The organism is Streptomyces corchorusii (assembly GCF_001514055.1).
In the GTDB taxonomy this organism is placed as follows: Bacteria; Actinomycetota; Actinomycetes; order Streptomycetales; family Streptomycetaceae; genus Streptomyces; species Streptomyces olivaceoviridis.
In genome coordinates, this window is sequence record NZ_KQ948368.1 from 57,351 (window position 1) to 172,693 (window position 115,343).

General features: G+C 70.9%; 86 protein-coding genes and 2 pseudogenes (2 of these 88 cut by a window edge). 43 read left to right on the top strand and 45 right to left on the bottom strand.

The annotated features are described in order from the left end of the window. A protein-coding gene (locus tag AQJ11_RS35820) for a ricin-type beta-trefoil lectin domain protein (protein WP_059266057.1) crosses the window boundary here: on the bottom strand, nt 1–732 show its beginning. Its footprint begins 1,677 nt before the window's first position; the window shows 732 of its 2,409 coding nt (coding positions 1–732); it begins with the start codon at nt 730–732; the stop codon falls past the left edge of the window. A 409-nt stretch (nt 733–1,141) separates the two neighbouring features. Then, a complete protein-coding gene (locus AQJ11_RS35825) occupies nt 1,142–2,725 on the bottom strand; it encodes an arabinofuranosidase catalytic domain-containing protein (RefSeq protein ID WP_059266058.1) in 1,584 nt (527 codons plus the stop codon). Between the two features lie 1,210 nt (nt 2,726–3,935). Between AQJ11_RS35825 and AQJ11_RS35830 the strand changes: the two genes are divergently transcribed. Both AQJ11_RS35830 and AQJ11_RS35835 read left to right on the top strand, forming a co-directional pair. Continuing rightward, entirely contained in the window at nt 3,936–6,779 is a 2,844-nt protein-coding gene (locus AQJ11_RS35830) for a helix-turn-helix transcriptional regulator (RefSeq protein WP_079082559.1), read from the top strand. A 155-nt stretch (nt 6,780–6,934) separates the two neighbouring features. Next, a complete protein-coding gene (locus tag AQJ11_RS35835) occupies nt 6,935–9,502 on the top strand; it encodes a helix-turn-helix transcriptional regulator (RefSeq protein WP_059266139.1) in 2,568 nt (855 codons plus the stop codon). A gap of 365 nt (nt 9,503–9,867) precedes the next feature. On the opposite strand, the gene AQJ11_RS35840 is transcribed toward AQJ11_RS35835, so the two are convergent. Beyond that, a complete protein-coding gene (locus AQJ11_RS35840) occupies nt 9,868–11,457 on the bottom strand; it encodes a FadD7 family fatty acid--CoA ligase (RefSeq protein ID WP_059266059.1) in 1,590 nt (529 codons plus the stop codon). A gap of 124 nt (nt 11,458–11,581) precedes the next feature. Here AQJ11_RS35840 and oxc point away from each other — a divergent pair, with 124 nt between their 5' ends. The 3 genes from oxc (at nt 11,582) to AQJ11_RS35855 (ending at nt 15,731) form a co-directional block, all read left to right on the top strand. Next, nucleotides 11,582–13,288 carry an oxalyl-CoA decarboxylase gene (gene oxc, locus AQJ11_RS35845; protein WP_059266060.1) on the top strand — a complete coding sequence of 569 codons (1,707 nt, stop codon included), beginning with the start codon at nt 11,582–11,584 and terminating at the stop codon, nt 13,286–13,288. A gap of 46 nt (nt 13,289–13,334) precedes the next feature. After that, nucleotides 13,335–14,600 (top strand): formyl-CoA transferase, encoded by a 1,266-nt coding sequence (frc, locus tag AQJ11_RS35850; protein ID WP_059266061.1) that lies wholly within the window; start codon nt 13,335–13,337, stop codon nt 14,598–14,600. Nucleotides 14,601–14,843: 243 nt separating this feature from the next. Next, the gene (locus tag AQJ11_RS35855) at nt 14,844–15,731 is read left to right on the top strand and encodes a hypothetical protein (RefSeq protein ID WP_244218526.1); all 888 of its coding nucleotides are present in this window, start codon (nt 14,844–14,846) and stop codon (nt 15,729–15,731) included. Between the two features lie 374 nt (nt 15,732–16,105). Here the strand turns inward: AQJ11_RS35855 and AQJ11_RS35860 are convergent, their stop codons facing one another. The 6 genes from AQJ11_RS35860 to AQJ11_RS35885 all read right to left on the bottom strand — a co-directional run bounded on the left by AQJ11_RS35860 (nt 16,106) and on the right by AQJ11_RS35885 (nt 23,676). Next, nucleotides 16,106–17,086: a sensor histidine kinase gene (locus tag AQJ11_RS35860; RefSeq protein ID WP_059266062.1), complete on the bottom strand. Its 981-nt coding sequence runs from the start codon at nt 17,084–17,086 to the stop codon at nt 16,106–16,108. Between the two features lie 470 nt (nt 17,087–17,556). Further along, entirely contained in the window at nt 17,557–17,961 is a 405-nt protein-coding gene (locus AQJ11_RS35865; RefSeq protein ID WP_015493139.1) for an SsgA family sporulation/cell division regulator, read from the bottom strand. 293 nt (nt 17,962–18,254) lie between these two features. Then, complete coding sequence (locus tag AQJ11_RS35870) at nt 18,255–18,779, bottom strand: hypothetical protein (RefSeq protein WP_059266063.1); 525 nt, start codon at nt 18,777–18,779, stop codon at nt 18,255–18,257. Between the two features lie 240 nt (nt 18,780–19,019). Beyond that, nucleotides 19,020–19,631, bottom strand: a complete 612-nt coding sequence (locus AQJ11_RS35875) for a DUF308 domain-containing protein (protein ID WP_014669682.1) — start codon at nt 19,629–19,631, stop codon at nt 19,020–19,022. A 394-nt stretch (nt 19,632–20,025) separates the two neighbouring features. Next, on the bottom strand, nt 20,026–21,528 hold the full coding sequence (locus AQJ11_RS35880; RefSeq protein ID WP_058085115.1) for an MFS transporter: 1,503 nt from the start codon (nt 21,526–21,528) through the stop codon (nt 20,026–20,028). 639 nt (nt 21,529–22,167) lie between these two features. Further along, nucleotides 22,168–23,676, bottom strand: coding sequence for an APC family permease (locus tag AQJ11_RS35885; RefSeq protein WP_244218527.1), 1,509 nt, complete (start codon nt 23,674–23,676; stop codon nt 22,168–22,170). Nucleotides 23,677–23,897: 221 nt separating this feature from the next. Between AQJ11_RS35885 and AQJ11_RS35890 the strand changes: the two genes are divergently transcribed. From AQJ11_RS35890 to AQJ11_RS35910, 6 genes and pseudogenes are all read left to right on the top strand, one after another. After that, a complete protein-coding gene (locus tag AQJ11_RS35890) occupies nt 23,898–24,911 on the top strand; it encodes an SIS domain-containing protein (RefSeq protein WP_014669678.1) in 1,014 nt (337 codons plus the stop codon). 30 nt (nt 24,912–24,941) lie between these two features. Further along, on the top strand, nt 24,942–25,739 hold the full coding sequence (locus AQJ11_RS35895; RefSeq protein ID WP_014669677.1) for a PfkB family carbohydrate kinase: 798 nt from the start codon (nt 24,942–24,944) through the stop codon (nt 25,737–25,739). Between the two features lie 115 nt (nt 25,740–25,854). Continuing rightward, entirely contained in the window at nt 25,855–26,574 is a 720-nt protein-coding gene (locus AQJ11_RS35900) for a GntR family transcriptional regulator (protein WP_237281305.1), read from the top strand. Between the two features lie 98 nt (nt 26,575–26,672). Beyond that, a pseudogene (locus tag AQJ11_RS47185) lies at nt 26,673–26,777 on the top strand (GNAT family N-acetyltransferase); the annotation flags it as partial. Nucleotides 26,778–26,855: 78 nt separating this feature from the next. Beyond that, nucleotides 26,856–27,926 (top strand): helix-turn-helix domain-containing protein, encoded by a 1,071-nt coding sequence (locus tag AQJ11_RS35905; RefSeq protein WP_059266064.1) that lies wholly within the window; start codon nt 26,856–26,858, stop codon nt 27,924–27,926. A 163-nt stretch (nt 27,927–28,089) separates the two neighbouring features. Beyond that, a complete protein-coding gene (locus tag AQJ11_RS35910; RefSeq protein ID WP_244218528.1) occupies nt 28,090–29,946 on the top strand; it encodes an alpha/beta fold hydrolase in 1,857 nt (618 codons plus the stop codon). Between the two features lie 170 nt (nt 29,947–30,116). Here the strand turns inward: AQJ11_RS35910 and AQJ11_RS35915 are convergent, their stop codons facing one another. Beyond that, nucleotides 30,117–31,544 carry a non-reducing end alpha-L-arabinofuranosidase family hydrolase gene (locus AQJ11_RS35915; RefSeq protein WP_051009602.1) on the bottom strand — a complete coding sequence of 476 codons (1,428 nt, stop codon included), beginning with the start codon at nt 31,542–31,544 and terminating at the stop codon, nt 30,117–30,119. A gap of 153 nt (nt 31,545–31,697) precedes the next feature. Further along, nucleotides 31,698–33,281, bottom strand: a complete 1,584-nt coding sequence (locus tag AQJ11_RS35920) for a glycoside hydrolase family 43 protein (protein ID WP_175252022.1) — start codon at nt 33,279–33,281, stop codon at nt 31,698–31,700. A gap of 425 nt (nt 33,282–33,706) precedes the next feature. Between AQJ11_RS35920 and AQJ11_RS35925 the strand changes: the two genes are divergently transcribed. Beyond that, nucleotides 33,707–35,353 (top strand): glycoside hydrolase family 27 protein, encoded by a 1,647-nt coding sequence (locus tag AQJ11_RS35925; protein ID WP_059266067.1) that lies wholly within the window; start codon nt 33,707–33,709, stop codon nt 35,351–35,353. An 877-nt stretch (nt 35,354–36,230) separates the two neighbouring features. Here the strand turns inward: AQJ11_RS35925 and AQJ11_RS35935 are convergent. Next, entirely contained in the window at nt 36,231–36,941 is a 711-nt protein-coding gene (locus AQJ11_RS35935; RefSeq protein ID WP_059266069.1) for a DUF4232 domain-containing protein, read from the bottom strand. 288 nt (nt 36,942–37,229) lie between these two features. Between AQJ11_RS35935 and AQJ11_RS35940 the strand changes: the two genes are divergently transcribed. Beyond that, on the top strand, nt 37,230–39,539 hold the full coding sequence (locus AQJ11_RS35940) for an ATP-binding protein (RefSeq protein WP_079082560.1): 2,310 nt from the start codon (nt 37,230–37,232) through the stop codon (nt 39,537–39,539). A 407-nt stretch (nt 39,540–39,946) separates the two neighbouring features. Here AQJ11_RS35940 and AQJ11_RS35945 read toward each other — a convergent pair whose 3' ends face one another. Continuing rightward, the gene (locus AQJ11_RS35945; protein WP_059266070.1) at nt 39,947–42,058 is read right to left on the bottom strand and encodes a LamG domain-containing protein; all 2,112 of its coding nucleotides are present in this window, start codon (nt 42,056–42,058) and stop codon (nt 39,947–39,949) included. 424 nt (nt 42,059–42,482) lie between these two features. On the opposite strand from AQJ11_RS35945, the gene AQJ11_RS35950 reads away from it, so the two are divergent. Continuing rightward, a complete protein-coding gene (locus AQJ11_RS35950; protein ID WP_079082561.1) occupies nt 42,483–42,962 on the top strand; it encodes an HIT family protein in 480 nt (159 codons plus the stop codon). A 452-nt stretch (nt 42,963–43,414) separates the two neighbouring features. Here AQJ11_RS35950 and AQJ11_RS52235 read toward each other — a convergent pair whose 3' ends face one another. Then, nucleotides 43,415–43,543 (bottom strand): hypothetical protein, encoded by a 129-nt coding sequence (locus AQJ11_RS52235; protein ID WP_279616970.1) that lies wholly within the window; start codon nt 43,541–43,543, stop codon nt 43,415–43,417. Between the two features lie 130 nt (nt 43,544–43,673). On the opposite strand from AQJ11_RS52235, the gene AQJ11_RS49435 reads away from it, so the two are divergent. From AQJ11_RS49435 to AQJ11_RS35965, 3 genes are read left to right on the top strand one after another with little or no spacing between them, the layout of a single operon-like run. Next, a complete protein-coding gene (locus AQJ11_RS49435; RefSeq protein WP_159061741.1) occupies nt 43,674–43,889 on the top strand; it encodes a hypothetical protein in 216 nt (71 codons plus the stop codon). 6 nt (nt 43,890–43,895) lie between these two features. Next, nucleotides 43,896–47,474: a WD40 repeat domain-containing serine/threonine protein kinase gene (locus AQJ11_RS35960; RefSeq protein WP_059266072.1), complete on the top strand. Its 3,579-nt coding sequence runs from the start codon at nt 43,896–43,898 to the stop codon at nt 47,472–47,474. A gap of 46 nt (nt 47,475–47,520) precedes the next feature. Next, a complete protein-coding gene (locus AQJ11_RS35965; RefSeq protein WP_059266073.1) occupies nt 47,521–47,709 on the top strand; it encodes a hypothetical protein in 189 nt (62 codons plus the stop codon). A gap of 213 nt (nt 47,710–47,922) precedes the next feature. Here the strand turns inward: AQJ11_RS35965 and AQJ11_RS35970 are convergent, their stop codons facing one another. Next, the gene (locus AQJ11_RS35970; protein ID WP_059266074.1) at nt 47,923–48,189 is read right to left on the bottom strand and encodes a hypothetical protein; all 267 of its coding nucleotides are present in this window, start codon (nt 48,187–48,189) and stop codon (nt 47,923–47,925) included. A 454-nt stretch (nt 48,190–48,643) separates the two neighbouring features. Here AQJ11_RS35970 and AQJ11_RS35975 point away from each other — a divergent pair, with 454 nt between their 5' ends. The 4 genes from AQJ11_RS35975 (at nt 48,644) to AQJ11_RS35990 (ending at nt 54,425) form a co-directional block, all read left to right on the top strand. Further along, the gene (locus AQJ11_RS35975; protein WP_059266075.1) at nt 48,644–49,627 is read left to right on the top strand and encodes an ABC transporter permease; all 984 of its coding nucleotides are present in this window, start codon (nt 48,644–48,646) and stop codon (nt 49,625–49,627) included. Nucleotide 49,628: 1 nt separating this feature from the next. Continuing rightward, the gene (locus AQJ11_RS35980) at nt 49,629–50,561 is read left to right on the top strand and encodes an ABC transporter permease (RefSeq protein WP_398781134.1); all 933 of its coding nucleotides are present in this window, start codon (nt 49,629–49,631) and stop codon (nt 50,559–50,561) included. Then, entirely contained in the window at nt 50,558–52,654 is a 2,097-nt protein-coding gene (locus AQJ11_RS35985) for a dipeptide ABC transporter ATP-binding protein (RefSeq protein WP_059266076.1), read from the top strand. The genes AQJ11_RS35980 and AQJ11_RS35985 overlap by 4 nt, the downstream gene beginning before the upstream one ends. Nucleotides 52,655–52,730: 76 nt before the next feature. Next, nucleotides 52,731–54,425: an ABC transporter family substrate-binding protein gene (locus tag AQJ11_RS35990; RefSeq protein ID WP_059266077.1), complete on the top strand. Its 1,695-nt coding sequence runs from the start codon at nt 52,731–52,733 to the stop codon at nt 54,423–54,425. A 246-nt stretch (nt 54,426–54,671) separates the two neighbouring features. Here the strand turns inward: AQJ11_RS35990 and AQJ11_RS35995 are convergent, their stop codons facing one another. After that, on the bottom strand, nt 54,672–55,643 hold the full coding sequence (locus AQJ11_RS35995) for a S1 family peptidase (RefSeq protein WP_059266078.1): 972 nt from the start codon (nt 55,641–55,643) through the stop codon (nt 54,672–54,674). 375 nt (nt 55,644–56,018) lie between these two features. Between AQJ11_RS35995 and AQJ11_RS36000 the strand changes: the two genes are divergently transcribed. The 4 genes from AQJ11_RS36000 (at nt 56,019) to AQJ11_RS36015 (ending at nt 60,635) form a co-directional block, all read left to right on the top strand. Further along, entirely contained in the window at nt 56,019–57,323 is a 1,305-nt protein-coding gene (locus AQJ11_RS36000; RefSeq protein ID WP_107120925.1) for an MFS transporter, read from the top strand. Nucleotides 57,324–57,573: 250 nt separating this feature from the next. Then, nucleotides 57,574–59,049, top strand: a complete 1,476-nt coding sequence (locus AQJ11_RS36005; protein ID WP_059266080.1) for a PepSY-associated TM helix domain-containing protein — start codon at nt 57,574–57,576, stop codon at nt 59,047–59,049. Next, nucleotides 59,046–59,708 (top strand): DUF5134 domain-containing protein, encoded by a 663-nt coding sequence (locus tag AQJ11_RS36010; RefSeq protein ID WP_059266081.1) that lies wholly within the window; start codon nt 59,046–59,048, stop codon nt 59,706–59,708. The genes AQJ11_RS36005 and AQJ11_RS36010 overlap by 4 nt, the downstream gene beginning before the upstream one ends. Before the next feature lie 258 nt (nt 59,709–59,966). Beyond that, on the top strand, nt 59,967–60,635 hold the full coding sequence (locus AQJ11_RS36015) for a GntR family transcriptional regulator (protein WP_059266082.1): 669 nt from the start codon (nt 59,967–59,969) through the stop codon (nt 60,633–60,635). Between the two features lie 51 nt (nt 60,636–60,686). Here AQJ11_RS36015 and AQJ11_RS36020 read toward each other — a convergent pair whose 3' ends face one another. After that, on the bottom strand, nt 60,687–60,974 hold the full coding sequence (locus AQJ11_RS36020; RefSeq protein ID WP_058085098.1) for a hypothetical protein: 288 nt from the start codon (nt 60,972–60,974) through the stop codon (nt 60,687–60,689). 43 nt (nt 60,975–61,017) lie between these two features. Next, nucleotides 61,018–61,148, bottom strand: a pseudogene (locus AQJ11_RS52880) (IS701 family transposase); the annotation flags it as partial. A 358-nt stretch (nt 61,149–61,506) separates the two neighbouring features. Here AQJ11_RS52880 and AQJ11_RS36025 point away from each other — a divergent pair. Continuing rightward, a complete protein-coding gene (locus AQJ11_RS36025) occupies nt 61,507–62,724 on the top strand; it encodes a serine hydrolase domain-containing protein (RefSeq protein WP_059266083.1) in 1,218 nt (405 codons plus the stop codon). Nucleotides 62,725–62,994: 270 nt separating this feature from the next. Here the strand turns inward: AQJ11_RS36025 and AQJ11_RS49440 are convergent, their stop codons facing one another. Further along, on the bottom strand, nt 62,995–63,159 hold the full coding sequence (locus tag AQJ11_RS49440; protein ID WP_159061742.1) for a hypothetical protein: 165 nt from the start codon (nt 63,157–63,159) through the stop codon (nt 62,995–62,997). A 555-nt stretch (nt 63,160–63,714) separates the two neighbouring features. Between AQJ11_RS49440 and AQJ11_RS36030 the strand changes: the two genes are divergently transcribed. The 3 genes from AQJ11_RS36030 to AQJ11_RS36040 all read left to right on the top strand — a co-directional run bounded on the left by AQJ11_RS36030 (nt 63,715) and on the right by AQJ11_RS36040 (nt 66,414). Continuing rightward, nucleotides 63,715–64,464 (top strand): glucose 1-dehydrogenase, encoded by a 750-nt coding sequence (locus AQJ11_RS36030; RefSeq protein WP_059266084.1) that lies wholly within the window; start codon nt 63,715–63,717, stop codon nt 64,462–64,464. A gap of 270 nt (nt 64,465–64,734) precedes the next feature. After that, entirely contained in the window at nt 64,735–65,826 is a 1,092-nt protein-coding gene (locus AQJ11_RS36035; RefSeq protein WP_059266085.1) for an MFS transporter, read from the top strand. A 213-nt stretch (nt 65,827–66,039) separates the two neighbouring features. Continuing rightward, nucleotides 66,040–66,414 carry a MarR family winged helix-turn-helix transcriptional regulator gene (locus tag AQJ11_RS36040; RefSeq protein ID WP_341846312.1) on the top strand — a complete coding sequence of 125 codons (375 nt, stop codon included), beginning with the start codon at nt 66,040–66,042 and terminating at the stop codon, nt 66,412–66,414. 287 nt (nt 66,415–66,701) lie between these two features. On the opposite strand, the gene AQJ11_RS50110 is transcribed toward AQJ11_RS36040, so the two are convergent. From AQJ11_RS50110 to AQJ11_RS36065, 6 genes are all read right to left on the bottom strand, one after another. Further along, entirely contained in the window at nt 66,702–66,869 is a 168-nt protein-coding gene (locus tag AQJ11_RS50110) for a hypothetical protein (RefSeq protein WP_167360896.1), read from the bottom strand. 136 nt (nt 66,870–67,005) lie between these two features. After that, complete coding sequence (locus AQJ11_RS36045) at nt 67,006–67,299, bottom strand: hypothetical protein (protein ID WP_041664811.1); 294 nt, start codon at nt 67,297–67,299, stop codon at nt 67,006–67,008. A 710-nt stretch (nt 67,300–68,009) separates the two neighbouring features. Next, nucleotides 68,010–68,504: a cupin domain-containing protein gene (locus tag AQJ11_RS36050; protein WP_014669652.1), complete on the bottom strand. Its 495-nt coding sequence runs from the start codon at nt 68,502–68,504 to the stop codon at nt 68,010–68,012. A gap of 141 nt (nt 68,505–68,645) precedes the next feature. Continuing rightward, entirely contained in the window at nt 68,646–69,599 is a 954-nt protein-coding gene (locus tag AQJ11_RS36055; RefSeq protein ID WP_059266086.1) for an alpha/beta hydrolase, read from the bottom strand. A gap of 247 nt (nt 69,600–69,846) precedes the next feature. Beyond that, on the bottom strand, nt 69,847–70,749 hold the full coding sequence (locus AQJ11_RS36060) for an NADP-dependent oxidoreductase (protein ID WP_059266087.1): 903 nt from the start codon (nt 70,747–70,749) through the stop codon (nt 69,847–69,849). 496 nt (nt 70,750–71,245) lie between these two features. Continuing rightward, entirely contained in the window at nt 71,246–71,908 is a 663-nt protein-coding gene (locus tag AQJ11_RS36065) for a TetR/AcrR family transcriptional regulator (protein WP_244218529.1), read from the bottom strand. A gap of 923 nt (nt 71,909–72,831) precedes the next feature. Between AQJ11_RS36065 and AQJ11_RS47195 the strand changes: the two genes are divergently transcribed. Together AQJ11_RS47195 and AQJ11_RS36075 are read left to right on the top strand one after the other, a co-directional pair. Next, the gene (locus AQJ11_RS47195) at nt 72,832–73,614 is read left to right on the top strand and encodes a phosphatase PAP2 family protein (RefSeq protein ID WP_244218530.1); all 783 of its coding nucleotides are present in this window, start codon (nt 72,832–72,834) and stop codon (nt 73,612–73,614) included. Between the two features lie 235 nt (nt 73,615–73,849). After that, nucleotides 73,850–76,333, top strand: a complete 2,484-nt coding sequence (locus AQJ11_RS36075) for a helix-turn-helix transcriptional regulator (protein ID WP_244218531.1) — start codon at nt 73,850–73,852, stop codon at nt 76,331–76,333. Between the two features lie 437 nt (nt 76,334–76,770). Here AQJ11_RS36075 and AQJ11_RS36080 read toward each other — a convergent pair whose 3' ends face one another. The 3 genes from AQJ11_RS36080 to AQJ11_RS36090 form a co-directional block, all read right to left on the bottom strand. Beyond that, on the bottom strand, nt 76,771–77,721 hold the full coding sequence (locus AQJ11_RS36080) for a JmjC domain-containing protein (protein ID WP_059266089.1): 951 nt from the start codon (nt 77,719–77,721) through the stop codon (nt 76,771–76,773). Nucleotides 77,722–77,834: 113 nt separating this feature from the next. Beyond that, complete coding sequence (locus AQJ11_RS36085; protein ID WP_059266090.1) at nt 77,835–78,926, bottom strand: methyltransferase; 1,092 nt, start codon at nt 78,924–78,926, stop codon at nt 77,835–77,837. Between the two features lie 46 nt (nt 78,927–78,972). Beyond that, entirely contained in the window at nt 78,973–80,334 is a 1,362-nt protein-coding gene (locus AQJ11_RS36090; protein ID WP_059266091.1) for a phenylacetate--CoA ligase family protein, read from the bottom strand. 528 nt (nt 80,335–80,862) lie between these two features. Here AQJ11_RS36090 and AQJ11_RS36095 point away from each other — a divergent pair. The 4 genes from AQJ11_RS36095 (at nt 80,863) to AQJ11_RS36110 (ending at nt 86,341) form a co-directional block, all read left to right on the top strand. Then, nucleotides 80,863–82,524 carry a Rossmann-fold NAD(P)-binding domain-containing protein gene (locus AQJ11_RS36095; protein WP_059266092.1) on the top strand — a complete coding sequence of 554 codons (1,662 nt, stop codon included), beginning with the start codon at nt 80,863–80,865 and terminating at the stop codon, nt 82,522–82,524. Then, nucleotides 82,514–83,614: a Gfo/Idh/MocA family oxidoreductase gene (locus AQJ11_RS36100; protein ID WP_059266093.1), complete on the top strand. Its 1,101-nt coding sequence runs from the start codon at nt 82,514–82,516 to the stop codon at nt 83,612–83,614. Before AQJ11_RS36095 ends, AQJ11_RS36100 begins: the two co-directional genes overlap by 11 nt. Before the next feature lie 73 nt (nt 83,615–83,687). Continuing rightward, on the top strand, nt 83,688–84,953 hold the full coding sequence (locus AQJ11_RS36105; protein WP_014669639.1) for a B12-binding domain-containing radical SAM protein: 1,266 nt from the start codon (nt 83,688–83,690) through the stop codon (nt 84,951–84,953). 53 nt (nt 84,954–85,006) lie between these two features. Next, nucleotides 85,007–86,341, top strand: coding sequence for an MDR family MFS transporter (locus tag AQJ11_RS36110; protein WP_059266094.1), 1,335 nt, complete (start codon nt 85,007–85,009; stop codon nt 86,339–86,341). 59 nt (nt 86,342–86,400) lie between these two features. Here AQJ11_RS36110 and AQJ11_RS36115 read toward each other — a convergent pair whose 3' ends face one another. The 4 genes from AQJ11_RS36115 to AQJ11_RS36130 form a co-directional block, all read right to left on the bottom strand. Beyond that, the gene (locus AQJ11_RS36115) at nt 86,401–87,351 is read right to left on the bottom strand and encodes an NmrA/HSCARG family protein (protein WP_014669637.1); all 951 of its coding nucleotides are present in this window, start codon (nt 87,349–87,351) and stop codon (nt 86,401–86,403) included. Nucleotides 87,352–87,546: 195 nt separating this feature from the next. Further along, nucleotides 87,547–87,957, bottom strand: coding sequence for a (4Fe-4S)-binding protein (locus AQJ11_RS36120; RefSeq protein WP_059266148.1), 411 nt, complete (start codon nt 87,955–87,957; stop codon nt 87,547–87,549). Nucleotides 87,958–87,988: 31 nt separating this feature from the next. After that, the gene (locus AQJ11_RS36125) at nt 87,989–88,297 is read right to left on the bottom strand and encodes a GNAT family N-acetyltransferase (protein WP_014669635.1); all 309 of its coding nucleotides are present in this window, start codon (nt 88,295–88,297) and stop codon (nt 87,989–87,991) included. A 518-nt stretch (nt 88,298–88,815) separates the two neighbouring features. Beyond that, nucleotides 88,816–89,457, bottom strand: coding sequence for a DUF6518 family protein (locus AQJ11_RS36130; protein WP_059266095.1), 642 nt, complete (start codon nt 89,455–89,457; stop codon nt 88,816–88,818). Nucleotides 89,458–89,678: 221 nt separating this feature from the next. Here AQJ11_RS36130 and AQJ11_RS36135 point away from each other — a divergent pair, with 221 nt between their 5' ends. After that, the gene (locus AQJ11_RS36135) at nt 89,679–90,782 is read left to right on the top strand and encodes a DUF4037 domain-containing protein (RefSeq protein WP_059266149.1); all 1,104 of its coding nucleotides are present in this window, start codon (nt 89,679–89,681) and stop codon (nt 90,780–90,782) included. A gap of 352 nt (nt 90,783–91,134) precedes the next feature. Here AQJ11_RS36135 and AQJ11_RS36140 read toward each other — a convergent pair whose 3' ends face one another. Together AQJ11_RS36140 and AQJ11_RS36145 are read right to left on the bottom strand one after the other, a co-directional pair. Continuing rightward, entirely contained in the window at nt 91,135–91,782 is a 648-nt protein-coding gene (locus tag AQJ11_RS36140; RefSeq protein WP_014669633.1) for a nuclear transport factor 2 family protein, read from the bottom strand. 328 nt (nt 91,783–92,110) lie between these two features. Next, nucleotides 92,111–93,328, bottom strand: a complete 1,218-nt coding sequence (locus AQJ11_RS36145; RefSeq protein ID WP_079082569.1) for an epoxide hydrolase family protein — start codon at nt 93,326–93,328, stop codon at nt 92,111–92,113. Between the two features lie 649 nt (nt 93,329–93,977). Here AQJ11_RS36145 and AQJ11_RS36150 point away from each other — a divergent pair. From AQJ11_RS36150 to AQJ11_RS36175, 6 genes are all read left to right on the top strand, one after another. Then, the gene (locus AQJ11_RS36150) at nt 93,978–94,418 is read left to right on the top strand and encodes a nuclear transport factor 2 family protein (RefSeq protein ID WP_014669631.1); all 441 of its coding nucleotides are present in this window, start codon (nt 93,978–93,980) and stop codon (nt 94,416–94,418) included. Nucleotides 94,419–94,739: 321 nt separating this feature from the next. Continuing rightward, complete coding sequence (locus tag AQJ11_RS36155; RefSeq protein ID WP_059266097.1) at nt 94,740–95,489, top strand: SDR family oxidoreductase; 750 nt, start codon at nt 94,740–94,742, stop codon at nt 95,487–95,489. A 42-nt stretch (nt 95,490–95,531) separates the two neighbouring features. Then, entirely contained in the window at nt 95,532–96,392 is an 861-nt protein-coding gene (locus tag AQJ11_RS36160; protein ID WP_059266098.1) for a TIGR03620 family F420-dependent LLM class oxidoreductase, read from the top strand. A gap of 128 nt (nt 96,393–96,520) precedes the next feature. Further along, nucleotides 96,521–96,919 carry a MarR family winged helix-turn-helix transcriptional regulator gene (locus tag AQJ11_RS36165; RefSeq protein ID WP_014669628.1) on the top strand — a complete coding sequence of 133 codons (399 nt, stop codon included), beginning with the start codon at nt 96,521–96,523 and terminating at the stop codon, nt 96,917–96,919. 97 nt (nt 96,920–97,016) lie between these two features. Further along, nucleotides 97,017–98,039 carry an LLM class flavin-dependent oxidoreductase gene (locus AQJ11_RS36170; protein ID WP_059266099.1) on the top strand — a complete coding sequence of 341 codons (1,023 nt, stop codon included), beginning with the start codon at nt 97,017–97,019 and terminating at the stop codon, nt 98,037–98,039. A gap of 168 nt (nt 98,040–98,207) precedes the next feature. Then, complete coding sequence (locus AQJ11_RS36175; RefSeq protein ID WP_244218532.1) at nt 98,208–99,770, top strand: hypothetical protein; 1,563 nt, start codon at nt 98,208–98,210, stop codon at nt 99,768–99,770. A 112-nt stretch (nt 99,771–99,882) separates the two neighbouring features. On the opposite strand, the gene AQJ11_RS36180 is transcribed toward AQJ11_RS36175, so the two are convergent. The 10 genes from AQJ11_RS36180 to AQJ11_RS36230 all read right to left on the bottom strand — a co-directional run bounded on the left by AQJ11_RS36180 (nt 99,883) and on the right by AQJ11_RS36230 (nt 110,942). After that, nucleotides 99,883–100,536 carry a YceI family protein gene (locus AQJ11_RS36180; protein WP_059266100.1) on the bottom strand — a complete coding sequence of 218 codons (654 nt, stop codon included), beginning with the start codon at nt 100,534–100,536 and terminating at the stop codon, nt 99,883–99,885. Between the two features lie 225 nt (nt 100,537–100,761). After that, entirely contained in the window at nt 100,762–101,676 is a 915-nt protein-coding gene (locus AQJ11_RS36185; RefSeq protein WP_059266101.1) for a YceI family protein, read from the bottom strand. A 353-nt stretch (nt 101,677–102,029) separates the two neighbouring features. Then, complete coding sequence (locus AQJ11_RS36190; RefSeq protein WP_059266102.1) at nt 102,030–103,547, bottom strand: sialidase family protein; 1,518 nt, start codon at nt 103,545–103,547, stop codon at nt 102,030–102,032. Between the two features lie 755 nt (nt 103,548–104,302). After that, the gene (locus tag AQJ11_RS36205; protein ID WP_014669621.1) at nt 104,303–104,578 is read right to left on the bottom strand and encodes a hypothetical protein; all 276 of its coding nucleotides are present in this window, start codon (nt 104,576–104,578) and stop codon (nt 104,303–104,305) included. Between the two features lie 301 nt (nt 104,579–104,879). Then, complete coding sequence (locus tag AQJ11_RS36210) at nt 104,880–105,494, bottom strand: DUF3291 domain-containing protein (RefSeq protein WP_059266105.1); 615 nt, start codon at nt 105,492–105,494, stop codon at nt 104,880–104,882. Between the two features lie 142 nt (nt 105,495–105,636). Next, nucleotides 105,637–106,164 carry a DinB family protein gene (locus tag AQJ11_RS36215; protein ID WP_107120930.1) on the bottom strand — a complete coding sequence of 176 codons (528 nt, stop codon included), beginning with the start codon at nt 106,162–106,164 and terminating at the stop codon, nt 105,637–105,639. A gap of 167 nt (nt 106,165–106,331) precedes the next feature. Continuing rightward, nucleotides 106,332–107,615: an ergothioneine biosynthesis glutamate--cysteine ligase EgtA gene (gene egtA, locus AQJ11_RS36220; protein ID WP_059266107.1), complete on the bottom strand. Its 1,284-nt coding sequence runs from the start codon at nt 107,613–107,615 to the stop codon at nt 106,332–106,334. A 301-nt stretch (nt 107,616–107,916) separates the two neighbouring features. Beyond that, nucleotides 107,917–108,732, bottom strand: coding sequence for a DUF427 domain-containing protein (locus AQJ11_RS36225; RefSeq protein ID WP_014669617.1), 816 nt, complete (start codon nt 108,730–108,732; stop codon nt 107,917–107,919). A 932-nt stretch (nt 108,733–109,664) separates the two neighbouring features. Next, a complete protein-coding gene (locus AQJ11_RS50115) occupies nt 109,665–109,832 on the bottom strand; it encodes a hypothetical protein (protein WP_167360897.1) in 168 nt (55 codons plus the stop codon). A gap of 87 nt (nt 109,833–109,919) precedes the next feature. After that, the gene (locus AQJ11_RS36230; protein ID WP_059266108.1) at nt 109,920–110,942 is read right to left on the bottom strand and encodes a helix-turn-helix domain-containing protein; all 1,023 of its coding nucleotides are present in this window, start codon (nt 110,940–110,942) and stop codon (nt 109,920–109,922) included. 710 nt (nt 110,943–111,652) lie between these two features. Here AQJ11_RS36230 and AQJ11_RS36235 point away from each other — a divergent pair. After that, nucleotides 111,653–113,992, top strand: a complete 2,340-nt coding sequence (locus tag AQJ11_RS36235; protein WP_059266151.1) for a M4 family metallopeptidase — start codon at nt 111,653–111,655, stop codon at nt 113,990–113,992. Nucleotides 113,993–114,187: 195 nt separating this feature from the next. Here the strand turns inward: AQJ11_RS36235 and AQJ11_RS36240 are convergent, their stop codons facing one another. Beyond that, nucleotides 114,188–115,343: the 3' portion of an MFS transporter gene (locus tag AQJ11_RS36240; protein WP_208616699.1), read on the bottom strand. 32 nt of this gene lie beyond the right edge of the window; the window shows 1,156 of its 1,188 coding nt (coding positions 33–1,188); its start codon lies beyond the right edge, outside the window; the stop codon is at nt 114,188–114,190.

Here is a 115,343-nt window from a genome sequence, read left to right on the forward strand (position 1 = left end):
CGTGCCGATGGCGCTCACCGCGGAGGCGAACGCCGGGTTGGAGTTGATGTCGTTCGCCACGGACCAGTCGGAGTCGGCCGCGACGATCTTGACGTTGCCGTAGCCGTTGCTGTCGAGCGCGCCGCGCAGTTGTTCGTACCAGGAGATGTTGTAGCCCCGCTCGTTCCACCCGCCGAGGTAGTCGATGTTCAGCCCGTGCTGCTTGGCGCAGCCCAGCCACGAGAGCAGGTAGGTGACCATGTCGGTGGACCAGAAGTTCCCGCCGCCGATCCAGCCGGGCGCACCCCAGGCGAGGCCGTACAGCTTGATGCCCGGGTTACGGGCCTTGGCCTGCTCCATCAGCCACCATTCGTAGCCCCGGTCGCAGTTGAGGTCGGTCCGGGTGTGCTGGTGACTCGGCTCGGCCCCTGAGGTGGAGTTGGTGTCCCCGCCGATCTCCGCCTTGAGGATGTGCAGGGAGGCGCCGTAGCCGGGCTTGAACAGGTAGTCCAGGATCTGCCCGCGCTGGGGCTCGGGATAGTCGATCAGGAGTCTGCTGTTGCCGCCCCCGCCGCTGATGGCACCGATGCCGTCGAAGGTCCGGCCGCCGGACGCGCCGTTGATCGTGATGGAGGTGGCGGCCTGGGCCGGGGCGGCGGTCGTGGCGACGATGCCGCCGGCGGTCAGGAGGAGGCCCGCGAGCACGGCCGTCAAGACGCGCAGGCGCCGGAACAACCGGCTGAATGCTGACACGGTGGATTCCTTTCACAGGTGGGAGGTGTCCCGTGCGGGGGGGAATCCCGGTCACGGGGCCCTATGGCTGTGCGGTCGCCCGTCACCGGCCGGCTGCGGGGCGCGCCCGCTCTGGATCGGTACTCCGGCCGGCTGCGGTCTGCCCCCGCTCCGGATCAGCACTCCGGCCGGGTCCGGGGTGGCGCGGCACGCCCGGTCGTCGTGCGTCGCGTGGGTGTGCCCCCTCGCCCACGCCGGTCGGCGGTCCGCGTGCCGGCGCCTTCTCGCCCTCATCCGATCCTCCTGTGCGCTCCGACGCTGCGGCGTGTGTGAGGGGCGGGACGGGTCCCGCGCGTGGGCGGTGCGGTGACGCGCCGGGGCGGTGTGGTCGCGTGCCGCCCCGGCCGGCTGCCGCGGATCCTTCAAGGGGTCAGTTCAGCGACCATTTCTGGTTGGACTGGCCGTTGCAGGTCCACAGCTGGACGGGGGTGCCGTTGGCGGTGGCGGCGCCGGTCACGTCCAGGCACAGGCCCGACTGGGCACTGGTGACGGTGCCGTCCGCGTTGACGTTCCACTGCTGGTTGGACTGGCCGTTGCAGGACCAGGTGATGACCTTGGTGCCGGGACTGGTGCCCTGACCGGAGGCGTCCAGGCACAGGCGGCTGCTGCCTGAGGACACGGTGAGCTCCCGGGCGTTGGTCTGGGACCAGGTCTGGTTCGCCGCGCTGGTGCAGTCCCGGATCTGGGTCTGCGTACCCGCCGTCGTGGACGAACCCGGCGCCTCCAGACACCTGCCCGCGCCCACGGCGCGCAGCGCGCCCGTCTTGGTGCCGCCACCCGTCCCGTAGCCGGCCGCGGTGATGGCGGCCTGCACGGCGTTCTCGGTGGCGTCGGAGGGGTAGCCCGCCGTCATCGCGCCCTCGAAGAACTCGCCCGAACCCGAGACGCTGTTGTCGCCGCCGGTGCCGAGCAGCACCGAACTGTCGAGCTTCATCGGCGAGTAGCCGTTCGGCAGCGGCCCGGAGAACGTGGTGGTCAGGCCGCCGCCGGCGCCGTTGCCGTATTTGAGGGTGAAATTGCTCGTGCCGTTGTTCTTCAGCCACGCGCTGACGAACGGGTAGTGCACACCGGTGTTGTTGGGATCCTTGTTGGAGCCGGTGTTGGTGTGGTACATCCCGTTCTCCAGGTCGGCCTCGACCCACGGACCGCTGCCGGTGCACCCGCCGAACCAGCATGCGTTGCCCCAGTAGATGGCGTTCATGGTGGCGTTGCCCGTGTCGGTGTGGGAGTTCTCGCCGCTGCCGTAGTCGAAGCAGCACCACTGGTTCGTGTAGTCCGACGACGTCACCATGTAGATGCCCTCGGGCTGGGAGCCGGTGGCCACGCCGTTCGCGTGGTCGATCCGGTAGCCGACACCGGGCTTGACCTTGACACCGAAGACCTGGTGACCGCCCGCGGTCACCGGCAGGGCCATGGCGTCGGCGCCGACGTCGGCTCCGCCTGGACCGGGCCCCTTCCAGTAGCCGCCCCAGGAGATCGGCAGGTCGTTGTGCTTGGTGGTCTGGTCGTAGATCTTCGTGATCGTGCACGACGTGCCCGAGCAGAAGGAGACCTGGGACGCCGCGTCGGCGTAGCCGCCCGCGCTCAGCACCCCGATGTCGCGGTAGCTGTGATCGGAGGACCTCTGGATCTGGTACAGCGGCCCGTTGTACGACGCGAAGAGCGCCCTGGTGGTGGAGTGCGCCGTCACGCACGGCGTACCGCCCGCGGCGTAGATGTCGCACGGCAGCGACGCATCGGCCGCGGTGGCCTTCGCCGAGTGGGTCGCCGGGCGGGCGGTGGTGGCCGTGCCGGTCCGCGCCGAGTGGGCCGCCGGACGTGCCGTGGTGGCCGTGCCGGTCCGTAAGGACGCGGCGAACGCCGTTGTGCCGAACGCGGCCACGACCATCGCCAGGGCGACGAGGAGCGCGGCTTTCCATCGCCTTCGCCGGCGGTCGACGACTGGTCCGATCATGGAGACCTCCTCTGTGACGGTGCCGCCCCACGGCGGCGCCGTAGCTGTCCCTGGTCGGTGCGGAGGCGCCCGGTTGTCCGCGGCGGGCAGGCACGCGGCAGGCAGGCCCGGACGGTGCTCGGCGGGCGCATTGATGTGGTCATGACATATACATGGTGCGACGTGCTCCTTACGGCTCGGCCGTTGCGGTGGGCGACCCCGTTGGTGCGCTGCTGGGCAAGTGGAGCGACTCCGATATGTTCGTGATACCGAACAGATGTCGGAGTATCGGGCAACGTGGATAATAGGGAACCAGTGAGCGGCGTCAATACCCTGCACATGATTCGGCAATCACCTCGAAACGTTCGCGATGCCTGTGAACGCTCGATGTGGTACATCAAGCCGACCGAATCGCCTGGCAGGGCAGTGCGGATGCAGCCCATCGGCGGCGGAGCGGCGCCGGTTTCGCGGATGGTGCCGCACAGCCGATCGACGCTCCGATACCCGCGCCATCCTGGATTTACGAAGATCGGCCGAAATTTCGAGAGGGCGATGGGTGCGGATCGTCACCCAGGTCACCGGCGTACCGGGCGGGCGCGGAGGGCGGACCGGGGAGCGGGCCCGGCGCCGTGAGGCGCATGGGACGTCATCGCGGAGCGGGCGCGGGGGGCGACCTGCGGCCACGGGGCCAGGCGCGGCCGGATCCCATGGACCCGACATGGGGACAAGAGGTCTATATCTGCCAGCGCACACATCCTTGCCTGTGAAGGTACTGCGCGGCGGCCAGGCGTGAGCGAGGACGGCTGCGCGGACATCATGAGGCGTCCGCGAAAACCAGCCAACCGGTGAGTGGCACGGCACCTGTCGATCACATGGTGCCTGGTACGGCCCCGGAACCACGTGCTTCATCGAGAGGTGAACGAGTCGATGCACCCATCGCCGACGCGTTTCTCCGCCCCCACGTGTGAGCGACACCGTCGTCGACACCCGCCGGATCACCCTGCCTGTCGGCTCCGCAGGACCCCGCCGCCTCCATGAACCGACTCCGGCGGGCCAGGCCCCGTCCGTCCGGCGAACCCGCGCGAAACGAGGCGACGGCGGCGGAACGAAGCCCGGGCGAGGCACCGTCGGCCCGCCGCCCGCCCGGCGAAGGCAGCGCACGCTCACACGCGCCCGGTGAGGAAGCGGCCCGTGGCCGCCGCTCCGGCGCCTGATCTCCCGAGGACCCCCCATGCACCGTTTCCGACGCACGTACGATTCCGGCGGAGCCGACGACCGGCGACTGCCGCTGCGAGGCCGGGAAGAGGAGATGCGCTTTCTGCGCGCCCGCTTCGAGGCCCTGCTCCGGGGGCACGGCGGTGTCGTCCACCTCGAAGGGCCGTCGGGCAGCGGCAAGACCCGCTTGCTGGCCGAGGCCCGTGCCGTCGCGCTCCAGCGGGGAATCCGGGTGTTCCAGGCGAGCGCGGATCCGGATGACCAGTTCGTCCCGCTGGGCCCTGTGCTGGACGGTGTGTCGACGGGTGGCGGAGCGCTCTTCGACACCGACAGGCTCCGTGGCCTCGCGGCGGCGCCCGAGCAACGGTTCTGGCTGCTCCAGGAGTTGCAGGACGGACTCGAACGGGCGGCGCTCGACACTCCGCTGCTCATCACCGTGGACGACGGCCAGTGGCTGGACGACATGACGCTGCTGGCCCTGCGCGTACTCCCGGCCCGGCTGGCCGACCACCGGATCCTGTGGATCGTGGCCGCACGCAGCGGGATCCAGGCGCCTGCCGTGTCCTCGGTCCTGGAGCACCTGAAGAAGTCCGGTGCCCGGCACCTGCGCCTCAATGCCCTGACCGACGAGGACGTCGCCGGGGTCACCGAGGACGTCCTCGGGGCGCCGCCCGACGCCGGGACCCTGCGTGCCGTCCGCCGCGCGCAGGGCGTCCCCCTGCTCCTGATCGAACTGCTGCGTGGCCTGCGCGACGAACACGCCGTGATCGTCGAGAACGACAGGGCACGGATCACCACCGACCGTCTTCCCGCCAGTTTCCACGCCTCCGTGCGACAACGTATCGACCAACTCGGCGCACCGGCCCGGGACGTGGTGCGGACCGCGTCCGCGGTGGGCCGCAGTGTCACCGTCGGCCTGCTCGCCGAACTGCTCGAACGGCCCCTGGCGGCACTCATCGCACCGGTACAGGAGTTGCTCGACACCGACCTGCTGTTCGAGGAGGACGACCGCCTGCACTTCCGCCATGACCTGATCCGCGAGGCCGTCGAGAGCGGCCTGCCCTCATCGGTGCGTACGGCGCTGCGCCGTTGCGCCGCGGACGCCCTGCTGAAACGGAACGCACCGCTGACCGAGGTGGCCGCCCTGCTGGTGGACAGTGCGGAGCCGGGCGATCAGGCGGCCGTCCGGTTGTTGCGGACGGCCGCGCAGGAACTCGCCGCCACCTCGCCGGCGTCGGCGGTGCACCTCAGCCGCCGGGCGCTGGCGCTGACGGCCGAAGACGACCCGGAACGGTCGGCACTCCTTGCAGAAACGGTTCTCCTGCTCTGGCAGACGGGACAGCCGGCCCAGGCCAGACAACTCGCCGCCACCGCGCTGCCGGGTGAGCTCGAACCGGAGGCCGAGGCACGGTTGCGGCTCGGCCTGGCACGCGTGTCGAGCCAGTACAGCTTCGCGGAGGCGGCCGAGCAGGCCGGCGTCGGAGCCGCCCTCGCCGGCATTCCGGACACACTGCGAGCCGAACTGCTGGCACTGCGCTGCCTGAACCTCTCCATGATGGGCGATCTCGACGCGACCGCCACCGTGGTGGCCGAGACACTCAAGGTCGCCGCACGGGCCCACAACAGGACGGCCTGGGCCACGGCGACCGCCGTCGAGTCGGTGGTGCGCTTCTACGAACTGGACTGGGACTCCGCGTTCGCACGCGCGAACCAGGCCGCGGCCGTGGCGGCCGACGTGGGGATCAACCATTCGCTCTGGGTACCGGAGGCCCTGTGGAAGGCCTTCCTGCTCAACGCCGCCGGCCGCTCACCCGAGGCGCTCGCCGAGTCCCAGGCCGGCATTCGCGAGGCGCAGCGGCAGGGCCAGGCGGCGGCCACGTACCTGTGGACCACGATCCGCGCCCGGGCCCTGCTGGACGCGGGCCGGCTGGAGGACGCCCAGGTCGAGGCGGAGGCCGCGGCCGCCATGTTCGACGACCTGAGCACGGGCAACTTCGCCGACACCACCCTGCTGTACGCGCTCGGCCGTGCCGCCGTGTACCGGAACGACCTTGAGGCGGCCCGGCGGTACGCGAAGGAAGCCGAACGCATGCTGGACGATTCGGCGATCCTCGTACGCAACTCCGGCTCCTGGCTGATCGCGCTGGTGGCCGACGCCGAAGGCCGTCCCCACGAGGCCATGCGGGTCCTCGACGAGGCGGTGGGCACGTTCGACGAGGCCGGACCCTCCCTCGCGACCCCCGATGATCCGGCCGACCTTCCCGTCTTCGTCCGCATGGCGCTGCGGGCCGGTGCGGTGGAGCGTGCGGCTGCCGCGGTGCGGATCGCCGTGCACCGGGCGGCCGTCGGCTCGCGGTTCCCGATCCTGCCGGCGGCGGCGGCCCACGCCCGCGGGCTGTTCGACAACGACCTGTCCCTCCTGCTGCGAGCCGTCGACCTGTACCAGGACATCCCCCGCCTGCTCCCCCGCGCCTCGGCACTCGAAGACGCCGGACGTAAACTCCTGCCCATCCGTACGGTGGACGCGGTGCCGTACCTCGACCGGGCACTCGACCTGTACACCGAGGCGGGCGCCGAGCGAGAGGCGGCGCGGGTCCGTCGTCGGCTGCGTGCGGCGGGGGCACCCCGGCGCCGTACGACGTCCAGGGGCACCGTCAAGGGATGGCCGGAGCTGACGGTCTCGGAAGTGACGGTGATCCGGCTGGTGGCGCAGGGGCTGACGAACAGACAGGTCGCGCAGCGCCTCGACAACTCACCGCACACCGTGAACACGCACCTGCGGCACGCGTTCACCAAACTCGGGACCACCTCCCGGGCGGAACTCACCGAGCTCGTCAGGGCCCGTGAACACGTAGAGTGACCGCTTGGTATCACCTGGGCGTCCGCCGGACTCCCTGAAAACGCGCGATGTCGCGCCGTGCCCCGTCTGTCAGGATCACTCCGATTGCTCCGCCGAATCCCTCGGCGAAGGCGTTGATCGCTCGAACAACGGGCCGATCCAAGCAGGTGGACATCATGGAGACCAGGACACACGACGCCCGGGGTGCCCATGTGGGGTTGTCACTCTCCGGACTGGACGAGGAGCAACGCGACGCGCTCTCGGTGGCCCTCGGGCTGCCGCCCGGACACGTCGCGGACGGCACGGTGGTCGCCCGCGCTCACCTGCTGGTGCTGCGGCACGAGGCGGCGGGACACCCACTGCTCCTCACCGCCGACGATCCGTCCGCCATCCGCCGGCAGACCAGGACGGCGCTGGAGGTCCTCGCCCACGAGCCGCCGGGAAGCAGGGCCGGCCCGGACGCGGGCAGCCGTTCCCCGTCGGCGGATGTCCCCGGGCTGCTCGTGCGGCCCGGGGACGAGGAGGCCGCGGACCGGCTCCTGCACCATGCCTTCCCCGCCATGCCCCTCCACCAGAGGCGGCACGTGCTCGCCGGGACCGGGAGAACCCCGCTCGCCCTGCTGCGCCTGCCGGACGCTCCCCCCGCCGTTCGGTTCCCACCCGTGGAGGCGCTCCCGGAGGTGGTGCCCCTCACCGAGGGCGTCGAGGCCCTGTTCGGCATGCGCGTCGGGCGGCTGCCCGCAGCGACGCGCGCCGCCTTGCTGCTGGCCGCACTTGAGGGCGAGGGCGACATGCACGTGCTGCGGGGGGCGGAAGGCGACGCGGCCCGGGCCGCGCTGGAAGCGGCCGAGACCGCGCAGCTCGTCGAGGTGGACGACGAGGCCCACCGGGTGCTCTTCCGCCATCCGCTGGTCCGGTCGGCGGTCGTTGGTTCCTCGACCCGTGCCGAACGGCGCCGGGCACACCGCGTACTGGCCGGCCTCGTGGGCGACCCCGACCGGCGTGCGTGGCACCGGGCCGAGGCCTGTGCCACCCCCGACGAACCAACCGCGGCGCTGCTGGAGAAGACCGCCCACCGCACCGTGCGACGAGGAGACGCCACCGCCGCGGTCACCGCTCTCGTCCGTGCCGCGGACCTCAGCCCGCACCCGGCCGACCAGAGCCGCCGGCTGGCCGAGGCCGCCTACCTCGGCGCCAGCGTCACCGGAGAACTGGAGAACGCGTCGGACCTGCTGCGCCGGGCCCGCACCGTCGCCACGGGAGGCCGCGGCTCCCTGCACGCCGCCGCGGCCACCGCCCTCGTCCTCCTCGAAGGCGACGGCACCGTGGAAACGGCGTACCGGTTGGTGGTGGACGCGATCGAGGAGGGCTCCCACGGATACGACGCGACCGACAGCGAACTGATCGATGCCCTGTCGACGCTCCTGGCCATCTGCGGGTGGGCGGGCCGGGCGGAGTACTGGCCGCCGCTCCTGCGGGCGATCGACCGCCTGGTTCCCGAGCCGCCGGAGGAGCTGCGGCTCCTGCGCGAGGCCGTCCCCGACCCCGCCCGCGCACCGCAGGGCACCCGGGGACGTCTGGCGGCACTGGTCCGGAACCGGGCCGCCGGGGCACCCGGCAGTCTCGTCCGGGTCGACACCGCCGCCGTCTTCCTCGATCTGCTCGCCGACGGCAGAGCCGGTGCCTGGCAACTGGTCGAGAGCGGCCGGGCCGGCCACGCTGTCGCCGGCGGCCTGGCCGGGTTCGTGCACCTCTGCCTCGACGACTTCGTCACCGGACGCTGGGAGGAGGGCCGGCGCCTCGCCGACGAGGGCCTGGCTCTCGCCAGGGCCCACGGCTACGCGTTCACCGGCTGGTACTTCCTGTTCCACCTGGCCCTCCTCGCCGCGGCACGGGGCGATGAAGCCGGCTGGACCTCCTGGGCCGACGAACTGACCCACGTGACCACCCTGCGCCGGGCCCACGGCGCCGCCCGCTTCGCCCATCACGCCAGAGCGCTCGGCGCCCTCGGCCAAGGCGACTTCGAGGCCGCGTACCACCACCTCTGCGAGGTCAGCCCGGCCGGCGCCCTCGCGCCGAACGCCCCGAACGCCGCGTGGGTGGCGCTGGATCTGGTCGAGGCCGCCCTGCGCACCAACCGGCGTGCGCAGGCCGAAGCCCATGTACGCGCCATGGCGGAGGCCCGCTCGGGCGGCGCCTCACCGCGGTTCGCGATGCTCACCCTGGCGGCCCGCGCCCTCGTCGCCCCTGACGCCGAAGCCCTGCTCCTGTTCCGGGCGGCCGTCGACTCACCCGGCGCGCGGGACTGGCCGTTCGACCACGCGCGGGTGCGGCTGCTGTACGGCGAACGCCTACGACGCCTGCGCATGGTCACGGAGTCCCGCCACCACCTGGGCGCCGCCACGGAGACCTTCAGACGCCTGGGTGCCGCTCCCTGGGCGGCGAGGTCGGCCACGGAGCTGCGGGCCGCCGGCCGGCCGCGGTCCGGACCCGCCGCCGACAGCGCCGCCGCCGACGGCGCCGCGCCCGCGGGGCTGACCTCGCAGGAGATGAAGGTCGCCTTCCTCGCCGCCGAGGGGCTGACGAACAAGCAGATCGGCGAACGGCTCTTCCTGTCTTCCCGCACGATCAGCACCCACCTGTACCGGATCTTCCCCAAACTCGGCATCAGCTCGCGGGCGGCGCTGCGCGACGCGCTCTCCCACCTGGGGGCGACGGCCGACGACATGGACCGGACCGGATGACGTGGACCGGTGCCGGGGCCTGCGAGGGTGCAGGTAGGTATGGAGAGGCCGCGAGCGACGGGGGCCCTCCTCGACGGCAACCGGCGCGGGATGCCGGTGACGTCGGTCGCACCGGTCCGGAAGGCGGGGGTCCGTGCCCGCGGGCACTGCGATGGCGGGGTGGCGTATCCGTGGGCGCTCCGGTGGCGGGCGGTGCGGACCCGGGGGTGCTTCTCGGCCGCGGAGGTGTCCGACCCGCGCCGCCGGTACGGCGGGCCCTCGGTGCGCGGCCGAGGAACACGTCACGTGCCTCGCACGCCGGTCCCGGTGCCCGGCTGTACTGCCGGGCCGTCGTCACGACTGCCGTGTCCCGGGCGCACGCCGGTTCAGGTGCCGTACAGGGCGGCCACCGCACCCCTGTCCAGCGCCCCCTTGGCCGTGTGGGGCAGGGACGGCACGATGGCGAGGCGCTCCGGCACCTCGTAGGGGGCCAACTGGTCACGGCAGTGGGCGAGGAGATCGGGCTCGGTGGCGGTAGCGCCCCCGGCGAGCACGACCGCCGCGCCGACACGCTGGCCGTAGGTGGGATCGGGCACGGCGAAGACGGCGGCCTCGGTGACACCGGGGGCGCCGGCGAGGACCTCCTCGACGTGTTCCGGGGAGATCTTCTCCCCGCCCCGGTTGATCAGGTTCTTGATCCGGCCGGTCAGGTACAGCCGGCCCGCGGCGTCCTGGTAGCCCAGGTCACCGGTGCGGAACCAGCCGTCGTGGAAGGCGGCGGCCGTCTCGGCGGGCTCGGCCAGATACCCCCGCGCGACCGCCGGGCCGTGCACCCAGAGCTCGCCCTCGGTGCCCACGGCGCACGGCTGTCGGCCCGCGTCGAGGACACGTATCTCCCCGGCGGTCGGCCGGCCCACGGAACCGGCTGTGCGGTCGCGGGACGCACCGAGCGGTTCGCTCGCGGCCTGGTGGGTCGTCTCGGTCATCCCGTAGGCGGACAGCACGGGTGCGTCGAGCAGGCTTTCCAGGGCGCGTGCGGTGGCCGCGGGGAGCGGGGCGCTGCAACTGCGGGCGAACCGGAGGGGCAGGGCCGACCGGCCCGGGTACTCCCCGGGCGCGCGCCCGAGCAGGATCTGGTGGATGGTGGGCACGGCCGTGTACCAGGTGGCGGACACCGCGCGCATGTCGTCCCAGAAGGTGTGGGCGGTGAACCGGCCGCGTTCCGGCAGCAGCAGGCGGCCTCCGGTGGCGAGCGTGGCCAGCAGTCCGGCCAGCAGCCCGTGTCCGTGGAAGAACGGCATCGCCGCCACCGTGGCGTCGGCGGGGGTGAGTTCGTAGGTCGTCGTGATGCCGTGCAGGGACGCGGCCACATTGGCGTGGGTCAGCGGGACGATCTTGGCCTGGCCCGTGGTGCCGGCCGTGAACAGGGCGAGGGCGTCGTCCCCGGTCAGCCGGTCGGCGGCGCTGTGCGGGGCGCCGTCCGCCGTGGTCGCGGCGTCCAGTGCCACGCCGTACCGCCCGCCGCCGGACCGGCGTACCGTCAGCGGCCAGTGCGGCGGGCCGCCGACCGGCCGCGCGGGCGGGGGCACCGGCGGGCCGGTGAGCACTGCCTGGGCTCCGAGGGCGGTGTAGCGGCGCCGTCGTTCCGCTTCCGGCAGGGCCGGATCGACGGGCGCGAGGACCAGGCCGGCGCGGGCCGCGCCCAGCAGGGCGACGACGAACTCCAGGTTGTCCGCGCTGACCAGGCCGACCGGCCGGTGCGGGTGCAGCCCCGCCGCCAGCAGACGGTGGGCCAGTTCGTCGGCCAGGGCGGCGAGGGTCCGGTACGACACCGTCTCGCGGGCCTCGCCGAGGACGAGTGCCGGGGCGTCCGGCCGGTCCCTGACCTGAGCGTCGATCACGTCGTGCAGGCCGCTGATCCGCGGCGGCCGGCAGCCGCCCGCATGAAGGTCGCCGGTGCTGACTGCGAGAGACACATACACTCCTGACTTCACGCCCGAGTTAGGTTGCCATTATGACTCACATTAGAGTGCAACAAACCTAAAGTGATGTCAGCATGAGTCAGGCAACTACTGAATACAAGGGAGGCTGACTGACATCATGACGAGTGCAGAGCTGACCGATGGTGCGCACCTCGTGGTGGACGCGCTCACACTCAACGGCGTCGACACCCTCTACGGCCTGGTCGGCATCCCCGTCACCGACCTGGCGCGGCTCGCCCAGGCGTCCGGCATCCGGTTCATCGGCTTCCGGCACGAGAGCAGCGCCGGCCGGGCGGCGGCAGCAGCGGGTTTCCTCACCGGCCGTCCCGGCGTGTCGCTGACCGTGTCCGCGCCCGGCTTCCTGAACGGTCTGGTGGCCCTGGCGGAGGCGACGACCAACTGCTTCCCGGTGGTGCAGATCTCCGGCTCCAGCGAGCGGCACATCGTGGACCTCAAGCAGGGCGACTACGAGGAGCTGGACCAACTGGCCGCCGCCCGGCCCTTCGTGAAGGCCGCCTACCGGGTGAGCCGGGCACAGGACATCGGCCGGGGCGTGGCGCGGGCGCTGCGCACGGCCGTGTCGGGCCGTCCCGGCGGGGTCTACCTCGACATCCCGGCCGCCGTACTGGGCGAGACCCTCGACGCGGACCGGGGCGCGGCATCGCTGTGGCGGCTGGTGGACCCGGCACCCCGGCAACTGCCCGCGCCGGAGGCGGTGGACCGGGCGATCGAACTGCTCGCGGGCGCCGAGCGACCGCTGGTCGTCCTCGGCAAGGGCGCCGCGTACGCCCGGGCGGACGAGGTGATCCGGGAGTTCGTCGACACCACCGGCCTGCCCTTCCTGCCGATGTCCATGGCCAAGGGGCTGATCCCGGACGACCATCCGCAGTCCGTGGCCGCGGCCCGTTCGCTGGCGCTGAAACGGGCCGACGTGGTGCTGCTCGTCGGGGCACGGCTGAACTGGCTGCTGGGCCACGGTGAGCCGCCGCAGTGGAACCCGGACGCGAAGTTCCTCCAGATCGACATCGAACCCACCGAGTTGGACAGCAACCAGCCCATCGCGGCGCCGCTGGTCGGAGACATCGGCTCGGTGGTCGGCGCGCTGGTGGAGCGGATGAAGCCGGGGCAGATCACCGTAGCGGAGGCATGGCGGCGGGAACTCGCCGAGCGCACCGAGCAGAACACGGCGAAGATGGCGGAACGGCTGGCCGCCGACCCGCATCCCATGCAGTTCTACGGCGCCCTGCGGGCGATCCGGGACGTACTGCGCGCCCACCCGCACACCTATCTCGTCAACGAGGGCGCCAACGCGCTGGACTTCGCGCGCAACGTCATCGACATGCAGGTGCCCAGGCACCGCCTGGACAGCGGCACCTGGGGTGTGATGGGTGTCGGCATGGGCTACGCCATCGCCGCGGCCGTGGAGACGGGCCGGCCGGTCGTCGCGGTGGAGGGCGACAGCGCCTTCGGCTTCAGCGGCATGGAGCTGGAGACCATCTGCCGGTACGGCCTTCCGGTGGTCGTCGTGATCCTCAACAACGGCGGCGTCTACCGCGGCGACGGGGTCAACCCCGCCTCCGCCGACCCCTCCCCCACCACCCTCTCGCCCATGGCCCGGCACGAGAAGCTCATCGAGGCCTTCGGCGGACGCGGGTACCACGTGGAGTCCCCCGTGGAGCTCGCCTCGGCACTCACCGAAGCCCTGGAGTCCGGGCGGCCCGCGCTCATCGACTGCCACATCGATCCCACGGCGGGCACGGAGAGCGGTCACCTCACGAACCTCAACCCCAGCGTGGCGGTCCGGCCCTCCGGCACCGGCGAGTAGGGCCTCCCGCCCCGCCCCCCACTCCTCAAGAAAGGGATGCACGACCATGTCACAGCTGCCCCTCACCGGAATCAAGGTGATCGACTTCACCGGCGTCCAGGCGGGCCCGGCCTGCACCCAGATGATGGCTTGGTTCGGCGCCGACGTACTGAAGGTGGAGCGCGTCAACGGCGGTGACGTCACCCGCCACCAGCTTCGCGACATACCGGACGTCGACGCCCTGTACTTCACGATGCTGAACAGCAACAAGCGCTCCCTGGCCATCGACACCAAGACACCCGAGGGCGAGGAGATCATGGAGAAGCTGATCCAGGACGCCGACGTCCTGGTGGAGAACATGGCCCCCGGCGCCCTGGACCGGATGGGCCTGGGCTGGGAGCACCTCCACAAGCTGAACCCCCGGCTGATCTTCGGCTCGGTCAAGGGGTTCAACGACGACTCGCCGTGGTCCGACCTCAAGGTGTACGAGAACGTCGCCCAGTGCGCGGGCGGCGCCGCCTCCACCACCGGCTTCTGGGACGGCCCGCCGACCGTCAGCGCCGCCGCGCTCGGCGACAGCAACAGCGGGATGCACCTGCTGATCGGCATTCTCACCGCGCTGCTGGACCGCGAGCGCACCGGCCGGGGCCAGCGCGTATCGGTGTCCATGCAGGACGCGGTGCTCAACCTGTGCCGGGTCAAGCTGCGCGACCAGCAGCGGCTGGAGCGGGTGGGCTACCTGGAGGAGTACCCGCAGTACCCGAACGGGACGTTCACCGACGTCGTCCCGCGCGGCGGCAACGCCGGCGGCGGCGGCCAGCCCGGCTGGGTGCTCAAGTGCAAGGGCTGGGAGGAGGATCCCAACGCCTACATCTACTTCACCATTCAGGAGCAGGACTGGGGGCCGACCTGCCAGGCGCTCGGCAAGCCGGAGTGGATCGACGACCCGGCGTACAGCACGGCACAGGCCCGCCAACCGCACATCTTCGACATCTTCGCCGAGATCGAGCGGTGGCTCGCCGACAAGACGAAGTACGAGGCCGTGGACATCCTGCGCGAGTACGGCGTCCCGTGCGCTCCGGTGCTGAGCATGAAGGAGATCGCCTACGATCCCGCGCTGCGCAGCAGCGGCAGCGTCGTGGAGGTGGAGCACAAGGAGCGCGGCACCTATCTGACGGTCGGCAGCCCCATCAAGTTCACCGGGTTCACGCCGACGATCACCGGTTCTCCCCTGCTCGGTGAACACACCGACGAGGTGCTGGCGTCGCTCCGGTACAGCGAGGAGGAGATCACCGCGCTGCACGAGAAGAAGGTCGTCGTCTCGCACGACTGACCGGCCCGCACGTCACGGCGCTCCGGGGGACGTTCCCGGGAGCGCCGTGACGTGCCGGGATCCCGCGCGTGCCATCCCTGCACGCCGCTGTCCCGCAGTCGTCCGGCGGTCGTCCGACGGATCCGTGTCCATCGCGCGATCGACTGATGCAGGGGCGATCCGACGGGGTCGGCATGGTGCGCGCCCATCAACGGAATCCGCGTCCTGTGTGCCGCGGAACAAGTCCTTGGAGAGGACGGGGAGATGACCAGGACGACCATCGCGCATCCGCCGGCGGACGCCGCGGGACGGCCTCCCGGGTCCGGCGCGCGCCGCGCCCGGCGTGTGTTCCGGGGCCGCCTGGGACACATCGCCGCATTCGCCGTCGGCACCTCGCTGTTCGCGGCGGCCTGTGCCGGCGCGGGGCAGGAACGGCAGGGCGCGGAGAGCGGCCGGGAGGGCCGCCCGGCGGGCTCCGCGGCGCCGGCCGGCACGCTCACCTCGCGACAGGCGCGGCACGCGCTGCTCACGGAGGCGTACCTGGGGTCCCGGTGGACCGAGGTGACGGACTCCGCCGACCGGCACGACGGTCTGCTGCGCGGCACCGTGAACGCCCGGGACTGGCTCACACACGAGGAGGACGCCGCGGTCTGCCGGCGGTTGCTCGACCGGCTGGGCGACGACCGGATCCTCGGGACGCCGCTGCCCGGCACGCAGGCCGTGGCCGTGTTCGACGCCGACGACGGCAACCGGCTGCGCTACGCGGTCGGCACCTACTCGGCAGACCGACTCCGCGCGGAGCGACGCTGGTTCGGCACCCTGGCGCAGACCTGCGGTGTCTTCGCCGCCACCCGGCCCGACGGCAGTACGGAGAACGTACGGGTCACGTCCCTGCCCGTACCGGAGGGCGACGGCACCCGGCAGGCGCTGTCGGTCGTCGCGAAGGGGACGGCGCAGGGCATGCCGTTCACCGTGTCGGTCGACGTAGCCCTCGTCACCTCGGGCGACAGCGCGATCACAGTGATCAACGGCGGCCTGGCCGACGCTTCCCACGTCACCACCGGGCTCGCCGTACGGCTGGGGGCACCGCGGCTGACCGCGGTGCTGGCCGGGGGCACTCCCCCGCCGCAGCCGACGGGCCCGCTCGACTGAGGTCGCGCGCCGGACGGGCCGGCGCCCGCTGGGCCATGGCGGCGTATCGGGTGGCCGTGTCCACCCGGTGCCGCTCGCGTGTCAGGTGTCGGCCGGGCCGGTGACAGGTCCACCACGGCCTCGCCGGCAGGCCGGGGAGCGGGTATGCGGACCGTCCCGGCGGGGGCCGGCCCACACGTTTCCCGTACTGGACCGGTGTCGTGGGGTCAGGCGGGGCCACGTGTTCACGCGGTACGGGCCCATGATCTGCTTCGTTCGCCGTCCTGCCGACCACGGGTCCAGCCTGTCGCGCCGGACCGGGATCGGGCGTCCGTCATGTAACGCCATGCCGAGACGTCCGGTGGTGGTCCCCCTGTTCCGGCGGGGGCGGCGGATCAGTGCGGGACGGGGATGACGGCGCGGAGCGTGGTGCCCTCCTCCGGCGTGTGCCGCACGGTCAGCGTGCCCTCCAGTACGGCCACCCGGTCGGCGACCGCCGCCAGGAGCGCCGGCTCCGGGCCGTATCCGGGCGCCGTGCCGTCGTCCGCGACCGTCACCACCAGGTCCGGGCCCAGCTCGGCCACCACCCGCACCCGGCCGGCCCCGGCGCCGTGAACCGCCCGGCTGAGCGCGTCCCTGACCAGGAAGTACGCGTGCATCTCCACGGCGCCGGGCAGCCGTCGCCGCAGGTTCCCGACGACGGCGACGGGTACCGGCCACTGCTCGGCGAGGGCGGTGAGCGCGGCCGTGAGCCCGCGGAGTCTGAGCACGCTCGGATACAGCGCGGCCGTGACCTCCCGGACCTGGGCCAGCGCCTCCTCGGCGTCCCGGGCAGCGTCGTCGAGCAGCCGGGCCCCCGACGACGGCACGCTCCCTCCGCCCAGTTGTTCACGGGCCAGGTTCAGGCCGAGCAGCAGCGAGGCCAGACGTTCCTGGACACCGTGCTGGAGCGAGCCGGCTGCGGTGCGGCAGCGGTCGGCGCACACCTGCGCGGCGAGCACCCGTGGCAGCTTGTCCTCCAGCGAGGATTCCCGGGTCGCGCCGGACGCGCCCGTGCTCGCGCGGAAGAGGTACAAGGCCGCCTCGCCGTCCGGCCGGGCCAGGGGCACCAGGGACCACTCGACGTGGAGGAGGGAGCCGTCCGCGTGGGTGAGGGTGCCACACCGGCGGGAAGGGGCCGTGTGGTTTCGCGACCGCGCGCCGGGGTGTCCGGCCGGTCTGCCGTCGGTGCCCAGCAGATCGGACGGACGGGCGTGACCCGTGAACGCGGCAGCCTGCGGATTGGCGTACGACACCCGGTGATCGGCGTCCACGGCCCAGGCCGGCTGCTCAATGACGTCAAGGATGCTCCTCAGTTCGTCGGCGATTGACGTCATCGCCCCTCCCCTTTCCTGGAAATGTCGAGAACGTGTCTCGATGGCACGACTCTTCCAGCGGACGACCCCGCAAGGCATCCGTCATTTGACGTGGGCCTGCCGCGAGGTCATGCCGAGGAGGGCCGGCGGTGAGGGCGGGCGGTGAGGGCGGGCGATCTGGCCGCGTCCGGTGCGGGGTGTACCCCGATCCGCACCCGCGCGCCGGGGAGCGCCCCTGAACGAAGGCGGCCCTGCTGTGCGGGACCTGGTCTCGCGGGGTCATCGCCACGGCGTCACCCGGTGCGGGGGGCGGCGTACCCGGCGGATCGGTCCTGGACCTGGGTCCGCAGGACGTCGACACCTCGCTCGCCCTCTTCCGTCTTCGCCGGCCCGCTTACCGGTACGGCGTCCGGCGCCGCTTCGGACGGGAGCCGCGAAGACTGGTGACGCACCGGCAGGGGGGCGGGAAAGGCGTCAGGAGAATCCGCAACTCATTCCATGAGGTGTGTCATCCGGTCCCACTCCATACGTGCCCCTTCGTATCCCTCGGGAACGAGGCGATAGGTGTCGAGGAGCCACGTGGTGATGGGCTCCGCCACCATCTCGAAGAGGGCGGTGTGGGGGGCACGGCCCACTTCCAGCCAGAGGAACCACTCGCCGACCCCGGCGTTCTCCGGCCACACGCTGACATCACCCTCGCCGGCGCTGCCCGTCAGTCCGTCGGCGAGCAGTTCCCGGGAGAAGACCCACCGCACCGGATGCTCCCCCTCCGAATCGAGGATCAGCGTGACGGCGTAAGGGTCCCGCTCACTGTACGAGAGTTCGCAGCTGATCATCACGGGAAGCCGTTTGGCGACCCAGTACGTGGCCGCGAAGGTGAGATGCGCTCTTCTCATTCCGTCCGCTCCCGGCCGGACGAAGAGAGGTGGTGATTCGGTGTTTCCGGGTGTTCCATCGGCTCACTTCCCTTTTCCGGTGCGCGGCCGTCCCGCACCACCCCGTACCGCGTCCTCATCATGCGGGTCGTTCTCGGCCGCTCCCATCCGTCATATGACGGTCATGGGCCGAAGGCGCGGAGAGAGGGGGTGGCCATCCGTTGGCCTTCCTCCACGGACGCCGCTCCGGACCGCGACGCCCGGAGAAGGCCCGGGCCACGGGCTGACCGGGTGTGTGGGTGAGCGGGGTGGCCTCAGCGAGGGCCTTCCTCGTCCGGCCCGTTCCGTTCGAGGCTCGTGTAGAACACGGAATGCCCCTGCTTGAGGCGCTGCACGCTATTCCGGGCGACCAGCCCTTCGAGGGTCGTACGCACCACGGTCGTCTTGATGACGCGGTCCGGGTGGGCCTCGCTCAGCGCGGTGGCGATCTCCGCCGCCGAGCACGGCTCCGACTGCTCGGCCAGATGGGCCCGGATCAGGGCGACCAGCGTCGGCGTCTGCTTCCGCCGGACGACACCCGGCGCCGAGGCGGTGGGCAGGCCGTACCCCTGCGCGGGCGCGGACACCGGGGCCTGCTGGAGCGGGATGCCGCTCTCCAGCGCCTGCCGCATGGTCGCGAGCACCGTGTGGTCGTGCTGCAACGTCAGCAGGCGAGCCTGAAGCGACTCGATCTCGCTGCGGACCTGGTCCTGCTCCTGCACATTCCGTTCGAGGTCCTGTGCCAGCTGGGAACTGTAATGCGTCAACAGCTCAGTGGTGGGCGACTTGGCTTCCGGCATGCCGCGGACCCTCCCTGTGGTTCGGCTCCTGGACGAAGGCGCTACGTCGATGTGTGTCACGCGGGGGCATGTCTCATGTACTGCCACACATACTACGTCTCGTCCTCTTGCCATGGCTGTTCCGGTGCCACCACATGGGTTCACCTTGGTGTCACCCCTCTACTGGAACCAATCTCAGGTGAAACCAACCAAGTGACGACTTAGTTCTCCCATGAGCAGGTGAAGCGTGCGAACGCGCGTTCAGCGCAGTGGGCGCACCGTGCGGCTCGGTCGGCGGCAGGCGCCGACGGCCTCCACCAGCCCGGTCAGAAGCAGGGCGAGACCGGCGAGGGATGCCAGTTGCCCCAGGGACGAGAAGGGGAAGGCGGTCATGAAGAGACCGGCCGAGACGATCACCGCGTTCAGCAGGTCGTCGTAGGCGACTACGTGCACGACCGAGGACGGCATCATCGAGACCGCCATAGTGAAGCCGCGCAGGAGCAGACCGAAGCCCGTCCACAGCCCCAGCAGGAACACCGAGTCGGCGTGGCCCCGGAAGAAGGAGACCGCCAGGAAGAGGACGACGCCTCCGCCGGCCGCCAGCAGCCAGCGGACGGGTCGTGGCACCCTCGCCTCCCGCGCGGCGAACAACTGGAGCACGCCTTGGACGGCGAACTGCACCCCGAAGACGACCCCTGTCGCCATCCGGGTCGGTCCCGGCATCAGCAGCAGCGTGCCGCCGACACCCACGGAGACCAGGGCCCCGGTCAGTCTGGTGACGCGGTTGTGTACGCGGATGCCGCGGACCGCGCTCACCCTCGCCCGGACCGGGACAGCCCGGTCCTCGAACCGCACGGCTTCCATCTGCGCCATCTCTTTCACTTCCCCGTCCCTCGGGACCGGGGCACGTCCAGTGCACCCGGCACACGTGCTCGTCATGGTGGTGGTCCGGCCGGTGATCGGCGGGCCTTCAGTCTCACGGCCGGTCTGCCGTCCCGGCTGTAGTGCGGTCTCGACAACATCCACGGGACATCCCGGAGGCCGGCATGGGGAGGGCCCCACAACCGGGCGGCGGTGCCGGTGGGCAGGCACACGTGCCGGGCCCGCCGGGTGGGGCGTGTGAACCCGGGAAGGACCGCGGCGAACCGCTGCGCGGCGTTGGGGGCGTCAGCGGCGGACGGTCCGGTGAGACACCGTGGGGTTCTCCCGACTTCCCCCTGGGGAGCACCCTCGTCACGGAGCCGGCTTCCCGGTCTTCCCCCGCCGCTCATCCCAGGTGGGCATGGTGCTCCGGGGACGGCAGCTCGCGTGGGCCCTGCCGCCGGTCGATCCGCCAGTCCGCCACCGCCAGCAGCAGCGCCGCCAGGATCGCGATGATGCCCGCGCCCACCGACGCGGCGACAGCGGCGGACGCCGAGCCGTGGGCGCCCCTGAGCAGGTAGTACAGCCCCGGCAGGACGGCCGTACCGACGGCCCCGCCCAGCCGCTGGCCCGTCTGGAGCGCGCCGCCCGCTACCCCCGCCATGCTCACCGGGACCTCGCGCAGGGTCATCGTCACGTTGGGCGAGATGACGAAGCCGCTGCCGATCCCGCTCACCAGGAGCGCCGGTACGACCGCCCAGATCGCGGTGGACCCCGGGACCAGCCACAGCAGCAGCGCGGTGGCCGTCAGGCCCGCCGTCACCGCGACCAGGCCCAGGACCGTCAGCAGCCGCCCCAGGCGCCGCACCAGCCGGCTGGCCACCACGGCGGCTGCCGCGGAACCGAACGCGAACGGCGTCACCGCCAGTCCGGACTCCAGCGGTGAGTAGCCCAGCGCGTCCTGGAAGTAGAGGGCGAAGACCAGCCAGATGCCGCTGAAGCCGACGAAGTAGACGGTGGCCAGCCCGGCCCCCGCCGCGTAGCCTCGCACCCCGCGCAGCAACTGCGGGTCCAGCAGGGGTTCCAGGCCACGCGCGCGGACACGGCGTTCCCAGCGGGCGAAGCCCCACAGGAGCAGCGCGCCGACGGGGAACAACCACGCCATGCGGCGCAGCCCGCCGGAGTCGGCCTCGACCAGCGGCAGCATCAGCGCCAGGACACCGGCACCCAGCAGGCCCACTCCGACCAGGTCGAGGTGCCCCCGTACGCCGGGGGCCGACCTGGGCAGCAGCCGGCGGCCCAGGAGCAGGGCCGCCGCACCGATGGGCACGTTGACGTAGAAGATCCACCGCCAGCCGTCCGTGCCCGTGGCCAGGGCGAGGATGACGCCGCCGGTGATGGGGCCGACGGCGCTGGAGATGCCCACCGTGGCACTGAACAGCCCGAAGGCGCGCGGTCGTTCGGCGTCCGCGAAGAGCTGCTGGATCAGCGCGGAGTTCTGCGGTGCCAGGAAGCCGGCCGACACACCCTGGGCGAGCCGCGCCGCCACGACCAGCCCGATCGTAGGGGCCGCGCCGACGGCCGCGCTGCACACGACGAAGGCGGCGAGCGCCACGAGGAAGATCCGCCGGCGGCCCACGGCGTCGCCCAGCCGCCCCGCCACCACGAGGGCGAGGGCGAAGGTGAGCGCGTAGCCCGACACGACCCACTGCACCGACGACGGCTTGGCGCCCAGGTCGCGCGCCATGGACGGCAGGGCCACGGACACGATCGTCACGTCCAGCAGGATCATGAACCCGGCGACCAGGGTGACCCAGAGGGCACGCCACCGGTTGGGGTCCTGCCCGGGGCCCTGTCCGGGGTCCTGTCGGGCGTCGGTCCGGGCATCGGTGCGGAACAGAGGGCTCACCACGACTCCTTTCGCCACTGTCCCGCAGTGTGCGGGCGGGGCGAGCCGGCGCACATCGCATGAACATGCGGTGAGGCGGTGATGCGGAGGGCCGGCGGAGGGGGTATCGCCGTCGGATGACGGATGCCTCCGCCCGCGCGGCGGCCCGCCTACGGTGAACGGGTGCGGCACGGTGCTCGACACAGTGGGCGGGGCGCCCGGACGGGGGAGGCGTCGGCCATCCCGATGCCCACACCCGGCGACGACTTCGCGCTGGCGGCCGGGTTCCTCGTCAGCGAGGGTGTGCTCGGCCCGGTGGAGGAGCCGCGGACCGTGACGTACTGCGCCGTCGTCCGAGTCGGCGGCGTCGAGCCGGCGTCCGGCCGCGCGGACCTGGCGGCCGTTCAACTCCTCACAGGACCTGGCCGAGGTCGAGCCGGAACGCGCGCCCGTCCTTCCCGGCCACGAGCCGGCCCAGGCTCCGCCAACGGGCGTCCGTATCCCATGTCGGCAGACGCCGAGCAGGTGGTCGGCGTCTGCCGGGGCGGGCGGCGGGACGATCCTCCGGCTCAGTCGCCGCGCCGGAGGGCCCCCGTCGTCCTCGCCCCGGCCTCGCCGCCCGGCACGGCACAGGACGAGGCAGGGCAGGGCAGGGCGGGGTCAGGCGAGTCCTTCCTCCTCGGTGAGCCGGTGCCCGATCCTCCGTACCAGTGTCGGAGAGAGCAGGACGGCGGCCAGTGCCACCGCTATCCAGGCGCCGGCGGTGATCGGCAGCCAGAAGGCCGCACCCGTCGGGTAGGGCACGATGTTGCGGTACAGCGTGTAGCCGAGCACGGCCACGGTCGCGGCGGGGATGATCATTTCCCGGCGCGGTACCCGCCGGGTCCGCATCAGCATCCCGGCGGCGCCCACCGTCGCCAGCAGGTACACCACCAGAACGATCAGGGTCCCCACCGTCCCGATCCACGCCCAGGGCAGGGCGACGGGCACGCGGGCCACCCATCCGAAGACCACCACGGACGCCACCATCACGGCGAAGGCCACGCCGACGGCCCCGACCGGTGTGCCGTACCGCTCGGACACCCGGGTGACCACCGTCTCCCTGGTCGTCGCCGCCCGGGACAGGGACAGCAGCATCCGGGAAGCGCCGATGAGACAGCCGATCGCGCCGCCCAGCGCCGAGACCGTGGTACCGACCGTGACGATGTCGCCGACCCAGGAGGACAGGTAGGCCGCGCCCAGATCACCGTACAGCGAACCGCTGGCATGGAGACGGGCCAGATCCGAGGAGCGGGTGCCGAACCCCATGACCTCCACGGCGCTGGTGACGATGTAGAAGACGCCGCCGATCAGTACGGTCCCGATGACGGCCCGGGGGATGGTGCGGCGCGGTTCGCGGGCTTCCTCTCCGAGGGTGGCCGCGCTCTCGAAGCCCGCGAAGGCCAGGAAGCCGAACACGGCGCCGAGGAAGAGCGCCGAACTGCCGGTGCCTTCGGCGGGCCGGAAGACGGACAGGGTGAACTCCTGGCCCTGCGGGCCGTGCGCGGTGCTGATCCGGTAGACGACCACCGCGCTGATCAGCAGGATGAGTACGACGGTGGCTCCCTCTATCCACAGCAGCAGGTCGGCGCCGCGTCGGGCCGGGAACACCGTGATCACCGCCGCGGCCAGCAGGACGAGCAGGGCGATCAGGTGGGGCAGCCAGTTCGGGGGGTCGGACAGGAGGCCGAGCGACTCGATCAGCGAGGTCGAGAAGATGGCGGCCGAGTAGGCGCTGCTCATGCCGAACAGCAGATAGGTGCCGAGCAGGCACCAGCCGGCGACGGTGCCCGCGCGGGCGCCCAGGGTGGCGCCGACGAAGCCGAACACCGATCCGGACGTGTTGAAGTGCTGGCTGAGCCGCACGAAGCTGTACGACAGCAGGAGCACGCCCACCGTGGCGATGGCGATCGCCAGGGGAATGGCCCGGCCGACGGCGGGCTCGGCGCCCTGCGGGTTGATGTTGGCGGACAGGGTCGGGCCCATGACGCCGATCGATACGCCGAGCACCTGCCACAGGCTGAGGTTGCGGCGTAGCCCGGCGGGCGCGCCGCCGCTTCCGCCTCCGTCGCGCGGACGCTCTTTCTCCCCGCTGGCTCGGACGGTTCCCGATGTGTGGTCGACGGGCATGGACGCCCTCCCGGTTCGGTTCTCGCACTGTTCACGGAAAACTTGTCAGACAGGATTTGCGGAAGTCTGACGTGAGTGGAGGCCACTGTCACGGAGGTGAACGACGGGTGTCAAGAGTTTCTCGGTGCCTTGACAGGACGCTACTTGTCTGACTTCAATTCGTACTTGTCAGACAACAAATCGGCCTCGTGGCCGTCCGACCACCGGAGATGAAGGCGTCAATGCTGAACTTCGACACGGACCGTTTCCTGCGCATCCAGTCCGGCGCGATCGACCTGGCCGACGGGCTGCGGGACGCGGTCGCCCGGTGCCTGCGCGAGGGTGCGCAGAACCTCTTCTTCGTGGGTTCCGGCGGAGCCGGCATCCTGATGCTGCCTGCCGCCCGGTTGCTCCAGACCCGCTCGACCTTCCCGGTGCACGTCGAGGCCCCGGCGGAGCTGGTGGCGGGCGGCTCGGTGCACCTGGGCCCGCACTCCGTGGTGGTCATCCCGTCCCTGTCCGGCACCACGGCGGAGAGCGTCGAGGCGCTCGGGTACTGCAAGAGCCGGGGCGCCACCGTCATCACGCTCACCGGGCACGCGGACACCCCGCTCGCCGAAGGCGCGGACCACTCCTTCGTGAACTTCGCCGAGGACGACACCTCCTGCGAGTCGTTCTACCTGCAGTCCCTGATCCTCGCCCTGGCGCTGATGCAGGAGCGCGGCGAGATCACCGACTACGACGAGGTGGTGGCCGACCTGAAGCTGCTGCCGAAGCTCCTGGTGGACGTCAAGCAGGGCTTCGAGGAGCAGGCGGAACGGTTCGCCGCGCAGATCCAGGACGAGCCGTACCACATCATCACCGGGGCGGGCTCCACCTGGGCGGAGGCCTTCTACTACGGCATGTGCATCCTGGAGGAGATGCAGTGGATCCGTACCCGCCCGGTGCACGCGGCCGACTTCTTCCACGGCACCCTCGAACTGGTCGAGAAGGACGTCAGCGTCATCACCTTCAAGGGCGAGGACGACGGCCGTGCGCTGGTCGAGCGGGTCGAGGCGTTCGCCCCCCGCTACACCGACAAGCTCTCCGTCTTCGACACCGCCGCCTTCGAACTGCCCGGCGTCGGCGCCCGCACCCGGTCGCTGATCTCCCCGGTGCTGCTGGCCACGGCGTTCGAGCGGGTCAGCGCGCACCTGGAGGTCAAGCGGGACCACCCGCTGACCACGCGCCGCTACTACAAGCGCGTGTCCTACTGACACCGGCGTCCACCACGAGAGGAGAGCCCGTTGCTGTTCGCCACGGTCGGGGACAACACCATCGACGAGTACGTCGGTACCCTCAGCAGGAGCTACGTGGGCGGAAACGCCCTGAACGTCGCGGTCGACCTGGCCCGCGCTGGCAACGCCTGCCGTTACTCCGGCGCCGTCGGCCCCGACCGGGCGGGTGCACGCGTCCGGGCGGCCCTCACCGCCCACGGCGTGCGCACCGACGGACTCGTGGTGCTGCCCGGCCACACCTCGGTCTCCCGGATACGGGTGGACGCCACCGGCGACCGGTCCTTCGAGTACGAGGACTTCGCCGTCTGCGCCCAGTACCGGCCGGACGAAGCCGAACTGGAGCGGCTCGGCCGGTGCGGCGCCGTGCACATCGGCATGCTGCCGGCCGAGTCCGCCGCACTGGTCCGCCGCACACTCGCCGGCCGGGGCGTGCTGCTCAGCCAGGACTGCGCGGTCACCGAGGGGTTCGACGGACTCGGCATCGCCTTCTGCTCCGCCGGCGAGGACGTGGCCCACGCCCGCCTGCTGGCCGGTCAGGCGATCGCCGGCGGAGCGGCACTGGCGATCGTCACCTGCGGTGCGGCCGGCAGCATCGGCCACGACGGGCGCTCCTGGTGGCAGGTGCCGGCCCTGCCGACGAACGTCGTGGACACCACGGGCGCGGGGGACAGCTACATCGCCGGTTTCCTCGCGGCGCGGACCGCCGGAGCGGACGTCGCGCAGTCGATGCGGGCGGGCTCCCGCACCGCCGCCGAGACCTGCGCCCACGAGGGAGCATGGCCGCAGGAAACCGTTCCGGCCGGGTGAACGGCCCCCGGTGCGCGGGGGCGTCCGCCGTACGCTCCCGCCGCACGGCGCTCGTCATACACTGTGCGGTGCCTCAGTCCGCAGCCGGATCCCTCCGCCCGACAGGAAGCCCCACATGCCCGCAAAACGCCCCATGTCGGCCCAAGTGCGCGACCGGCTGGTGGAGTTGTTCCGGTCCCGTGGGCTGGTCCCCGGCGACCAGCTGCCGAGCGAGGCGGAGATCGCGGAGCTGTGCGGGGTCGGCCGGTCCACCGCCCGGGAGGCGCTGAAGCTGCTGGAGCAGGAGGGCATGGTGGTCGCCGAGCGTGGCCGCGGACGGTTCATGTCCCCTCTCGGCGCGCTGAAGGTGGAACGTCCCATCACCCGCTTCGAGTCGATCAGCAGCATGCTGGAAGCCCTGGGCTACCAGGCGCACACCGTCGTGCTCTCCGTCGCGGAGCAGGCTCCGGGCGATGTCGTCCGCGAGGCGCTGGGCCTCGCGGACGACGACACGGTGATCCGGCTGGAACGGCTGCGGTCCGACGGCGACGACCCGCTCGTCTACAGCGTGGCCAGCATCGTCCGGGACGCGATTCCGGGCCCTGTACGGCACTTCGACTGGAGCGGGTCGCTGAGCGACATGCTCGCCGCCCACGGCCATCCACCGGTGTCCTCCGCCGCCCGGCTGAGCGCGGTGGAACTGCCCGAGGACGTGCAACGGCGGTACTCCTTGGGCGGCTTCGGGCCCTGGCTGCTGATCTCGGAGACAGTGATCACGCCCGCGGGGCGCCCGGTGCTGTACGCGGAGGACTACCACCGGGGCGACGCCTTCGCCTTCAACGTACTGCGCCGCTGAACCGGTCCTCCCCTGCCCGCCGGCGCCGGCGGCCAGGTCCGCACGCGCGGGGCCGTCGCCCTCGGTGAGGTACGGCCGCCTGGGGCGGGCCGCGCATCTATCAGCGGATGGAGTTCACCTTCTGCGGTCTGGACACCTCCCTCTACAGCTCCACCGCGTCCGAGGGGGAGACGGCGCTGTACATGAGCCTCTTCCTCGACTGATCCGCTGGCCGCGCGCCCGCGGGTCAGGGCGATGTGCCTTAGGCTGTCCCGATGAACGCCCGGTCGAGTGGAGCACGCGTGCACGACACAGGTGACGGGCAGGACACCACCACGGGTCGCGACCAGGTCGCCGGGGCGTTCTCCGACGCTTGGCTCGACGAGGCGGGCGGCACCGCGCCGGCCCTCTCCGTCCTGCCGCCCGAGGCGCAGGCGGTCTACCGGTCGCTGCTCATGGTCGCCCCGGTCGCCGCCGACGTCTTCGTGGCCGGGTCCGGGGACGGCTCCCTGACGGAACGGTGCCTGCGCAAACTCGTGGCGGTGGGCCTGGTGCGGGAGGAACCGGACGGCCTGCTGCACGCGTGCTCCCCGCGCACCACGCTGGAGGCCTGGGCGGCCCGGCGCGAGGCCGAGGCGGCCGAGGTCCGCTCCGCGGCGGATGTGCTCGCGGAGGTGTACGCGGCGCACCAGGGGCTGCGCAACGAGTTCTTCGAAGTGGTGGAGGGCAGACGGGCCGTCCGCGCGCTGATCCACTCGCTCCAGGACGCGGCGCGTCGGGAGGTGCGGGTGTTCGACCGCGGGCCCTATCTGGACGATTCACCGCCCCTGCCGGAGGAGGTCCAGCTCCGCGCGCTGCGCCGGGGCACCGCGTACCGGGTCGTGTACGAGAGCGGGGCGCTGCACCACCAGGGGGCGCTGCTGTGCATGCGGGCGAGCGTCTCCGCCGGGGAGCAGGCGCGCGTCTTCCCCGACGTCCCGATGAAACTGCTGCTCTCCGACACCGCGCGCGGACTGGTGATCCTCCCGCGTCCGACGAGTCAGCAGGCGGACGCCCTGCTGGTGTACCCGTCGCCCCTGCTGGACGCTCTCACCGAGTTGTTCGAGGCGTTCTGGAGGCTGGGCGTGCCGGTCAGCGAAGCCCCGGAGGACGTCCCGCTCGCGGGCGCGGCGGACGGGCGGAGGGAGCCGAGCCCGGAGACCCAGCGGCTCCTGTCCCTGCTCACCGCCGGGCTGACCGACGAGTCCATTGCCAGGGAGCTGGGGGTCAGCTACCGCACCGTGAGCCGGCGCATCGGCCGTCTCCAGGAACTGCTCGGCGCCCGCACCCGGTTCCAACTGGGCGTCCAGGCCGCACGGCGCGGCTGGCTCTGACCTCGGCGTCGAGCCGCGGGGTGTCATGACGAACCCCCCGACTCCCCCGGCGCGTTCCTGCCATGTCAGGTTTCAGACAGGGAGCGCATCTGCCGTGTCCCGGAGCGTTTGGGCAGAGTGACCGTCATCCCCGTGGTCCGGAAGACAACTGGAGAGGACCGATATGCACCCATCCGCTCACCGTCGCCGCCCTGCCCTCGGCATGTCGCTGCTGACGGCCACGGCGCTCCTGGCGGTCCCCGCACTGGCGGTCCCCGCCGCCGGAGCGCCCGCCGACACGAACGCGGGCTCGTCGTCCAGCAGGGCGGCCGAGCCCGACACCGCCGCCCTGGCGGGTGATCTGGCGAAGCAGACCATCACCTGGGGAACATGCGAGTTCCCCAGCGTCACCTCCGGCGAGGAGACCCTGAAACGGCTCCTGGCCACTCCCGGTCTGGCCTGTGCGACGGTGAAGGTGCCGCGGGACTGGCACAACCCCCGCGACGGCCACACCATCGACCTGCGCGTCTCCAAGACGGCGACCGCCGATCCGGGGGCCGGTTACCAGGGCATCGCGCTGGTGAACCCGGGCGGTCCCGGCGGTGAGGGACTCCCGTGGGGAGCGGCCATGGCGATGCGGTCCCCCGAACTGGCCAAGCACTACGACTTCATCGGCTTCGACCCCCGCGGCGTCGGCCAGAGCACCCACGCGCCCTGCAAGCTCCCGGCGGAGATTCCCGTCCTCAAGACCGAGGAGGACCTGCAACGGCTGTTCGCGGACAGCTGCCGCGCCAACGAGCTGACGAAGTACATCACCACCGAGCAGACCGCCTACGACATGGACTTCATCAGGGTCCTGCTGGGCGAGGACCGGACCAGCTACGTCGGCTACTCCTACGGCACCTGGCTGGGGACCTGGTACGCGGCCACCTTCCCGAGCCGGGTGCACCGCATGCTGCTCGACAGCTCCACCGACGTCGCCGAGAAGTCGCTCCAGCGCACCTGGGACCTTCAGGCGCCCAGCAGGGACCGGGCGTTCCAGGAGCAGCTCCTCCCGTACATCGCCCGTCACGACGACGTCTACGGGCTGGGCACCGATCCGCTGGAGGTCAGGCGCAAGTGGGAGGAGGCCGGAGGGAGCCGCGGTATCCTCGCGCAGATCTTCACCGCGTGGCTCATCCTGCCGGCCATGTACGACACCACCAAGTACGCCGACGCCGCGCTGGCGGTGGAGTACGTGGTCAAGGCGGCCGAGCAGATGCCCAAGCCGTCGTCGCCGGCTGAGGCGGAGACGACCGTCCGGGCCGTCTTCGACGACATCCTGGACAGCGGCAAGGTCTCGGACAGGGCGTTCGTGGAGGAGGCCCGGAGCAACGCGCTCACCGTCCTCCCGAAGATCACCGGGACCCTGGCGGACCGGGTGCCGACCGGAACCGACGCGAGCAACGGCGAGTTCGACGCGACCTTCGACCTCATCCGCTGCCAGGACGGCCAGTGGAACCAGGACCCGGCCTACTGGAAGGCGCAGCAGGAGAAACTGGACCGGGAGGCGCCGTTCATCGCTCCCCTCATGAAGGACTCCTGGCTGCCGATGTGCGCCTTCGTGAAGACGGACAACCGGATGCCCAAGGTCGATCCGAGGACGTTCCCGAAGGTGATGGTCTTGCAGGACGAACTGGACATAGCCACCGCGTACGAAGGTGCTCTGGACAGCGCACGCCGCCTGCCGGGCGCGAAGATGATCAGCGTCGACAACGAGGGTTCGCACGGCGTCTTCCCGTACACCACGACCTGCGTCGACAACCCCGTGTTCGACTACTTCCTCACGGGCGCGATGCCCCAGGACAAGTACACCGCCTGCCAGGCGCTGCCGCTGCCCGGTGAGGACGAGGTCTACGAGGCCGGCGGCAGCGTCGGGAAGAAGGGCACGATAAAGATCAGGATGGTCACCAGGGACGTCCGGCTGGCGAACAAGCTCGTCCGGGACCTGCTGCGCGGCCAGGTCATCGACCCGATCACCGGCCGGCCGATCCCCCAGTGACGCCCGTATCAACGTGCCCGGCTCGGGGCCGTGGGCTGTGTGCCGGGTCCGGGTACGGGCTTCCGGGCACACCTCGTCGGGTGTGCCCGACGAGGTGTGCCCGGTACGCGCCGGCCGTCCGGGTGGGCCCGGGCCGGTTCGCGCATCGCGATGACCGTGGGTGAGGCGGGTCAGCGCTGGAGGGTGAGGACGCCCGGCCGCCACGGCAGCTGGTCGTACGGGCCGCTCGCGGAGGGGGACTTGCCCTGGTAGAGGAACTGAAGGTTGCAGGGGTCGATGGTCATGGTCTGGTCGGGGTTGTTGCGGACCAGGTCGCCGTGGCTGATGTCGTTGGTCCAGCCGGCACCGCTGTTGGCCTTGCCCGCGAAGGGGTTGCTCTCGCTGGCGGCCTGCGGGGTCCACGAACCGCTCAGGCTGGAGGCCGTGAAGGAGCGGAAGTAGCGCCCGTTCGCGCCCATCGCCTCGACGATCATCAGGTACTGGTTCTGGCCCTGGACCTTGTACACCTGGACCGCCTCGAACAAGTTGTTCGTCGTGTCGCTCATGACCGTCGTGTACGACGACCCGAAGTTGCCCGGGAAGTTCCCGATCGGCATGCTCGCCCGGTAGATCTTGCCGTTGTCACCGGCGAAGAACAGGTACATGTTCTGGCCGTCGGCGATGAGGGTCTGGTCGATCGGGCCGGTACCGGAACCGGAGATGCTCCCGGTGAACAGCGGCTGCGGCGAGGACCAGCCGTTGGGGTTGGTCGGGTCGCTCGACGTGCGGTAGACGAAGGGCGACGCACCCCACTGGTACGCCAGCACCCAGATGTTCTTGGGCGCGAAGTAGAACAGCGTGGGCGCCACCGCGGCCTGGCTCATCCCGGTCTGCCGGGCCGAGGCCATGTCCGACCAGTTCGTGAAGGGAGCGAACGCCATCGAGCCGTACGACGACCCCGACACGTTCGACGCGTAGACCAGGTGCTTGCCGTTGTACGTCACCGTGGTGAAGTCCTTCAGCGAGACCCACCCGTTGGCCGGCTGGGCCAGCGCACCCGTCGACGTCCACCGGTACGTCGACGGAAGGGAGCACGTGCCGTCCGGCGGGGTCGACGTCCCCGACAGGCCCGTCCACTTCTGGTTGCTGCCGCCGTTGCACGTCCAGAGCTCCACCGCCGTGCCGTTGGCCGTGCCGGAGCCCGTGACGTCCAGACACAGCCCGGACTCCACGCCGACCACCGTGCCGTCGGAGTTCACCCGCCACTGCTGGTTCGCCCCGCCGGAGCAGGACCAGATCTGCACCCGGGTACCGGCCGCCGTGGCATGGCCCGGAACATCCAGGCACTTGTTGCCGTACACGGTGAGCTGGTTGCTGTCCGTCAACGTCCACTGCTGGTTCGTCCCGTCCCAGCAGTCGTAGATCTGTAGGTACGTGCCGTCGGTCTGGCTGCCGTTCGGCACGTCGAGACACCGGCCGGAACCAGTGCCGCGCAAGACGCCGCTGGAGGCCGCCTGGGCCGGGGCGGCGACGAGCACCGCCGCCAACGCGGCCAGGACCGAAACGACCGCGGCGAGCACCACGGACAGGTGTCCGCGGCCGAAACTTCGTCTGCGCATGGGGACCTCGTCATCCTTGAGTACGCGGTTCCGGCTGCCCCGTCAGGGGCCGGCCGGACTGTCGATGGGGTGCGGTTCGCAGCGGTCCATGGGCACCGTGCCGACCCCGTATGGCTCCCCGCACCGGCCTGTGCCGGCCGGGGTCGGCTCGGTTCAGGGCGTCGACAGCTCGAACCGCGTGACGCGGACCGCGCCGCCGAGTGCCTGCGTGGCGTGGTTGAAGAGGGCGAATCGGTAGCCCATGAAGAACCGCCAGTCGTTGCCCATGGAGAAGGCGGGTCCGAGGCGGGTGTACGTGGTGCCGTCGGTGCTGTAGGAGAAGGTGCCGGGGCGTGGTGCGCCGGGGCGGATGTCCGCGGTCGCGCGCAGCCAGACGCGGCCACCGGAGAGGGGCGCGCTCGCGACCTCGTAGCCGGTGCCGGTGGTGTTCCAGTTGGTGTCCATGGTCAGCCCGGTGACCATCACCAACCGTGACACGCCGCCGTCCCGTCGGACACCGATCCATGCGGAGGAGTCCCGCAGCAGGGCGAGTCCGGCCCGGTCACCGTCCCGCATGGCGGAGTGGTCGAGCTGGACGGTGGCCGTGGAGCTGGGGCCCTGGATGCGGTGGGTGAGGGTGTTGCGGGCCCAGTACAGGTCGTTGGTGACGGTGGCGGTCCTGAGGGTCAGCCCGTCGCCGACCGACCACTTGGTGTTGTCCGGGTTGTGGTTCCACTCCCACCTCGGCTTGAGGGTCGTACCGTCGAAGGTGTCGACGCCGGTCATGGGGGTGACCTGGCGGGGCGGAGGGGGCACGGCGGGACTCGGGTACGAGGTGCCCCAGGCGCCGTCGACGAGTTGTACGACGGGCCAGCCGTCCGAGGTCCAGGTGACCGGGGCCAGCGCGGGCATCCGGCCGCCGGGATAGGCGTCCACGAAGGCCAGGTAGTACCAGGCGCCATTCTGCGTCTGCACCAGCCCGCCCTGGTGCGGGACGCCGCCGCCGGGGATCGGCCCGCGCAGGTCGAGGAGGACCTGTCGCATCGTGTAGGGACCGAAGGGACCGCCGGACGACTTCAGGACGTACTGGCCGTTCGCGGGGCGGGTCACGAAGATGTAGTACTGCCCGTTGATCTTGTAGAAGCGTGAGCCTTCGAGGGTGCCGACGCTCGCCGGCGCCGTGAACACCTGCTGGGTGCGGACCTGGTTGCGTCCGTCGGGCGAGAGCTGGGCCACGCTGATGGTGGTGTTCCCGTACGCCACGTACAGGGAGTCGTCCGTGTCGACGAGCAGCCCCGCGTCGTAGTAGGGGGTGCCGATCGTCGTCAGCCTGCTCCACGGCCCCTCGGCGGCGGTGGCGGTGTAGACGTACGTCCGGGCGAAGTCGATCTGGCCGAGCCAGTAGAAGGTCCTGTTGCTCGGCCGGTAGGCCAGTGACGAGGCCCAGATTCCTCTGACATAGCCGCGGGCCCCGTTGAGGTCGTACTTGGCGCCGAAGTCGAGCACGGGCACCGAGTGGCCGGCGATCTCCCAGTGCACCAGGTCGTACGAGCGCAGGACGGGTGCGCCCGGTGAGTAGTGCATCGTCGAGGCGGAGGCGTAGTACGTGTCGCCGACGCGGATGACGTCGATGTCCGCGAAGTCCTGCCAGATCACCGGGTTCGTGTACGTGGAGGCGGCCGCGAGGGCGGTCTGAGGGGGCAGGAGGGCGCCGGCGGCCAGACCGGTGGCGGCTGCCAGCACACGCCGACGGGACATTTCTTGTTGCAGACATGACATATCCATCGACGGCGCTCTCCTCGGTTTCACGGGTATGGAGCGGCATTAGCGCGTTCGGTATTTCGAATGCAGGTCGACTCATCGAGCACACTGGATGATAGGAGACCGGTTGCACTCGTCAATACTTCGCGCAGGATTCGTCAGGCAGATCGAAACATTCGGCCCGGGCCAGAGGTGAACCGCCGTCGGTCACTTCACCATTGGTCCAGCTAAACGCACATGCGGCGCCCGTTGACCGCCAACAGGGTTGGCTCGTTCCCGTTGTATTGACATGTTCAGAGTCATCTCTAGTATCCGTGGGACCTTCCATTTCCGAATGGCGATCGAAATTTCGAACTCTGCCCGCTCCCTCCCCCGCTCCCTTTCCCCTCGTTCCCTTCCTCGCCGCGCCGAAGGAGCCCCTCGTGCTCAGACGAACAGGCGGACGACTGCTCCGCCTCCTCGCGGTTGTCGCGCTGACCATCACCGCGTCCGTGACGGCCTCCGCCCACTCCACCGCCTCGGCCGCGCCGGGCAGCCCCGCGCTCACGCCGCCGCTGGGGTGGAACAGCTGGAACAGCTTCGGATGCGGGATCACCGAGGCACAGGTGCGCCAGGCCGCCGACGCGATGGTGTCCTCGGGCATGCGGGACGCCGGCTACCGGTACGTCGTGGTCGACGACTGCTGGTTCGACCCGCAGCGTGACGCGGCAGGCAACCTGCGGGGCGATCCGGCCAAGTTCCCGAGCGGGATGAGGGCCCTCGGCGACTACATCCACGGCAAGGGCCTGAAGTTCGGGATCTACCAGGTGCCAGGCGACCGCACCTGTGCGCAGACCAGCGGCGCCTATCCGGGGTCGACCGGCAGCAGGGGGCACGAGGCCCAGGATGCCGCCACGTTCGCCTCGTGGGGCGTCGACTACCTCAAGTACGACTGGTGTTCCTCCAGCGGCACCCGCGACGAGCAGGTCGCGCGGTTCACGCTGATGCGCGACGCCCTGCGCGCCACCGGCCGGCCGATCGTCTACTCCATCAACCCCAACAGCTTCCACGCCATCACCGGTTCGACCTACGACTGGGGCCAGGTCGCCGACCTGTGGCGGACGACCGAGGACCTCCTCGACATCTGGCAGAACGGCAACACCAACAGCTACCCGATGGGTGTCGGCAACGTCCTGGACGTCACCGCGCCGCTGGCGGCGCAGTCGGGTCCGGGACACTGGAACGACCCGGACATGCTGGTCGTCGGCCGGCCCGGCCTGACACTGACCGAGTCCCGCTCCCACTTCGCCCTCTGGGCACTGCTGAGCGCCCCGCTCATGGCCGGCAACGACATCCGCACCATGTCCGCCGACGTGAGCGCGATCCTGCGCAACCCGCGTCTGCTGGCGGTGAACCAGGATCCGCTGGGCGCGGGCGGGCGCAGGGTGCGCGACGACGGCACCACCGAGGTGTTCGCCAAACCCCTGTCGGACGGCTCGGTCGCGGTGGGCCTGTTCAACCGGGGAGGCGGCACCGCGACGGTCACCACGACCGCCGCGCAAGTCGGCCTGTCCGGCGGCCCGTTCACCCTCACCGACCTGTGGACCGGCACCACGTCGAGCACGTCCGGGCAGATCTCGGCGAGCGTCCCCGCCCACGGCGTCGCCGTGTTCCGGGTGACCGGCGGCAGCCCCCTGGCCGCCACCACCTCACGTCTGCGGGGCAGCGCGTCCGGCCGCTGCGCGGACGTGGACAACTCCTCCACCGCCGCCGGTGCCACGGTACTGCTCTGGGACTGCCACACGGCCGCCAACCAGCTGTGGACCACATGGGCCGGCGGGGAGATCCGCGTCTACGGCGACAAGTGCCTGGACGCGTACAACCAGGGCACCGCCAACGGCACCCGCGTCATCACCTGGCCCTGCAACGGCCAGGACAACCAGAAGTGGACCCTCGGTCAGGACGGGTCGATCCGCAACGTCCACGCGGGCCTGTGCCTCGACGCCGACGGGTCCGGCACCGCCGACGGAACGCCGCTGGTCCTGTGGACCTGCAACGGCCAGGCCGGCCAGAAGTGGACCCGCGTCTGAAGGGCCACCGCCCAACGGACGCTCCGCGAGCCGGCGTTCACGACACCACGTACGGCGCCCGCGAGACCGCGCCACGGCGGCCCGGCAGCCGGCGGACGCGGACGCCCTCGCTGCCTCGCACCCACACCTGGGTCCCGTTCCGGCCCGTGCCGATCGGAGGGCACACCCCCGAGGGCGCGGTGGAGTCGACCCCGGGCCACGAGGCAGGACGGAAACCACGCGGCGGGTCCCGGGGCGGCGAGTGCCCCGGGACCCGCCGGGTGGCGGGTGCCACGCCGGGCGAACGCACCGGCGTCCTGCGGCACCGGCCGGTCCGGCCCGGCTGACGGGTCGTACGTCCGCGCGCCGCGGTCGGTGGCTTCGTGCCGGGCCCACCCATCGCGGGCACCGGTGTGCGTAAGGGCACCACGCCGGAGAGCATCCTGCTCTGGGGCGCTGCGACGCCATCCGGCGGGCATCGCCCCGGTCGTCGGCGCATCGCGCCCCGAGCGCATCAGCGCCTGCGCGGACGCGGTACGCCGGCGACCGGACCCCCACACAACGGCGCCCGGTTCGCCGCGAGGCGACCGTCCGCGTGACGGCCGTCAACGAGTGGCTGCGACCAGACGGCTCAGGGCGGGAAGCACGCCCCGCAAGCCGTCGTCGTCCACCGTGACGGTGGCCTCCTCGTGCGCTCCTGCCGATGCGTCGAGCGCCGCGCTCAGCCCGAGCGATGCCCACAGGGGCAGGTCGGAGCGGCTGTCTCCGACCTGCCCCGCGTGAGCGGCGAACCGGCCCCGGCTCTCGCGCCCGCACCGGACCGGAAACTCGGTCTTCGCACACGCCCGCCCGGCCCGCCGCATCCGGCTCGGAGACCTGCCGTTCGGTGTGGCGGGGCTCAGAAGTCGTCCGCGCCGTTGCGGAGTTCCGGGGTCCAGTAGCCGGTGAGGGCCTTCGCCGGGTCGACGGCGATGCCGTCGCTGCCGGGCGCGGTGACGGCGATGACCGTGGAGTCGCCCTCCAGCATGACGGAGAACGCGGACACGGGTTCGTTCGCCTCGTCGACCCCGCCGTCCGACAGCTTCACCAGGGCGTAGGCCGGGGCACCGGCCGCCAGCACCACGGGGGTGGCCGGCTTGCTCTTGGCCACGGCCGGGACGTCCTGCTTGTGGCTCTCCAGGAACTGGATGTGCGGGAAGCCCGTCAGCCGGCAGGAGCGCCCGGAGGTGTTCTTCGCGGTCAGGACGATGTGGGTGTAGGGCGGCCCGTCCTGCCTGGCGGCGGTGACGCGTACGTCCCCTGCGGTGCACACCGGCGTCGAGGCGGTCACCTGCCGGCCGGACGCGCCGGTTGCACCTGTGGAGGCATCGGTGGAACCGGCCGATTCCTTCGATCCCTTCGCCCCCGCCGAGTCGGCCGGTCCCGCCGAGCCGGCCGGTTCCTTCACCTCGGAGGTGCCGGTGGCCGCCGGGGACGTCGCCACCGTGGCCGCGGGGGCCGTCGCGGACGAGGACGTGGTGTCCGAGTCGCTCTGGCAGGCGGTGAGGGACAGCGTGAGAGCCGTGCCCGCGACGGCGAGCAGCAAGGAGGAGCGGCGGAAGGTGGTCATGGAGGGATCCCCCGTGTGGTGCGGGGCCGCGGCTCGGTGCCGTCGGCCGGTGTCGGACTGCGTGCTTGGCTTTTCGGATGGTCGGTCGCCCGTGCCCGGCGGGTGGCCGCAGGGCGGGTCGGTACATGCGGCGGTCGGTCGGTGCCGCTGGCGCTGTTCCGCGTCTGCCTTCAGTTGATCATCGCCGGTCACTCTCGCCCAGGCGGTTCTCCCGGCAGAAGTAACGTCGTCCATACTTCTGCCGGGGGGCTCGCATCCGGACGGGCCGGACGATCGGGGACTTCGACGGTGCGGGACGGCACGCCTTGCGCGGGCGAATTCGGGCAGCGGTTGCGGGATCTTCGGCTCCGCTCGGGGATGAGCCAGGAGGAACTGTCGCATGCGGCCGGCGTGAGTGTCAGAGCGCTGGCCGACATGGAACGCGGGCGTACCCGGGGCCCCCAGCGCCGTACCGTGCAGGCGCTGGCCCGGGCGCTGGGAGTGGACGAGGCCGGGGCGGCGCGCCTGGAGCAGTCCGCCGCCGCCGGCCGTCCTCGTCCCCGCGCGGCCACCGGTCCGGCGGGCTCCGGCACCCTGGCCCTGCCCCGCGACATCCAGGACTTCACCGCGCGCGGTGACGCCCTGGCCCGGCTGGCGGAGCTGGTACCCGACGCCGGCGCGGGCCTTCCGGCGGTCACCGTGGTCGCCGGGCAACCCGGCCTGGGAAAGACCGCGTTCGCGGTGCACGCCGCGCACCGCCTGGCCCCGCACTTCCCGGACGGGCAGTTCGCCCTGGACCTGCACGGCATGGATGCCGAGCCGACCAGCCCGCGGGACGCGCTGGCCCGGCTGCTCGGCGCGATCGGCGTCGCCGACGCGGCGATCCCCTCGGGCACCGACGACCGGGCCGGCCTGTGGCGGTCCCTGGCCGGCGAGCGGCGCCTGCTCCTGCTGCTGGACAACGCGGCCGGCGAGTTCCAGGTCGAGCCGCTGCTGCCGGGTACCGGTGCGTCCTTGACGATCATCACCAGCCGTCAGGCGCTGGCGGGTCTGGAGTCCGTCCACCGTACCGACCTGGCCCTGCTGCGGCGCGAGGAGACGGTGGAACTGCTGAGCCGCATCATCGGCCCGGACCGGGTCGGCGCCGAAGCACAGGCCGCACGTGACCTCGCCGATCTGTGCGGGCACCTGCCGTTGGCCGTGCGGATCGCCGGCCAACGGCTGCTGAGCCGGCCGCACGAACGCCTCGGCAAGCTCGTCGCCCGGCTCGCCACCGAGGCCCGCAGGCTGGACGCCCTCCAGGCCGGAAGCCTGCGGGTGCGTGCGGCCTTCGCGTTGTCCTACCGGCAACTGCCGCCCCGCTCACAGACGTTGCTGCGCCGCGCCGCGCTGGCCGCCGGAGCCGATTTCAGTCCCGAGACCGGCGCCCTCCTGGCCGGCCTGACCTGCGACGAGGCAGCCGCGTGCGCGGAGGAACTGACTGACGCGGGACTGCTCCAGAGCGATCCCGCCGGGGAGCGGTACCGCTTCCACGACCTGCTCAGGCTCTACGCCGCCGAGCAGATCGATGCCGAGGACGGCCCCGAGGTCCGGGATGCCGCCCTGGACCGGACCGCGCTCTGGATGCTGCGCCGGGCCACCGCCGCCGCGCTGCACTTCGACGTCGACCACGAGCAGACCGCGTCGCGAAGCGACCCGGGCCCGGACACGGCGCCCATCGGCCGGGAAGAGGCACGGGCCTGGCTTGAGGCCGAGCGGGCCGAGTGGCTCGCCGCGCTGCGCCGGGCCCACGCCACCGGCCGGCACCGGCAGGTCCTGGACGCGGCGCAGGCGATGCACTGGTTCTCCGATCTCAACCAGCACTGGGAGCAGTGGGTGGAGGTCTTCCGGCAGTCCGCCGACTCCGCCCGGGCCCTGGGCAGCAGGCAGGAGGAGGCCGTCCACCTCAACTACCTCGCCTGGGCCTACAACCTCTGTGTGCACGACCCGCGTGCCGCGCTGACGGCCGCCGACAGTGCGCTGGCGGCAGCCCGCGAGTGCGGGGACGGGCTCCAGCAGGGCTGGGCGCTCGGTTACGGCGCGGGCGCCCTGCACCGGCTGGGCCGGACGGAGGAAGCCCAGGAGCGCTTGCGGGACAGTGCCCGCTGCCTCGCCTCGCAGGAATCCCCGCACGGCCGGCTGGCCGAGCTGACGATCCTGAACAGCCTCGGCACCCTGCTGCGCCAGACCGGCCGGGCGGCCGAGGCTCTGGAGATCCACCGCCGCAGCGAGCGGATCTGCCGGGCGGGGATACCGGGCCGCACCGTCGAGGTGGTCGGGCTGTACCACGCGGTCGCCCGGCAGCAGATCGGCAACGACCTGGCGGCCCTGGAACGTTGGCACGAGGCCGAAGCGCCGCTGCGGCAGGCCCTCGCCGCCTTCGACGCCGCGCAGATGCCGGCCTGGTCGGAGCAGGCCCGGCTCGATCTGGGGCGGGTACTGGGCGCCACCGGGCATCCCGAGGCCCGCGCGACGCTCCTCGCCGCCCGCGACGCCCTGGTCGCGCTGCGCGACCCGCGGCAGGTCGAGGCCGCCGAGGCACTCGCCGCACTCGACGCGAACGGCGCCTGCACCGGCTGACCAGGCGGCGGTGCAGGCCACCCGGCACGCCGGCCCCGACGACCCGGTCGTCCCCATGGGCGCCCTACCGCCGGCGCCGCACCGTCCACGGCCGACGAGTGTCCGGCCGCCGTGGCCGCGGTTGCGGCGGAACGTGCCGCAACCACCGCCCGCCGATGTCGTGACGAGAACGAGCCGGGCCACGCCCGCGGCACTACGGCGTGCTTCGCGCCCGCCGCCAGGAAAGCCGGCCGCGCCGCGCTGATCGCCGCCGGCAGCAGGCCCGGGCCCGCCCTGCCGCGGGCCCGCCACTTCTGCGGCCGGGCGGGAGGCCGGCGTGGTCCGGCACCGCCCAGCCGACGGCCCGCCGGAACCAGGGTTCGGCGGACCGTCGGGACTCAGAGGGCTCCGGGCTCAGCACGGACGGATCAGCACAGGCAGGGGTCCGTCTCCCAGCCGAGGCCCGGCACGTCCGTGTCCCGCAGTGCGCCGGAGAAGGCCTGGACCTCGTCCACGTCACCGTGGAGGTACTCGCCCCAGCCGTCACCGACTTGGCCCCGACCGATCTGGAGGGCACCGGTGCTGTGCCAGCCGTCGGGGAGGCTCGCGGTCGCCTCGGCGTTCGTCTGACCGTCGAGGTAGAGCCTGATCGTGTCGGTTCCGTCGTCGTAGGTCACGGCGAGACGGTGGCCCGGCCCCTCGCCACCGTCCGCGCCCTCGATCTGCGACACCACCGCCTCGTGGGCTCCGGCCTCGTCCTTCTCCGGCATCACCAGCTGCCAGGTGTGCGTGGACGGCTCGTAACGCACCTTGAACGCGTCCGTGTGTTCGCCGGCCTGCGACAGCACGGTCATCGGGTGGGCCGGTTCGGAGTCCGCGAGGCGTACGACGACACCGAGGGTGAAACTGTCCCCGGTGTCCACGACGGGTCCGTCGGCAGTGGCGTGACCGGATGCGCCGTCCAGGTGCAGATGCCCCTCGCCGATGAGGGCCGGCGGCCCGTAGGTGCAGTCGGGGTCCATCTCCGGGAGACAGCCGTTGCCGGAGTCGCGGTAGATCGAGGCTCCCCCGCCGAGCCGCAGCGGCGCGCCGCCCGACTGCTCGGGGCTCGCGCCGTCCGCCTCGGTCTCCAGCGACCAGTGGCCGCGTGACTCCGGCTTGCGCCGCGCCAGTCCGGCCGCCTCGCCCGGTACGACGACCCGGTCGTGTACCTGTACGTCACCGATGTCGCCCTGCCACCGGTCGCGGTACCCGGTGGCACCCTGCGCCCGTCCGATCTGGAACGCACCGGGCGCCCCGGCGGGAGTCGCCTCAGCCGGGCTGCCGACCTCATGACCGTTGACGTACAGGTGTGCGCGACCCGTCTCGGCGTCGTACAGCCCGACCAGATGGGCCCACTCTCCGGTCTCGGGTGCGCCGCCGGACACCGTCGCGCCCCCGATCGTGAACGACCAGACGGGCCCGCTGTCCGGGGTGCGCAGCCCGAGGGTGAAGCCGGGCCGCACGTCCGCGTCCTGGCTGGCGACGGTCATGGTCCGGCTGGTTGCAGCGGGGCGCGCCCAGGCACTGACCGCGAAGGACTTGCCGGTGTCGGCGACCGCGGCGTCCGGGGTGAGGAAGCCGTGGCCGGTGCCGTCGAGGCGCACTGTGGCGGTGGTCCCGGTCCCCGAGGGCGCCGGGCCGCCGAAGGTGACTCCGGTGCCGGCCCGGGCGGGGGCGCCCGTCTCGGCGGAGGCCGTCCGGGAGCCTGCCGGGTCGTCCAGTTTCCAGCGGGCGACAGGGGGGCGCCCGGACTTCACGTTGAAGTTGTAGCGCGACTCCGCGCTGCTGCGGCCGGACCGGTCGATCGCGTGGACCGTCACATCCTTGGGCCCCGAAGTCAGCGGCAAGTAGGGGATGGTCACGGCAGCGCCCGGCCGCTCGGGGGACACGGTGCCATATGGGCCGCCCAGGAAATCGTACCTGTACGACACCACGTCGTCGGAGGGCGAGTCCATGGTGAAGTGCCCGTAGACGCCTACCCCGTCCACCCAGAACACATCCTCGGGCTGGGGGTATTCGGGGGAGCTGATCACCGCCTTCTCAGGGTTCGCGTCGTCGTACACGAACGAGCAGACCGAGCCGTCGCCTTCATCGCTCCATGCGGACTTCGCCTGGCCGTCGTTCGCGCGGACGTGCCAGGAGACGACCGTGTTCGCGGGTGTGTCGTCCGGCATCGTCCAGTAGAACCGCGTGCCCGACACCAAGGTGGAGGTCGTGTAGGTACGGCGTTGCTCCGCCCCGGCCGGATCCGTCCACCAGGCTTCGAACTCGCCCTGCACCGGGCTGGACTCGGAGGGCTGGTTGTCCTCTTCCGGGTCGTATAGCAGGGCACTGAGCCTGGGCGGCGCCGACACGTACGGCGTGGCGTCACCGGTGGCGCAGGCCTTGCTCTGTGACTGGAGATCCTGGACCAGCGGTTGCTTCGGCGGCAGGTTGCCCGCCGCGTACGCGATACCGGAAGCAATGGCCAGCAGTGCCGCCGCGCACCCACCCACCACCGTCCGTCTGCTTCCGCCTGTCCTTCCGAACCTGCTCAAGTAGCCCTCCTCCGTGAGCGATTGACACTCGTGCTCGACACGAATCGCATGAAGCTAACAGCTGGCACTGACAGCGCCGAAAGGGTTTTCCGTTCGCTCGACGTGACGAAGTGCTTCCAGGCGGTGTTGTGGAGACCTGAGGGCCGTAAGTCGTTCGATCACCGGGGCGAGCGGCAGCGGCCGAGAACCGCCCTCGCATGCGCGGGCGTCGACGGGTTGTCGTGCCGCCCCCGTCGACCCCACCGACGACGCCGACCTGATGTGGGCACTCGGCAGCCGAGTCCGCCCGACACTGCGCCGCGAGGAATGGACGGGACCCGTTCCTTCCCAGGGCGCCAGTCCGCCTCCGCCCGGGGCGGTGATCGCGACCGGGTAGGTTCTGGACATGGTTGACGACTGGCGGACGGATCGGATCGGGAGTGCCCTGCGAGGCGAGAACCCCACAGTTGTACGGCGCTTGACCGCGGGGTTCGCAGCGATCGGCGATGTGCAGTTCCTCCCGGGCTACTCGGTGCTCCTGGTGGACGATCCCAAGGTGGAAAGACTCTCGGACCTGCCCAGGGACAAACGGCTGGCCTTCCTGTCCGACATGGACCGACTCGGAGAAGCGGTCGAGCGAGCATCCCGTCGCACGGATGCGGCCTTCCGACGGGTCAATCTGGAGATCCTGGGCAACACCGACGGGTTCCTGCATGCGCACGTGTGGCCCCGGTTCGAGTGGGAGCCGACCGACTTGGCGCGCATGCCGGTATGGCTCTACCCCCGCGACAGGTGGACCGACGAGCAGTACTCACTCGGTCCGCAGCACGACCCGCTGCGCAAAGCGATCGGGGACGAACTGGACCGTCTGCACTCGACGACCTGACAGCGGACGCATCACGAGGCGGTCGCCTTCAGCACGCCCGGACGGTGGGCGCGCAGATGCCCGCCCCCGGCCGGATACGGCGCGGCGCCGCACGTGTTCTCCGAACCGTGACACCACTGCCGACGACCGCCGGACAGGTCCGCAGGCGTCGGTGAGATCAGTGCTCTACGAGTCGCAGGAGCACGCACAACCGCGGTGCCCACCACGGCCGATGGTCCGCCACGGCCCCGCTGCGCCCACCCCGACCCCGTACCGGAGATTCCTGATGGCACAACTCGTCAAAGGCGTCGCCTGCATCCGCTGCCGAGTCCGGGCCGGATGGGGGGCCGCCCCCCCCCCCGGAGATCCGGGCGGCCTTGGTGCGGATGCCGGCGGTGGGGGTGGGGTCTCGGCCCACGCGAGCGGCTGCTCCACTGAGCCGTCGACGGTCGTGACGAGGTCGCGCAGCCGGATCAACCACGCTGCCAGATCAGGGCGTCCCCGGTCAGGATGCCGAGACCGCCGAGGGCATGCCGCCGGCCCCCTCGACCGAGCTGGCGCAGGGACGCCTGGGGCAGCAGCCGTACGGCGGCCTCCGTCAAGTCCGCAGCCCGCCCCGCCTCGGAACACCCGATCGGCCCGATCGCCGCCCGAGCCGCCCGAGCCGCCCGAGCCGCCCGGATGAGGGTCAAAGCCGCTTCTCTGGGCCGGGCATGGCGATAGTCTCGGAGGGTGTCGGTGCATCACTCGCTGTATGTCGGCGGCGCCAAGGGTGGCATGCGGCTTGCCCGGATTGACCCTGGCTTCGACCGCGGGGTTACCCGTGTCCCCTGGACCAGGCAAAGGGTGCTTGGCCTCGCCGCCACCTTCGCCGCCGAGTGTGTCAACGGCGCACCCGGCGTGGAAGACGTGCCCGGCAGTCCCTCGTACGCGGCGCACACCGGCTGAGCACTCATGTCGCAGCGGACACGGCAGCCCGGAGATGTGGTCCTCGGTCTGTACGAGGTGCGGGACGTGTTGCGAGGCGGCATGGGCGTCGTGCACCGCGTCCGGCACCGCGGTTGGCGCATCGACCTCGCTGTCAAGACGCCCCGGCCGGAGCTGCTCGGCTCGGCGGAGGCGGTACGTCGGTTCGAGGCCGAGGCGGGCACCTGGGTGGAGTTGGGCCTGCATCCGCACACCGTCAACTGCGTCTACGTCCGCACGGTGGACGGGCTGCCGAGGGTCTTCGCCGAATGGGTCGACGGAGGAAGTCTCGCCGAAGCGGTGTCCGGTGGCCGGCTTTACGCGGGCGGACCGCGCGCGACGCTCGGCCGGCTGCTGGACGTGTCCGTCCAGACCGCCTGGGGCCTGCGGCACGCGCACGGGAGCGGGCTGGTCCACCAGGACGTCAAGCCCGCCAACATCCTGCTGGACCCCGACGGCACGGCGAAGGTGACCGACTTCGGGCTGGCCGCCGCACGCTCCGTGGCCGAGGACGGCCCAACCGGCCCCCCGGGCGTCACCTACCGCGGCATGACGCCCGCCTACTGCTCCCCTGAACAGGCTGGCGCGGCGGTCGGCGGCCAGGGTGTCCGGCTGACGCCTGCCACCGATGTGTGGTCCTGGGCGCTGACCGTCCTGGAGATGTTCGCCGGCCGGCGGCCGACCAGATACGGGCAGGCCGCCGCCGAGGCGCTCGAAGCCTTCCTGGAGGCGGGCACGGCCGACGCCCGGGTACCGCCGATGCCCCCCGCGCTCGCGGGGCTGCTACGCCAGTGCTTCGTGGGGGTGCCGGGCGCCCGCCCGGCGCTGGACGAGGCCGCCGCCGTACTGGTGTCCCTGTACGGCGACTTGATGGGCGAGCCGTTCCCGCGGCCGGCGCCGGAGGCGTCCCGGCTGCTGGCCGACGAGTTGTCCAACCAAGCCCTGTCCCTCCTGGACCTCGGCCGAACCGAGGAGGCCGAGGAACGCTGGCAGCGGGCCGTGACAGCCGACCCGCACCATCTCGTCGCCCGTTACAACCAGGGCCTGCACCTGTGGCGCAGAGCGGAAACGACCGACCGGGAGCTGCTCCGTGCGCTGGAGGCGGCTCGCGACGTCGGCGGGGAGAGCGCGTTGGCGGCGCGCCTGCTGGGCTTCGTCCACCTCGAACGGGACGACCGCGCGCAGGCCGCCGCGCTCCTGCGAGGCGCTGCGGAGGAGCAAGCGGAGGACGAGCCCGTCCCTGACGAGTTACGGGAAGCGCTGACGGTGCTGGCGGAGCGCCCGCAGGTGCCGACCACCCTCCTGGGCGGCCATCTGATCGCGGTGAGCGCCGTCGCCTTCTCCGACGACGGCGAGTGGCTGCTGTCCGGCGATTCGACCGGGTCGCTACGGCTGTGGGAACGGGCCGGCGGTCGCTGCGTGCGGGAACTGACCCGTGCGGGAGACATGGTCCGGGCCGTCGCGCTGAGCGGCGACGCGAGCATCGGTCTGGTCGCGCGGTATGAGGGGCTGCCCGAGGTGTGGGACCTCGTCCGGGGTGAGCGACTGCCGCTTCCGCCGGGCTTCCCCAGCGGCGAAGTCACCGCCGTCGCCCTGAACGGCGACGGCTCCTTCGCCGCCATCGGCCACGCCGACGGAACTGTCCACCGCTGGCAGGTTCCGGCACGTGCGCTGGTGGACGGGTTCGGGCACCACCGCTATGGGAGCGAGGCCCTGGTCCTGAGCCGCAACAACGCCAGGGCGTACTCGGTCGGCGGCATGAGGGAGCCCACGGTGCACGTGTGGGATCTCGTCACGCGCGGCCACGCGGAGTTGACTGTGCCGCCAGACGTCCCGGACCAGCTCCGCTGGGGACCGATGATCAAGGCGGCCCTGGCACCGGACGGACGGTCCGCCGTACAGATCTGGCTGGGGGCCATGGTGAGCTGGGACCTGGTGACCGGCCGGATCACCGCTCAGGCACCGCACGACCTCGTCACCGTCAGCGCGCTCGCCCTGGCACCGGGCGGGAATCTGGCCATCGTCGACGACGGGGCGACCCTCCAGGTGCGCGAGACGGCCACGGGGCGAGTGCTTCGGACCTTCGGTGAGGGCCACGACTGGAGCCGCTTGGCAGCGAGCGGGGACGGGCGCTTCGTCGCGGTGGGCACGCTGGGCGATGGCGAACGCGAGGGCGAGGCGGCGGTCCGGGTCGAGCCTCTGCCCGTCCTGGGGTACCGCGCGCCGTGGGCTTACGCCCGGCCCCGGCCGGCGGCCGAGCTCGCCCTGCGCGCGGCCCGGTTCGCCGCCGCCCTGGAAGAGGGGCAGCAGCACGTCGCGCAGGGCCGGTACGGCCAGGCGGCGCAGTGCTTGCGGCGGGCACGGTCGGTGCCCGGTTTCAGCCGCCACCCCGAGGTGCTGGACACGTGGGAACTGCTCGGCCGGCACGGGCGCCGGACCGGGCTGCGCGGCGTATGGCCGACCTTCGACTTCCACGAGCCGTACACCTTGGACCGTCCGGTGACGGCGCAGTTCATCGGTGACAGTGACACCTTCATCACGCCGATCTGGACGCAGGGTCTCGGACTCCTCGACGCCGCCCGCCCCGGGCCGATCCGCGTCGTGGAAGGGCTGCGCGGCTCGGCGCGGGCGGTGCTCACCCCCGACTTCCCGATGGCCATCCTCATCGGCGACCACGGCGACGTGGCCCTCTACGACCTTGACACAGGCTCCTTCATCCCCGCGGTCCAGGTGGAAGACACCACGGCCATCGCGGTCGCGGCCACGAGCGGTCGGCTGCTGATGGGAGGCAAAGACGGCGGGGTGACCTTCCTGGACTTCGTTCAAGAAGCCGAGGACCAGGCCGTGTCGATGAAAGGCAGTGCCCTCCCCGCCCTCGACGGAGAGGTGCGCGCGGTGGCCATCAGCGCCGACGGCCGGTTCGCCGCGTCCGCTGCCCTCGCTGACCCGGACCCCGGGCAAGCGGCGCCGCGCACCCGCACGCTGCGCGGCTGGGATCTCGCGACGGAGAGCTGCGTCTGGGAACACGTCGACCAGGCCCGTGGCTTCCTCCAGTTCCTCCAGTTCTCCCCGGACGGGCGCACCCTCGTGCATGTGGGCGGGGAGCAGGTGCGTGCCTTCGACGCCGCGACGGGCCGCGCGCTGTGGTCCCTCACGCTCGAAAACCCGACGGCGGAACCAGTGATCGCCGTCGGCGCACGGCGGGGCGTCGTGGCCGACGGAACGGACATGGTCGTGTTCGACCCGGCCACCGGCCGGGTCGCCACGAGACTGAGGGGTCCTGCCCGGATCTACTCCCTGGTGCTCACCACCGACGAGCGGTTCGCCGTCACGGGTGGCGACGAGGTCCGCGTGTGGGACCTGGACACCGGACAGATGGTATGGATCACGCCGGGAAAGAGTTCCGGGGCCCTCGCTCTGGCGATGAGCACCAGCGGGCGCCGCCTGGTGGCGCTCGGACTCGAAACCTTCAGGATCTGGGAGCTCGACTGGGAGTTCGCCTTCACCCCCGACGAGTCCGACACCCAGCAGCACCCACCGGCCGAGGGACCGTCTTCGACGAGGTAGGGGTCCGCCGTGATGGGCGGGGGGCGTGGGTGAGGATGGTCAGCACGTGACGGAGGCCTTGCTGGGCGAGAACATGGTGACGCTGCGCGGGACGGACGACGGCACCGAGGGCTACCGGCTTCCTCACCGCGACGACCGGCGACGGCCGAGCAGGCAGACGACGCCGACATCGCGCAGCGCGTCCGCCGGCACGCGCGCGGCCACCCACCCTCTGACCACCCTCGACATCACGTGATCGAACCGGACGTCGACGGTAAGCCGGGCGTGATCACGGGGAGTTGGGGGGCTGGACCAGGGTGCCGGTGACACGCAGCAGGTCGCCGGGCTGGATGCCGGCCAGCAGCTCGCGGGTGATGCGGGGTCACCGCTGGTGAAGGGAGACCGTGCCGGGAGCGTCCTGGGCGACGGCGGCGAATGGGCGGGTCGGACGGGCCGGGCGCTCCCACAGTCAGCGAACCTGGCGGACGACCGCATCGGCGCCGTCGTCCGGCTGCGCCGGCGACGGCTCGGGCGCGGCGGACTGCGGCTGCGGCGCGGGCGCCAGGGCGGGGGCGAGGGCGGCGAGGGCGTGCCGGTGGCCTCGGCGGGTGCGCCGGGAGAACGGCGTCAGCGGTGGACCGGCCGCTGCCCAGTCGGCGGCGAGCAGTTCGTTCGGCCAGTACGGGCTCCAGCCGGGCGTGTGCCCGACGGCAACGTCGGCGGCCGAGGCGAGCACGGGTGGGGACCAGCGCAGGATCTTGCGTCCGGTGCCGGGTTCCTCGCTCCTGTAGGCACGGACGGACAGAATCCTGACCTGACTTCAGGGACTCCACGGAACCAGGGTCAGCTCCGCCAGGGTCGCTGCCTCGCCGTCTCCGCGCAGCACGTCGGTGTCGTTGCGTTCCGCTTGTCGCGCCTCCGGCCTGTGTGACACCGGCATTGCGATCACGTGACACCCTCCCGGGAGGGCTGGCGCGGAGCATGATCACGGCCGAAGAATCAATGCCGGTCGGCGTGCTCGCCCGATGCACAGAGCCCGACTGCCGCTCGCAACCCCCTCACCGCTCCACCAGGGCGGCGTATCCTCCGCCCTCAGAAAGTGTCAGGCTCATGCCACATCCCGGCACACTCTCGCCGGCTCCCCGCGCCGCCACAACCGCCGAGATCCGCTCGCCCAGGAAGGCGGGCTCGTGATCCGACACGTGACGCGCAAGGCCGCGGGATGGCTCGTCATGATCGTCGTCGCCACCAACGTGACGTATCTGCTGGCCGCCTGGTTCCTCGACCCCAGGTCCAACTACCGGGGGCTGCGGCCGGTCCGCACCGAGGAGCAGATCGATCACGCGCTGGCGCCCTACAACCTGGATCCGCGGGTCCCCCTGGCGGACCGGTGGTGGCACTGGTTCAGCGACGTGCTCCTGCGCTTCGACTGGGGGAAGTCCCCTGTCGGGGCGTCGGTCAACTCGGAGATCGGTTTCCGGGTCGTGGTCAGCGGCCAGCTGGTCACCGCCGCGACACTGCTGTCCGTGGTGGCGGGTGTGGCGCTGAGCGTGTTCACCGCCTCCCGGCAGTACGGGTGGTGGGACCGGGTGACCCAGCTTGTCTCCGTGTTCCTCTTCAACGTCCCGGCGGCTGTCGCGGCGCTGGCAGTCGTCTTCGCCGGGATCTGGCTGAACCAGCACCTCGGTTGGCGCCTCCTGTACGTCGCTGGGGAGAAGTCCCCGGACGTCAGCGGACTGTGGCCGACGGTCGCCGACCGGTTCCAGCACCTCGTCCTGCCGACGCTGAGCCTGACCCTGCTCGGCTACGTCGGTTACCACCTGACCCAGCGCTCGCTCCTGCTGGACAACATCAACTCGGACTTCGTACGCACCGCCCGCGCGACCGGTCTGACACGTGCACAGGCGATCCGTCGACACGCACTACGCGCCTCACTGATCCCGACCGCGACATCCGTCGCGTTCAGCATTCCGGCGATCTTCACTGGTGCGGTGATCACCGAGACCGTCTTCGGCTGGAACGGCATGGGCCAGTACTTCGTCCAGACCATCGCCAAGAACGACGTGCACGGTGCCGTCGCTGTCGCGGCTTTCGGGGCCGGCATGACGGCGATCGGCGCGATCCTGGCCGACATCGCCGTCGTCGTCCTCGACCCCCGAGTGCGGGTGAGGTGACGTGGCGACCACGGTGACCTCCCTGCCCGAGCCGCTCGGTCCAGGCACGACGAACCCCGGTCCGGCGGGCCGTGCGGGCGGCGGACGACTGTATCTGCGGCGTTTCGCCCGCAACCGGTCGGCGCTGTTCGGAGTCGCGCTTCTCGTGCTACTGGTCCTGTTCAGTGTGTGCGGCGGTTACCTCACGCACTTCTCCTACACCGACGTGGACTTCACCGCACTGACCCAGCCCCCCAGTGGCACGCACTACTTCGGCACCAACCAGGGCGGCAACGACGTCTACGCCGAGGCCGTCCACGGTCTTCAGCGCTCCCTCGTGATCGCCGTCAGCGTCTCGGTACTGACGATCGTGCTCGCCGCGGTGATCGGCGCGGGTGCCGCGTACTTCGGCGGCCATGTCGAAAGGCTGACGCTGACCGTCATCCACTTCCTGCTCGTCGTGCCGTCGTTCCTGATCCTGGCCCTGGTCTCGCACCACCTCGCCGGGGACTGGCGGGTGCTCATCCTGGTGCTGACCGTCTTCGGCTGGATGTCGACGGCGCGGGTCATCTGGTCCGTCTCCACCTCGCTGCGCGAGAGGGACTACGTGCTGGCCGCCGAGTTCATGGGAGTGCGGCCGTGGCGGATCATCCTGCGGCACATCATTCCCAACCTCGGTTCCCTGCTCATCGTCAACCTCACCCTGGGAGTCGTCGCCACCGTGCTCAGTGAAACCGCCCTGTCGTTCCTGGGATTCGGAGTGCAGACACCCGACGTGTCACTGGGCACGATGCTCGCCGACGGATCCGGCACGATCACCACCGCACCGTGGCTGTTCGGCTACCCGGCGGCGCTGGTGGTGCTGCTGACCCTGTCCATGACGCTCGTCGGGGACGGCCTGCGCGACGCGTTCGACCCCAACTCGACCACCGGTGCGCGCGGAGGCCGGCGATGACCGTGGCGACCCCGGGGACGCACCCGCCGGCCGGATCCACCGCAGCAGCACCGGTCCTGTCCGTTCGCGGCCTCAGCGTGGCCTTCCCCTCAGAGGCCGGTCCGGTACGGGCCGTACGCGAAGTGAGCTTCGACGTCCTGCCCGGGCGGACGCTCGGCATCGTCGGTGAGTCGGGATCGGGCAAGTCGGCGACGGTGATGGGCGTCATGGGGCTGCTGCCGGAGACCGCCGAGGTGTCGGGCAGCGTGCTGCTGGGCGGCCGTGACCTGGTCGGGCTCGGCGACCGGGAACTGTCCGCGGTGCGCGGCAACGACATCGGCATGGTCTTCCAGGATCCGCTGTCCGCCTTGACCCCGATCTTCTCCATCGGCAGACAGCTGTCCGACGCGCTGCGCGTGCACCAGGACCTGACACGGCAGGCCGCGTGGAACCGCGCCGTCGAGCTGCTGGACCTGGTCGGCATCGCCGAACCGCACCGCACCGCGCGTGCGTTTCCTCACGAGTTCTCCGGCGGGATGCGCCAGCGCGTGGTGATCGCTCTGGCGATGGCGAACTCGCCGTCGGTCATCGTCGCCGACGAGCCGACCACCGCTCTGGACGTGACGGTGCAGGCGCAGATCCTGGACGTTCTGCGGACCGCCCAGACCGAGACGGGCGCCGGCCTCGTGCTGATCACCCATGACCTGGGGGTGGTGGCCGGGTACGCCGACGACGTCGCCGTGATGTACGCGGGCCGGATCGTGGAGCAGGCGGGCGCGAACGAGCTGTTCGCGCGGCCGACGATGCCTTACACGATCGGACTCCTCGGCGCGGTGCCTCGGCCCGAGGCGCGGGCGAGCGGGCAGCTCGTGCCGATCGGGGGCGAACCGCCGTCGCTGGTGGGGCTCCCGGCGGGATGTTCCTTCGCGGACCGCTGTCCCGCCGCCGTGGACCGCTGCCACAGCCAGGAACCGCCACTGACCGCGGTACCCGGACACGGTCAGGTCGCCTGCTGGCGCGCCCAAGACATCGTCGGCGGGAATCCGGCGGCGAGTTCGCTGTTCTCGCGGCCCGGACCGGCCGTCGAAGAGCACCGCCCCGACCGGCGTGTCCCGGGTGAGACCGTGCTGCGGGTTGCCGAACTGGCCAGGACGTTCCCGATCACCAAGGGAGCGCTCCTCAAGCGCCGCGTCGGCACGCTGCACGCGGTCAGCGACGTCAGCTTCGCACTGCGGGCCGGTGAAACCCTCGGGCTCGTGGGCGAGTCCGGCAGCGGCAAGACCACCACCCTGCTGGAGATCATGCGTCTGAGGCCGCCCGAGCGCGGCCTGATAGAGATCGCGGGCACCGACGTAGCCGCCCCACGCTCCACCGAACAGACACAGCGACTGCGCCGCACGGTGCAGATCGTCATGCAAGACCCCATGGGATCACTCGATCCGCGGCTCCCCGTCTTCCGGCTGCTCGCGGAACCGCTCCAGGCCGTCGGCACGGACCGGGACGCCGTCCGGATCCGCGTGAACGAGCTTCTTTCCCTCGTCGGGCTGGACGCATCGCTGGCGGACCGCTTTCCAGCGGCTCTCTCGGGCGGCCAGCGCCAGCGCGTGGCGATCGCCCGGGCCCTGGCGACCGAACCGCGGATCGTGGTGCTGGACGAACCCGTGTCCGCCCTGGACGTGTCCATCCAGGCCGACGTCATCAACCTGCTCACGAAGCTCCAGCGTGAACTGGACCTGGCGTATCTGATCGTCGCCCACGACCTCGCGGTGATGCGACAGGTGTCCGACCGCATCGCCGTCATGTACCTGGGACACATCGTCGAGATCGGTGACACCGAGGACCTCTTCACACACGCCCGGCACCCGTACACCGAAGCCCTCCTGTCGGCGATCCCGGTGCCCGATCCACAGGTGGAACGCATTCGCGAGCACATCGTGCTCAAGGGCGAGCAGCCCAGTGCGTCGCGCCTCCCGCGAGGCTGCGTTTTCGCCGACCGCTGTCCGCTGTACCCGCTGCTCGACGACGGGACACAACAGCGCTGCCGCTCCGAACGGCCCCTCCTGCACCCGGCGGCATCCGGAACGGACCACCGTCACGCCTGCCACGCCCGCTGACCGGTTCCCTTCCCTTCGCAGCGGTGCCGCGACGCGCGGCACCGCCCCACCCCACACAGAAACGGATCAACTCCCCATGCGATCGAGTATCGCCCCGGCCTCCGCGCTCACCGTCGCCCTCGCCCTCGCCCTCGCGGCCACCGCGTGCAGTTCCTCCGGGGCCGGCGCTCCGAACGCCGGGAAGGCGGGAAACGGCTCGACGCCCGCAGTCGCCTCGGCGAAGGTCGACTACAACCCCCAGCCGTACGACAACATCAAGGACGGGGGTACCTACACCACCCCCGGCACCTTCGACGACCAGGGCAACCCGTTCAACGCCAACGCCACCCTCACCGCGAGCCGTGTGTGGTTCTGGTACAACCCGGATGTCATCACCTACTCCCCCACAGGTGACGTGCAGTACAACCCGGACTACCTCAGTGACGTCAAGGTCACGGTGACGGGCGGCAACCAGCGGGTGGTCCTCACACTCAACCCCAAGGCCACGTACAACGACGGCACCCCGATCGACTGGCGGGCCGTGAAGGCGACCTGGCAGGCCAACAACGGCTCGAACAAGGACTACAACGCGACCAACACCGAGGGCTACCGGAACATCGTCTCGGTCACCCGCGGCACCGACGACCGGCAGGCCGTCATCGACTTCAAGGGAGTCGACCCGTGGTGGTCGAGCCTGTTCACGACGTTCCTGCATCCCAAGGCCGCCACGGTCGCCAACTTCAACGACGCCTACGTGAAGAAGGCGCATCCCGAATGGGGCGCGGGTCCCTACACCGTCGGCACCTTCGACACCAAGAGCGGCAACCTCACCTTCGTCCGCAACCCGAAGTGGTGGGGCAAGAGAGGCAAGCTGGACAAGCGCGTCTACGTCAACCTGGACTCCGAGGCCGCGATCAACGCCTTCAAGAACGGGCAGGTCGACTACGCGTCCACGGGCAGCGCCGAGGGCTTGAAGCAGATCAGCGGCGTCAACGGAACCGAGATCCGTCGCGGCGGCAGCCCCTTCGAGTACTCGCTCTACGTCAACTCGAAGTCCCCAGTGCTCAAGGACGTCGAAGTGCGCAAGGCGCTGCTGAAGAGCGTCGACAGGACGCAGATCGCCAAGATCCAGTTCCAAGGCCTGGACTACTCCGAGCCACTTCCCGGCTCGGCGCTGCTCTACAGCTTCCAGAAGGGCTACTCGGACAACGTCTCATCGGTGATCAAGTACGCGCCCGACGAGGCCAAGAAGGCGCTCGACGCGGCCGGTTGGAAGGCCGACGGCGACGGCGTCCGGGAGAAGAACGGCACCAAGCTCAGGGTGGGCTACACCCTGCTCGGCGACGACCCGCTGGAGAAGGCGACGGCCAACGCGTTCGCCGCCATGCTCAAGCCGGTCGGCATCCAGGTGGACATCAAGAAGGCGGACGAAGCCGACTTCTCCAAGATCCTCAGCGATCGCGACTTCGACCTCTTCCTCTCCGGCAACCGCTCCACGGACCCCTTCGGCGCCCGCTACCTGTACCAGTTCTACGGCACCGACAGCGACTCCAACCTGACCGGCACCGGAACCCCCGAACTGGACAAGGAGATCCACGCGGCGTCCCGGATATCCGACCCCGCGCGGCAGACGGCCCAGGCCAACGCGATCGAGCGCAAGGAGCTTGCGCAGTACGCCTTCCTGCCGCTCTACAGCGGTCCCTCCGTCTACGGTGTCAAGAAGGGACTGGCCAACGTAGGCGCCACGATCTTCGGCACTCCCCTGCCGGAGACCGTCGGCTGGCAGAAGTGACTCCTCATCACCGTGCCTGGTGATGCCGCCAGGGCTCGTCCCGCCAGGGCCGGGGTGGATTCGGGCCGGGGCGGACCTGCTACCGCCGCTACACGCTCTGGCTCGACCTCCTCCCGTGGCAGGCCCAGCCTGTTTGCTGCACCTTCTGTCGACTCATGCGGCCCGGGGTCAAAACAGTCGGTGCCATACCTTCACTTCGACAGGCCCCCCTGAGGGGGGCCGGCCTCTGGGTTGCGGCGGTTTCGCTCAGCGCGCGTTGCGGGTCTTGCGGCGGCGTACCGCGAGGGCGGTGCCGCCGCCGGCGGCGATCAGCGCGGCAGCCATGCCGACGATCGCCGGGGTGTTGTCGTTCGTGCCGGTCTCGGCGAGGTCGGAGCCCTTGGCCGCAGTGGGCGGAGCGCTGTTGGTCTTGATGGTCTTGTCGATCCAGCCCGCGTAGACGGGCACGTTGGTGTAGAGACCGGGGCCCTGCGAGCACGGCACGTTCGGGGCGCCGGGCCCCGAGGTGACGCCGATCAGCTCCCAGCGGCCGTTCCGGCCCTTGCGGATCTGCGGTCCGCCCGAGTCCCCGAAGCACGCCATGGCCTTGGGCACGGTGGTGATCGTGCACAGCCGGGTCCGGTCCGCGTAGCCGGGCGCGCACTCGGACTCGGCGCCCCTGCGGGTGTTCAGCTCCTGCAATCGGTCCGGGAACTCGAACCCGGTGTCGACGGTGGTGCCGAAGCCCAGGAGCCGGGTCGGGGTGCCGGGCGGCCCTGCCTGTTCGGCGATCTTGATGGGCTGCTGGGCGACCGGACGGTCCAGGCGTATGAGCGCGATGTCGTTCTTGTTGGCGGCCTTGTCGTCGCCGTTCACATAGCCGGGATGGACGAAGGTCCGGTCGATCTTCCTGACGGTGCCACCGGACTTGCGGTGGTCGCTGCTGACCCGCACGATGCCGTCCAGCTTGATGTTGATGCCCTCGACCTTCAGGCAATGAGCCGCTGTCAGCACCCACTGCTGGTCGATCAGCGACGCCCCGCAGTTCCCGTCGATCAGACCCTGGTCCGGGGCCGACTCCGGAATGGTCGCCATGAACGGGTAGCTCTCGGTGGAGTCCGACCCATTGACGATGGCTCCGGCACTGCCGGCCGTGACAGTGACGCAGGCCGCAGCCGCGAGAGCGCCGACTGCTGCGATGCGGGCGGTACGGCGGCGCGGCGGCTTGAAGCTGAACACAGAGGTTTCCCTTTTGCTGGGTGGATCCGAACGCGTTCAGCCTCGCTGCCCGAAACCTGCCGCACCATCCGGCCAACGGGTCGGTGGAGGGTATGGCCAGCCCCCCTCCTGACGAGGCACCACCAGCGGCGAGTGCCCGGGATGCGGCACAGTTCAGGACGGCGGTCCCGGCCGTAGAACGGGTGTACCGGCGAGGGCCGCGGAGTGCGTCTGGCTTGCGGCGCCGCGGACAGCGGGTCCGGCATCCGCCCCCGCGAGGACACCGCGGTGCCCGTGACATCGATGACGACGCGGGGGTTGTCGCGGACACGGCGGATCGTAATAGGCTCAGCTTGCACAGAGTCCTTACATCAGTGACCTTAGGAGTGCCTCACCGTGCCTGCCCGGCCCGCACCGACCACCGGCGACGCAGGTCCTTCCCGGGGGGAACGGAGATCCCTGCTGAGGGACCCAGCCTTCTTGAGGCTCTGGTCCGGTACCACCGCCTCCGGCCTCGCCACGTGGGCCCTGCCGTTCGTGCTCGGGCTGGCGGTGCTCCACGGCGCGATCACCGCCGTCGACCTGGGTGCCTTGCTCGCCGCCCGTACCGTCGGCTTCCTCGCGGCGGTGCCCGTCGCCGGCGTCCTCGCCGACCGGCACTCCCGCAGGGGTGTGGTCCTGTGGTCCGGTCTCGCCGGAGCGGTCGCGCTGCCCGTGACGGCCCTCGCTCTCGACCGGTCGACGCCGCTCACCGCACTCGCCTGCGCGGTCGCCGGCGCGGGGCAAGGCGCCTGCCGGCCCGCCTTCCAGGCGCTGGCCGCCGAAGTCGTCGACGAGGCCCACCGCCAGCGCGCCAACGCGGCACTGAGCCTCGCGGTGCGTGTCACCGCCCTCGCCGGGCCCTCTCTGACGACGCTGGCCGCCCTGGTCCTCGGCGACCGGGCGCTGCTGCTGTGCGTCGGACTGCTCTGGCTCGTCGCCGCCCTCGTGCCGGGAGGCGGCGCACGTGCGGACGGCGGAGGCACCGTGCCCCGTGGCCGGCCCACGCGGACGGGCCTGCTGGAGGAGTTCGCCGAGGGGGTGCGGGAAGCCCGGCGACATCCGTGGTTCCTGGCCGGCCTGGCGGCCCTGACGGCGGTCATCGCCACCGGGTACTCGGCCACCGGTGTCGCCCTGCCGCTGGTCAGCCGCGACGAGTACGGCTCGGGGGCGGTGCTCGCCGGCGCCACCACCGCGTACACCGCAGGAGCCCTCCTCGGGGCCCTGCTCATCGCCCGCAGGCGTCCGCGCACCCAGGGCTGGGCGGCGCTCGCGGGTCTGGCCGCATACGGGTTCGCGCCGCTGAGCCTGATGACCCATGTGCATCCGATCGCGGTCATGACCGCCTACGCCCTCGCCGGCCTCGGCATCGAATGGTTCAACGTGCCCTGGTTCACCGCCACCCAGCGCGAGGTCGCCCCCGACAAACTCGCCCGGGTCTCCTCGCTGGACTTCCTGTTCTCCTACGGTCTGGCCCCGGCCGGGCTGGCCCTGATCGCCCCCGCCATCGACACCTTCGGCACCGGCCGGGTCCTCGCCGCCTGCGCGGCGGTCTGTTTCGCCGCCCCGGCTCTCGCCGCCCTCGTGCCCGGCACACGCCACTTCTCCGGGCGAGCCACCCGCCCCTCGTCCAGCGGACCGCCGACGGGCAGCCCCACGTGAGCGTCCCCGGCCCGCCCCCCGGTGAGAGCGGGAAGGGCCTTGGCGCATCCCCCAGTCGCCCCGTGCCGCCACCCGCGCGGCGTTCAGCGCTCCCCCAGGCGTACGACCCGCCGTACACGTGGGCCGCAGCATCCACCATCACAGTGACCCAGGTCACATAACACCCCGGGAACTTCCCCCACTCTCGCCCCGACTCCTGTGCTGCAACCGCCGACCAGGTTGCCGTCGCTACAGGAGAAGAGGGTCCGAGATGCCCGAACGCCGGATACCGCCGGACGCGCAGGCCGCACCGGTGAGTCAGGCCGTGAGCCCGCAACCGGGCGCGGACGTGCCACCGTCGCCACGCCCGGCGGGCGAGCACACCACCACCAGCGCCTCCCGTGCGGTGCCGGGGCTGTGGAGCAACCTGCGGCCCCTGTTGCTGCGCCTGCACTTCTACGCCGGAATCCTCGTCGGCCCGTTCATCCTCGTCGCCGCTGTGACAGGGCTCGCCTACACCGTCACACCGCAGATCGAGTCGGCGCTCTACGCGCACGAACTCAAGGTGACGCCGCGCGGAGCCGCCGAGCCGCTCGCCCATCAGGTGGCCGCGGCACAGCGGGCGGTCCCCGACGGCACCCTGCTGTCGGTGACGAAGGGCGCGGGACCCACCGACTCCACCCGCGTCACCTTCGAGAAGGACGGCCTGCCCGAGGGATACACACTCACCGCCTTCGTCGACCCGTACAACGGCAGGGTGCTCGGACAGCTGAGGACGTTCAGCCAGTGGCTGCCGGCCCGGGCGTGGCTCGACGACCTGCACCGGAACCTTCATCTGGGCCACTTCGGCCGCAACTACAGCGAGATCGCCGCGAGTTGGCTCTGGGTGGAGGTGCTCGGGGGTCTCGCCCTGTGGGCCGGGACCGCGCGCAACCATCGACGGCTGCGCCGTCTGCTGCTGCCGCGCGGCGGTGCCAGAAGCCGCAAACGCACCCTGTCCTGGCACGGCGCTGTCGGCCTGTGGGCCTCCGTCGGCCTGCTCGCCCTGTCCGCCACCGGCCTGACCTGGTCCGCCCATGCCGGCGCGAGCATCGGGCGGATCCAGGACGCCTTGGGCGGCAGCACACCCTCGGTGTCCACGGCGCTGCCCGCCCGCGAGGGGGCCGGCGGAGGCACGGAAGACGTCAAGCGGGACATCGGGATCGACGCGGTCGTGGCCTCGGCCCGTCACGCCGGCCTGGCCGGTGTACTCGTCGTCACCCCGCCCCACGACGAGGACTCCGCCTATGTCGTGGCGGAGAACACCCGCAGTTGGCCGGAACGGCAGGACTCCGTCGCGATCGACCCGGCCACCGGCAAGGTGACGCAGAAGCTGGAGTTCGACGACTTCCCGCTGCTCGCCAAGTTGACGTCCTGGGGCGTCGACGCGCACATGGGGCTGCTCTTCGGCCTCGCCAACCAGATCGCCTTGGCCCTGCTGGCCATCGCCGTGATCGCGATGACCCTGTGGGCCTTCCGCATGTGGTGGCTGCGCCGGCCGACCCGCGCGGAGGGATTCGCCGTCGGGCGCGCACCCGCACGCGGAGCCTGGCGCAAGGTGCCCGGCCGGGTGCTCGCGCCGGTCGTGCTGCTGGCCGCGGTCATCGGCTACTACGTGCCGTTCTTCGGTCTGCCCCTGCTGCTGTTCGTCCTGGTGGACGTGGCCGTCGGAGCCCTGCGGCGGCGCCGGGCGGAGGTGCGGGGGTGATCGCGGCGGCCGGACTGCGCTGGATACTGACCCTGCTGTTCGCCGTGTCCGTCGTCCACGGGGTGTGGCGAGCCGTCCTGCCCGGGACGCGGGCCGCCGACCGGGTGGACCACACGCTGCACGCGGCGATGGGCGTGCTGATGACGGCGATGGCCTGGCCCTGGGGCATGGACCTGTCGGCCGCGCCCCAGGTCGTACTGTTCTCGGCGGGAGCCCTGTGGTTCGTGGTCGCGGCGCTTCGCCGCCCCCGCGCCGACGGCTCGCGCATCGCGGCGGTGCTCGCCGCCTGGCCGCACGTCGTGATGACAGCGGCCATGGCCTGGATGGTCGCGGCGATGGACGTCTCCGGCTCCATGGCGGGCCACTCCGGCGGGGGCGCTATGCACGAGATGCACATGGCGGGCGCTTCCGGCCTCGCCTCCATGAGCCTGTCGGGCACGGCACCGAGGACGGCGGCGGGGGTGCTCGCCGCCGTCCTGGCCGGCATCGGCCTGGTATGGCTGACCCGTGCTCTCGACCTGGCGCGCGCCTGGGACCCGGCATCTGGGCGGGTCCCGAGAACAGCGGCGCCCGGGGAAGGCGTCGCCGGAGCTCTGGCGTTCGGATGCCACGCCTCCATGGCACTGGGCATGGCGGTGATGTTCGTCCTGCTCGTGTAGGGATCGGCGCGCCGACGGCGAAGGGAGACACAGGAGCGGTCCGGACCGCCGTCACAGGGCCGGCCGCTCCCTTCACCGAGGCATGGACTGGTTTCTGACTGACCTGGGTGCTCGGGGTGGCCTGCGAGCCGGACACGCTCAGCCCACTGCTCGGCTACGGCGAGGACGGCGCCTCGAAGACCTTCGACGGCCTGCTCGCCGGGACGCCGACCTCACCGTGTTGCGCGTGGTTACGGTGATCGACGATGTGGAGGGGCGATGGGTGACCCGGTGCCGCTGACCCGAGCCGCCACGGCGAACGGCTCGGCTTCCCGGGGGCCGGTCAGGACCAGCGTGCGCGAGTCGGTCTTCCAAGCGCTGATGGCCCTCCTCATGGGCCACGCTCTGGAGCCCGCTGCGAAGCTGTCGATCGACGGGCTCGCCCGCGAACTCGGTGTGTCGCAGACACCGGTTCGCGAAGCCCTCGCCCGGTGCGAGTCCGAGGGACCCGTCGTGCGCCGGCCCGACGTCGGCTACCTGGCCGCGCCCCTGCTCGACCAGGCCGGCCTGAACGACCTCTACGACATCCGCCTGCTCCTGGAACCGGCCGCCGCCGAACGCGCGACCCGCTTGCCCAGCAGGGGCCGGGCCCTGGCAGTGAACTCTGCCGAGTCGGTCCAGGAGGAATTCGGCGCCCGGGCGGCGAAGACGCTCGCGCCGGGCGGACGGCGGACCCAACCCACCCGGAAATCGGCCCGGCACTGCGTCGGCGAACTCGCTGATGCAGCGCCACGGTTGCTGATCGGCGGAGGAGAGGCCGGAACCGTGTCCGCCTGGTCGTGGAGGGGCGCGATCCCCAGTGGCGGAGGGGCGCGAGGTCCCGGTCGTGGAGGGGCGCGAGGTCGTCGTGGGCCTCTCGGTCCGCTTACGTGCCGCCGGGGTGCGTGATGCAGTGGCCGGCCGGGGGCTGCCACCGTCCGTCGTCAAGTCGAGGCGGGGTCAACCGAGACCACGATGGGCGGCCCACAACTCCCCGGCACGGCTGGCGGCTTGGGAGATCAGGGCGGCCAGTTCGGGTCTGTCGGGGACGGGGAACGAGACGTATGCGCCCCGGCCGCCACCGACTGGCCTGCCGTAGGCCTTCACGGCGAGGTGGCCGTCCGGGAGAAGCCGGACGTTGAGCGTGGTCAGCGTGAACTCTTCACCGCGTCGCGTGTCCGTCCAGCGGAGCGGCTGCGGGATCGTGACATTGATCGCCAGAGCACTCACATCCAGGTCGCTGCTCATGGACGGATGATCTCACGCGAGTCACCGCAGGCGGTCGCCACCGGCTTGTGCGCTTCCGTTTCCGCCGCGCCAGGCCGTTGGACAGGGCGTGTACGGGATAGTCATCGCCCAGCGGGTGACGACGGTGCCGTGCCGGGTGGTGACCTTGACGTGGAAAACGTCCCCCGCTCCCAGGGGCCGCGCTCCGGCCGTGGACCGTCACACCCTGGCCGGTCTCGAAGCGGTCCACCGGATCGACCTCGTACTGCTGTGCCGGGGGGAAGCGGTCGAGTTGCCGAGCCGCATCGTCGGCCCGCAGGGCGTACGGCAGGAGGCCCAGGCCGCCCGCGATCTCGCGGAACTGTGCGGCTTCATCTGGCCTCGGCCGTTGCCTTCACCTCTGTGTCCACCGTGTGCGTTATGGTTCTGGCCGGCGATCCCCAACCCATGACTGTCCTTCAAAGTGAGGACCAGTGACGTGTCTTGTCAGGGACCGTCCCACGACCCGTGGATCGCTTCAGCGTCTTCACCCGATCACGTCAGAAAGAATCGGATGCGCATCAAGAACGCGGGCGTCGTGCTCGCAGGTACCGTCGTGATGGCTGCTGTGGCCGTGACGCCCGCCGGCGCCGCCACCACCACCACCAGCCTTCCCAGCCCGTCGGTCACGGGTGTGCTCGCCGTGCAGAAGCAGGCGATGGCCAACGGGGCGCCTGGCGCGCTCACCCGCATCGACTCGGGCGCCTCCAGCTACCGGATCGCCGTGGGGAAGGCGGACACCGCGGCCGACACGGCAATGGACGCCGACCGCAGGTTCCGCGTCGGCAGCGTCAGCAAGACCTTCACCACCGTGGTGCTGCTGCAACTCGTCGCCGAGGGACGCGTCGACCTGGACGCGCCGGCGAACGACTACCTCCCCAAGCCGCTGCCGGACGATCGCATCACCGTGCGTCACTTGCTGAGCCATCGCAGTGGCTTGTGGGACTACACGAACGACATGTTCTACCACACCGTCCCGGGCTTCGAGGCGGTCCGGAACAAGGTGTTCACGTTCCAGGAACTCATCGACCTCTCGACCGCGCACCAGCCCACCAACCAGCCGGGCGCCGCCTACAGCTACTCCAACACCAACTTCGTGGTACTGGGCCAGCTGATCGAGCACGTCACCGGTGTGCCGATGGCCACGCAGTACGAGCAGCGGATCTTCCAGCCGCTCGGCCTGAAGAACACCTCCTACGTGCATCCGCAGACGACCATCACCGGCTCCTACGCGCGGGGTTACGTCCGCGACGACGACACGACCCTGCCGCTGGTGGACTCCACCGAGCAGACCGTCTCCTGGGCCCAGTCCGCCGGTGCGGTGATCTCGAACTCGGCCGATCTGAACCGGTTCTTCGCCGCGATCGTCTCCGGCAAGCTCGTCCCGCAGCCGCAGTTGCGGGAGATGATGAGCATGGTCCCGGTGAACGCGGACGGCACCCAGTCCTACGGACTCGGCCTCCGGGGCAGGAAACTGTCCTGCGGTGTGACGGTCTACGGTCACACCGGCACCGTGCAGGGCTACTACACGTACGCCTTCACGACGGCCGACGGCAAGCGCAGCATGACGTCGATGGCGAACACGTCCAACAACGGCACCGTCAACACCGTGCTGGCCGGCACTCTGGAAGCCGCGTTCTGCGGCGTCGACCCGGTCGAGAACAGCAAGGTCGCCCGCTCCGGCGGTGAGGCCTTCACCGAGGACATCGCTCCCCAGGTCGTCCGCCACTGAGGCTCCCGCACACCCGCGAGGGCCTCGACGAGGCGGTCGCCGCGTTCTACGACCAGGCGGCCGTACCGCACAGTGGGTCCCCGGCCGAGTCCTCGGCCGGGGCCCGTGCTCAGCGCACGCCGGTCACCTGACGAGACGGGCGTAGGCCCGCGCCGCTGTGGTGTCCCTGGCGCGCACGTCCGTGCTCCTCGACCGTCGGGTTCCGGTCACCCTCGGCAGGCGAGCCAGCCCCTCGCGCCCGCCCCCCGCCGGCGTCCGAGTTCCCCCCAGTCAGCCGGGCACGGCCATGTCACGCGAGGAGCACGGCGGGGGAAGAGGGCGGGACGCCTCCGCGGGCAGGGAGCACGGGACCCCGCGCTGGTAGACGCGCGGCGACACGCCCAGCCGGCTGACGTAGGCGCGGCGCTGTGCTTCGAGGCTGCAGAAGCCCGACATGGGCGACAAGCGTCGCGGCCAGGACCTTGGCAGCGTCCTCGGGGCGTCCGGTCTGACCAGGCTCGACCTGCCGGTCGGCCTGAGCGTCTTCCCCCCACGAACTGGTCCGCGGCCCGAAGATCTGGGCCGAGCGCGCCTACAGCGACCTGGTCTACTTCAACGACCGGATCCCCTACGGCGGCCACTTCGCAGCCTTCGAACAACCCCTGCTCTTCACGCAGGAGGTCAGGAACTTCGCCCGCATCGTGAAGTGATCCATGACATGCGGTGAACACACGCTGCGTGTGTTCACGACCCACGTCAGCGGTGCGGTCCGGCAACGGAGCGATGGCAGGCACAGCATCACACCTGCCACCGCTCCGGCGCGTCCGGCCACACTCCCGCCGCCCACCGCCGCATCGGCCCCGCCGCCCCGCTGCTCCAGCCGCCCACCGCCCCGGATAGATGACGCATCATCCAGTTAGTTGACACGTCATCTTTCTGGGTCTACGGTGATTGAAGATTGAACGGCAAGGTGGCCCGGCCCCAGCCGACCACCCCAGCAAGGAGAAGACCATGGGACAGCTCGACGGCAAGACAGCAGTCGTCACCGGCGGCACCAGCGGCATCGGACTGGCCACAGCCCGCCGCTTCCGCGAAGAAGGCGCCCGCGTCTACATCACCGGCCGCAACAAGGACACCCTCGACAAGGCCATCACCGAGATCGGCGGCAACACCATCGGCGTCCAGGCCGACAGCGCCGACCTCGCCAGCCTGGACCGCCTCTACACCACCATCGCCGACGCCGGACACCACATCGACATCCTCTTCGCCAACGCCGGCGGCGGCACCTTCGCCACCCTCGAACAGGTCACCGAAGAACACTTCGACACCACCTTCGACACCAACGTCAAGGGCACCCTCTTCACCGTCCAGAAGGCACTGCCCCTGTTGAACGACGGCGCCTCCGTCATCCTCACCGGCTCCACCGCCGGCAGCGTCGGCAACGAAGCCTTCGGCGTCTACGGCGCCTCCAAGGCCGCCATCCGCTCCTTCGCCCGCACCTGGGCCAACGAACTGCGCACCCGCACCATCCGCGTCAACACCATCGCCCCCGGCCCCATCACCACCCCCGGCCTCAACGGACTCGCCCCCAACGACGAGCAGGCCGCCCAACTGCGCGACACCCTCGCCGCCGGCGTCCCCCTCGGCCGCATGGGCCAGCCCGAAGAAGTCGCCAACCTCGCCCTCTTCCTCGCCACCGACCAGTCCAGCTACATCACCGGCACCGAAATCTTCGTCGACGGCGGCGCCAACCAGGTCTGACCACCACAAACCCACTCACCCCACACCCACCGCAGCACACCGGCAGGGGCCGCGGCACCGCCCCGGACCCGCGCCCCGTCCGCCGCACATCACCGCATCCCGGTACACCCTCCCCCACCCAGCAGGACATGCCCCGGAAGGCCAAAGCCGCGGACAAGGAGAGTCATGAGCGATCGCCTCGCCCCAGCCGGCCCCCGGGGCGGGTCCGTGTCCCGAACGTCCGAGCCGGACAGCCGGAGCGGATGGCCGGCCGTGGGATCCGCGGCGACGATGTCGTTCGTGCTGGTGCTCTCGGAATTTCTTCCTGTGGGCCTGCTGCCCTCTATCGGCGACAGCCTCCACGTGAACACCGGCACCGCGGGACTCCTCGTGGTCGTCCCCGGAGTCGCCGCGGCCGTGGCCGCGCCGCTCCTCACCGCAGCCTCGGGTCGGCTCGACCGCCGGCACGTCCTGCTCACCCTCGCCGCACTGATCACAGTGTCCAACGCCCTGGCCGCCCTGGCGCCCAACATGACCGTCATGATCGCCGCACGCCTGCTCCTGGGTCTCGGCGTCGGTGGCTTCTGGGCCATGGGGGCCGGAGTCGGCAGCCGTCTCGTTGCTCCCGCCGACGCGGACCGCCCGGCTTCGTTCATCACGGCGGGCATCTCGGCCGGAACCGTCGTCAGTCTCCCGCTCGGCGCAATGATCGGTCACCTCGCCGGATGGCGCACCGCCTTCGACGTCGCCGCCGTCGCGGCACTGCTGACGCTGGTCTTCCTCAGGATCGCACTGCCCACCCTGAAGCCGACCGACACCGTGCGTCCGGCCTCGCTCGGCAACGTCCTGCGCACCCCGTCCGCCGCCCTCGCCCTGCTGGCCACCGCCGTCGCCTTCTTCGGCCACTTCACCGCCTACACCTACATCACCCCCCACCTCCAGCAGCACGCCCACCTGAGCCCCGGCGCCGTCACCGCCGTGCTCCTCGGCTACGGACTGGCGGGACTCACGGGGAACTTCCTCGTCGGCCTCGTCACCGGGCGTTCCCTGCGCGCCCTGGCCGCCCTCACCGGCCTCGTCCTCGCCACAGCGGTCCTGCTGCTCACCGTCACGACCTCGACCCCCTTCGTGATCGTCCTCGTCCTGCTGTGGGGCGCGGCCTTCGGAGGGGTGCCCCCTATCGGGCAGGCCCGGGTCATGCGCCTGTTCCCGCAGGCCCCCGAGGCCGCCCTGGCCCTCCTCGTCACCGCCTCGCAGACCTTCCTCGCGGTTGGCTCCTTCACCGGTGGCGTCCTGACCGACCACCACGGGACCAGCACCGCCTTTACGTTCGGTGCCCTCGTGGTGCTGCTCAGCGCCCTGGTGCCGGTTCGCACCCGCTGAACGGCACGGTGATCGACGCCGCCGAGGCACGGCCCCCGTGGCATGGTCCGGAAGTATGCATGAAGTTGCCCGGCGAGTGGTATGTGATACATCAACAAAATAGGGGGTGTCGTGACGGAGGAACCGCCCCGGTGGCTTACGGCGGCCGAGGAGCAGGCATGGCGTGGTCTGCTACGTGCACTTGAGCGACTGATCACACATACCGAGCGTCCCTTGCGGAGTCAGTTCAGCCTGTCCGCCGCCGACTACTCGGTGCTGGCCGAGCTGACCCGCGTCCCTGACGGCCGACTGCGCGTTCTGGAACTCGCGAGGGAACTCGGATGGGAGAAGAGCAGGCTGTCCCACCACCTGGCGCGCATGACGCGACGCGGCCTCGTCGACCGCGAGGTTTGCGCCAGTGACCGGCGCGGGGTGTACGTGCGGGTCACACCGGCCGGCCACGAGGCCATAGCGACAGCCGCACCTCGCCACGTGGAGGACGTCCGCAGTCTCTTCCTCGACCACCTGACCCCCGGCCAAATAGCCCTGCTGGCGGAGATCACCGAGGAGCTGATCGAGAACCTCACACGGGTGCCCGACAGCCACTGACACTCCGACTCACACATCGTCGGCGTCGGCCGGGAACTGTTCCCGCCTGACACCGACCTCGACGCTGTCTTCCTCCGCGACGGCGCCCTCACCGTTTTCGAGGACGAGCGCAGCGCCGCCCCCGAGCCACCCGCAGCGGCATGCGTCGGGCCGGAGCAGGGACTGATGAACACCAAGCGGTGCTGCGGACGTTCCCGCCTGTCGCCGGGGTGCGCAACCGCGCGTTCGGCGGCGGTGCCTCGGGCGCGGCGGAGCGTCGACTGTCACCAGGCTCGGGGGGACGGGGGTCAGCGTCTGCGGGCCCAGCCGGAACCGATACCGGCCACGTGCAGAGCCAGCGCAGTCAGCCCCAGCAGCATCACATTCGTCGAAGTGAACACATCGTTGGTGCCGAGATCCGCCGCGTTGATCAGAAACGCCAGGAAGAACAGCACCGCCGCGACTATGCCGAGCATGAGACGAACTCCTCTCGAAGGGTGTGAAGCCCGTATGCCCGGCCACCGGCTCCGCAGACGTAGGGCCGCGCCCGACTGTCGCCGGCCCGCCAGGCGCGGCCCCCGCCGAGTCGGCGGGCCGGCGGTAGTGACCGTCTCAGGCGTGCGCGTGGCGAGGGCTTGCCGCCCTGTGTGATGCGGCGTGATGCGCGGGCCGGCCTGTCCTGGGGACTTCGAGGCGCCGCAGGGACAGGCTTGCGGTGACGAGGAGGCCGGCGAAGACGGCGAGCAGGAGGACGCACGCCCACATCTGCCGGCTCCCCGGCGCCTGCCAGCCGGTCCAGGCGGCGCACACCGCCCACAACAGGACGCCCCCGGCGTAGAAGGAACGGACACGGTGCAGCTGCCGCACGGCCCGCAGGAACATGACGCGCTCAGTCATCGGTGCCATGCGGGGCCGTATACCCCGAAGAGCCTCGGCTACCAGGGAGGTAAAAGCCTTGGAGGCGGGAACGACGGCGCACAGTGCGCGGAGCTGCCGCCGGCCGCCGGGCCGGGGTGACTGGTGCGAGCTGCCGCGGGTCGAGCGGGGCGCGGTGGGGAGGCCATCCGCTTCGCCGACCTCCGCGGCCGGCAGGCGGAAATCGTGCAGAACATGGGCCGGGCAGTGCGGCTCGACCGTGACGGCACCACGAAGGCCGCCCGGATCGACGTACCGGTCTTCCCTCAGCCGGCTGAGGACCCGCCCGCGCCCGGGGTTCACGCGCGGGCGGCGGTGAAGCACGCCCGGGGACCGGGACACTGTTGCGGGAACGGACCGTTACGGGACCAACCGGGCATTCCGTGCTCCATTTCGAGCAGCGGTACGCGGACTTCGTCGCCGAGGCGCACGGTGCCGAGCCGCGCGGCCAGGAGGCGGGAAAGCGCACCGTGTCATCCGAGTCCGGAGCGAGCGCGACGAACTCGGCGCCGCCGCGCTGCACGAGCAGCCCCGGCTCTTCGGGGAGGAACTCCGGGCCTACGCCCGCCGACCGGTCAGCCCCGGGGCCTCTCCGCGGGCCGCGCCGGGGCGGTGCATGGCCGCCACACCCGGCGCGTACCCGGCCGGGTGATGAGCGGCGGTGTCAGGTGTTGGGGACACGGTCGGGAAGTGTCCGCTGCCTACCTGCCCTCAAGAGAGGCGGGTGTGGCACCGGGCGGGCCGAGGATGACGTCGCCGAACTCTTCGGTGAGGGCCTGGAACAGCTCCATGTCCCACTCGGTCTGCGGGGTCGCCAGATGCGCGGGCGTCCCGGAGCGGGCGATCAGTTCGGCGAACCTGCCCGGTGACGTGATGGTCAGGGAACGGGCTCCTTCGGGACCGGCCTTCAGGGTGTGCGGCGTGTTCATCGGGATGGTGAAGAAGTCACCCGAACGCAGGGTGAAGGTGTCGGGTCCGGCCCACACGGTCAGGGAGCCGGAGAGGACGAAGACGCGTTCCTCGTAGGCGGTGTGCAGGTGCAGTGGTGTGCCCGAGTCGCCGGGCAGGGTGATGTCCGACAGGTCGTGACGACCGTCGGTCTCCTCCGCGGTCGTGAGCACGGACAGGCGCAGATGCCCGCCCAGGACGAACTGGCGGGAGGCCGGGACGGGCGGTGGGGAGGGGAAATCGGTCATGGTGACTGGCCTTTGGGAGGGGGCTGGTGCGGACGCCTTCCGGGGCACGGCGGCTGCCGTGTGCCGGAAGGGGGTGGGTGGGGGGTACCGGGCGATGACGGGCGGCCCGGGTGACGGCACGCCGCGGGCCGGACGGTGCCGTCAGGCTTCCAACATCCTGCGGATGGCTTCGATCCGGTCGTCGATCATCCGGCTTCCTATCGCGGTTCCCGGGATGAAGTGGGCCACGTGGAACGCCTTGCCGTAGTGGCGGAGGTCGGTGGGGACCCCGGCCTGGATGAGCAGACGCGCGTAGTCGAGTGCTTCGTCGCGGGTCGGGTCGATCTGGTAGGCCACGACCAGGGCGGGGGGAAGCCCGGCCAGGTCCTCCACCCGCGCGCGGGCCACAGCGGCGTGCACCGGGACGTCCGCGGCACCAGGCTCGGCGGTGCCGCGCAGGTAGTGCCCCCAAGCGATCGGCGAGTTGGCGGACTGCCATACCGGTGTGTCCCGCAGGGTCCTCATCGAGGGGGTGTTCAACCGGTCGTCGACGGTGGGCGCGTCGAGGAACTGGGCGAGCAGGCGGGGGCCCCCGCGCTCCCGCGTCAGCATCGTGAGCGCCGCGGCCAGCCCGCCCCCGGCGCTCTCGCCCAGGACACCGAGGCGGTCGGCGTCGATCCCGTGCTCACCACCCTGCTCGGCGGCCCAGACGAGGGCCGCGTAGCTGTCTTCCAGACCCGCGGGGAAGGGATGCTCGGGAGCCAGGCGGTAGTCCACGGCCACGACGATGACGCCCGCCCGCTCGGCGAGCATCCGGGCCGGCGAGTCGATCAGGGCCAGACTGCCCATGACGTAGCCGCCGCCGTGCAGGTAGAGCAGCCCGGGAAGTGTGCCGGAGCGTTCGGCGGGCGCGTAGACCCGCACCCGTACGTCGCCCGCGCCCGAGGGGCCGGGGACGGTCACGTCCCGCACGGACAAGGGCGTCTGTGGTTCGTGGACGGGAAGGTGCTCGGACACCAGTCGTTCCGCTTCCCGCGCCGCCGCCAGATCCGAGAGGTCGGCCGTCGGGAGAGCGGCCGCCACGGCGGCGAGTTCGGGGTCGAGTAGGTGAGGCATGAGGTTCCTTGGGGGTGGGGGGTGCGTGAGGTGCCGCCGCGTCCGGCCGCGGAATCGTGCAACGTGTGCCACGTCGGCCACATGTGTTCGCGTCTCCCACGCCATGGCCCGCCCCGGCAGGCACGGAAGCGTTGTTCCCGCCGGGGCGGCATCCGCGGACGGCGGGTCCGCCTTCCGGCACGGACGACGTCGGCTACCAGCTCACGCGAGTCGGTACGCCGGCCCGAGGGGCACGAACGCGCCGGGATCAGTCGAGGGTGAGGATGATGCGGTCGTGCACCTCGCCGCTCTCCAGGCGTCGGTGCGCCTCGGCGGCACTCCGCATGGGCATCAGCGTGCGTGCCTTCAGCCGGAGACGCTTCTCGGCCAGCATGGCCATGCCTTCGTCCAGGGCGCCGGGGGCACGGTCCGTCGTGGGTTCCGAGAGGACCACGCCGAAACCGGCTGCCGCGGGATCCGACAGGGTGATGACCCGGTCGGGCCCGCCCGCGAGTGCGACGGCGTCGGCGAGGGCGCCCTTGCCCGCCGCGTCGAAGACGGCGTCCACAGGACCGAGTGCGCGCACCGCCCCGACGAGACCGGAGCCGTACCGCACGGGGTGCGCGCCGAGTTCCGCGGCCAGTGCGTCGTCCCGCTGCCCTACGGCGCTGATCACCCGGACCCCTTGGGCCACCGCGAGCTGCGTGGCGATCACGCCGACCGAGCCGCCGCCCCCGAGGAGCAGCAGCGTCTCCCCTGCCTTGATCCGCAGCTGGCCGAGCACGCCGGCCGCCGCCTCCACGGAGCTCGGCAGCGCCGCCGCGTCCGCCCAGGAGACGGAGCCCGGCTTGTGCGTCCAGATCGACGCCACGGCGTATTCGGCGTAACCGCCCCGGTCGAAGAGGAGAGCGGCCACCTCGTCACCGACCTCGGTCCCCGACACTCCGGGGCCCACGGCGTCGACGACGCCGGCCACCTCGTACCCGAGAACGGGAGTCTCGGGCAGGGGGAACCGCAGGTGGCCTGCGCGGATCGCCAGGTCGGTCGGGCCCACACCCGCGGCCTTGACCCGGATCCGCACCTGAGCCTCCCCGGGCTCCGGGAGCGGAACGGCCGTCCACTCCAGCACGTCCGGTGGTCCGTACCCGGTCATCACAACGGCGTTCGGCACAGTGCTCGCTCCTTGCTTCGCGGGGCCCAATGTAGTTGACGCATCACGCAAATATGAATCGACCGTCACAGCCGGTCTCACCCCCGCGAGTGCCTACCGCACCAGAATCTGGCCGGGCGGACTTCTTCGCCGAATTGCTGCTCACCTCGGGAAGAGTTGATGCGTCAACCATACGAGGTCAAGCCGCCGCTGTGTCAACCCCTCTCCCGATCACCGTGGCTGGTTTGGACCACGTCAGACGCCGTCACCGAAGCGGCGGTACGGCGGCCCACCCGACGGTGCGCCATCGCCACGATCCCCGTGGTCAAGGAAGTGCCCGGCACGCCGAGGATCGCGGGCGGCGAGCGGGTGAGGGAGCGGTTCGGCCATCTCCGCGTCGGTCATCGCGGCGCCGGTGGCCGCGATGCTTGTGATCAAGCGCAGCGGCGGTGCGTCGGTTCCAGAGACCGCCGCCTGGTCGGCGGCTGCATCATGGACGTGGGTTCCGTCGCAGGACTCACTGATGCGGATCGTGTGCTTGGCCAGAGGCGGGCTGTGGGTAGCCGTGGAACGCCCCGGCCACCACGGGGATCAGCTGCCGCCCGATCTCTTCGACGGACATGGCGGCCAGCTCGGTACCGATGGGCGCCAGTGCGAGCCAGTTCAGCATGCCGGCCGCGCACCGCGTGCGGAAGATCAACTCCTTCTCGTCGGCGCCGGGTAGATTGGCCGTCAGCACCCTGAGGGCGTCTCGGCGGCTCCGGTCGAACTTGTCGGTCAGCCGCTGCCAGCCCTGGGGTGGATCGATCCCGACGCGCGCCACGGTCCGCATCACGGCCAGCTGCTCTCCGCCGGCCGCCAGCGCGCGCGTCATCGGTCGGGCGAACGCCGCCGCCACCTCTTGCAGCGTCGAGGTGTCGTCAAGGAGGCCGAGCTCCTGGATCTGCTCGTCCAGATAGCGTTCCAGCGCGTACTCGATCGCGGAGTCGCACAGCGACTTGAGCGACCCGAAGTGGTAACTGACCGCTGCGACGTTGGCCCCGACGCGATCGGTGATATCGCGGAGTGTCACGCCCTCCTGCCCGCGTTGCGCGAGCAGCTCCAGGGCGGCCATCAGCAGGGCGTCCCGCGTGCGCTGACCGGCCGCGCGGCGTAGATCCGCCTTTTCGTCTCGCACCACGAAATTTACTCAAGCAGTCGCTTCAGTACATTGTCAAACACCTGCTCTCGCGCGGTGCCCAGGCGGCCCTCCGGCTCGCTGCTCCTCCTGGTCGCGGCCGGCGGTGCCAGTCTCTTCAAGCAGTCCGGTGACCGGGTTGCTCGATTCTCCGCGACCGACGTTTGAGGGCGTGATCGCTTGCCCATGGTCGCGACGAGACCGCGGCCTCGAAACCGCCTCAGGCTCACCCGCGAGGACGAAGCAGCCGCGCGCGGCGTACTCGACGAAGCCCTGTCCGCGCTGCTCGGCATGGGGGTGGAGGCGGGGGGCGAGCTGGTACGCAGCCTGGTCCCCAGGTGCGGAGGCAGTCTCCGAGGCCGCCGCGCGGTTCAAGGCGGACCTGCTGGTCGTCAGCCCTCACCACCGTGGCGCCCTCGCCGCCCTGTTCACCCGCGGCTTGCCCCGGCTCGGGGGTCACGGCCGCGGCCGACACCTTCGTCGACACCCGCTACTGGGGCGTCTTCGAACGTCCGGGTCATGCCCAGGCTCGGGCCGCCATCGCCTGCCACCTGATCGCACCCACCCGAACGCCTCGTACCAGGAGCTCGACGCCGACTGACACCGCCGTCGCCTCGGCCCGCCCGCAGAACCCGCGACCCCGCGCGCAGGCAGAGGGTCGGTTGACGGCGTGGGGATCATTGCGCATATAGTTGATACATCACCGAGATGTTGGAGTAAGCCCCACGCGCGCTCCCCTCGGGTAGGACATGCGCGCTCCCCCCCGGGACGAAAGGGCATGTCATGGCCGAGAACCCGTTCACCGCGCGCGCCGACTCGCCACGCCTCCTCGGACAGAGCCCGTCAGCCTGGCCCGCCGGACTCTCCTCGTCATCTTCTCGACGCCGGAGGACACCCGGAACCGCATTCCGATCGACGCCCGTCACATGCCGACGCTCCAGGGCTGGTACGCGAGTCCGCGTTTCGGCGCCAAGGCGGAGGCGAACCGGCACCTCATCGGAGTCGGGGTGCGGGCATGGCGCTGCCTTCCGTCACTCGACCCCCAGATCCCGACCGAGGAACGCATCATGGACTCCACCAGTCTTGCCCTTACGGGCTCGGCGATCGACGGCGGCCTGTTCGTCGACATCACCGACTTCGCCCGGGACACACCCGCGCTGCATACCCCGATGGCTTGGCTGAGCAGCTACGGCATCCTCGTCTTCGTAGCCCTGCTCGCTTTCACATGGTGGCGAGCCCGCGCCGCGTCGTCTGCGGCCATGGCCTGTGCGATGGCCGGCTTCGTATCCGCCCCTATAGCTTCGCTGGTCAACACAGGTATCAAGGATGCGGTCGCCGAGACGCGGCCATGCCGGGTGTTCGCCCACGCATATGTGATCGAGACATGTCCCGGTGCGGAGGACTACTCCTTCCCGAGCAATCACGCTGTTGTCTCGTTCGCCGCTGTGGCAGCCCTGCTGGTCATCAACCGACGCCTGGGCGGAGTGGCGCTGCTTGCCGCACTCCCCCTGGCCTTTTCCCGCGTCTATGTCGGAGCCCACTACCCGCACGACGTCCTGGCCGGCGCCCTTCTCGGCATCCTCATCGGGATGCCGGTCACTCTCGCCGGCCGCCGCTACGGGACGACGGCCGTCGACTACTTGCGCAGAGGGCCGGGCCGCCTCCTCGTCGGTTCGCCCCATCGGACCGCACCTCGGTCCGCGACCTGACATCGTTGCCCGTCGTTCGTCGGCGATCGGCCGAAGAGGGGCATCGTCACAGCGGAGGCACGGATCGCAGGCTCGGCGGTGCCCAGCCAGAGCCCGCTCGTCGCAGGGGTGAGCCCGCGTGGCGACGTGGGCCTTCGCTGCTCAGGTACGAGATCACGAACCGTCACGCACGTTACCCGAAGGGATCAGTGCTGTGCTTTTCGGTCGCACCGGAGAATTGCACGTTCTTTCGTCCATGGCGGAGGCCGCACTGCGTGGGAGAGGTAAGGCTGTATTCCTCGGTGGACGGCACGGGATCGGGAAAAGCGCTCTCCTGGACGCCGTCGCACAGATGCACGCACCGTCGTTCCGGTTATTACGGGTGACAGGTCATCCCGATGAGTCGGGCTTGCCCTTCGCCGCTGTGGAGCGGCTGCTGGCCCCGGTACGGGACAGCGTCCAAGGGCTGCCGAGACCGCAGCGGCTGGCGCTGCGCGTCGTCCTCGGGCTCGAAGAAGGCTCCACCGATCCGTTCTTCGTCCGTATGGCGGTGACAGGGGCGCTGCAAGCGGCGGCGCGGAAACGCCCTCTGATGGTGCTCGTGGACGACGTGGACTCGCTCGACAGGGAATCGGCCGGAGTCATCTCCTTCTTCTCCCGGCGGATCGACGGGGCCCCGATCTGCCTGGTGTGTGCCGGAACCGACGCGGGGAGGAGGGCCTCGGGGAAAATCGAAGGCGAGAGACTGGTCCTGGGGCCGCTCAGCCAGGTCGAGAGTCTGGCTTTCCTCGAATGGCTGGCGCCCTCCAGCTCGCCGGAGACGAGGAACCGAGTCGTCGAGGAATCCGGCGGAATTCCCCTTCTACTGCGTGACGCTTCGAGAGTCTTGACGTCCGTGCGGCTCTCCGGACGTGAGCCGCTGCCTGCCGGGCGCCGCGCCCCGGCGTCGCCGGCCGGCATCGTTCCGGGCGGTGTGGACACTGCGGAACCGCCGGCCGATCTGGTCGTCCCCCAGGGGCCTGCCCCGGGTGCGTGCCGCGTCCGTACCCGGCCGGACGCCGCTGACGGCCATGAGCCTCGTCCGGCTGTCGTGCGCCACCACATCCTCGGCACCGGGCTGTCGGACCGGGTCCTCGTCCCTGCGGCGGCAGGACGTCGTCCCCCACGGGCCGTCCTCCCCTTCGTAGCGGCGGAACACGCCTTCGCCCAGGGGGACCTCGATCGTCTGGCCGAACTGGTGGACGAGACCCGCACGGTGGGCGAGGCGGGCATGCGGAATCGTTACGCCAGACTCCGGGCCATCGACACCCTCGTGACCCGCTCGCCGACCGCGGCGGTCGAGCAACTGCTGGCGGCGGCACGGATGCCCGACGCCGACGATCCCGCCTTCGCGATCGACACGCTGAACATGGCGGCGGCGGCCGCATGGCTCGCAGGAGACCCGTGTGCCCTGGAGGAGGTGCACGGCGCCCGCGCGAGGCTGATGGCTACCTGGGACGCACCGCCGCCTCCGGAGCCGACCGGTGGCCCCGTGGCCCTGCGTGTACTGGCCGGTCCGTGGGAGGCGGTCGGCCGGGCCGACGCAGAAGGGGCCGAGGACTCGACGGGGGCGGTGTCCGCGGCCCGAGGGAGAGCGGCGAGTATGCCCCTGCCCGGCTTCCCGATGCTGCCGGAGTCCGGACCGGTGGACGCCTCCGGGCGCCTCCTGGCCTTCTACGTCGGGCTCTTGCGACGTGCCGTGAAGGACGGCGAGTGGGGGTCCGTTCCGGTGGCCGCCTACTGGGCTGCCTGCCTGGAGACCTGGCTGGGACGCTGGGAACACGCCACGGACCACCTCCGCCTGGGTCTTTCGAGCGCAGAGCGGACCCGGCAGGATGTCCTCACCGGCCACCTGCGGAGCCTCAGCGCCTGGCTGCACGCGGTTCGCGGTGACGTGGCGGCCTGCCGAGCCGAAGCCGAGGCGTGCCTGGCGGAATCGGCCGTGCACGTGACGGACTCCGCCCGCCTGGCGGCCCAGGGCGCCCTGGTGTTCGCCGCACTGAGCCAGGGCAGACCGGAGGAGGCGCCCGGACTGCTGCCGTTGCCCCCCGCCGGCACGGGAGAGACGATTCTGGGCGGTCGCGGCTCGCTGGCCGTGTCCGATCTGATAGAGGCCGCCTACCGCGCGTTCGAGATGCCCCGGGCAAGGGAGATGCTGGACGTGTGGAGACGGCGCAGGCCCCAGGCGCGCGCCGGCGGGACCGAAGTGCTCATGTTGCGTTGCGAGGCGTTGCTGGAGGAGAACGCCGACACCATGGAGCGCAAGTTCCACCAGGTGTTGGCGATCGCTCATCCCAACGACTTCGAGCGGGCCCGCACACGGCTCCTGTTCGGCGAAAGGCTCAGGAGAGCCCGGCGGACACAGTCTGCCCGCGAGGAACTGCTCGCCGCTGTCGGAACCTTCCGACTCGTCGGTGCCCCCCTGTGGTCCGGCCGTGCCCAGCGGGAACTCGACGCCTGCACGGTACGTTCGACGGCGGAGGAGGAGGGCTGGGACGCACTCACGGCGCAGGAGCGGCAGGTGGTGCGGTTGGCAGGGCAGGGACTGACCAACCGGCAGATCGCCCGGGCCCTGTTCATCAGCCCACGCACCGTCGGATACCACCTCTACAAGGCATTTCCGAAGCTCGACATCCGTTCGCGCCGCCAGATCGGAGAAGTGGTGCCGAGCGTCGGCACAGCGCTTGAGGACCCCGGCTGACGGGCGAGTGCCGGTTCTTTCCGCCGAGCCCAGCCGGGCACCCCCGGCGCCGAGGCCCGACGCCGGGTCCCGGCGGAAGTCCGCGTCCTGCTCGCCGAGGGATCCGCCGGACGCGACGAGCGAACCCACGGACCCGCCGCACGGGGTCGTAGGTTCTCCCCGCCGGGAAGACCTACGGCGACCGGGTACGAGTCGGCGTCCTCCGTCGGTCACGCTTCACCGAGGCCCTCGGGTAGACCGCGGTCGGAGCCGGCTTGACCGTCGCCTGGTTCGAGCAGGCGGCGGAAGCACTCAGCGGAGTTCCGGTGAGGATGATCAGGCCGGTGCTGACCGGCCGGGTCGTCGCCGACAACGACCTCCACACCCGTCCGGCAGCGAAGGGATCGCGCCCACGACCCCGGCCACCGCCATCGCCACCGCCATCGCCACCGTCGACTTCAGGACGTCACAGGACCGGTCCCGGCCGTCGCGTTCCATGCCGTGGCGAGATCCTCCAGATCAGCCGGGTCGGGACGGCCGGGCATGCGGGCGACGGCCTGCCGCCGGGCCATGCCGACGAGGTCGGCGGCGGACAGCCTCATGAGGCGGTCGCGCGCGTCCTGGAGCAGCCGCTCCGCCGCGCCGGTGATCGCCTCGTGTCCGAGCGGGCGCTCGGCGGGGAGACCCTCCGTGAGAAGACCGTGGAGCGTGGCCCCCAGATCCGCCGTGCCGATGTCGCGCACCGTGACCGACAAGTGGGCGGACAGCCCTCGTTCGCCCGTGGCGCTGTGCGCGAAACCGCGCGGCACGTAGAGCACCTCGCCGGCGTCGAGCGTGGTCCGCAGGATCTCCGCGGGCTCCGGGCCCGCCGACGGGTCCACCGGGCCGGCACGCCAGTCCGCGCTGTCCGGCTTCGCATGGATGCGCCAGTCCTTCCGCCCGGCGACTTGGAGCACCAGCACGTCCGCGTCGTCTCGGTGCAGCGGCAGTCCCTGGTGGCCCGGAGGGGTGACGAAGAAGAACGCCTCCACCCCTCGGCCCAGTTCTCCGGCGAGCGCGGCGAGCACCTCGCGTGTGGGCCCGTGCCAGTGGTCGACGGAGCGCAGCAGCAAAGTGGCGCCCTTCTCCAGGAGGGACCTGATCCTGCCGCCGTCGGCGAAACCGGCGGGAGCCGCCCGGGAGATGTGCCGCGTGGTGGTGTAGGAGCCGAGCGGGATCGGTCCCTCCTCCCACATCTCGAAGTACGGCTCCCGGAACAGACCGGTCGCCAGCACCGTGTCGACATCCGCGAGTGTGAAGGGGCTGGGGGTGCCCGAGGGCGGCCGGAACACGCCGGGCCGGGTTTCCCAGTAGGCGGAGAAGAACTCCTGCGGGTCGCCTACCCACTGGTCGAGTATCGGTGTGCCCATCGTTTCCCTTCTTCCGGTTCCTTGGGCGCGGGCGGCGCCCCTCCGGCCGGGTCCCGGCAGGTTCGGGGCGAGGCGGGTCGGGAGACGCGCCGCCGGCTTTCGTTCTCCACCCGTCACTTCACGCCGACGACCATGTACTCCGGTCCGTCGAGGTGGGACACCGACGTCTCGCGGAAGCCGGCGTCGGTCATCCAGGACGTGCATTCGGCGCCGGTGTACCCCAGCCCGCCGACCGACACCAGCGAGACGTTGAGGCTCATGACCATGCCCGTGGTGTTGACGCGGCGTTCGTCGTCGATGAGCGATTCGTACACCAGCAGCCGGCCCCCCGACGGCAGCGCGTCGTACGCCTTGTGGATCAGCATCTGCTTGGTGACCAGGTCCCAGTCGTGCAGCACGTGGCCCATGACGATGACGTCCCCCGTGGGAAGCGGGTCCGAGAAGAAGTTACCGGTGACCAGGTGTGCCCGGTCCTGGACGCCGGCGGTCTCCACGTAGGCGGAGAACCGGTCACCGACCTGGGGCAGGTCGAAGCCGACGCCCCGCAGGTGGGGGTGCGCGCGAAGCATGTGGGCCAGGAACGCGCCCTCCGAGCAGCCCACATCGACCACCTCGCGCACCCCTGACCAGTCGAACGCGCTTGTGAGTGCCAGGTGGGCGCCCATGCTGTACCCGGTCATGGAGCGGACGAAGCCGGTGACCTGGTCGGGCGTGGCGAACGCTTCGCCGAACGTGTCGTCGTCGGCGCTGACCGGCATCATGCGCGCGCCGGGAGCGGTGCCCGCGGCCCGTCCCGTCGCGGCCGCCGCCAGGGCGTGGTCGTAGTTGAGGCGTTCGCCCGTGCGCAGGCAGTCGCTCAGCAGGGTGCGGGACGGATAGACGGAGTTCAGATAGAGCAGGTATCCGGAGATGTCATGGACCGGGTCGTCCGGGTTCAGGTAGGCCGCCGACAGCGGGGAGGTCCGGTAGACGCCGTCCTCCCGTTCGAGAAGGCCCACGGAGACCAGGATGTCGAAGAAGTCGCGTGCGCCGCGCCCCTTCAGAGACAGCGCGGCGCACAACTCCTCGACGGTGGACGGGTTCTTGGCGACTTCCGCGAACACGCCCAGCTCCACGGCGCTCAGCACGACCTTCGACGTCCAGAACGCCGTGGCGACCTTGATGATCTCGTGCGGTGACTGCCCGGCGGTGCCTTGTCGTTCCATGTCCTCTCCTCACATGTGGGGCGGGTGATGCGGGATGACTGCGGGCTCACACCTCGTCGGCCGGCAGCCGTACGATGTCCACGTGCTTGCGCGAGCCGCTGCCGGCGAATTCACCGGCGCGCACCTCGCGCACGCGCACGGGAAGTTCGCCGCCGATGAGCAAGGTGAGGTCGTCGGCCAGGCGTACCGTGTCGAGGGCGACGTGACCCGTCGACTGCACGCGTAGTTCGAGCAGGTCATCGCCGTACAGGGCGAGTTGGAACCGCGCGACGGGACGCGTGCGAACGAGACGTGAGAACTCGCCGCCGGACACGGTCCGGCCGCTCGGCAGGGTCACACCGGAGGTCTCACGGCCCTCGATCAGCCGGAGCGCCGGATGGGGAAGCCCGCAGCCGCAGGGCTCCGGGGCGAGGGCGCCGATGTCGCCGGTGCGGTAACGCAGCAGCGGCATGGCCCGGTTGACCAGGTTGCTGACGACGATCTCGCCGCTCTCGCCGTCGGGCAGCGGGCGGCCGTCGGCGTCGACGACCTCGACCCAGAGGCGCTCCGCCTCGACGTGGTAGCCGCCCTTGCCGCATTCGGCGGCGATGGTGCCGAACTCGCGCATGCCGTAACTGTCCATGACGGGTGCGCCGTAGCTCCGTTCGAGTGTCTCGCGCGCACCGGGCAGCAGCCGTTCCCCGAACGTCATGACCGCGCGCGGGGTGAGGGACCGGTCCGCCGCGGCGAGCGCGCTCGCGAGGCGCAGGCAGGACGACGGATGACCGAAGACGATGTCGGGGGCGAAGCCGGCTGCCCGCACCGCCAGATCGACGTCGTCCGGCCCCGGGGGCGTGGTCGTGCCGAATTCCGCCATGCGGGCCAGCCCGAAGCCAGGGGCCACGTACTCGAACCAGCCACCCTGCAACCATCCCTGAAAGGGCATCAGCAGTTTGAAGTGGAGCTGCCCGGTGAAGGGTACGGCCATCCGTATGCGTGCCGCGTACGTGTGCACGAGGTGGTCCTCGTCCACGACGAAGCGCAGCGGGATGCCGGAGGTGCCGGATGTCGAGGCGACCCGGCACCTGTCCGGTTCCAGGGCGTCGCTGAGCAGGCTGTCCGGGTCCTCCCGGACGGTGTCCTTGTCCAGGAGCGGAAGGGAGCGCAGCGCGCCGAGCGGGTCGGCCCCCGCGTCCGCGGGGATCAGAGGACGGTAACGGGGCACCCGTTGGCCCGCGTGCCGCAGGGCCTCGGCGAGGCGCGAGCGGCGGAAGGCGTCAAGGCCGTCCGCCGTGAAGCCGACGGTCCGGGAGCGTTCGTACTCCTCGTGGATACGGGGGAAGAGGATGCCCTGGTACGTGTTCTCCTCAAGGACCGTCCGGTATCTCTCACGCAGTTGGTCCGGGGTGAATTGCTGGGTCGGTCCCATGAGGTCGGTCCTTCCTCCAGGAACTGGTGGTGCGGGGGCGGTGCCGGTGTACGGCACCGCCCCCGGACTGCGGCGATCAGATGTCGCCCAGCGTGTTGATCTCCTTGATCTCCGACATGTCCGTCACCTCCCTTCGGGGGTCTGGCCGGCCGCTCGGTGACGTTGCCGGCACGGGGCGCGCTGCGGCCGTCCGCCAACGGCGGGTGATCACGGCTGGAGCACGCGGTGCGCAGGACGGCGGGTGTGAACGCCGGGCACCGACTGCGTGCCTGACCCGTCCTGGCCACGGATCGATCATGCGGGAATCCGGAAGCCGTGAGCATCCGTCGCCCGATCAGTCATTTCCAACGGGTGGGCCGGGCCGCATCAGTCGCCGCCACACGAGCGGTACGACTGATTCCGCAACGGATGCGCGGTGCGTCCTCCTCCCACAGACTGACGCCCACATCGCATGGTCCGGCCGAAGGTCTCCGCCTGCTCGCGCACGGTGGAACGCGGACGACCGGGCGTGGAGGAGGGAGTGATCAAGTGGCTGGTGAGATCGTCACCGAAGTCGAACAGACGCATGGTCAGGACGCTGACGCCACCGACGTCCCACTGCTCGTCGGGACGGTGCGGGGCGTGGGCTCCGTCGCCGATGCCGCCGTGTGCGCCGAACGGGCCGCTCGGCGGCTGGACCGCGGCGTCGTCGTCGACTGGCCGGCACCGGATGAGGACACCGCGGTGCTGGCCGTGCGCGACGCCATCGGCCACACCCTCGCCCGGGTGGAGATCAGACCCCTCTCCGACGAACCCGCCCGCACGCTGGAACCTCTGATCCCCCCAACCGCAGGATGGCAGGCGTCCGTTCTGGCCCCGCCGCCCGGGATGGGCCGTGCGAGCGCCCTTCTCGATGTCCTGGAGAACCACGCCGCCGTCTACACCGAGGCGGAGGTCGAGGCCCTGTGGAACTCCATGCCCTTGTTGCGGCGGTACGCGGAGGATGATGGTGGTTCGCCGTTCTCCGACTGGGCCCTGATCTTCCGTGACCACTACGTGGAGAACAGTGTCGGCTTCCTGCTGGCCGCGGAACGAGCCGGTGTTCCCGGCCAGTGGATCTACGCACTGGCCAAGGGCGACCGCACGGCGAACCGCCGCCGGGTGCACGCCTGGTTCCTCCACCGCGGCTACCGCAGCGCGGTGCTCGACAACTCCGTGATCGACGGCACGTCCCCACCCGCCGAAGTGGACCTGGCCCGCCGCACCGCCGCGGACGTGGACGACTTCATCCGCCGCGCGCACCGCGCCGGCCGGAGGGTACTCATCATCGACGACGGCGGGCTGCTGGCGCAGGGTCCGGGAGGTCGCCGCATGGTGACGGAACCTGTCGACGCCGCGGTGGAGCTGACCGTCAGCGGACTCAAACGCATCGCGGCCGCTCCGACCGTGGGACTTCCCGTGTTCAACATGGCCAGATCCGAAGTGAAGGGCGTCATCGCGTACAACGAGATAGCCGACTCCTGCCTGCGGCGCGTCCGCGCGATCATCCCCAACCAGAAATTCGTCGGCCGCCGGGTCCTGGTCACCGGGTACGGCGTCCTGGGTTCCCGGCTGGCCCGGCAGTTGCGCGGGATCGGCTGCCGGCCGACAGTCGTCGACAGCGATCCGCTCATGCTCATCCAGGCCGCCGAGGACGGCTTCGACACCCGGCGCACGGTGGCCCGGGCGCTGCGCGACAGCAGCCCCTTCCTCATCGTCTCCAGCGCGGGCGAACCCGTACTGGAGGAGGACGACCTCGCTCTGCTGCCGGACGGGCTCCTGCTGGCCGGCTTCGCCACCAAGGACTTCAGCCTGCTGCACACCGGCCGGGCGGGTATCCCCGGACAGCGGGTGCCGGGGCTCGGGGTGCGGTACAGCCTCCCCGGTGGCCGTCACGTGCTGATGCTCGGCGACGGACGCTCCCTCAACCTCTTCGAGTACGAGGGCATACCCAACCGCGGTTACGACGCCTACCGGGCCGCCACCCTGATCGCGGCCCGTGAACTGTGCGGCAACCACGCCGCCTATGCCTCCGGGGTGCACGTCGAGCCCGTCAACCAGGCCGTACGCCACGCGGGCCTGCTGGATGCCTACTACGACCTCTACCTGGAGGACGGCCCCGGCACCGACACGGCTCCGGCCGACCGGACGGCGGCGCGCCGTGAACGGTGAGTTCGACGCCGTACACGTGTGCGTCGTGGGGTACGGCGTGGTCGGTACTCTGCACACGCGGCTGCTGACCGGTCTGGGATTCCGGGTCAGCGTGGTCGAACGGAACACCGCGGTCTGGCTGCCGGACGGAGTGCGCGGCTGGCGGACGGTGGAGGACGTACCAGCGGACACCGTGGACGTGTGGCTGGTGTGCACGCCCACCGAAGACCATCTTCGCACGCTCACACGTATCCTCGCCCTCGATCCCGCGGCCCGGGTGCTACTGGAGAAGCCGGCCTGCCGGACGGCCGAGATCGATCGGATGCAGGCGGTTCTGGCGGCGCACCCCCGGCTGCGGGTCGCGGTGATGGACCAGTACCGCGACTCGGCCGTCATCGCCCGGGTGAGGGAGACACTGCGGACCCTGGCTCCCGGAGAACCGGTGCGCCGCATCCGCGTGGCGTTCAGCAAGGACCGGCGCCTCGACGTCCGCCGGGGCCGGTTCGTCGACCGCGACCACGGAGTCTTCGGATACGAGTGGCACCACATGCTCGCCATCCTCGGCGGACTGCTGCCACCCGCCCGCTACGGCTCCTATCTGGCACGGCCTGTCGCTTCCGGCGAGCTGCGCTGCCTGTTCGACGAGCAGTTCGTCATCTCCGCGGCCCTGGAGGAGACCTGGGCCGGCCCCGTCCAGGTGGAACTGTTCTCCACCGTGGTGGGGGATCCCGCCGCGGCTGGTACGGGCGTGGGAGCGCCCGCCTGGACGGCCGACTTCCCACTGGCCCACGGCGGCCGTCAGCGCCTCGTGCGCGTGGAGAGCGAGAGCGCCCACGTCACCGCGGAGCTGGAACCCGTCGGCCAGGGGCCCGACGGCCCGCTGCCGCGCAACGTCCACCGCATCACCGCGCGGACCCCCGCCGGCCGGGTCGACCGCAGCCATGTCACCGAATTCCTGATGAGTGACGCGCTCCGCCGCCTCATCACACTTCTGCGGGACGGCTCGGTCAGCACACCCGACCTGCGGACCCTGCACCGCATCGCACTGCTCAGCTCGCACGCCCTGCACGTCGGCCGGCTGCCGCATGCCGTCGGGCCCTCCACCGGCTGACGGCCCCTCCCCGCCGACCGTAGGCAAGCGCGGAGCCGCGCCCCCACACCGTACGCCCACCACCGGAGATCCCATGACCACCGTCTGCTTCGTCGTCCCGCAGGACGAGTTCCAGCGCCTCTTCCTCCAGCAACCCGTCGACGTCCTCAACGCCGCGGCCGTCCTGGAGGCGGACGGCCTCGACGTCCGCCTCTGGGACCGCCGGCTGACCGCGGTGCCACCCCTCCAGACGACCCCCGACCTCGCCGTGCTGGTCACCGCCGTGGCCGACCGTGCCCAGTGCTACCCCCTCGACATAGCCCCCAGCCGGGAAGCGGTGCGGGAACTCCGGTCCCTCTGGCCCGCCACCCCGGTCATCGCCGTGGGCCCCCACGGCACACACCTCCCCGACGTCACGCTGCGCGACCTCGGCGTCGACCACGTCGCGCGCGGGGAGAACGACTCCGCGGCGGTCAGGGCGGTCCGCGACTTCGTCGCCGGCCGCGCCCTCACCCCGGTGCTCCCGATGGCGGGCACCTACGAGGACCTCGACACGGACCACTGGCCCCTGCCCGCCTACCATCTGACCGACAGCGGTGACTACACCGCCGAGGTGGTCCTCCAGGGCCGGGCGCACCGGGGTCCGGCCGGGCTCGTACTCGGCGTACGCGGGTGCAGTTACGGCTGCACCTTCTGCCACTTGCCGTTCGGCACCCGGATGCGGCCGCGTGCCGTCTCGCGCACCATGCGGGAGATCACACGACTGCGGGACCTCGGCACGGACTCCCTCTTCTTCCTCGACTACGTTTTCGGCCTCCATCCCACCTACTACGACGACCTGTGCCGCGAGATGACCGGACTCGGCATCGGCTGGACCGGCCAGACCCGAGCCGAGGTCGTCCTGCGCAGCGACGTCACGCGCTGGGCGGAGGCGGGGTGCACCGGCATGTGGCTCGGCGCCGAGTCGCCCGGCGTCGCCGACGCCGGGGTCGGCAAGCGAGTCTCCGTGGAGAAGGTGACCGCCGCGATCCAGAAGCTCGCCGACGCCGGCATCACCCCGCTCGCCTTCATCCTCCTGGGCCTCCCCGACGACCCCGCCTGCCAGAGGGACCGACTCGTGGACTGGGCGGCCGGGCTCCCCGCGCTCTTCGGCCTCAACCAACTCGTGCTGCGCCCCGGGACCCGTCTCTACGACGACCTCGCCCCCCGGTACACGGACGGCTCCGCGCCCGCCCACTGGACCCAGGTCGAGGACGTGACGAGGCGCTACCGCAGCGCCTATCCGGCCGACCTGGACGACCAGTGGGAACGCCTGATGAGCCTGCCCAACTACCTGGGCAACGCCATGGCGGCCGGCTGAGCGGAGGGAGCCGTCCGGCGGCCGGGCCCGCGCACGCTTATGGAGGACCTCGCATGACCACCGTCGCCACCGGCCGCCTCGGGCGTGCCCTGCGGCACAGCTTCCACGGGTTGCCGAGCGCCTACTGGTGGCTGTGGACGAGCAACCTGATCAATCGGCTGGGATCCTTCGTCGCCGCCTTCCTCGCGCTGTACGTCACCACGGACCTCGGCCACTCCGCCGCCTTCGCCGGCTTCGTCGGAGCCTTGTACGGCCTCGGTGGCACGGTCGCCTCCGTCGTCGCGGGAGTGCTGACCGACCGGGTGGGGCGTCGCCCCACCATCGTGGTCTCCCAGGCGTCCACGTCGGTGGCGGTGGTATGCCTGGCGCTGGTCCGGGACACCGCCACCGTCGCCGTGTGCGCGTGCCTGTGCGGCTTCTTCGTCAACGCCGCCCGCCCTGCCACACAGGCGATGATGATCGACATCGTGCCCCAGCGGGACCGGGTCAGGGCGTACACACTCAACTACTGGGCCACCAACATCGGCCTCGGCGTCTCCTCGACCGCCGCGGGCGCCGTCGCCCGCCACAACTACGCCTACCTCTTCTACGCGCAGGCCGCGGCCATGGTGCTCTGCACCGCGCTGGTCCTCGCCAAACTGCCGGAGTCCCGGCCCGGGGAAGGGGGAGCAGACGGGGGGACCGAGCCCCCGGAACCCCTCCCTCCCCGTGCCGCGGATCCTCCAGGCCGGGCCGGAGTGTCCCTCTGGACGGTTTTCGCGGACCGTCCGTTCATGGCGTTGGCCGCGCTCAACCTGCTGCTTGCCACGATCTTCCAACTGGCCTACGTGGGACTGCCCCTCGCGCTCCAGCGGCAGGGCCACGACAGCAGCGTCTACGGTCTCGTCATCGGCCTCAACAGCCTGCTCGTCGTGGTGCTCCAGCTCCCGCTGACCCGCCTCACCGGCAAGTGGATACCAGGTCCGGCCCTGGTCGGGGCCTCCCTGTTGGCCGGATACGGCTTCGGGCTCTACTCCGTCACGGACTCGCTCGTACCGCTCCTGCTCGCCACCTGCGTCTGGACACTCGGCGAGATCATCAGCTCACCCGCCCAGGTGGACCTGGTGATCCGTCTGTCGCCCACGCACGGCCGCGGACACTACCAGGGAGTCAACAACTTGTCCTTCGCACTCGCCTCCCTGTCCGCCCCATTAGTCAGCGGCTGGACCCTGGAGCACTTCGCCCCCGCCGTCCTGTGGACGGTGACCGCGGCCTGTGGCACGTGTGTCGGGGTGGGCTACCACCTGCTCCAGCGCCGTATCAGCGGCATGCCGGCGGAGGAAGCGCGACCAGCTCCCGGCGGGGCCCGCCGCGGCAGGGCGCGGTGGCCCTGGCGGGCCCCGCGGTGACCCCGACCGCGCCCCGCGGTGAGCGGGGCCCGGTCGGGTACCACGGCCGCGCCTTTGCGTCAGTTCACCGAGAACTTCGAGGCGTTCTCGGCCAGCCAGGAGTCGAAGCTCTTGAGCTCCGGGTTCAGCTCCCGCAGCCGGTTCAGGTCGCGGGCGCCGGTGAACTCCTGGTCGAAGTCGCCGTAGTACTGGAACATGTTGGCGATCTCGGCGGCAGCCGGAATGTCGAGGGACCGGAAGACGTCGTAGGGCACGGACTGGAAGCGCACCGGCTCGCCGAGCACGGCCCCCAGTTTCTCTGCGTACTGCGCACCGGTCAGGTGGTCGCCGGCCAGGCTGATGGTCTGACCGATGTACTGTTCGCCTCCCTTGAGGATGGCGAAAGCCGTCCGGCCGATGTCCGCCACATCCACCCCGGCCAGGAGCTTGCCGTCCTCCAGCGGCAGGGTGAGCGTCAGCACGCCGTCCTCACCGCGCTTGGGGCCGAAACCCTGGAGGAAGCCCTGGAAGAAGAAGGTGGTGTTCAAGAAGGTCGTCGGCACCCCGGCCGCCCTGAAGAGCTGGTTGCCCTCACCTTTGGCGTCGAAGTGGGGCACGTTGTACTTCTCCTGGAGGACGGGCATCCGGCCGTCCTCCAGGGGCAGGAGCTCGCGGGTGTCCTCCAGCGTCGACCAGATCACATGACGCAGCCCCGCGGCCTTGGCGGACCGGACCAGAACCTGGGTCTCCTCGATCTCCTTCGCCGCGGACATGTGTGCCCAGAAGTTGGTGACGAGGAAGGCGCCGTAGGCACCCTCGAACGCCTTGCGCACGCTCGGTTCGTCGTCGAAGTCCGCCCGGACCACCTCGGCACCGAGCTCCGCCAGTTCCCTGGCGGCGGGCGAGTCCGGGTTCCGGGTGATCGCGCGGACCGCGAAGCCCGACTCCGGGTCGGCGAGGATCGCGCGGGCCGTACCACCGCCCTGGGCACCCGTTGCTCCGGTGACGGCGATGACCTTCTTCTCGTTCATGGAACTGCCCCTGTCAGGTTGATAGTTGACGCTTCAGCCACGCTAGGGAGTAGAAACTTGACGCGTCAACCAACATGCGACAGATCAGGCCACTCAGTCGCACGTTCGGCACGACACGCCCCTGACCGTGGTGGGTACTTCGATTTCAGGGTGCTCGCAGGGCCGAACGATCTCGGCGCGGGTTCGCCGTCGGCGTCACTGACCGCAAGGGCCTGAGTGGTCACAGTACGGCTGCCGGCGGCTGCGCGCGCAGCCGCACAGCACGGCCCTGGTTTCGGCGCGCTGCCCCTCGTCGGTGTCCAGGGTCAGCTCACCGCGCACGATGAGCTGCCCGGCGGGGGTGCGGGTGATCCGGGTGGGCCGGTCCGGGCTTTCCGCTCCGGTGTCCGCCAGCGCGTACTGGAGCGCTCCTGTCGGGCAGCGGCGCACCACTTCGGCCACGCGGCCGGCAGGAGCGCCATCCAACCTGATCCAGGGGCGCCGGTTCACGTCGAAGACCTCGGGCAGTCCCCTGACGCACTCGGCGGCGTGGAGACAGCGCCTCGCCTCGTACGTGACGGTGATGTCCTGCGTCTCGTAAGCCTTCTTCTGCGGCGTGGTGTTCACGTCGGTCACCTGAGCCGGCTCGGCCGGACGCTCAGTCACTGACCTTGCTCCGGTTCTGGTACAGCAGGTCAGCGTACTCGGGGTGCCGGTCGATCCAGCCCGCGTAGAAGGGGCAGGTGGCGAGGACCCGCAGCCCGGCGGCGCGGGCTTCGTCGAGAGAGGCCCGGACGAGTGCGGAGCCGATCCCAAGACCCTCGTGGGCCGGTGACACCTCCGTGTGGACGAACGCGATCAGCTCCGCCGTACGGATGTACTCCGCGAACCCGGCGACCTCGGGCCCTTCGTCCAACCGCGCCTCGTAGCGGCGCGCCTCGGGTGCGTCGACGACTGTGACTGTCACTTGTTCTCCTTGGTGCCCGGTTGATTCGCCAGACGCGAGTGCGAGTTCGTGGCGCTTGTTGACGCTTGTTGACGCTTCGACGAAGCTAATGAGCGAGTATTGACGTGTCAACTATGGCCGGAGTCCGCTCGCGTGTCGGCGGCGATGCGACGGGAGCCCCTGCGCAGCGCGCCTGCGCGGGCGGGCTCGGCACACCGTCGTTGGCGGAGGCCGGACCGGTGTGGAACGCGGGACGTCGAGCAGCGGAGAGACGGTGATCCGGCCGCGCTCCTCCTCGCTGGTCGTGTACGCAGAACACCACCAGCGCCACCGAAGTGCCCAGCGTCCGGCGCCACCCGGTCACCGAGACCTACCGCCCCCTTGCGGCGCGCGACAACTGCCTCGGCGCTCCCTTCCAGCCAGCCCGGAGTTCACCGTGGACGGATGACCTGTCCGACGACGGCGGCACCCGTCCGATCGACACCGCTGGAGCCTGGGCAACGCCGACACGAAAGTGAACAGAGCCGGAGCCGACGGAGTCATACCGATCCGAGCAGCGGTCCGTCGAGGATGCCCTTCTCCGCGAGGTAGAAGGCGAGACCGCCGACGGGGGCGAGCACGGTGCACAGCCAGTAGCGGCGCACCCCGGCACGCGCCAGACAGACGGTCAGGAGAGCGGTGAGCAGTGCGCCGACGATCAGGAAGACGGCCGCCTCTCCCCAGTAGTGCAGCGTCAGACCCAGCCAGGCCCCCTCCCCCAGCACCACCATCGCGATGACCGCCCCGGCCACCGCTCGCAGGTCCCCCCGCCCGCGCCGTACCGTCCACCCGGCCCAACCCAGCAGCGGCCCTCCGACCAGCCCCGCCACCGACCACACGGCGGCGGTTCCGAGCCCTCCGGCCCCGAACGTGTTGCCGAGCGTGGACGCCGCGTAGTAGCTCCCGCAGGTGGCGAGCATCATCAAGCCCCCGCCCCAGGCGGCGAGTCGCCGGACACGAATCAGTGCGCCGGCCACGGCAGTCCAGATGATCCAGGTGGATATCGAGTTGGTCGCCCGTTCCAGCAGGGGTGTCGTCCCGTGCAGAGCGTACGTCGCCCAGCCGAGCACCAGCCCGAAGGCCGCGGTCGCGGTGAGGACGATGGCGGGGGTGTCGTAGCGGGACGCTGTTCCGGTAGCCATGCCCGCACTATACACACGGTGTATAGATACATGTGGCTGACACGTCAACTTTCTCATATCGTGGACTCATGACGGAATCACCTCGATGGCTGACCCCGGTCGAGGAGCGGCAGGGAGGGCCGCCGGGCCAGATCGCCCTAATGGCAGAGATCGCTTTGGGATCCACTGTCAAGGCAGATAACCGGTGGCCTCGGGGTGAGCAGGTCCAGCACAGTTGGGCCATGACGATCTCCGGGGGCCAGTTCATGCCTGGCATCGAGTTGTCTGAGGTCTTGTACGTGGAGGCGGTGGAACCGATCCTTCGGGATGCGTTTCCCGGGCTGCGCTACGCGGCTGCCCGGATCGGTAGCGGCTCCGAGGTGCTGGGCTTCGACACACCGCGGTCGGCCGATCACGAGTGGGGCCCGCGGCTGGAGATCTTCCTGACAGCCGAGGACCAGGCGCAGCACGGTGCCGCAGTCCGCCGCATCATGGCCGAGAGGCTGCCGAAGGAAATTCGGGGCTGGCCCACTCACTTCGAGGAGAGCGACGATCCGCTGGATCCGGTCGGGCGTATGCAGGTGACCGACGGCCCGGTAAACCATCGCGTAGCCGTGCACGACGTGGACGGATGGCTGACCGAACAGCTCGGAGTGTCTTCGGCCGGTGCCGAACTGACCACGCGTGAGTGGCTGGCGGTGCCACAGCAGCGGCTTGCGGAGACCACCGGTGGAGCGGTGTTCCATGACGGGCTCGGCACTCTCACCAACGTCCGACGGCGGCTGACGTGGTACCCGGATCAGGTATGGCGGTATCTACTGGCTTGCCAGTGGCAGCGCATCTCACAGGAAGAAGCGTTCGTGGGCCGCTGCGCGGAAGTCGGCGACCACATCGGTTCAGCCGTCGTGGCCGCACGCCTGGTCCGTGATCTGATGCGCCTCTGCCTGTTACTGGAGCGCCGTTACGCCCCCTACAGCAAGTGGCTTGGCAGTGCCTTCGGCCAGCTCCCTGCGGCGAAGTCGCTCAAGCCGGCTCTTCGTGGCGCGCTGGCCGCGACGGACTACCGAACCCGCGAGGCACATCTGTGCGATGCCTATGAGAGGGTGGCGGCTCTTCAGAACGCATCGGGGCTCCACACACCCGTGGACCCGAAGCGGCGGCCCTACCACTCGCGCCCGTTCCAGGTTCTGCGCGCTGAGCGTTTCGCGCAGGCGCTTGCGGAGACGGTCACGGACCGGGACCTTCGGACGTCGGCGCTCGTGGGGAGCGTGGACCAGTGGGCAGACAGCACTGATCTGCTCAACCAGCCCCAAGCCGTTCAGGCCGCAGCACACGCTCTCAAATGAGAGGCGGCAGGGCTGCGTGAACGCGCTGCTCCGTCCGACGACGGCAGAGTTTGTGCGTCGATCACGGTCATGTAAGAAACCGGCTCCCCGGGCGACGGTCCTTGGACCCGGCCAAGCCGTGGATCGACGAGATGCTGCGTGAGGACGCGACCGCGCCGTGAAAGGGAGATTGGCCGCAGCCATTTCGGGCCCAGCCGTCGAGTCTGGTCGGCAAGCCTCCACGCACCTGTGGGGGATGCGCTGACGGAGGTCCACCGAGGCTTAGAAGGATTGCGGGCGCCGCGCCGCCCGTACGCCCTCGGCCGACGATGTCCGGTCTCACCAGCCGCACACCACCAGCCGAGGGCTTGGCTCACTTCCCGACCGCCGAGGCCCAGTCGAGGTTCACACCCATGTCGGAGTACATCTTCGAATACCCGACGTAGCAGTCGAACCGCTTGACCTTGCCGTCGCGCAGGTACCAGAAGTCGGCGGTCGGGACGTCGACCCTCCCGCCCGTCGGCTTGACGGTGCCGGCCGGCGTCTGCAACGCCCCCTTGAAGGTGCCCTGGATCGCCAGTTCGATGCTGATCTCGTCGTCGTTCACCGTGATGCTCTTCAGTTCACGGTGGACGTCGGGGAAGAGGGAGACCATGCGGTTCAGAACATCGCCGAGGGCCTTGCCCTGGTAGGTGGCGCCGGCGACCTTGTCGTCGAAGACGCCGTCCTTGGTGAAGCTGTTGACGAAAGCCTCGACGTCCAGGCTGTTGCCCTCCGCCACGTGGTACGCGTTCAGGACGACCGCGAGGTTGGCTATCTCATGCCTGGTCAGGTGACGGTTCGTGAGCGGCAGCGCCGACAGCTGCTGAGGACTCAGGGCCTCGTGGGCCTGCACGTTGCTGACGCGGTGGCCGCCGACCGCACTGCTCGCGGCCTGTGTCGGCGCGGCGGCGATGGCGAGACCGCCCATGCCGGCAATGGCGGCCGTGGTGACGATCGTCTTCCAGCGGAACGACTTCATGTCTGGTTTCTCCACATCGGATCTTCGGGGTCCAGGCCCGTCGCAGCGGCTTCCCGCCGTACGCGCCAGAAACTAATCAAATGCTTGATTGATATTAGAGTTGGTCACTCGGGAGGATGTCAAGCGAACGTTTGATCTACAGGCGGGGGCGTCGTCCGCCTTCCTCTACGAGTGGGGCACCGATGGTGCCGCACATACACCCGGCGCCTGTGCGCCGCGAGACTCGGCACCTCCTGGTGGCGCCGCGCAGCGGACGCCGGCATCATGCTTCCCTGTCACGTGCCGCTGCACCGCGGCCCGGTCGGCGGGCGCCCGCTCCGAAGCCCCTTTACCTGACGAGACGGGCGTAGGCCCGCAGTTCCTCCACGAAGAGCCGGGGCTGTTCGAACGCGGCGAAGTGACCGCCAGCCGCGATGTCGTCGTTGAAGTAGACGAGGTTCTCGTACGCCTTCTGCGCCCACACCCTCGGCGTGCGCACCAGCTCGCCGGGGAAGACGCTGACCCCGACCGGCAGCTCCAGGCGCGTCAGGTCGTGGTTGTCCCGGTAGAACTCCCAGTAGAGCCGCGCCGACGACGCACCTGTGTTGGTGAGCCAGTACAGGCTGATGTCGTCGAGCATGCGGTCGTAGCCGAGGAGGGGCTCCGGACGGTGGGCGCTGTCCGTCCAGTCGATGAACTTCTCGAAGATCCAGGCGGCCTGGCCCACGGGGGAGTCGGCCAGGGCGTAGCCGAGGGTCTGGGGACGCGTGGCCTGCTCCTGGAAGTAGCCCGAGTACTGCTGGGCGAAGACCTGCTGCTGGGCGATGGCCGCCTTCTCCTCCGGCGTGCCGTCCCCGAGGGCCGTGTTGGTCAGCATGAACTCCGGCAGGTTCAGGTGCACGCCGAGCAGGCCGGCCGGACGCTGCTTGCCCATCTGGGTGGTGACGGCGCCTCCCCAGTCCCCTCCCTGGGCGATGTAGCGGCGGTAGCCCAGACGCTGCATCAGGGTGATCCAGGCGGAGGCGATGCGTGCGGGGTCCCAGCCCGCCTGCGCGGGACGGTCGGAGAAGCCGTGCCCGGGCATGGAGGGTATGACGACGTGGAAGGCGTCCTGCGCGCTTCCGCCGTACCGCGTCGGGTCGGTGAGTGGGCCGATCGTGTCGAGGAACTCCACGAACGACCCCGGCCAGCCGTGGTTGAGGATCACCGGCAGGGCGTCCGGGTGCCTGGACGGGACGTGCAGGAAGTGGATGCCCAGGCCGTCGATCCGTGTCCGGTACTGTCCCGCCTCGTTCAGCCGGGACTCCAGGGCACGCCAGTCGTAGCTCGTGCGCCAGTGCTCGACGAGGCCGCGCAGCCGGCCGAGCGGGACGCCCTGGGAGACGTCGTCGACGGTCTCGCGTTCCGGCAGCCGGGCCGCCGCCAGCCGTCGCCGCAGGTCCTCCAGCGCGCTCTGCGGGACGTGGAGGTCGAAACGGGTGATGTCCGGGCCGGCGGGCGGCAGGGTGAGACCGGCCACCGACGCGGGCTGGGCCGCCGAGGCGTTGTGGGGCAGCCCGACCGACACGGCGGAAGCCGCCCCGACGACGGCGGCCGACCGCAGGAAGCCACGCCGCGAGCTCGTCTGCGGTGCTTCCTCGGCGAGAGGTGACGCGATGGTGTGTGAGCGTCTGAACACGGTGTCCTCCGTTGCTCCTGGATGCTGGTATGGGTTTGCAGGGGCCGTGACACCCGTATCTCGACCGGCTCGACGCCCGGCATCGGGTCGGACACGGACCTGTGGGGACGCGGTGGGCGCCGCCCCAATCGCAGGCACAGGGAGCAGGACGGGCAAAGACCCTTCGAACCGTCGTCGGCAGGCGCTTGCACCATCGTCGGTGGGCGCCCGGCGACACACTCAGCCGGGCCGGGCCTTCGGGTGTGGCATGGGCAGCGACGGGAAACGGAAGGCCGCTAGGAGTGGCGACGTCCTTCCCGTCTGGAGAGCAGGTAACGATGTCGTAGTGCTACGGCTGTGGTGTGCGACGTCCGGCCGTGCCCGAAGCCGAGCTGTCCATGGCGCGATCATAGAAACCAAATGGATGACACGTCAATCATTTGGAGCATTCTTCGGCTGCGTACGGTCACGCACCCTCTGACAGTTGACGTGTCATGTAAATGCTCCCTAGTGTGCGGCTCGAAGGAAGTGTTCAGCTGCGCGGGAGAGTTGAGGGTTCATGTCCGACAACGAGAAGATCATCAGGGACGCCTACCAGGTGGCGGAGGTCCAGGACATCCCCGGGTGGATCGCCGGCTTCACCGAGGACGGCACCTTTACGGACCAGTCCGTCGGCATCACCTACCGCGGCCAGGAGGTCGGCGACCCCGTGGTGAACTACGCCACGGCCTTCCCCGACATGCACCGCGAGCTGTACGACGTCTACGTACAGGGCGACATCGTCATCGTGGAGCTGTCCCTGAACGGCACGCACAACGGGCCCCTGAACACGCCGATGGGGGTCATCCCGCCCACCGGCAAGACCATCAAGGTGCCGTGCTGCGACGTGTTCCGGCTGCGTGACGGCAAGATCGAGTCGTTCAACTGCTACCCGTCGGGCACCGTCCTGTTCGGCCAGCTGGGCGTGCTGAACAACCTGGAGGCCGCCGCCGCCCAGTGACCCGTCCGGGGCGGTCCGACGGCCGGCGTCAAGGCCCGCGCCGTCCGCCCCGAACACGTCGGCGGTGCGGTTCGGCAACGGAGCGGTGGCAGGTACGACGTCACACCTGCCACCGCTCCGGCGTGTCCGGCCACACTTTCGCCGCCCCGCCGCCCCGCCGCCCCATCGCCCCGCCGCCCCGCTGCTCCAGCCACCCGCCACCCCGGATGGATGACGCATCACCCAGTTAGTTGACACGTCACCTTTCCAGGTCTACGGTGATTGAAGATTGAACGGAACGGTGGCCCGGCCCCAGCCGACCACCCCAGCAAGGAGAAGACCATGGGACAGCTCGACGGCAAGACAGCAGTCGTCACCGGCGGCACCAGCGGCATCGGACTCGCCACAGCCCGCCGCTTCCGCGAAGAAGGCGCCCGCGTCTACATCACCGGCCGCAACAAGGACACCCTCGACAAGGCCATCACCGAGATCGGCGGCAACGTCACCGGTATCCAGGCCGACAGCGCCGACCTCGCCAGCCTCGACCGCCTCTACACCACCATCGCCGACGCCGGACACCACATCGACATCCTCTTCGCCAACGCCGGCGGCGGCACCTTCGCCACCCTCGAACAGGTCACCGAAGAACACTTCGACACCACCTTCGACACCAACGTCAAGGGCACCCTCTTCACCGTCCAAAAGGCACTGCCCCTCCTCAACGACGGCGCCTCCGTCATCCTCACCGGCTCCACCGCCGCCAGCGTCGGCAACGAAGCCTTCGGTGTCTACGGCGCCTCCAAGGCCGCCATCCGCTCCTTCGCCCGCACCTGGGCCAACGAACTGCGCACCCGCACCATCCGTGTCAACACCATCGCCCCCGGCCCCATCACCACCCCCGGCCTCAACGGACTCGCCCCCAACGACGAGCAGGCCGCGCAGTTGCGCGACACCCTCGCCGCCGGCGTGCCCCTCGGCCGCATGGGCCAGCCCGAAGAAGTCGCCAACCTCGCCCTCTTCCTCGCCACCGACCAGTCCAGCTACATCACCGGCACCGAAATCTTCGTCGACGGCGGCGCCAACCAGGTCTGACCACCACAAACGCACTCACCGCCGTACAGGAGGAACACCGCCATGCACATCGGCACCACAGGCATCTGGAGTCCGGAACTGCGCCTGCACGGCGACAGCGGAGAGATCGCCGACGCCGCGGCCGAGCTCGATTCCCACGGCTGGGGAGCCCTGTGGATCCCCGGTCTCGGCGGGGGTGACATCCTCGGCGACACCGAACGGCTTCTGGCCGCCACCAGGAACACCACGGTCGCGACCGGCGTGCTGAGCATCTGGCGCCACCCCGCCGAGGAGATGGCCGCCGGGCACGCCCGGCTCCGCAAGGAGTACGGCCACCGCGTCCTCCTCGGCCTCGGCGTCAGCGACGCCGCCGCCGCCCGGCACGCCGGCGGGACGTACCGTCCCCTGGCCGCCCTCGGCACCTACCTCGACCGTCTCGACCAAGCCCCCGAGCCGGTACCCGCCGACGAGCGACTCGTAGCCGCCATGGGCCCCAAGCTCACCGAACTCGCCGCCCGTCGCAGCGCCGGCACGCATCCCTTCCTCGTCACCCCCGACTTCACCGCCGGCGCACGGGCCATCCTGGGGCCCGGCCCCCTCCTCGCGCCCTACCAGGCCGTCGTCGTCGACCCCCGTCCCGACAGCGCCCGGGCCACCGCGCGGGGCTTCCTCGCCCCCTTCATCGGTATGGGGCACTACGCGAAGAGTCTGCTGCGCCAGGGCTTCTCGGAGGAGGACCTCGCGGGCGGCGGCAGCGACCGCCTCATCGACTCCGTCGTCGCCTGGGGCAGCGTCGACGCCGTCGACGAGCGCGTCAAGGCCCACCTCGACGCGGGCGCCACCCACGTCGCCCTCCACGCCATCAGCGCCGACCCGGGACTGCCGCGGACACAGTGGCGGGAGCTCGCACCCCTGGCCCGCTGACGGGATGCCGATGCGGTGCGCCGCGAAAGGTGACTGAAGCGTCAACCTTTTCCTATGCTGGTCCCATGACTGAAGAACCCCGTTGGCTCTCCCCTGACGAGGGACGGGCATGGCGCGGCCTCCTGCGCATGCACGATCTTCTGGTCAATCAAGCGGGCCGGTCCATGCAAAGCGAGTTCGGGCTGTCCGCGACCGACTACACCGTGCTCGCCGAGCTCACCCGCGCCCCGAACGACCGCCTGCGCGTGATGGAGCTCGCCAAGGTACTGGGGTGGGAGAAGAGCAGGGTGTCGCACCACCTGTCGCGCATGGTCAAGCGCGGTCTCCTCACGCGTGAGGACTGCGCCGACGACGGGCGGGGGGCCTACGTCGCGGTCACCGCGGCCGGCCGCGCGGCCATAGAAGCAGCCGCACCACGGCACGTAGAAGACGTCCGCCGCCTGTTCCTCGACCACCTCACACCCGGCCAGGTCGTTCTGCTGGCGGAGATCACCGACACGGTCATCGAGAAGATCAGCCCGCAATAGCGCCGGGCACGGGGTGTACGAGAAACCGCGCACGGCCTCGTACCCGGTGCTCCGCGCACACGCGGAATGAACCGGGCCCCTCATCGTTGAAGGAAACATGAAAAAGATCGGGTTCCTGTCCTTCGGGCACTGGACGCCGTCACCGCACTCCCGGACCCGCTCCGCGTCGGACTCCCTGCTCCAGGCGATCGACCTCGCGGTCGCGGCGGAGGAGCTGGGAGCCGACGGCGCCTACTTCCGGGTCCACCACTTCGCACGGCAGCACGCCTCCCCCTTCCCGCTGCTCGCGGCCATCGGCGCACGCACCACCCGGATCGAGATCGGCACGGGTGTGATCGACATGCGCTACGAGAACCCCTTGTACATGGCCGAGGACGCCGGGGCCGCGGATCTCATCTCCGGAGGCCGGCTGCAACTGGGCATCAGCCGGGGGTCTCCGGAGCAGGTGATCGACGGCTGGCGGTACTTCGGCTACCGGCCGCCGGAGGGTGGCACCGACGCCGACATGGCACGCGCGCACACGGAGACCCTGCTCGACGTGCTCAAGGGCGAGGGCATAGCGGAGCCCAACCCCAGTCCCATGTTCGCCAACCCGCCGGGGCTGCTGCGCGTGGAGCCGCACTCCGAGGGCCTGCGCGACCGCATCTGGTGGGGGTCCGGCTCCAACGCGACCGCGGTGTGGGCCGCCGAGCTGGGGATGAACCTCCAGAGCTCGACGCTCAAGGACGACGAGAGCGGCGAACCGCTGCACGTCCAGCAGCGCAAGCAGATCGAGGCGTACCGGGAGGCGTGGCAGGCGGCGGGCCACACCCGCGAGCCACGGGTGTCGGTCAGCCGCAGCATCTTCGCACTCGTCGACGACCGGGACCGCGCCTACTTCGGCCAGGAGCGCGCCTCGACGGACCAGATCGGCTACATCGACCCCGACACCCGCAGCATCTTCGGCCGGTCCTACGCCGCCGAGCCCGACGTACTCGTCAAACAGCTCGCACAGGACGAGGCCGTCGCCGCCGCCGACACCCTGCTGCTCACCGTGCCCAACCAGCTCGGTGTCGAGTACAACGCGCATGTCATCGACAGCATCCTGACCCATGTGGCACCGGAGCTCGGCTGGCGCTGACACCCGAGAGGGGTGACGGGCCGGCACCGGGTCACCGGTCCCGGGGGCGGGTGAGCGCGTGGCCGGCCTGCCCGTCACCGCGGACCGGACGGGCAGGCCGGCCGCCGCACCGCCTCGTGCGTGTCAGGCAGTTGCCCCGTTCGATCGGCGGTCTGAGACGATTCCGTCATGTGCGCAGCCCAAAGCCCCCCGGAGGACCCCTCGCTCCGGCTGACCGTGTCGGCGCGTGAGCGCCTCCAAGCCGTCGTTTTCGACGCCAACGCCTACGGCGTAGCCCGACCGAACCTGCAACAGCTCACGAGGCTCGCCGAGCGTCTCGCCGGCATCGGCATCGAGACCTGGGTACCCGAGCCCGTGGCCTGGGAGTGGGCGGAGCACGTCTCCCGCGACTGGGAAGCCGTCAAGAACGCCGCCCGGCAGGAGCGTGACCGGATGAACCGGGCCGGCATCCCGGTCGCCGTGCCCACGACGCCGTACGACAGCAGAGAGGCTGTCATCGACGCGGTTCTCGGCAACTTGAGTGCGATACCGCATGTGAGGATCGTCAAGCTGACGGGCAGCAGCGCTGTCGAAGGCCTGAAGGACCAGGTCCTTCAACGCAAGCCGGCCAAGACCAAGGGCGGCACCCCGGAGAAACCCGGATCCGCGGTCAAGACGGGCGCGAGCGACAGCGCGTGGCTGCGCGATGTACTGGACCTCGCCCCGCCGGAGAGAATCCTCATCGTCGGCGCGGACAAGGACGTCGACGCGGCGTTCAAGGCATGGGGCAAGCCCATGCCGCTGATACGCACGCTGGACAAGCTGCGGGCGACCCTGTTCGACGTCACCGTGGACGACGGACATGCGCAAGCGGCCATCGCTCGCCACCTCGTGAGCCGGCTTCCCGCAGACACCTTCGACAGCGACGGCACGGGTTTCGACATCGGCCACATCACGGGGTTGGAATCCGCGATCACCCACAGCACCGACGGTGACGGCAGCAGCCTCAGCGTCTACGGAGCCAGTGTGACGCGCCTGTTGGCCCTCGCCGGAGTGGGTGAGGTGAGCATCGCGGACGACGTGTCCGACGACTCCGCTCGGAAGGAGCCGGCCCACACGCCGCGCCCCGGCGACCTCGGATCCGCCGATCATGTGACCGCCTACGCCACGGCCTACTTCCTGGCGGAGGGCGAAGCGACGGTACAGACGCTGTTCAACGGCGGTGATCCGGAAGTGTCGGTCCTCCACTACGACAACATCCTGGTCCGGGCCGAACTCAGCTTCCACTTCACGGACGGGTTGATCACCGCTGTGGAAGCCGAGGCCGAGGCGGAGGCCACGCTTGTCAGGAGCGCCTATGACGACGACAGCGACGCCCTTCACCGGCTGGACGAGGCGCTCACCTGGGTGCCGGGCCTCGAACTCCGAGTGGCGCCCCTCCTCGGCTCGGACTCCTCGGAACTCTCCGCCCGGATCCAAGGCGTCCCCACTCGGGTCAGTACCACGCTGACTCCCAGGGACGGCGCCTGGGAGCTGGAGCTGGCCATCGAGCACGACGGAACCGACGACAGCCTCGACCTGCTGGAGGTGAGCTGCGACTACGACCCGGGGTCCTGGTGGGGCGGCTACCACGACGGCGTCCAAGGGCCTGACGCGTACCAGGTGGGGGTTTCAGGACCCGATGTCATGGGGTCCCACGGCCTCTGGACTGTTCCCGCATGGATCATCAGCAAGATCGACTGGGAGGCCTGAGCGGCTCCTGCCGTCGGTTGACGCGCGCCTGCGACTTCACCGCGTTCCCCCACGGGGCCAGGGCCCTGCCGGAAGCGTGGCTGAGTCGGTCGAGCGGCCCCTCGGCCGGCTGCTACGACACAGACCGGATCGCGGAGATGTCGAACTGCAGTCGGACCTTCTCGCTCACCATGGCGCCGCCGGTCTTGAGGCGCTGGTTGTAGGCCAGACCCCATTCGGTGCGGTCGATGGTGGTGGTGCCGTCGAAGCCTGCTCGCTCGTAGCCGAACGGATCCAGGACCGACCCGAGGTAGTCGAGTTGCAGGTGGACGGGCCGGGTGACGTCGCGGATGGTCAGGTCCCCGGTCATGCGGAAGGTCCCCCCGCCTTCGTGGCTGGTGGAGGTGGAGCGGAAGGTCATCTCCGGGTAGCGACGCGCGTCGAAGAAGTCGGGGCCGATGATGTGCGCGTCCCTCTGCTCCACGCCCGTGTCGACGCTGGCGACCCGGACGACGAGCTCGGCCCGCGACTCGGAGGGCCGGGCTCCGTCGAAGTACAACGTGCTGTCGTAGTCGGTGAAAGCCCCCCGGACCGTGGTCACCATGGCATGCCTGACGGAGAATCCGACGCGGCTGTGGGAGCGGTCGATGGTCCACGGCCCGGTCAGTGCCTGGAATGCCGGGTCGAGCGGGACACTTCGGGGTGCGTCCGCCGGGTCGGAGGTGTCGGTGCCGACAGCCGTGGCCGGGTCGATGACAGCGCTCTGGCGGCGACTGAAGATTCCCATGTTTCGTGAGCCCTTTCCATCAGACCGCTCCGTGCTATCACGGCTTCGCCGGCACTGCCCGGCGAGATGGGTGGTCTCGTCCGGTCTCCATGCGGTCCCCTGCAAAGCTGTACAAGATCAGCAAGTTGTGGGGGTGCGCTGCCGGACGGGCCGCGTCAGCACACCGTGAACCACTGGGAGGGCTCTGCCGGACCGCGGTCCGCGTCGTGCGTCTCCCCGTGCGCCCTACTTCGGCGGCGTGGGCGTGTCGTGGGTGTGGTACATCGCCTGTACGTCCAGCTCCAGTTGGACGGTCGGGCCGACGACGGCGATGCCACGGGCCAGCATGGAGCGCCAGTTGAGCGTGAAGTCCTCCCGGTGGAGCTCCGCCTTCGCGAGGGCCGCGCAGCGCAGTTCCTGCTCGTAGCCTCCGTTGACCGTCCCGAGGTAGGTCGTGTCGAGTCCGACGGAGCGGCTGGTGCCGTGCATGGTGAGCGTGCCGTGCAGGGTCCACTTGGAGCCGCCGCGGTAGGCGAACCGGGTGCTGGTGAAGTCGATGTAGGGGAAGCGCTCGACGTCCAGGAAATCGGCGGAACGCAGGTGATTGTCACGCGTGTTGTTGCCGGTGGAGATGCTGGAGGCGTCAATGCGCACCGAAACGTGTGAGTCGGCCATGTTCGGTGCGACACGGATGCCGCCCTCGAAACGGGTGAACCGCCCGTGGACATGGGCCATGCCCACGTGCTTGGCGATGAACCGGATCGCGGTGTGCGGAGGGTCGAACAGCCAGGTTCCGGCTGTCGGGAGTTCCAGCTGCCGGGCGGGTTCGAGCGCGATGTGCCTCGGGGGCAGCGCCACCCCGGGGGCTATGTCCAGTTCCTCGCGGGCGGGTGAGAGACCCTCGGCCGCGGTCAGCACGCTGTAGGAGCCCGGTGCCAGTGTCGCCATGAAATACCCGTGGGGGTCCGTGGTGCCCCGCGTGGCCACCCGGTGGCTGTCGCGCGCGGTCACCGTGACCTCGGCTCCGCCCATGGGCTGCCCCGTGGGATCCACGACCATGAGGCCGAACGCCCCGGCACCGGGCGGCAGGGGGACCGAGAGGCTCGGCACGACACCGGAGCCGCCGCGGGAATGCCGGCGTCGGAGCAACCTGAGAGCCATTGAGTTCACCTTTCTCCACATGCGTTGCCGTCACACGGCCCGCTCAGCTGCTTGCGTTCGCGGTCGCCAAGAATCGCGCGCGGCAGAAGGACGGACGCGAAGCGAACGGTTCATTGGCGATCATAGAGCCGTCCGTGCACAGGCTCCTGGCCGCAGAATCGAGGCTGCTCAACCCTCTGCGGGTGGATGCGGGGTCGTCAAACAGCGCTCCGACCGGCCATATCGCGGCCCTCGGCTTCATCTCTTTGCGGCAAAGCTGTGGTGAAAGGCACAGAAGGGAAACGCGATGTTCACAAGCAGTCTGCGGTTTCACCACGGACCCGACACGAGGGACAGGCAGCCCGCCCCCGGCGTCACCTCCTCCCCGGCTCCGTACTGACGTCTCCGGCCTGCCGGTCCCCGCGGGTGGGAAGCCTGCTGGTGTACACGTCCGTACGGTTCTGCGGTGTGCCGGAGTGGGTCTCGGTGAGCACCGCCCGCACTCCCTTGCCGTCCGCCACCAGGCCCTGGTAGTCGCCGAGGAAGTAGCCCCCGGCGAACGGCGCCTGGAGCCAGTCGAAGATCCGCGAGATCCGTCGTTCGGTGCGGAGCTTGGGGTTTCCGTGCCGGAGCGTGGCCAGCTGGTAGGCGGTGGGCAGGGTGGTGGCGTTGCCGGGCTTGAGGAAGCGCAGGTCGTAGTAGGTGAGCGCGACCGTGCCCCGCTCGGTGACCGCGATCGACGGCGAGAAGGCCGGAACGCCCTCAGGGCTGATCAGCGCCGGGGTCCCCCAGGTGCGTCCGCCGTCGGTGGACCGCACGAGCTGGACGGAGTCGAACTTCCCACCGGAGAAGTCCGAGCCCTCGTAGGCCATGTACAGCGTGCCTGTCCCGGGGTCGACGGCCGGGCTCGGCAAGGTGGAGGCGGCGCGCAGCGGTTTGGCGGGGTCGTTCGGGTCGACCTCCGGCACGGAGGTGTCCCGCGCCACGGTGACCGGGGCGCTCCAGGTGTGTCCGGCGTCGGTCGAGGTGACCACCTGGTAGCGGGCTTTGACGACCGTGCTCAGGTCGTCGGCGTAGGTGATCCGGTCGAAGAAGTCGTACAGGGTGCCGGTGCGCGGGTCGACGACGATCAGATGGCCGATGGTCTGGGTGTTGGGCACGCTGCTGGTGGCGACGAACGGCCGGGCCTTGCTCCAGGTGCGACCGCCGTCGCGGGTGAGGGAGATGTAGCCGGGACCGTCGAGGGAGCCGGGGCCGGGTGGGTCGTTGTCGAGGCGGTTCCAGACCTGGTAGGCGGTGCCCTTGCGGATCGGGTCGGCGGTGAGTGAGGGCTTGTCGTTGAAGAACGGCTGCTCGTCGACGTGCGTGGTGGTGAGGTGGTGCCACGTGCGTCCGCCGTCGCGGGAGGTGGCTGCCAGGAGGGCGCTGCGCGTGCTCTTCGTGAAGTCGACGCCCTCCCCGCCGGCGTAGACCGTGCCGTCCGGTCCGGTGCTCACCCAGGGGTCGGTGGCCCGTTCGTAGTCCGCGCCGCCGGGGGCGCACAGGCTGAACGGCAGTGTGCTCCGGTGGAAGGTGTGGCCGTCCGTGGTCCAGCCGGCCGCCAGGCCACGGGCGCCGCCGTCGTTCCAGCGGTCCTGCTGGAACACGGTGACCACGCGCTTGGAGTCGCGCGGATCGACGGACAGGTACGGCTCCACCTCGGTGGCCGGGTAGACGATGCTGTCGGGGGACCTCGCTCCGATGGTGCACTTCGCGTACGGGTCGCCGTGGGACACCTTGACCAGTGGTGTGCCGTCGGGGTTCCGGTCTGCCGCGGCGGGAGTCGTGCCGGTGACCGCGACGAGCAGGAGCGTGGCGGTGGTGACGGCGGTCAGGGGCAGGACGACGCGCATGCGGGACCTCCTCCGGGCCTGTCGGCCGGGTACGGGACCGCCGTCATCGGGGCGGCCTGGGGCACGGAGGCGTACCGGAACGCGAGGGTGGGCGACTCCGCTTGGTCCTCTTCGGCGTCGCAGCCGGTGCCCTTGATGGGCCGAACGGCGGAGTCGTTCCCGGGGTCGTCGAGGAGCACGGCGGAGCCGACCGGCGGGTGCACCGTGCCGGTCGGCTCCTTGTCGTGCCTTACGGCGCCGTCTCGTGGGTCCCCGGAGAGGGCCGCGTCGGCGATGGCGGCGGGGTCGGCCTTGGCTCAGACGGGGTGGGTGGAGCGGGGTGACCTCCCGGAGCCGGCTGGACTGTTCGTTCTGCAAACGGTCTGTCCGCCGGCGGCCGTGCAGTCGTCTCGGGAGATGTTCCGGAACGAGGCGGCCCCGGCGCTGTCAGCGCCGACGGCGCTCACGCCGGCAAGGGGCGGCGCCTACTCGGCATCGGCGCTCCGTCTGAGGCCCGCGAGGCAAGGCCGGGCGCCGCCCGGGGCGGTGACGCCCGGGGCCGGGCAGACATGACGTCACCGACCTCCACCGGCCGCGTCGGTACGGCGCGTGCGCGTCGGCAGGAGCGGGGCGACGTCGATGTCCGTGGCGTCGAGACGGCCCGCCAGGGCCGTGTTGGGTCCGGGCAGGCCGGGGCGTGAGGAGGAGACGGCCGTACCTGCCTCCTACCGGTGCCTCCTGCCGGTGCCGGCGAGCGGCTGCCGAGCGCGGTTCCTCTAACGCGGTTCGTGGGCCGCCGCCCGGCAGGCACCGGTCGCGGCGCCGCCCGCCACTCCTGCCCCGGTCAGCCCGGTCACACAGCCCTGGAGGTCTCCGACCACGCCACGGCCGCAAGCCGCTGTGACGGAGTCGGAAGCGGTGGCACCGGCCAGTTCGGCCATCCGTGTGCAGGCGGGAATGTCCGCCCGGACCGCGGGAGCGGCGAGGACCGCACCGCCGAGGGTGAGGGTCAGGCCGGTGAGGGCACCGGCGATACGGGTCGACGTGCGCATGGGACGCACCTGCCTTCCGGGTTGGTCGCGCGGCCCTGCCCCCGGCGGGCCGGAGCCACGCGGTGAGGCCGCCTGCCGACGCTCGGTGAGCGGTGCCCCGGCCCGCGGGCCCACAGACTGACCGCACGATGCCGCGCCGCGTCCAGTGAGCCGCACCGGGACATGGTCGCCAGGCCGAAGGAGAGGGCCCCGGACCGGATGAGACGCACTCGGACCTCCTCTCGCGGGCCCCTCACTCCAGCGTCGCATCCTCTCCCCCGCCCGTCCTGGGCACCCGGGGGGCTGCCGCGCTGAGCAACTGCTATTGCGCGGAGCGCGGGGGCAGGCCCGTCCGGCCGGCCAAGGGATCGGACGGCCCGGCTGTCGCGCTTCGCCTCTCCCCTCCGGTCTCCTTGGTCCTGGTCGGAGTTCCGTCCGGGGCGAACGCGTGGTGGAAGGTGAAGGCGTGCGGCGCGGAGCCGTGGTCGTGGAGGTGTTCCAGCCTGCAAACCCCGTCCTGCCAGGTGGGTACCACGCCCTCGGAGACCCACCAGATCACGTGATTCGGGTGCCCTGTCCTCTCGAACCAGTCGTAACGCCTGTTCAGCGCCGCACGGTGCAGACCGGTGTAGACGGCGTCGAAGGCGGGGCGCAGGTCGGTCCAGAGTGACAGGGTCGCGGCCAGGGCGGTGGTTTCCGCCGTACGGCCCTTGCCGTACCAAGTCGGTACGGCGAACTCTCCCCATGCTCCCCAGTCCGCCTCGAAGAGCACGCCCCGGTCACCCTCTGCCGCTTCGGCACGCGCGAGGTACCCGGGGTGCTGACTGATCTTCCGGTAGACGGCCTCACCAGTGTCGTAGAACTCGCGCGTGAGAGGTGCGGGATCGGCGAGAGGTGACTTCAGGACGCCGAATGTGTACAGCGCAAGATGGGGCACGTGTCTCTCCCTGGTCGGGGTGCCTGGTGTGGACCCGGTTCGGTGGCTTGCGCAGGGGGCGGGTAGCCGTGGGGCGTGACCCCGAGGACCAACGGGCTGCGAAGGCTCGGACCCGGTACCTGACCTCGGTGACAAGCACGCCTCATGCGCCGGTAGTTCCGTCGATCTGCTCGCGGATGAGGTCGGCGTGGCCGTTGTGACGTGCGTACTCCTCGATCATGTGCACCATGATCCAGCGCAGGGAGACTCCCTGGTCTCCGACGTGGCCCGCTTCCTGTTCGGGCAGGCGGCCGGAGTCGTCCAGCGAGGCTTCAGCGATCAGCTCACGGCTTCGGGCGACCTCGGCCTGCCAGGCAGCCAGCGCCTCGTCGAGCCCCCGTTCCGGCTGGAGGGTGAAGCCGTCGAGGTTGCTCTCCCCGAAGACCGGCGGCACGTCCTGGCCCGCGAATACCCGCTGGAACCAGTTGCGCTCCACTTCAGCCATGTGCTGAACGAGGCCGAGCAGCGTCATCGACGAGGGTGACGCCGCCGCGAGCCGTAGTTGATCGTCTTCGAGGCCCGAACACTTCAGGGCGAGAGTCGCGCGGTGGAAGTCCAACCACGCTTCCAGCATGGCGCGCTCGCCGGCGTGCGCGGGTGGGACGGGCCGTCCATCCGGAGTCGTCTGCATGCGCACACCCTGGCAGCGGCGGCCTTGGCCCACGACTGTCTTCACTGTCGACGAACAAGCGTTTCGCGCGGGTTCGCGGATACGTGCCTCGCCATTCCGCTCGCCAGGAGAGGGTGCGGAGCGGACCCGGGGTCACGCACTGCACGTCGGCGCGTCCGCGCACCCGGTCATCGGCACAGCGGGCGCGCCACGGCCGCCGTGCCGGTCAGCACGTCGTCGGCCGGGCTGCGGCCACGGCGGACGTAGCGGTCGGCGTAGGCCGCGACGGCGTCCCTGACCCTGGTGCTCGCCCCCAGCCGGGGCAGGGCGTCCAGTGCCGCGGCGAAGCAGGTCACGGCGGCACGCTTCAGGTCCGGGTCGGCGAGCCCGTGGCGCGCCGCGTCCCTCCACAGGGGATTGTGCGGCGCCGGGGCCCCGGCGGCCCGCTCGGCCAGGGGCCCCACCGCCCTGTTCGCGATCGTGGCGGCGCCCGGGTCGTCGAACAGGGCCGTGACCACCGCGAGCGGCACGATCCATCCGTCGTCGCCGGGCTGCGCGTCGATCATGCGCAGTTCCAGGTGTCCCCGTGGTCTGACGGGCGGAAACAGCGTGGTGATGTGGTAGTCCAGGTCCGCGTGGGTCGGGGGGCGCATGGTGCGCGAGCGGGTCCATTCGCGGAAGCTCAGTCCGTCCGGAACCTCCCAGGGGCCGCCGTCGCGCCGTACGCACATCACGGGTGCGTCGAGGACCCGCCGGACCCAGGCACGGCGCGGGTCGTGGGCCAGGGAGGGGCCGCCGGACCGCCCCGGGTCGAGTTCGGTCCACATCAGCTGCCGCGTCGACAGCCAGCCCGTGGACCGTCCTTCGGCCATGGGCGAGTTCGCGAACGCCGCGACCAGGACCGCGCCCAGGTGGTGTGCCAGCCACCAGCGGCGGGCGAATCCCATGACGCCGGGTTCCTCGTGTCCGGCGTCGAGGCACACCTGCACGGAGGCCGAGGTGCACATCAGGGCTCGCCCGGCCGGGCCCGTGCGGTCGAGGCAGGACTCCATGGCGTCGTAGCGGGGTTCCCGCAGGAACCGGCGAGGCGGACTCCAGGGGTCCACGCCCATGCCGACCAGTGTCAGGCCGTGTGCGTGCAGCGCGGTGCGCACGGCCTCCAGGTCGGCCGAGACTTCCGAGACGCATTCGGTCAGCGAGGGGGCGGGCCGGGAGCTCAGCTCCACCTGACCGCCGGGCTCGACGCTCAGACCGGACGCCAGCGGCAGAGTCCGCAGGACGGCGTGGACCGCTTCCAGCCGTTCCCGGGCCACCGGGTCGTGCGGCGCACGCGCCTGGTGGACGAGCCATTCCACCTCGACCCCGACGCTGCGCGGCGGGCCGGTCCTGAAGCAGGTTCCCTCGATCAGCGCCTCCGCCTCCTGTTCGGTGACGGCGGGGCCATCGATGCCGCACTCCGGTGAAACGACCATCCGGGAGCCTCCTGAGCCGCCTCAGGGCCGTCGGGGATCCGACGTCCGGTGCGCGTACCGCTGCGCCTGCTGCAAGAGTCCGCTGTCAGGCCCTGCCATGACAAGGGCGCGCTTCAGGACACGTGGGGGTTCGGTGACCCGCAACGGACGGCTCGGACAGCGCCGGGCCGGTCTCGGCGCCTCCTTCGTGGATCGCTTCGCGGACGGCAGGCTCGCCGAGGTTCTGTGGTCGGCGCGCTTTCGGCCGTCGGCCCGGACCGCCGTGTCCGTCGGGACGGACGGACACGGCGGTCCGGTGCCGTCATGCGTGCGGTCGCTCCGTGAGCGCCCCGGTGAAGTGTGTGACGGGGCGCTCCTGGCGTTCGCCGTCGACGGTGATGTCGACGGCCTCGTCGTAGAAGGCGAGGAGTCCCTTGACCGGGCCGACCGCGGGCAGCGGGTCCGGGTAGCTCCAGACGATGTTCGCGGGGACGTCCGACTCGCCGCGCCAGGACCAGTACTCCGCTGTGCCCTTGTAGGGGCAGGCGGTGTGGTGGTCGGTGGGTTCGAACAGATCGAGGCGGACGTCCTCGCGCGGGATGTAGTAGCGCGTGGGCAGGCCGGTCTCGAACAACAGCACCGGGCGGTGGGTGTCCGCGACGACCGTGCCGTCGATCTCGACCACGAGGTGGCGGCTGCTCGGGAGGGCGTCCACGCGTTTGTGCGGGTCGCGGGGGTGGACGAAGATCTCTTCCTCCTCCTCGTACCAGTGGTCGAGGCCCCGGCCGGTACGCCGGAACCATGCGAAGGCGATGTGGTCGGCGAGGTCGGCGGCCGGGAAGGTCCAGGCGGCGTTCTCCAGCAGTTCGCCGTCGACGTCGAGGTCGTAGAAGATCCGCGAGCCGGTGTGCGTGCCCGTCGGGGGGTTCCTCGCGGGGCGGAGCAGGTCCTCGCGGACCTCGGCGCGCGGGAAGGCGTACAGCGGGACGGGGACACCCGGCTCCCAGACCAGGACGGGGTGCCGGCTGTCGACGACCGTCACCTCGCCTTTGCGGCCGCGTACCCAGCGCTCGCTGGGTTCCCACAGGAGGCCTTCCGGGGTGCTCCGCACGGCTGGTGCGGTGGGGAAGGTGGTCATGAGCGGTCCTCCTCCGGCCGCCGGCTCACGCGGTGACGTCGGCGACGTAGGGACGGTACTCGTGCCGGGCCGCCCGTTGCCCGGGGCCGCCGAACACGCGCAGGTACTCCTCGACGGTACCGCCGGCCCGCTCCCAGCCCCCTACCCATGCGGCCGGACGCCCTCCAGGTGTTCACCGGCACGCTGCTGCCCAAGCCGAAGCGTTCGAGCTCCAGGCGTCCGAAGTCGTCGGGCCGCGGTAGGGGTGTCCCGTGGGGCTGGCCAGTCGTTCCTTGGGGCACAGCTAGCTGGCCGGGTGACGGTGCGCCGGGCAGCGTGTCGACGAGGACGAGGCGTCCGGCGCTGTGCGGGAACTTCGCCTTCAGCGCGATGGCGGTCAGCGCGCCGAACCCGCTACCCACGACGGGCACGCCACCCGGGGGGGAAGGAGCGGAGCGTCTCCTCCGGCGTGGCGGCCAGCCGCGGGCCGTCTCCGAGGAACGACACGGGAGTTGCTCGCAACGCAGTCAGCAGTCACCGGCGCACACACGGCCCGAAGGGATTTCCGGCGGTACGCCTGACACCGCTCACTCCTCTCACTCGTCCCACTCTTCTCACTCGTCCATTGACGAGTTGCTGGTGCGCGCCCGCACCCGCCTGCGACGGCCGGCGCCGGCGGACGCGGGCCGCGAACTCGCGGGCGGGAGTGGAGCTGTGCTCGGGGCCGGACGAGTGGGCGGGCAGCCGCAGCCGTTCCGTCGACCTGCGCATCCACCGCATCCGCCGCGAAGTCGGCCCGCGGGCCGCGGCCCTCCTGACGGCGGAACGAGGCGTCGGCTTCCGTCTGCGCGCGACTGCGACACCGGCCGAGAGCGGCTGACGGCACGGGTCCCGGCCGCAGGCCCCGCCCTGTGGACGCGCTGGAGGTGTGGAGCACCCTCCGGGGCTCGCAGTCACACGGTGCCGGGCGGGATAAGCGTGGCCTGGTGGTAGTACATCTGCCAGGGCGCGTCCGCACCTTGCTTGCGCCAGAGCGAACTGCGCCGTGCCCGGTTCCCCTTCAGCGTGGTCTCGTAGGTGAGGTGGACCAGTCCGGGGGCCAGCAGGACACCAGTGCTCATGCGGGCATCTTCGCCCAGGTGGCCGGGCGCATCGCAACCGAGTTGCCACGCGGAGCGCAGCCCGGCTTCAGGGCCGGCCGGCCACACCTATCCCTCGCCCGCGTTCGTGGGCTGCGTGAATGCCGCAGGCTCCTGCAACCACCCCCGGCGGGCGGCCTGGACCGCGGCCTGGAAGCGGGTGGTGGCGCCCAGTTCGGTCATCAGATGGCGGATGCGGCGCTGGGTGGTGCGCTGGCTCCAGCCCTGGGCGCGGGCGATCGCCGCGTCCGTGCAGCCTGCGGCGAGCAGCTTGACGAGGGCGAGGTGGTCGGGATGGCCGGAGGCGGCGGGCGGGGCCGTGGTCGGTGCGGGGGCCTGGAGGGGGGATCCGCGGTCCCACTCCGCTTCGAAGAGTGCTTCCAACGCGGTCAGCATCGGTGAGCGGTGGACCAGGTACGCGGCGAGGTGTCCGCCCGGGGCGAGGCTGAAGGGGAGGACCGCCTGCGCGTCGTCGACGATCACGAGTTTGATCGGCAGCTGTGGTCGCACGCGGGCCTGTTCGCCGGTGCGTATGCTCGGCAGGATGTCGTCCCGGAGGCGGCCCGGCCAGGCGACCGCACCCTGGTCGTAGAGCACGCGGTGGGTGACGCCCGAACGCTGTCTGCGGCGCTGGTCGTCCAGATTGCTGCCGGGGCGGTCCACGTACGGCGGGCGGTCGAAGGTGCGGATCTGGCGGCGGGCGCCGGCGGTGATCCGGTGGACGGCGGCGCTGATGTCGTCACGGCCACGGAGCACTTCCACCGCGATGTCCGGGTCGGCGATCCGCAGGGCCTCGCGGTGTCTGTCGGTCAGTTGGCGCACCAACGCCCGAGCCGTGTCCAGTTGCCGTTCGCGTTCCTTGATCAGTTCCGTGACCGCGACATCGGGGGCGGTGGCGGTGAAGCGTGGGGGGCGGCCTGTCGATCTGGTCGCGAGGCCCGCTTTCACCAGGACGGACAGCAGCCGCCCCGCCGCGCTCGTACTCGTCCCGCAGGCGCTCGCCACCTCGGAGGCGGTGCTGTGGGGCAGACCGATCAGCGCCGTGTAGACACGTTGTGCTTCATCGCCGAGTCCGACGACGTCAAGTTCCATTTCTCCTCCGGTCGTCCGGCCCGTCGACCACCGATAGGCGGGATGGGGCCACATCGCCAACCATGCGCCCTCGTGTGCGCATTCCCGTCCTCGCCGCACGAAAAGGGGCGTCGTGCCGCCGTGACGTGGGGTCGGCGTCCTGGTCGACATGTGTGCGCACCGGCGTCGGGCCCCACGGCCCGACCGCCGTTGTGAACGGAGGCCGGCGCTGCGCCGTCCAGGACCCGGCCCGTACGCGGCACCTGTTTCGGCCTGCCGACACGAACGGGAGGAGGGCTTCCGCGTCTCGACGCCCCTATGGCGCGCCGGCTCGACCAGAGCCGTATACACCATCTCGGTTTCCGGCGACGTCATCTTCTGTTTCCGCTCCGCCAACTGCTGGCCGATGGCTGCCACCTGGCGCTAACCGGCCACCTCGACACCCTAGCGCCGATTCCGCATGCGTTGGCATCTTCACTCCGGTGAGGCGGCGTTGACCGTCAGATGGCTCGACGCACGTCCCCTGGAACGTGCGGTGGCGAGTGTGGCGCGCCGGTGCGTCACGTGTCTGAGGTCCCGTTGCCGAGGCCGTGGTCTCCGGCCTCCTCGTAACAGCGGCCGTCCGCACCGACAGACGGCCGAACGGAAGGACTCTTGGGTTGAACCACTCCCGTAACCGGGCCGCGTCCCCACAGGTGGCGCGCGGACCCCGACGGCGCCTGGCCGCGACCGTGGTGATCACGGCCGCGGCACTCGCGTTCTCCGCGCTGCCCGGCTCGGCCGGCGCCGCCCCCCTGTCCCACGGCCCCGACGGCGCCCGTACAACGGGAGCGCCCCGGCAGATCAAGGCGGCCCCCAGGCCGGGGTCCGGGACCGTCCACCTGTCGCCCGGACAGCGCCGGCGGCTCCTCGGCCAGGCGGCCGACGCGGCGGCGGGCACCGCCCGTGCGCTGAGCCTCGGCCCTCGGGAGAAACTGATCCCGAAGGACGTGATCCAGGACGCCGACGGCACGGTCCACACCCGCTACGAGCGCACCTATTCCGGACTGCCCGTCATCGGCGGTGACCTGATCGTCCATCAGCGGCACGGAGGAGCCCGCACCGTCACCTACGCCTCCAAGCAGAAGCTGACCCTGCCGACGACCTCGGCCAAGGTGCCGGCCGCCACGGCGAAGAAGGCGGCCCTGGGCAAGGCCATGGCGAAGGGCACCCGCAAGGCGGCCACGCACACGGCCCCCCGCAAGGTCGTCTGGATGCTGGGTGACCAGCCGAGACTGGCTTGGGAGACGGTCGTCACCGGCGTGCAGCAGGACGGCTCCCCCAGCGAACGCCACGTCGTGACGGACGCCGCGAGCGAGGCGATCCTGGAGAACGCCGAACACGTAGAGTCCGCCCAGGGCAACAGCCTCTACAGCGGGCAGGTCACGATCGGCTCCACCCGCCAGGACGACGGCACGTACGCCCTGATCGACCCCGAGCGCGGTGGCCACCGGACGCTCGACTCCAGTGTCACGTCCAACGGTGTCCTGTTCACCAACGACGTCGACGTGTGGGGCGACGGTACGGCGGCGAACCCCCAGACCGCGGCGGTGGACGCCGCGTACGGCGCACGGACCACGTGGGACTTCTACAGCGACCGCTTCGGCCGCAACGGCATAGCCGACGACGGCCGCGGCAGCACCTCCCGGGTCCACTACGAACAGCAGCCCGGGGTCCACCTCGCCAACGCCAACTGGCAGGACGGCTGCTTCTGCATGAGCTACGGCGACGGCGCGGACGGGCAGCACCCGGTGACGTCCCTGGACATAGCCGCGCACGAGATGACGCACGGCGTCACCTCCGCCACGGCCGCACTGGGCGACTACGGCGAATCACCGGCCCTCAACGAGGCGATCAGCGACATGATGGCCGCCGCCGTGGAGTTCTACGCCGACAACCCGAACGACGTGCCCGACTACACGATGGCCGAGCTGGACGATCTGCACGGTGACGGCAAGCCCATCCGGTACATGGACCTGCCCTCCAAGGCCGGCATCAGCTCCGTCGGCTACGCGCCCCTGGACTACTGGACGCCCCAGGCGAAGTCGGACGAACCGCATATGGCGGCCGGGGTGGGGGACCACTTCTTCTACCTGCTCGCCGAGGGCAGCGGGAAGAAGACCATCAACGGCGTGGCCTACGACAGCCCCACCTATGACGGGCTGCCGGTGGCGGGCATCGGGCTGACCGACGCCGCCGCCGTGGTGTACCGCGCGCTCACCGTCTACATGACCAGCACCACCGACTACGCCGGCGCCCGGACCGCGACGCTCCAGGCCGCCGCCGACCTCTACGGTTCGGGCAGCGCCTCCTACGAGGCCGTCGCCAACGCCTGGGCGGCCGTCAACGTGGGGACGGGCTTCGTCCACCACATCGCCGTGGAGCCGTTGCCGACCGAGCCGGTGGCGGTCGGCCAGCCCGTCCGCCGCCGGATCACGGCGTCCAGCAGCCGTCCCGGCGCGCTGAGCTACGCCGCCAAGTCGCTGCCCCGCGGCCTGTCGATCGACCACGCCACCGGTCTCATCACCGGTACGCCCGACAAGGCCGGCGACTACAACTCGGCCATCGTCATCACGGACGCGACCGGGGACACCCGGAACCTCTCGTTCACCTGGACCGCTCTCGAATCCGGCGGGCACTTCTTCGTCAACCCCACCACCTACGTGATCCCCCAGTGGGGCACCGTCGAGTCCCCGCTGGTCGTCCGGGGGAAGCCGGGCAGCGCGCCCAGTGACCTCAAGGTCACGGTCGATCTCGACCACGGGTTCAGCAACGCCATGGTGATCGACCTGATCGGCCCCGACGGCACCGTCCTCCCCGTCAAGCCCTGGGGACCCTGGGTGCTGACGCCCGAGTTGCACGAGACCTACACGGTCGACGCCTCGGCGCTGCCCACGGTCGGCACCTGGAAGCTGCGCGTCACCGACGGCACCCCGGGCTTCTACGACCTGGACCCGGGTCATCTCCAGCGCTGGAGCCTGGACTTCTCGGGCACCGGCCCCGCGGCCACGGCCGGCTCGCCCGCCCGGTAGGGCGCGGGGCGGCCACCGCTCGGCAACCAGGGGGTGCTCCCCTGGAGGTCCCGCGGTGGCCGCGAGCGTCGAATGAGCCGGCCGATGCTCGCGCACACCGGCACTCCTCTGGTGGTGCAGGCGCCGGGTCAGGCGACCGTGCGGCCGAGGGAAGAAGCCTGCGCGGCGCGTGGTCAGGCCGCGCCGCGCAGGCGGTCAGGGTGTCAGCTCGACCACGCGCGACCGCTCCGGCGAGGGGCGCAGGACGCCGGCCGCCGCGGCAGCCGTCGCGCAGAACAGGGCGAGGAGCAGGAAGGTGTGGTTGAGGGCCGTGAGATGGGTCGTCCAGCCGACGATCGCGGGGCCCGCGAGCATGCCGATGTAGCCGAGTCCGGCGACCCGGGACACGTTGGTGCCCGCCGCCGCGGGGTCGGCGTGTCCTGCGGCGCTGAAGAGCTGCGGGATACAGCCGGACAGGCCCAGGCCAAACAGCGCCCAGCCGGTCAGTGCCGCCCAGACCCAGGGTGAGAGGGCCGCGACCGTGATGCCGACGGCGGCCAGGGCCGAGCCGTACCGCAGGACGGCGACCGGCCCGAGCCGCGCGGATGTCCGGTCCGCCAGGAGCCTGCCGACGGTCATCGTCGCCGCGAACGTCCCGTAGGCGAAGGCGGCTGTGCTCTCGGGCGCGCCCAGGACGGTCTTGAGGTGCAGGACGCTCCAGTCGTTGGCGGCCCCCTCGCACAGCATGATCAGCAGAGCCAGCACGGCCAGGAGCCAGATCCGGGTGGGAACGGAGCGGCTCCCCGCCCCGGGCTCCCCTTCCGTACCGGTCACGGGGGCGGCCGGCTCGGCGGGCAGCAGACCACGAGCCGATACCAGGGCGGTGATGACGCCGACGCCTGCGGCGGCGCCCAGCGTCGTGGTCGTGCCCCATCCGATGTCGATGGCCGCGGCGCCGGCGAGCGCGGCCAGGACGCCGCCGACGGAGAACGTGGCGTGGAAGGCCGACATGACGGGCCGTTCGTACGCCTTCTCCACCTGCACGGCGTGCGCGTTCATGCTCACGTCGAGGGTGCCGTTGCCGAAACCGAAGGCCAGCAGGGCCGCTCCGAGGGCCCACGGCTCCTGGGCGAGACCGGGCAGCACCAGGGTCACGCTGCACAGCACCCCGGCCGCCGGAACGACGGTGCGCGTGCCGAGCCGGTCGGACAGACGCCCGCCGACCTGCATGCCGGCGAAGGCCCCTGCCCCCAGCAACACGAGGAACCCGCCCAGGGCCGCGTGACTGATGCCCACGCGTTCCTCGACGGCCGGGATCTGCACCACCCACATGCCCAGCAACGTGCCGTTGAGGACGAAGTAGACAAACGTC

Coding starts and splice junctions, on each gene's coding strand:
- AQJ11_RS36110 (WP_059266094.1), top strand. CDS start 85,007: ATGACCACCGTCGCCACCGGCCGCCTCGGGCGTGCCCTGCGGCACAGC.
- AQJ11_RS36130 (WP_059266095.1), bottom strand. CDS start 89,457: ATGGCTACCGGAACAGCGTCCCGCTACGACACCCCCGCCATCGTCCTC.
- AQJ11_RS36105 (WP_014669639.1), top strand. CDS start 83,688: ATGACCACCGTCTGCTTCGTCGTCCCGCAGGACGAGTTCCAGCGCCTC.
- AQJ11_RS35860 (WP_059266062.1), bottom strand. CDS start 17,086: ATGACGTCAATCGCCGACGAACTGAGGAGCATCCTTGACGTCATTGAG.
- AQJ11_RS35825 (WP_059266058.1), bottom strand. CDS start 2,725: ATGATCGGACCAGTCGTCGACCGCCGGCGAAGGCGATGGAAAGCCGCG.
- AQJ11_RS36185 (WP_059266101.1), bottom strand. CDS start 101,676: ATGGCTCTCAGGTTGCTCCGACGCCGGCATTCCCGCGGCGGCTCCGGT.
- AQJ11_RS35910 (WP_244218528.1), top strand. CDS start 28,090: ATGCACCCATCCGCTCACCGTCGCCGCCCTGCCCTCGGCATGTCGCTG.
- AQJ11_RS36085 (WP_059266090.1), bottom strand. CDS start 78,926: ATGGAACGACAAGGCACCGCCGGGCAGTCACCGCACGAGATCATCAAG.
- AQJ11_RS50110 (WP_167360896.1), bottom strand. CDS start 66,869: ATGCTCGGCATAGTCGCGGCGGTGCTGTTCTTCCTGGCGTTTCTGATC.
- AQJ11_RS36055 (WP_059266086.1), bottom strand. CDS start 69,599: ATGCCTCACCTACTCGACCCCGAACTCGCCGCCGTGGCGGCCGCTCTC.
- AQJ11_RS36035 (WP_059266085.1), top strand. CDS start 64,735: ATGTCGTTCGTGCTGGTGCTCTCGGAATTTCTTCCTGTGGGCCTGCTG.
- AQJ11_RS36075 (WP_244218531.1), top strand. CDS start 73,850: ATGGCGGAGGCCGCACTGCGTGGGAGAGGTAAGGCTGTATTCCTCGGT.
- AQJ11_RS36155 (WP_059266097.1), top strand. CDS start 94,740: ATGGGACAGCTCGACGGCAAGACAGCAGTCGTCACCGGCGGCACCAGC.
- AQJ11_RS35890 (WP_014669678.1), top strand. CDS start 23,898: ATGCTGAACTTCGACACGGACCGTTTCCTGCGCATCCAGTCCGGCGCG.
- AQJ11_RS35835 (WP_059266139.1), top strand. CDS start 6,935: ATGGAGACCAGGACACACGACGCCCGGGGTGCCCATGTGGGGTTGTCA.
- AQJ11_RS35900 (WP_237281305.1), top strand. CDS start 25,855: ATGCCCGCAAAACGCCCCATGTCGGCCCAAGTGCGCGACCGGCTGGTG.
- frc (WP_059266061.1), top strand. CDS start 13,335: ATGTCACAGCTGCCCCTCACCGGAATCAAGGTGATCGACTTCACCGGC.
- AQJ11_RS35875 (WP_014669682.1), bottom strand. CDS start 19,631: ATGGCGCAGATGGAAGCCGTGCGGTTCGAGGACCGGGCTGTCCCGGTC.
- AQJ11_RS36115 (WP_014669637.1), bottom strand. CDS start 87,351: ATGAACGAGAAGAAGGTCATCGCCGTCACCGGAGCAACGGGTGCCCAG.
- AQJ11_RS36135 (WP_059266149.1), top strand. CDS start 89,679: ATGACGATCTCCGGGGGCCAGTTCATGCCTGGCATCGAGTTGTCTGAG.
- egtA (WP_059266107.1), bottom strand. CDS start 107,615: ATGGTCGTTTCACCGGAGTGCGGCATCGATGGCCCCGCCGTCACCGAA.
- AQJ11_RS36160 (WP_059266098.1), top strand. CDS start 95,532: ATGCACATCGGCACCACAGGCATCTGGAGTCCGGAACTGCGCCTGCAC.
- AQJ11_RS35855 (WP_244218526.1), top strand. CDS start 14,844: ATGACCAGGACGACCATCGCGCATCCGCCGGCGGACGCCGCGGGACGG.
- AQJ11_RS50115 (WP_167360897.1), bottom strand. CDS start 109,832: ATGAGCACTGGTGTCCTGCTGGCCCCCGGACTGGTCCACCTCACCTAC.
- AQJ11_RS35865 (WP_015493139.1), bottom strand. CDS start 17,961: ATGAGAAGAGCGCATCTCACCTTCGCGGCCACGTACTGGGTCGCCAAA.
- AQJ11_RS36165 (WP_014669628.1), top strand. CDS start 96,521: ATGCACGATCTTCTGGTCAATCAAGCGGGCCGGTCCATGCAAAGCGAG.
- AQJ11_RS49440 (WP_159061742.1), bottom strand. CDS start 63,159: ATGTCGGGCTTCTGCAGCCTCGAAGCACAGCGCCGCGCCTACGTCAGC.
- AQJ11_RS36225 (WP_014669617.1), bottom strand. CDS start 108,732: ATGACCACCTTCCCCACCGCACCAGCCGTGCGGAGCACCCCGGAAGGC.
- AQJ11_RS36170 (WP_059266099.1), top strand. CDS start 97,017: ATGAAAAAGATCGGGTTCCTGTCCTTCGGGCACTGGACGCCGTCACCG.
- AQJ11_RS35985 (WP_059266076.1), top strand. CDS start 50,558: ATGACCGTGGCGACCCCGGGGACGCACCCGCCGGCCGGATCCACCGCA.
- AQJ11_RS35990 (WP_059266077.1), top strand. CDS start 52,731: ATGCGATCGAGTATCGCCCCGGCCTCCGCGCTCACCGTCGCCCTCGCC.
- AQJ11_RS36030 (WP_059266084.1), top strand. CDS start 63,715: ATGGGACAGCTCGACGGCAAGACAGCAGTCGTCACCGGCGGCACCAGC.
- AQJ11_RS36090 (WP_059266091.1), bottom strand. CDS start 80,334: ATGGGACCGACCCAGCAATTCACCCCGGACCAACTGCGTGAGAGATAC.
- AQJ11_RS35950 (WP_079082561.1), top strand. CDS start 42,483: ATGGTTGACGACTGGCGGACGGATCGGATCGGGAGTGCCCTGCGAGGC.
- AQJ11_RS36175 (WP_244218532.1), top strand. CDS start 98,208: ATGTGCGCAGCCCAAAGCCCCCCGGAGGACCCCTCGCTCCGGCTGACC.
- AQJ11_RS35830 (WP_079082559.1), top strand. CDS start 3,936: ATGCACCGTTTCCGACGCACGTACGATTCCGGCGGAGCCGACGACCGG.
- AQJ11_RS36190 (WP_059266102.1), bottom strand. CDS start 103,547: ATGCGCGTCGTCCTGCCCCTGACCGCCGTCACCACCGCCACGCTCCTG.
- AQJ11_RS47195 (WP_244218530.1), top strand. CDS start 72,832: ATGCCGACGCTCCAGGGCTGGTACGCGAGTCCGCGTTTCGGCGCCAAG.
- oxc (WP_059266060.1), top strand. CDS start 11,582: ATGACGAGTGCAGAGCTGACCGATGGTGCGCACCTCGTGGTGGACGCG.
- AQJ11_RS36020 (WP_058085098.1), bottom strand. CDS start 60,974: ATGAGCAGCGACCTGGATGTGAGTGCTCTGGCGATCAATGTCACGATC.
- AQJ11_RS35870 (WP_059266063.1), bottom strand. CDS start 18,779: ATGCCGGAAGCCAAGTCGCCCACCACTGAGCTGTTGACGCATTACAGT.
- AQJ11_RS36180 (WP_059266100.1), bottom strand. CDS start 100,536: ATGGGAATCTTCAGTCGCCGCCAGAGCGCTGTCATCGACCCGGCCACG.
- AQJ11_RS36230 (WP_059266108.1), bottom strand. CDS start 110,942: ATGGAACTTGACGTCGTCGGACTCGGCGATGAAGCACAACGTGTCTAC.
- AQJ11_RS36045 (WP_041664811.1), bottom strand. CDS start 67,299: ATGGCACCGATGACTGAGCGCGTCATGTTCCTGCGGGCCGTGCGGCAG.
- AQJ11_RS36150 (WP_014669631.1), top strand. CDS start 93,978: ATGTCCGACAACGAGAAGATCATCAGGGACGCCTACCAGGTGGCGGAG.
- AQJ11_RS36080 (WP_059266089.1), bottom strand. CDS start 77,721: ATGGGCACACCGATACTCGACCAGTGGGTAGGCGACCCGCAGGAGTTC.
- AQJ11_RS35915 (WP_051009602.1), bottom strand. CDS start 31,544: ATGCGCAGACGAAGTTTCGGCCGCGGACACCTGTCCGTGGTGCTCGCC.
- AQJ11_RS36205 (WP_014669621.1), bottom strand. CDS start 104,578: ATGCGCACGTCGACCCGTATCGCCGGTGCCCTCACCGGCCTGACCCTC.
- AQJ11_RS36005 (WP_059266080.1), top strand. CDS start 57,574: ATGCCCGAACGCCGGATACCGCCGGACGCGCAGGCCGCACCGGTGAGT.
- AQJ11_RS35920 (WP_175252022.1), bottom strand. CDS start 33,281: ATGTCCCGTCGGCGTGTGCTGGCAGCCGCCACCGGTCTGGCCGCCGGC.
- AQJ11_RS36025 (WP_059266083.1), top strand. CDS start 61,507: ATGCGCATCAAGAACGCGGGCGTCGTGCTCGCAGGTACCGTCGTGATG.
- AQJ11_RS36015 (WP_059266082.1), top strand. CDS start 59,967: ATGGGTGACCCGGTGCCGCTGACCCGAGCCGCCACGGCGAACGGCTCG.
- AQJ11_RS36050 (WP_014669652.1), bottom strand. CDS start 68,504: ATGACCGATTTCCCCTCCCCACCGCCCGTCCCGGCCTCCCGCCAGTTC.
- AQJ11_RS35935 (WP_059266069.1), bottom strand. CDS start 36,941: ATGACCACCTTCCGCCGCTCCTCCTTGCTGCTCGCCGTCGCGGGCACG.
- AQJ11_RS35960 (WP_059266072.1), top strand. CDS start 43,896: ATGTCGCAGCGGACACGGCAGCCCGGAGATGTGGTCCTCGGTCTGTAC.
- AQJ11_RS35885 (WP_244218527.1), bottom strand. CDS start 23,676: ATGCCCGTCGACCACACATCGGGAACCGTCCGAGCCAGCGGGGAGAAA.
- AQJ11_RS36215 (WP_107120930.1), bottom strand. CDS start 106,164: ATGCAGACGACTCCGGATGGACGGCCCGTCCCACCCGCGCACGCCGGC.
- AQJ11_RS36140 (WP_014669633.1), bottom strand. CDS start 91,782: ATGAAGTCGTTCCGCTGGAAGACGATCGTCACCACGGCCGCCATTGCC.